This is a genomic window from Shewanella sp. SM32 (assembly GCF_025654235.1).
Lineage (GTDB): Bacteria > Pseudomonadota > Gammaproteobacteria > Enterobacterales > Shewanellaceae > Shewanella > Shewanella oncorhynchi.
Genome location: NZ_JAKKRO010000010.1, coordinates 1 through 102,049, shown reverse-complemented (window position 1 = coordinate 102,049; position 102,049 = coordinate 1). Strand labels below are relative to the sequence as shown.

Below are 102,049 nucleotides of genomic sequence, written 5' to 3'. Positions count from 1 at the left end.
TTACGTTTGCAAAACGACATCAATGTTCTAAGCCAGCTACGTTTAGGCCAAAAAGTCCACTTCAAGGCCAAAGAAGGCCAAGTGTTCGGCGTGGTTATCAAAATCAACAAGAAATCAGTGATGGTGGTCAGCGATGATAACCGCCAGTGGAAAATCCCACCAGGACTGGTGCAGATCCTGAAAGACATCTAGCCAGGATGCTTGGCCGAAATCTATAAGGCGTCAATACGTCCTAAAATGGACGCTTACAGCTAAAGCACGTTGTTGACGGTATTCGATTAATTGTTGGTCCAGTGATTTATGTTGCATGATTAAGCCTCCTTGTTTAGATGACTTAAGTATCTGCGTAAAATGTCCATCACGGCAGTGTGAGTTGTCAGCAATCTAGGATGACAAATGTCACTTCCTTCATCAAAGCCCTAAAATGCCGAGAAAAATGATCATCCATGGCTGAATTTGCTTGGTATTAGGTTGAAAAAAGCGACGATCAGACATATCAAAGGCAGAGCAAATAAAACGATGTGGCGCTACTAACACCTAACATAGGGTTAAATAACCACAGAGGTTACAAAAAAAACACAATAACAGCATGTAACTCACGCCCTTGTGATTGGGTAATAGCGCGCATAAAGTGCATTATGTTACTGTTTTAGTCATTAGTGACTCGATTTTTTACCGCATTTTAGATAAAGGGTTTAATGGATTATGGAACAAATATTTGAAAAATTAATGTATGCATCGCGCTGGATTATGGCGCCAATTTATTTGGGACTCAGCTTTGTTTTATTGGGCTTAGGCATTAAATTCTTCCAAGAGATCTTCCATATTCTGCCGATCATTTTTGAGATGACTGAAGTGGATTTAGTGCTGGTGACCCTGTCCTTGATTGATATCACCCTCGTGGGCGGCCTGATTGTGATGGTGATGTTTTCTGGCTACGAGAATTTTGTCTCGCAGCTGGATGTAGGCGAAGACAGTGAGAAGCTAAGTTGGCTGGGTAAATTAGATTCTGGCTCACTGAAAAACAAAGTGGCGGCGTCGATTGTGGCGATTTCGTCGATTCACCTACTGAAAATCTTTATGGATGTGAAGAATATCGATAACGACAAAATCATGTGGTATCTGTTAATACACATCACCTTTGTATTATCAGCCTTTGCCATGGGCTATCTGGATAAAATTACTCGCACTAAGTAATGGGCTAACATAGTTGATGCGAACCTAGCAACGCATCAATACCAGCATAGAGAATATTAAACAAAAGCCACTGTTTTCAGTGGCTTTTGTTTTTATAGAATACGACTTAGTGGCACATTAACTCTTCGCTGACTCAAGCTGATGCACTTTCTCGGTTTGATCCACTATAGTCAACACCGCAGTATCACCAACCACGTTACAGGATGTCAGCACCATATCAATAATCCGATCTAAGGCCGCCACTATGGCAAAGGCTTCTATCGGTAAACCCATTTGATGGATTAACACACCTATCATCACCATGCCGCCACCGGGAACACCACCCGCACCGACAGATAATAGGAAGACACTAAATAACAACGAAGGCAATTGCTCAGTGGTAATAGGCATGCCAAAAGCGTTGGCGACAAAGAAAATCGCAATAGTGATATAAATCGCCACACCGCCCATGTTCATGGTCGCACCCAACGGTACGCCAAAACCAGCAACAGCACGGTTCACGCCTAACTTGTCCGTTAAAGTACGCATGGTCACGGGAATAGTCGCATTTGAGCTTGCGGTCGAGAGTGAAAACAGCACTTGCTCTTGGGTCTTCTCGCGGAAGGTTTTGGCTGAAATTGGGGTAAATATCCCCACTACCATAGGATAAACCACAAAAATCCACAGTAGCAGCAGCGCGAGGATCAGCACCATATACTCAACCACACTCATAAACACACCGGCATCTAAGGTCGCGCCGAGTTTAAACATCAAGGCAAATACACCATAGGGCGCAAGACTCATCACCACAGAAATCAGTTTCATCATGATTTTATTGGCGGTTTGAAAACCTTGGACAGCACCCGCAACATGCTCCCCAAGGGACTTAATCACACCGCCAAGCAACAAGGCCATGAAGATCACTTGTAGCATATTGCCCGACATAAAAGCCGTCACAGGATTACGTGGGACTATGTCGATCACCAGCGCCATCAGGCTTGGCAACTCTGTTGCGGTAATGGCTACGCCGTCTGTGCTGCTCATATCCACGCCTTTACCGGGTTCGAGTAGCAGTGCCACTAATAATGCGGTCGCGATTGCGACAAAGGTATTGATGATATAAAAACCGAAGGTCTTACCGCCCAAGCGGCCAAAACTTTTGAGATCTTGCAGCTCACAGACACCACAAACGATGCTCACAAACACGAGTGGCACCACCAGCATCATGATCATATTGACGAACATAGTACCAACGCCACCGGCAAGCTCGACTAAATTACCCGAGAAAAAACCGATATCGTTTAAGAAGTATTGCACTATTGTGCCGAAAATAAGGCCGGCAAACAGACCAATAAAGATCCGCGTCGAAAGTGATTTCATCATGCTTGTGATTTCCCCAGAAAGGTCATTTATTTGTTATTCATCTTCCATGATGAGCACAATTGCCAATCCATTTTTGGCTCAGGCGGGGATAGTGAAACATGCTAGCCGTTAATTCAATGAATAAATTTCATTTTTTCATCTTGAATTAAGTTAACACCATCACAGAAAAACAGTAATAAACTGATTTTAAATCATAAAAAATTCATCAGCACAATATTTAAGCACTAACAAAATATATTTAAACCAGCATAAACAAACAAAATAAACACAAAATAACATCAAATTAAACACATAAGAAACAATAGCCAGATAAATCTCAGACTTAATAACTGAATTTAAATTTATAACAGGATTTAAAACCAGTTAATTACAGTAAAGCAGAGAGATGAAATGGATGACAGCTAAATATATGGCACTAACACCAGTTCAAGTCCGCGAGCCAGCAGGTGTTGCTGTTTGATACTAATCTGGTGTTGATTTAACCAAACGGCTAATTTTTGCCAATGCTTTAACTCGGTATTTTGTAAATACTTAACCTGTTTCGCTTGCTTGTCGAAATCATCAGTAGAATTAATTTGTGCTATTGCCAATAACTCAGCAGGTGCTGTCAGCACAAGTTGTGGCACAAGGCAGTGGGTCACGCCCGTTAAGGTATGGGCGATTTGTAACCCTGCGGGATCTAAGTCGGTAAAGGCAATGATCGGCAATTTATCTGCCATCGCTTGCAAAAAATGCCGCACGCCAATCGGGGAATGATGACCGCTACCACGGTAGATAACCATCACATGAGTTAAATCCTGTGGCAAACGCGCTTGATGGATAACATCAAATACATCTAAATTTTCAACCACTAGGATGGCTGCGACATTGAGTTCATGGCAATGCTTTTGTGCTTCATCCAAAGGAATACGCAGTGATGTGCGTGTTGAAATTCCAGTTGGTGAAGATTCGAAACTTAGATACTTCATCAAAACGTATTCGGCTTCAGGACGGATCTTAGCGAGCTTTTCATCGTGACTTTTGGCAGACATAGTCATGCGATCGACATTAAAATCAAGCTGCCTTAAATCAAGCCCCATTAACGCCAACACGCTTTGCCTTAGCAGTTCAAAATCTTTGGGCGCAAAACACAGATACTTTTCGGATTCATCTAACTCACCCACTTCTAACTCGCGATGAATCGCGCGCCAGTTAGCCGTGAGCTTAACCTTGGGAGAACGCTTAATAAAAGCGTTCTCCAACAGTTGTAATTGTTGCTGGCCTAGGCGAGCCATAACTCAACATCGCGAATAATAAAGTTGCCGCTATAGATGGGATGCGGTTCGCCCAATGGCTCAAGCTCAAAATAAGCTTTGTGTTCATCGGGCAGACCTTCGTAGCCACCAATCACTTGATAAATCCAGCTTTCAGCGTCCCAAGGCAAAGCCTTATCAGCCAGATATTCCAGCGCAGATTGACGCAGGCCAGACTCAATTACATCGACGAAATACTCATCCACCGCTTGTTTGAGTGGATTATCCGGCACATCGAAGTCTTCACTTTGGGTGATAGAAACGGACACATCATGCTCACGCACAGCCGCAATCACAGGATGGCGGCTGATGGCTTTAATGTGCGCGACTATGCCCATCAACTCCAGTTCTTGGCTGGCGTTATGCACATCTACCGCAGCAGGCGCGAGCAAGATTTCGGCGCGATTGAATAGACTCGGGATTTCCTTGTGGGATACATGGTCCGCAGGCCGATAATCCGGATGCAAATCAGTGTAGAGCAACCAGCCCTTGAGCAAACGGGTACGGCCACGGATTTGTCTGAAGCGACCTAAGAGTTCGAGTAAACGCCCCTGCACTACGCTCAGTTCCTGGGCGCAGTCGCTCATGGTTTCCTGCAAAGTCGTCACTAAGAGTTTGCGCAGTTCACGGATATCGCCAGCGATTTCGCCTAGCTCACTAAACTGGAACATCTCTAAGCCATTAAGCAATTCAGACACTTGGCTTTGAGCTAATTCGTTTTCGCGGATCTTAGCGTTGATCGTACCAACGTAACCGAACTCGTTATTGATCCGGCCCCAGAGCACACGGATCGAATAACGCAGACTGTCGGCGAAACTATAAACATGTTCGCTTAAATCGGATAAATAGGCCTCAGCGGCGCTGTAGTCTGAGCTATGACGCGCCTCTTTATAATGATCGGCCAAGGTTTTAATCGTGGCTAAGGCCGAACCGACATTAGAGTCGATTTGGCGATTGCGCTCGTCACTTAAGCCTTCTTCGAGCAAGGCTCGCACAGAACGCTTAAGCCGCAGCTCCTGATCTGGCTCTGGCCGCCATAAAATCCCTGCCTGTTTAAGCTTTTCGACCACGCTTGGATCGTGCGCATCCTCGTTAAGAGAGCCCGCCAAATAGGTATCCATAATGATGTCAGCATGGCGACCTAACTGCTTGAGCAGTTTCACACCCGCCTGATGTAAGTTACTGCTCATCATGGCCTCCTTGGTCGCAGCTTTTACCTAGGTTTAACAGTGCCAACATTAGATTAAGTCCCGCTGAGTCGCCGTTTCCGCCTGCGCTTCTAGGCTTAGGCCTTCGGTTTCGTCGATAAACCGAATGACTTCATACAAATAATCCAGCTTGCCCGTGGCGATATAGATTTGCTTCTCCGCATTGGGGCGCACTAAATAGCCGAGTTCGACTAAGCGTTTGAAGACTAACTTGATTTGCGCATCGCTGTTGGTACTGGTCGAGCCAAATAAACGATATTGGCTGAGTTTGGCTAACTGCTCACGAAACGCCGGCGTGTCTTCGATGCGGCTTTGCAGCTCGGTTAAACGCACGGGCGCACCTTCGCTCAGCGGCGCATCTTGGCCACTGGCCTCCTGCACTAATACCAACCATTCCACCAGCGGGATCAATGCCTGACAGATATCTTTAAACTGCGATGAAATCACTTTACGTTCGCTATCGCCGAGCTGCAAATAACCGCAGAAGAACACATCACCTTCGGCGGCAGACGCCACGGTACGGTTGATCTGGTTTAAATAGGCTTCGACCCGCTCGCGGGTGCTGCTATTTTTAAGGGCGCGCCAACCTTCTTCATTGGTGGTGCGGCAAATAAACTCGCCCTTGAGTAACAGCTCAATCAAAGCGCCAGTGCCAACTAATACGGTTTGGGTTGCATCACTCATTAGATGGCCTCCTTCGACAAACGCTTATTCAACATGTCTGCAATTGGGTTGACCTTAGGCTTCACCACCTGTAACTTCTTAGTTTGTTTGTTGATAATGTAACGGTTGGCGAACAAGTTCAGCACCTCAGACTCAGGGTTCGGGAAGGCGCCCAGCACACAAATATTATTGTTTTCGCAGGCGTCGAAAATCTTCTTCACGTTGGTATGGTGCAAAGTGCCCAACTCATCAATTGGCCAGTGAATGGTCACATCGGCGCGTCCACGCAGCAAGCGCGTGAATGCCAACAAGAACTTACACAAAATCAGATACGCCATACCGTGACTTGAGGATTCGTTAAGCTGTCTGTCGGTGCGGATAATTAAGTCGCTGTTACCTTCTTTGAGGCGCAGCTCGATTTCCAGTAACTTAGAGATTCCCCCCGTTAATGCGGCACGGCCGATAATGTCTAAGGCGCGGCGCATGCTGTTGGTGTAATCCTCATCGGGCAAGCCATTAAAACCATCGGCTTTCCAATGTTTAAAGGCTTTGACGAACTGTTCAAGCTCAGGCCAGAACTCTAGCTCACTGATACGCGAGCGAATACGCACAGCCGATTCAGACACGCCATCGAGGAATAACTCTTCGCCCACTTCGCGGGTAATACGCGCACTTTGGGAGGCAATGCGGCGGTCGATATCGGCTAACACATCGTAGAAAGCGGTTAAGTCGACGCCGAAAATCCGCCCCTGCTCACGCAGCGCAGTAATCGATTGCGGCACTATTACGTTCAGCAATTGCTCAAGCTGTGGCACTAACTTACGGTAATCCAGCAGACGAATGCCTTTGTCGTTGATAAAGCTCGATTCTTCGCGGGCACGCTCCCAGGTTTCGGCAAGGCCCGAACCTGACTTGCTGGCGATCACTGAGTCGAAATGCTCCACATATTGCTTCACCGAACCCATCAAGTAATCGCGTTTTAGCAGTAAATCTTCACCTTGGCGCAGGCGCTCACCTAGGCTGCCTTGGGCTTCTTCGTTATTGGTCGGTAACTTAAGCTCGGCCAATTTGCGCATTACGGCGCGTAACTTCGTTAAGTTTTCAGAAGCTTCAACCTGCGCCGCATCGGACGCTTTACGCTCGGTTTCAAGTTGTTGACGACGGGCCTTAACATCCTGAGTTTTCGCCTTAAGCTGTTGATCGATTTCCGATACCGCACGCTTCACATCGCTAAGCTGAGTTTGCAGTTTAGGTTTGCGCGCAAGCCAAGTGTGTTGATACCAATCGTCGAAGCGCAGTACGTCGCTGCGACGCTGCTCGGCGCGGCTGATTTTGGTTTCTAACTCACGAATTTGTTGCTTGAGTTTGAGGATATTATCCTCATCCACACCACGGGATTTAAGCTCGTTTTTGTACCAAGTCTCGCAGGCTTTCTGCTCGATTTTGGCACTTTCACGGCGCCCTTCAATGGTCGCTTTAATTTGGCCGAGTTGATTGTCGAGCGCGCCGATGACTTCCTGCCAATAGGCATTCTTTTCCATGCGCGCTTCAAGCGCTTGCTCTTTTTGATCTTCGAGCCAGAGTTCGTGCTGATGTTTAAGCTGTTTTAGCTCACCATCGAGTTGAGTTAGTCTTTGTCCCGCATGGGCTTTGCGCTCGCTCAATGCTTTGTTGATTTTCTCTTGCTCGCTGCGCTTTTCATCAAATAGGCGACGCAGATCGTCACGGCTATTTTTGTAAGCCGTGCGGGCAAAGGTCAGTTCACGGCTAAGATTATCCAACTCGCCATTAATGGCCACCAGCTGAGATTCGGCCTCGGCCTGCATTTCTTGGGCACTAGTGTGGGCTTCTTCGGCTTTGCTTAACCGAATACGCAGCTCTTGTTCGGAGGCGGCATATTCAGGCACATCGATCGCTTTAAGATCTAAATGCACGCCAAAGAAAGCTTCGCTCGATTCAGTCACTAAGCTTGGATGTAAATCAGTGCGATGCAGTAGTTCAGGTGCGATCACTTTCCCTAAACTTTGCTCCCAGCCTTGGGCTTCTTTACGCAGAAACTCCAATAGGGTGTGAGATTGCGGGAACAGCATATGGTGCAGTTCATCCAGCGCAGTTTGACGCTCGTTCACCCTTAAGGTGGCGATACGCAAGGCTTCGTTGGCTTGGTCACGTTTGGCTCTGAGCTTGCGTTCATCGCTACTTAAACGTTCAACCTTGGCATTGCAGCTTTCTTGTTCTTCGTCGGCGCGGTGAATACGTTCGTCGAAAATCGCGAGACTCAGCTTTTCTTCTTCGGTGTAAGTCACGCCATCAACACGCAATTTAAGCTCGGCGGCAGTGAGTTTGAATTGGTATTCCTGCTCGCTAAAGCTAGCCTTGCCCGCATCCATTTGGTTGCGCCATTGCAGCTCTAGGGCGTCAATATCGGTGCGCGCCACTTCACGTTGCTTATCGCGGGCTTCACGCTGCTTGTCTTGGTCGCTATGCAGGCCTTCAAGCTCGCGGTTTAACTGCTCGCCAATCTTACTGCGACGGGCATTGTACGCCGCCTCAATGTCTTGGTGCTTCTCGGTTTGCAGCTTATGGCGTTCACTTAGGTTTTCAACATCGGTGCGCCAGTTCGGCAGCATCTCAAGATCGGCCTTGGCTTGCTCTATGTTGGCATCTAAAAAGGCAGCATGCTGATCTTCAATGGCATCGAGCTCATACTCGCACTTTGCCACATCGCCCTTAGCTGCCGATAAATCGAGATTGAGCTCATCGCGCTGCTCTTTCCATTCATCATCGAGCAATCTTAGCTTTAAATTCAGTTCTTTAGATAAGGTTTGCTGAATATCTTGACGATCGGCTTCTAAGGTTTCATCGTTGCGATAACCACGGGATAAACTCGATAAACGCAGTTCGGCGCTAAGCAGTTGGTTAAATTCTTGTTCGAGTTTTTCAAATTCAGGACGAATAACTTCAAAGCCTTGGATAAGTTGGCTCTCACGGATCCACGCCTCAACGCGCTGCGGATTCAAACGTGAGCTGGGCGGATTAACCCCATCTTCCTCTAAAATGGCGGCGATCATGGATTTGACCGTCTCCATCTTGCCTTCTTTGGAGTGCACCGCTTTAGCGAGTTTTTCGATGTGGCGCAGGGAATGCTCGCCCTCACACAGGGCAAATTGGCGTGCATAACCGCGTAGTTCACTGCGGTTGCTGCCCGTGCTTAATAGGGTGCGATCGTTTTGAATAATGGCGCGATATTCACGGGTATTAAGCAAATTAGTGGTGGCGATGCCGGCACGTTTTAAATCACGGCCTAATTCCGCCATGGTGTGGCACAGAATAGTGTCGCCATTTTGCGATTTAATATAATCGCTTAGCTCAAAACCTTTGGCGATAAAACGATAGTTAACGCCCTTCCCATCGCCCGCAGAGGCCAACACGGCTTGATACAGTAAGCCATCGGCCTTTTGATATTCGTAAATGATGTAGCTTGAATCGTGTGGCAAATACCAACGCTCGAAACTGTCGCGGGTCGAAGGCACCACGCGGCTTGGGTATTCACCATAAAAAACAGGGACTAGACGTTGTAATGTCGTTTTACCCGAGGCGTTAGTACCACAAATGTTGGTATGACCATTGAGGGCGAGTTCCACCACGCCCGGAAGGTGCGTATCAATCAGCACAATACGAATCAAGCTTGCCATTTCATTCCTTATGCAAACAGGAGAGTCTTATCTAAGCTGCAGAAGCTTCTACACAAATAAGAGAAAACAATCCAAGAGGGCCAATGACGTTAAAATCGTCACTGTAAATAAACACTTTAAAAAGTGACTAAAAAGTGATGTTAAAAATCGTGGCCTAAAAATAGTGCCCCTAAAATAAGGCAATCACAGTGTATTGGCAATTAAGCAGCGATGCACTAATGCCTTGGCTCACATCTCAGCCCATTGCTCAGCAAAAACATAACCCTATAGCTAGGCTCAAATCAAACGGCCAATGATACGACAACTTAGCCAAAATAGGCGGCTAACAAAGCGGCAATTAGCGCGATAAAAGGTAAATTCCAGCGGATTTATTCGAGACGCAGGCGTTCGGCAATCCGACTGTAGATCAGCATCATTTCCGCCAGCGATCCCACTTGCATGCCTTTCATCAAATTGGCACGGTGGATCTCAACCGTGCGCATGGCAATACAGAGACTATCGGCGATCTCTTGGTTCTTCAGGCCTTGGGCAATCAGGTTGAGTATTTCCCGCTCCCTTGGCGTGAGCGCTTGATAAGTCTCAAGATACTGATTGTCTTGATGATGCGCCTTGGTATGTTCCAACGCTTTGACGACCGCCTCGGCTAACTTAGCGCCATCGGCGGGTTTTTGGAAAAAATCCACCGCACCTAATTTAAGCGCATCTACCGCCATTGGCACATCGCCATGGCCAGTGAGATAAATCACCGCTAGCGGACTATTTTTTGCCACTAATTCAAGATGCAACTGCTGACCACTCAAACCCGGCATACGCACATCGACCAGCGCACAACCCGGTAGTGTTAAGTCAACTATGGTGAAAAAGGCTTCGGCACTATCAAAGTCGGTGATCTTAAGGCCATAACTTTCAAGCATAAAACGCAAAGAACGACGCACTGAGTCATCGTCATCGATTAAATACACTGGTAAGGCAAGACTCATTATTGTGCTCCATTGGGTTCAGGTTTACGCGGTATTGCCACCTGCGCTTGGCAACCGCCACCCATAGCGCTTTCTAGGCTAAACGTCCCACCATGGCTCTCGGCAATATCACGGCAAATCACTAAGCCTAAACCTAACCCCTCTGATTTAGTGGAATAAAATGCTTGCATCAGCAGACTGGTCTCTTCGGTTAACCCAGTGCCATTATCTGTGACCGTCAGCAAGAGCGTACATTCTTGATAGCGAAGATCGATATCGATCGTGGGTGTGTATGGCTTTTGCGTGATGCTCTGTTCGGTGCCACTGGATTCAAGCTCTAACCGCTGAACGCAGGCGTCAAAGGCGTTTTTCAGCAAGTTAAGCAACAACTGCTGCATGCCAACTTCATCGAGGGACTGTAAATAAGGTTCACCATTCACATTGACGGCAAGGTTTATCTGATGTTGTTCAAACTCATAGGCGAGCAGCGGCACAGTATCATTGACCAACTCATGCAAATACAAAGGCTGTTTCGACACAGGTCGCTTCTTCAATAAATTACGTAAGCGACTGATAATACTATCGGCGCGCGTGACTTCCTGCTGGATCAGCGTCAACACCGATTGCAACTCCTCAGGGCTCGTCCCCCGCTGTAATCGCACTTCGGCGCCATGACAATAATGGCCAATCGCCGCCAAAGGTTGATTGAGTTCATGGGAGAGACTCGCGCCAAGCTCGCCCGCGATTGCAATACGCTGGGCATGTTCCAGTAACGCACGGTTTTCATTGAGCTGGCGCTGAGTGTTAATCAACTCACGGCCACGACGACTAAAGCGGTATTCAAGCCAAAAATGATACACATTGAGTAAAACCAAAATCCCCAAAACAAGCCAAGCCCATTGTTGATGTAACTTGATCCACTGCCACGCCCTTTGCCACCATGGTGCCTGCAAAGGATGCATATCGAGATCTTTAAGCAGTTGATCGATCGCAAGCTGACTCACTGCCGTGGTCCAGCCCGCAGAATCGGCAGACTTAGCGGCGAGATGATCTTCGGGCAGCGCCAGCAAAGCTTGAGTCACACTTTTAGCCAGAGACTGGGAGGCGCGATTGGTCTTTGCCATAGACCAGTTGGGATAAAGGTGGGTCGAGACTTGGCAATTAAATCCCACCGGCGCTTGATTATCGAGCACTCGATAATGGGCGATGTTAATAAGACCTTCCGTTTGCATCTGCTCAAGCTGACACACAGGCACGACCGCAGCGTCTAACGGTTGATGTCGCTCTGTGGAAGTTTTTTTGTTATCTAACTGATACAACAAATTATCTAGCGGGAACCCCAGCGGAATAATCTCACCCACAAAGCGAGGCAAATCTATACCCTTTAGCTGCGCTTCGTACACTAAGGTCAAGTAACCACCAAAGGCATTTTTCGATACGATCCCGAGCCGACGCCCCTTGAGATCAGCTAAGGTTTGATAGGGCGAATCGGCGCGCACCACCAGCGCCGAACCCACTTGCATCGCCGCGCCATTATTTAACGGACTGCGCAGGGTCGCCAACCAAGTAAGGGAATATTGCCGCGCCAGCAACACGGATTGCCCTGGGTTGGTGATCACAAAATCGAGCCCTTGGGTTTCAACGCCCTTAGCTAGCTCATCGAGGGTGAGAGGATGTAACCTAAAGTAACTGTTGGGAATTTGGGTTTCGAGCCACCCCATCAAAGGTTGCCAGCGGTTGATGGTTGCCTTATAACCGCGGATGGCTAACACGCCCACATCGACCACTTGATAACTGGGCTCTTCGATAGCAACTTGAGCAACAACCTCAGGGTCAGTTAATCCCGAATGCGCACTTTGATTTAGTGGCTCCGCAGCAAACACCTTAACCGAAGCCAGCAAGCATAGGAATAACACTGCGTTCCTTGGCTTTTTTCTCGGTATTGCCACGGAATGTGGAGTGCTCAGAATCGATAACGGCCACTTGACCGATACAGCTAAGCGAAACACAGTTTTCATCATCCTCAATAACATGAAGTGCAATCCTTTATCCCCAGTCACTCACACTAAAATCAAGTCCAACTCAAGCTAAGAAAAGGCCAAACTCAAGTAACAAAAAATAAAACCCTAGCATTTTGAAGGCTATTCTAACGGATATTTGTTGCGCTAGATCAAGTCCACACCCGATATGTGGAAAACCACTATAGTTATGCCGCCTCCCCTTTTACAGAATGCCTGTAAACCTCGCCATAAACCTTAACTCTAGGTCTATGAGCCAGTTTATTCGCCATCTGCAAGTAGTGAAGGAAATCTGTATGGACAAGAGTAAACGTCAGTTTCTCGGCAAAATGGCCAGCGTCAGTGTTGGCGCCGCACTCATCCCTGTCGTGCAAGTGTATGCACAGGATGATAAGCGCAGCCCTCAAATGCACAGTGCCAGCGAAGGGCAAGTGGGTAAACGTTACGGTATGGTAATTGACTTGCGCCGCTGCGTGGGCTGCCAAGCCTGTACCGTCGCTTGCACTATCGAGAATCAACCGCCCCTCGGGCAATTTCGCACCACAGTGCAGCAGTATGAAGTCTCGCAGCAGGAAAATACCACTCCGCCTGCGTTTTTAATGCTGCCAAGACTTTGTAATCACTGCGAAAACCCGCCCTGCATCCCAGTTTGTCCTACGGGCGCGACCTTCCAGCGCAAGGACGGCATAGTGGTCGTCAACAATGAATGGTGTGTTGGTTGTGGCTATTGCGTGCAAGCCTGCCCCTATGATGCGCGCTTTATCAACCACGACACCAATACCGCCGACAAATGTACCTTCTGCGCCCATAGGTTAGATGCAGGATTACTGCCTGCCTGTGTCGAAACCTGCGTAGGAGAAGCCCGTGTGATTGGCGATCTAAATAATCCCAACAGCCAGATAAGCCAACTGCTCGCCGCCAACAAAACCGATATCAAGGTGCTCAAACCGACGGCCAACACTGCACCACGGGTGTTCTACATCGGCATGAGCAGCGCTTTTGAGGACAAGATTAGCGGCCAAGCCCCCGTTAGAACCTTACTTACCGATACTGGCGAGGAGATCCACCATGGTCATTAAAGAAATCTTTACCCCAGATATCGCCATTACTTGGCTACCTTGGGCAGTACAATACTTTTTTATGATGGGGCTCGCCTACGCCAGCGTATGGGTAGCGACAATACATTTGTTTAGCCAACCCAAACCCGATGACAGATTGCTGAAGCTCTGCGCCTGTTTAATGTTAACCGCAGGCATAGTCGCCCCTATCGCCTTACTCGCCGATTTACACCAACCGCTGCGGGCTTGGCATTTTTATGCGCAAGTTCGCCCTGATTCTTGGATGTGGTATGGCGCCTTTTTACTGCCCGTATTCTCGGGCACCAGCGCAGTGTTTGCTTGGCTGCTACTGCGTCAATATCTGCCTAAGCACACCACGAATCAAGACTCAGATTGGGTGAATAAAATAGGCCAATTACTGAGATTCGGTGATTGGAACAGTGACAAATTCATCAAGCCGATCGCACTGATCACGGCCCTGAGTGCCTGCAGTATCGCCCTCTACACTGGCATGGAAACCATGGCCATTAAGGCGCGGCCACTGTGGCATACCTATTGGCTGCCACCTTTGATGGCAATGAGCGCCCTGCTCGCCGCCTGCGGCACTTTGGTGGTATTGAATCGACTATTAAAGGGCTACCAACAGCGCACCCAAGACAGCCTATTACTCTGGGTAAGAGCCAGCTTTGGTCTGTTCGCCCTATGCCTTATCGGCTGGGCGTTATTCGATAAGGGCTCGGCCCCCGAAGCCGCATTATTGCTTGAAACCAGCCCAAGCTGGCAACTGGCCGCGATTTGGGTGCTAATCACACTCGCCGTGCTGGCACTGATGCTCGCCATTCGTCACTTACCCAATGTGGCAATGCTAATCGTCAGCCTCACGGCCATTCACCTTGCGTGGGGATTTCGCTGGATAGTGCTAATTCAAGCGCAAACCGATCCTAAATACGGCGCGGGGACTTATCTCTATCAACTGCCTTGGGGACCTGAAGGGCTATTAGGAATAGCTGGTACCTTCGGCCTCTGGTTAGCATTAATGGCGCTGGTCTCCGAACTTATTCGCCAAACGCCTGCGGCAAAACTTGCTCGCTGAGCACCCAAATAGTTTACAGAATTAAGGAGTCCATCATGGATAAGAGTAAACGTCGTTTTATCAAAGGGGCCGCTGTAACGGGTGGTGTGGGATTATTTGCCGCGGGTTATAGCCATACATTAGCGCAAATAGGTAAAGGTGTCGTCAATGGTACCTCAGGAAAACCAACCCAAGATCCGCTGCACGGCAATTCCTTAGCACCTGAATACAAAGTCGATTTACAGTCAGGCCAGTTAATCAGCAATGACGATCAACGCATCGCCAATACTATGTGCTTAGGTTGCTGGACCAAATGCGGCGTGCGCGCTCGTATCGATCAAAAAACCGATAAAATCATCCGTATCAGCGGTAATCCTTATCATCCGTTGTCATCGCGGGAACATATCGATTTCGATACGCCTATCAAAACCGCCTTTGTTGGGCTTAGCGCCTTTCAAGAACAAGGGCTGCAAGGACGTTCCACCGCCTGCGCCCGCGGTAATGCCATGCTAGAACAATTAGATAGCCCACACCGCGTTACCCAATGCCTTAAACGCGTGGGTAAGCGCGGCAGTGGCCAATGGCAGAGCATTAGCTTTGAGCAATTGCTGAATGAAGTCGTCGAAGGTGGTGATTTATTTGGTGAGGGCCAAGTCGAAGGCTTAAGAGCGATTCGTGATATCGCCACGCCGCTCGATACCAATAATCCAGAATACGGCCCTAAGGCCAACCAGTTACTGGTCTCAAACGCATCAGATGAAGGCCGCGATGCCATTATCAAACGCTTCACCTTCAACAGCTTTGGCACGCGCAACTTTGCCAACCACGGCGCTTACTGTGGATTTACCTACCGTGCTGGAGCGGGCGCTTTATTGGATGATTTGAAAAAATACGCCCACTTAAAACCCGATTGGGACCATAGTGAATTTTTACTATTTATCGGCACTTCACCGCAGCAATCGGGCAATCCCTTTAAACGCCAAGCAAGACAATTGGCTAACGCGCGGGTGAATAACACCAATTTCAGTTATGTGGTGGTGTCGCCCATGCTACCCAATACCTCGAATCAACCTTGCGCGGGTAACAATACTTGGCTGCCGATCCGCCCCGCCACCGACTCGGCACTCGCCATGGGCATGTTGCGCTGGATTATTGATAATCAGCGCTACGCCGCCGATTTTTTGAGTGCGCCCAATGTCGATGCAGCAAAAGCATCAGGTTACCGTGGTTTTAGTAACGCAGGCTTCTTGATCGTCAGCGAACCTACCCATCCAAGATATGGCCAATATCTCTTTGCCAGCGATCTTGGCTTACCTTTCGACGGCAAAGCCTACGGCGAGCAAGACTCGCAGTTGGTTGTCGATGCCGCGAGTGGCAAGATAGTTTTGGCAAGCCAAAGCCTGAAAGCCAAGCTCGACGTTGACCAAAACGTCGACACACCTAAGGGGATGATTGCGGTTAAATCTAGCTTCCAACTGTTAAGTGAAGCGGCGCAGAGCTTCGAGATGGCACACTATGCCAAGGAGTGCGATATCAGCGAGGCGCAAATTATCGCCCTCGCGGATAAATTTACCAGCCATGGCACTAAGGCTGCGGTGATCTCCCACGGCGGCACAATGAGCGCCAATGGTTTTTATAGCGCGTGGGCAATCATGATGCTCAACGCCATGATAGGTAATATCAATTTAAAAGGTGGCGCATTAGCTTCCGGCGGTTCCTTTCCCGCCTTTGGTAAAGGCCCAAGGTATAATCTGCTGGAGTTTGACGGCATGGTCGAGCCTAAGGGCGTATTCCTATCGCGATCTAAATTCCCCTACGAGAAAACCTCAGAGTATCGCCGTAAAGTCGAAGCGGGCGAATCGCCTTATCCTGCAAAGGAGCCTTGGTTTCCGATTTCATCGCCCTTGCTTGGCGAACATTTAACGGCGGCGGTGCACGGTTATCCCTATCGACTCAAAGCATGGATTAACCACATGGGCAATCCGATTTATGGTCAAGCGGGCCTAGGTGAAGCCATTGGTGAACAACTGAAAGATCCCAAAGTGCTGCCACTGTTTATCAGTATCGACAGCTTTATTAACGAAACATCGGCGCTATCGGATTATATCGTGCCCGACACATTAACTTACGAGTCATGGGGTTGGAGCCCTTCTTGGCATGGGACTCTGACGAAAGAAACGACAGGTCGCTGGCCGATTGTCGAACCAAGGGTCACAAAGATGGCCAGTGGTGATGTGGTGTGCATGGAGTCTTTCTTGAGCCAAGTGGCGATAAAACTGCAACTACCTGGCTTTGGCGAAAATGCCGTTAAGGCAGCAGATGGCAGCTTACATCCGTTAACGCGCGCAGCGGATTACTCACTCTATGGTGCCGCCAACGTGGCCTATTTGGGTAAAGCCATCGCCGATATCAACGCTGAGGACATGTATCTTAGCGGTGTGAGTCGTATCCAAAGTGAGCTCAACGCCAGACTCAAGCCAGATGAAGTCAAAAAAGTTAGCTACTTATTTGCCCGCGGCGGCCGCTTTGAAAATATGAGCGGTGCACGGGATGAAGTAGGGAATCCAACCAAGGTTTGGCCAAAACCTATGATGCTGTGGAATCCCGAAGTGGGCAGTCGCCGTAACAGTCTCACAGGGGAATTTATGAGTGGCTGCCCACGCTTATATCAACCCGCATTAGCCAATGGCACCCCGCTCGATAAGGCGTTTAATAAATCACAATGGCCTTTGCTGATCAGTAGTTACAAATCCCACACCATGAGCTCTATGAGTATTGGCTCGGATCGTTTGCGCCAAGTGCACCCTAATAATCCAGTACGACTGAACGAGAAGACCGCCAGTCGACTTGGGATCAGCACAGGTGACACGGTCAAGATCAGCACGCCCAACGGCAGCGTGATTGCCTTAGTAGAATGTGTTGCCGGAGTGCACCCTGACTGCATCGCTATCGAACACGGTTATGGTCATAAGGAACTCGGCGCGCGGGACGTAGTGATCGACAACCTTAAAATCGCCGCCAATCCGCTGATCCGAGTCGGCATCAATATGAACGACTTGAATCTGTTTGATCCGAGTCGCCACGGCCGCTACCCGCTGGTAGATTGGGCAAGTGGCGCTTCGGCCAGACAAGGGCTACCAGCTAAGATTGAAAAACTAAGCTAACCGCCGAGCATAGATGACACTTAAGAAGCTGCCCTTTGGCAGCTTTTTCTTTAGCGTTAATTCAATCTGATTAAGCCTAATCGCATCATTAATGCTTTCTAGCTATGCCTATTCGTGAATAAACCGAGGAATAGTGATCTTTTTTACTCAATTTAGGTATATAGATCCCGATCACGCGTTTCATAGAAATAAACCACATATTAAAATCACAGCTATATTTATCAGTATATCTAGCTCGAAATATCGAGCTTTCAATAAAGAACTGCAGTTTTTGAGTCAGTTAGACTCATCAGGAGTATCTCAGTGTTCAACTCTTCATTACGTAAAAGCCTAGAAGTGAGCGAAAGTAAACGCCAAGAGGCGGAGTCGATCATCGACTCGATTAAGCACAGTATTGCCACAGTAGAATTTACGCCTGATGGGATAATTCTCGATGCTAATACGTTGTTTTTAAAAACGGTAGGTTATTCACTTAATGAAGTCGTAGGCCAACATCACAAACTATTTTGCTCAGCGGCTTATGGTAATTCTGCTACCTACCAGCAATTTTGGAGCAATCTAAAAGCAGGTCATCCACAGGAAGGCAATTTTGCACGAGTGAATAAAAATGGCCAAGAGATCTGGCTTAGAGCCACTTACTTCCCCATAAAACAGGCAGGTAAAGTCGTTAAAATAATGAAAACAGCCGTTGATATCACCCAAGATAAGCACCAACTTGACGACCAAGCGGCCATTTTTAATGCCTTGAATCGCTCGCAAGCCATTATTGAATTCACTACCGATGGCACGATTTTGAAAGCCAATACTAACTTCTTAAAGACAATGGGCTTTAGCAAAGAGCAGATTATTGGTAAACACCATCGTATTTTCTGTTTTGATGAGTTTTATCGACAAAATCCACACTTTTGGGACGATCTAAAGCAAGGTCGATATAGCAGCGGTCTCTTTGAACGTAAAAATGCTTATGGCGATTCGATTTGGTTAGAAGCAGCATACAATCCTATTATGGATGAGCAAGGTAAAGTGGTTAAAGTGATTAAATTTGCGAGCGATATCAGCAAACGGATCGAGCAAAGCCACGCTGTACGTGAAGCCGCCAATATTGCACTGACCACGTCACAACGTACCGTCGAGCAAGCAGAACAAGGCGTACATTTACTCAATGCGACCGTAAATACCTCTAATGCTATTGCCGAGCAAACCCATAAAGCGACCTTGGCGATAACTCAACTCAATGAACAATCTCAAAGTATTCAAGCGATAGTCGCAACCATTAGTTCGATTGCCGATCAAACTAATTTACTAGCATTAAATGCCGCAATTGAGGCCGCACGAGCGGGGGAACAAGGCCGAGGTTTTGCCGTTGTCGCCGATGAAGTAAGGCAGCTTGCTTCCAGAACCAGTAAATCAACCAGTGAGATTGCCGCCGTCGTCACTAAAAATACACAACTCACCACAAGTGCAACTAGCATGATGAACGAAGTTGAAGGTATTGCACTGGAAGGAAAACAACAGTTAGCGGAGGTAACATTGGTGATGGGAGAAATACGTAGCGGCGCGGAAAACGTCTCAGCAATCGTGTCGCAGCTATCAGTCAATAACAATTAATTGCTAGCATTTAATCGCGCTATCAAGGATTGCATGGCGCTTTATCTAAAAGACAAAACGCCAACCTATTGCTTTTACGTCAATCAATAATCAGTTTTACGACCTTCATAGGTGGCGCGCATTTGCTGTACAAGAACCTCATCGTAAGCACGTAATCCACTCATCACTAAGGTTTTGATACCTGTGCCAACTAAAGTGTCGCCACTGTGTAATTCAAAGTGCAATGTCACATCGCCACGTTTACCATCGATTTTTAAATCTTGGCCAACGAGTGATAAGGTCACTTGCACAAAATCGAGGGTGGTTAAGTCAAACGACATACTTTCGTAAATCACTAAAGGCCGTTCTGGGTTGATCATCACTTGATGTTGTTTCATCAAAGGGATCAGGATATCGATAAAATTATGCCCAGAGAAAGCAACATATTGACGAATAAAGGATTCGGTCTGCGCATCGCAGCAACTCACATCGCCATGACGGCTGACATTAAGATAGGTTTTTTCACGACTATCGCGAATCGAAAAACTCTCGCTCACTTGTTCAGGGAATTGCAGTTCGACGCTATCCCCCACCATACCCGCAAAGCTAAACTTCATGCTCTGGCTCAAACCATATTGAGTCAATACTAGGGCAAACAGTAAATCTCCCGGTACGCAAAAGCGTTTTGCCCCCACATCGTGGATAGGATTAAAGTCCTGCGCAATTTTCTTCGCGAAGTCACTGGCTTGTTGTGCTGAAACGGAAATAGCTTGATTTTGCTTAGAAAAATAAGGCGCTAGAAACATATAAACTCTATTTGTAATAACTCAATACAGGGATGGATAACAAAATTATCACGAGTTTACCTTAAATTAGGTATTTAACTCACCCGATGACTTGACCCACGTAAGGCGTACAAAGTAACACCCTGCCCACATTTGTAAAGCCAAACAAATGACAGGGGTATCAGGATCTGTTGACGTTTCAGGTTCATTCTGCAGATATTAGGCGGAATTTTATGCAAGATAGAGCCTTTATGGCGTGATGACGCGACATATAACAGCCGATAATGCCGCAGAAATGTTAGCTAAATAAGGCCGTTTTCATCACTCGTGACTCATTTAAAATAACTCAACATCATTTATCGTTTGGCGAGCAATACCTTGTCAGAACAAATAACATCTAAAACGTAAGTATTGCCTAGCCACCGATAAGCCAAGGAATAAATCGTTAGACCTTTTTAAATTCACGCTTTAACTGAAAACCATCGTCAGTGGCTAACTGCTCTAGCACTTCGATACGCTGACGAAGGATGGCTAACTCGGTCTGAAAAGCTTGGTTTTCGGCCACTTGCTCACGCGTCGACACACCTTGTTTGTTGCGGATTTTCATTATAGCGACCACATATCCACCAACAATTGCGAGTATTGGGATAAGTAAAGCGAGGGCACCAGTGTTCATAGTCATTTCCTTTATCTATTGGCGTTATCGTTATCAAGCTCAACATTTAGATCTGCTTATGACGCTTAATCAATGTCAAAGTCAGAACATGGAAATAAGTATGCGCAAGACAAACGCAATCAACCAGTGACAAAAGTCATGAGATTTAGCGAAAAAGTGTCATTCCTTATCAAAACTATCCACAACAATAGCGCCCATAGAGGCTGGCATAGTGATCACTATGATCCGTTTTATAGAGGTTAGTGGATCCTCAAAAAATGGCACTTTATCGAGGCAAAGCAGCACGAGGAAAACCACGAGGGCTGTGAGCAAATACGCCACCACGATACGAAAAATAAACACAGGAACGCGGGAAGCAATATTCTGTTGGAACACGCTGTGATAGGTGAATACCCCAAGAAAGAGCAGCGATAAACTAAAAAGCATACCGATATTCAATAAAGGTAAAGTCTCACCGAGATGCCACGCTTCCTCAGAAAATGCAACGGGGACCGCAAGGGCAAAAGCCCCTACGCAAACTTGACTCGCATCTTCGGTGTTAAAACTAAATTTCATGCTGATCGCTCCCTAATCTTCCAATCTATTTGATTAGTCGAAAATAACGTTCGGTGAAGATGCGCTTATTACTGGGGTATTAAGTGCGATACAACACTTTAACCACATGCCAGCCAAACTTAGTTTTCACTATATGCGGCACCAGTAATTCACCTGAAAATGCAACCTTATCGAACTGTGGCACCATTTGGCCTTTTTTGAACTCGCCTAAATCGCCACCTTTTTTGACCGAAGGGCAAGAGGAAAAACGCTTAGCGAGCACAGCAAAATTAGCACCATTATTCAGCTGCTTAACAATATCCTCAGCCTGTTCTTTGTGTTTAACTAAAATATGCACAGCGGCAGCGGTTTTAAACATGTCATTTCTCACTTTGGATTAACGTCCCGTGCAAAGGGAAGATTGGCGCCCCGAGTTTGCCCTCGATCACACCACTTCCATCGGCACAGGTTCTACTGACTAAAAGGTTTTATATCCAACGCATAAGTGCGTTATTGGCCCATTATCGACCCTATTAACCTAGAAAATTTTCTGCCACCACTGCAAAGGGTCGCCGCAGTTATTCACTGGACGATAGGTCGCAGCTAATGCCGGAAGCGCATCGACATTGCTGCAAGTGGATTCCTTAGCAACACCTGTATCTCGGTCAAAAAAGCCCTTCACTACACCGTTCACAGGAATTGAGCGCAGACTAATAGGTGGACGTTCCTTTAAGAAGGCAAGATATACGGCCATGGCGCCACTGCTACCGTACAAGCTGGTTTTACCGTTATCGTCACGACCAACCCAAATGGCGGCGACATTACGCTCATCAAAGCCCGCAAACCAAGAGTCACGGCTGTCGTTACTGGTGCCAGTCTTACCCGCCAGTCCAACGCCAGGGAAAGCATTACCTAAACGCGTTGCCGTTCCCGTATTCACGACTTGCTGCATAGCAAATTGAATTAAGAAATCTGTCTCAGGTGCTATAGCTTGCTCTTTAGGCAATCGCGTCACTGGTAATGGGTTCTTATCAGAATCTAGCACAGCGGTCACAGTGGTTAACTTACGATAAACACCGCTATCAGCTAAGGTTTGGTACACTTGCGCTACCATTAATGGCGAGCCATTGACGGCGCCGAGTAACATGGAGGGATACTCGTTTAACGGCTCCTGCCAACCCGATTTAGCCAATGTTGTTGCGACCGCATCTACACCCACAGCAATCCCAAGGTTTACCGTCGGTACGTTCATCGACTTTTTCAATGCCGTTAACAAAGGCACCTGACCACTGAACTTCTTATCAAAGTTTTGTGGTGACCATGTCTTACCTTGCTCACTTTTCAAGGTAATAGGTTGATCTTTAAGAGGTGTCGCTAAGGTAAATTGGCTATTAGGTGCCAGAGCCGTAGCATACACAAAAGGCTTAATTAACGAGCCAATAGGACGACGAATTTCAACCGCGCGGTTAAAGCCATCAAATCCCGGGGTTTTATCGCCGACCATAGCCGCAATACCGCCCGTGTATTTGTCGGTCACGACCATACCAATCTGCAATGATTTATTGCTCTTATCTAAGCTTTTGAGGGTTTGAGTCACCGCAATTTCGGCGGCTTCTTGGGCCATAGGATCGAGCGTGGTATAGATTTTCACCCCAGATTGCTTCAATAGCGCATCGCCATAACGCTCGTTCACTTCCTGTTTTACCAGAGCGAAGAAGGACGGCAATTTCTGGTGTGCTGGTTTATTGAGATTACGGATCCCTAAGGGGGACTCTACCGCCACCTTGTACTCAGCCGTGGTTAAATCCCCCGCATCCATGAGTAAACGCAATACTAGATCACGGCGTTCTTGAATACGATCCGGATATTTCCATGGATTGTAGTAAGACGGTCCCTTAATCGCAGCCACTAAGAATGCCTGCTGGGAAATAGTCAACTCACTGATAGGACGGCCGAAATAGAAACGTGAGGCCAACCCCATACCATGGACGGCGCGGGATTTATCCTGCCCCATATACACTTCGTTAAGATACGCTTCGAGGATTTCGTCTTTGCTGTAACGAAAATCAATAATGACCGCCATTAAGGCTTCGCGCACCTTACGCAGCAAGGAACGCTCACTCGAAAGGAAAAAGTTTTTCGCTAACTGCTGAGTTAACGTCGAGCCACCTTGCACAGTGCGACCGGCGCTGATGTTCACAAAAGCCGCGCGCGCAATCGCGAATGGATTCACACCATGGTGTTCATAAAAACTACGATCTTCCACCAGCAGTAACGCCTGCACGATCGACTTTGGCATTTCTTCGGTCGGCACAAACAGCCTGTCTTCACCATCGCCAGTAATAATACGGTCGAGCAATACTGGCTCAAGGTGGAATACGGCGAGTTGACGCTTGTCTGAGACTCGAGTGACCGAACTGATGCCATTGCTGTCGAAACTGATCATGACTCTTTGTTCGACTTGATCGCCTTCAGGATGCAAAAACGGTCGACGCCACAATTCAATACGAGTGCTCGATGCCGAAAACTCTCCCACTTGGCGTGGGTTAGCGACTTTGCGATAGCCGAGCAACTTAAGCTCAGCCATCATTTGCGGATGGCTGACTGCCGCACCGGGGTACAGCGCCATAGAGCGGCTAAACACCTGCGCGGGCAAATGCCATTTTTGACCTTCAAATTTTTGCGCAATAATTTGATCAAGATAAATACTGTAAAAAGTCACTACAGCTAATCCAGCCAAGCCTAATTTCCAACTGATAGACCAAATTCGTCGAAATAAACCGCGGCCATGATTAGCCCGACGGGAAGCGGGTGATTTTTTTGTCGTCTTAGTTGTCATATCTACTTCATCATTCATGCATTTAAAGACATCAGCCATAGGCACAAAGCTAACGTGGTGCGAATCAAAGTGTTTCATAACAAAATGTTATAAAACCAGCGGCGTGGTGCTAGGGCTGAGCTAAACCCAAGGTTTTCTTCTTGGTAAATTTTGTCGGCAGTGTATTCACAGGATCGTCTGGCCACAGATGTTTTGGATATCGACCGCGCATTTCCTTCTTAACTTCCACATAAGGTCCCTGCCAAAAGCTGGCTAAATCTGCCGTCAAGGCTAATGGACGCTGGGCCGGAGAGAGTAATTCCATCGTCACCTTTAGTTTGCCCTGCGCCAACATAGGACTCTGCGCCATGCCAAAGGTTTCTTGCAGACGCACACGCAGCAGCGCACGCCCAGACTCGTCGTATACTATTGGCGCAGAGGTACCAGTCACTAACGGCCAGGAAGTTGGCAATAACTCGTCAAGTCGCTGTTTCTGCTGCCAGCTCAAACAGTTTGCCACAAAACCAAAGCAATCAAGCTTAACTAATTGCGGCAGATTATTCACATTTTCGAGGTAAGGCGCCAGCCAAGTTTCTAGGCTCGCTAATAATGCTTCATCATCAACCTTGGGCCAGTCACTGCACGCGTCAAACTCAGTTGCCAGTTTGAGCCTGTGTTGAAACTGTTCTAAGTTAGCGTTCCAATTAAGGATTTGTAATCCTTGCTGGCGAATATAGCCCAGTAAAGCCGCGACAATTTGCTTACGTTCAGGCTTAGCAATCGTCTCGGTTTTTACTAAAATTTGTCCGACCTTGTATTGGCGCTGCGCAATCACTCGACCTTTAGCTTCATCCCAGCCACAAATCTCATGAATGTCCAGCAAACCTTTTAGCTCGCCGTCGAACAAGCTTGGCTGAAGCTGACCCGCTAAGTAAATCCGCCCAGCGTTTCTGCCTTCAGTTTCTTGAAAATCCGCCACCACCATCCACGGCGTTTGCGCCAATGCATCATCGGCTGCGAGCACGACGCCAGTACCATTGGCTAATTGGTAGCCCTCAACACCGCGGGCTTTAGCGATACGATCCGGATAAGCAAGTGCTAATAATAACCCCACATCACAGTGGTGTGCATGGGTCGCTATCTTAGACAAATCCGCTGCTAATCCTAGCTTTTTCTGCCACTGTTTTGCCTGTTGCCCAGCTTGTCCATGACAGGCAAAGTGCAGGTAATTCATGATATCGGCGCCCTTTTTAGGCAAACCGCGCGCCTCTAAAACCCCCGACAACAAGCAGGCCAAACTGCCCAATTGCGTTGCTTGTTCGTTAGCATTATTGACTCCCCCATTGTTTGCGCCCAAACTTTTTGCGCCCAATAACATATGTGCAAGCCTTGGGTGACACCCTAGCTCGTAGGCCGCTTTACCGTGGGGAGTGAGTTTATTTTGAGCATCGACCATGCCTAAATCTTGTAACAGTTTCCACGCCAGCGCCTCATGCACACTTGGTGGCGGCGTTAATAACATCAAGTCGCTAAAGGATTTTGCGCCCCAGTAAGCACAATCGTGGGCCATAGCCACCAGATCCGCTTGGCTGATCTCGGGTTCATCGGCCCTGAGCATGCGGCCATGTTCTTCTTGGCTCCACAGGCGAACACACACACCCGCTGATAAACGTCCGGCGCGGCCACTGCGCTGGGTTGCGGAGGCTTGGCTAATACGTTTCAAACCTAAGCGGGTGACACCGGTTTTAGGGTTAAAACTCGCTTGTCGTTTATAGCCACTGTCGATGACAAACCCTATGTCTTCAATAGTTAAACTCGATTCCGCCACGTTAGTCGCTAGCACGATTTTGCGCCTGCCATCTATAGTTGCAGCGATCGCGCTATCTTGCTCGGCACCTGAAAGTTCACCATAAAGAGGGCAAATCAAAAAGGCATCGTCCGCTAAGCGCTCACGCAAAAACTGCTGTAATCGTAAGATCTCCCCTTTACCGGGTAAAAACACGAGCACGGCATTATTGGCAGCCGTTTTATCAACACCGGCACAGCTGCTGGCCGAGACCAGTTCGAGCACGCAGCGGCCGAGGTGATCGATCCAATGCAGCTGAGTTGGCACAGGGCGATATTCGATGTCGACAGGAAAACTCCGGCCTTCGCTGTGCAAGGTCACCGCTTCTGGCATGAGTTCAGCTAAGGCAAGACCTGATAGAGTCGCTGACATAGCTAATATCTTTAAATCGTCCCGCAGCGAAGCTTGCACTTCGAGCGCTAGGGCAAGACCTAAATCAGTGGTGAGGTGACGTTCATGAATTTCATCGAAGATGATCATTCCAATCCCAGTTAACTCGGGATCTTGTTGGATCATTCGCGTCAGTATGCCTTCGGTGACAATTTCTAAACGGGTATTAGCGCTGATTTTAGCTTCACCGCGGACGCGATAGCCGACTTCTTGCCCCACCTTTTGCTGGCGACAGCTGGCAATATAGTGCGCCACACTACGCGCCGCGACACGCCGCGGTTCGAGCATTAAAATGCGTCCGCTGATTTCAGGCCAATCCAACATAGCCAAAGGTAACGCCGTTGATTTACCCGCACCTGTCGGTGCCTCGAGGATCACTTGGGCGTGACGAGAAAAAGCCGCGCGCAGCGGTGCTAATAAGCTATGAATAGGTAGAGAGTTCAAGAAAAAGACATCAGCGGCCAACACAGGGCGTCAGTGTACTAACAATCGGCTTTGAGTACCATTTCGCAGCAAACATTATCAAGTCAGTGCTGACATAAGTAACAGCTCAAAGCTGCCATGCCCAAGATTACAGCTGTGGATAGGGCGCAAAAATCTCACGCTTTTCGAGCCAAGGTTGACTGAGCCCTGACTGTAGTTCAGCTAAGCGTATCGGTTTATTGATGGCGTAACCTTGAGCATAGTCGACGCCTAAGGCTTGCAATTTCCACCCTATTTCTTGGGATTCGACAAATTCAGCAACCACATCAAACCCCATATCTTGACCAAGTTGGCAGATGGATTTTACGATCGCCTGATCCGCAGAGTCTTCGCAAATATTGACGACAAATTGGCCATCAACCTTTACAAAATCCACATTGAGGCGCTTAAGGTAAGCAAAGCTAGAAAAGCCTGCGCCAAAGTCATCGAGGGCTAATTTACAATTGAGCGGACGCAGTATCTCGAGTAACTTTGTCGCTTGATCAAGCTGACTCACAGCCGCGGTTTCTGTGATCTCGATGCAAAGCTTATCCACCAGCTCAGGTTCGGCCATCAAACGCATTTCTAGCCAATTCATAAACTCATGATCGCCCAAAGAGGTTGCCGACAGATTCACAGACACAAGATCCAATTGCTGCCAAATATCTAAATGACTACCACCCCACTTGAGCAAATTATCGATCACCCAAAGATCAACCTTAGAAGCCAAGTTGTATCGCTCGGCGGCGGGTAAGAAGATAGCAGGAGACACTATAGTGCCGTTAGTCTGCACCATACGCAGTAGGATCTCTAAATGTAAGCCAGTTTCCTCGCGGTTTAACGGCACTATGCTTTGAAAATAAAGCTCGAATTGGTTTAACGCGAGTGCGCCGACGATATCAACAGAGGCCATCATCTCGGTGTAGAGACGGTTCATTTTAGGATCGCTCGCACTGTATAAATGCCAGCCATTACGACCTTGATCCTTCGCCAATCGACAAGCAGCGTCAGCTTGACTCATGACGGTATAAATATCGGCGGATTTTTTATCTAGCCTAGCAATCCCCATACTGACACTGACATTGTGACTACGACTTTCCCAAATAAACTCATGATTTGCTAACTGGGTACAAATCCGCTTAGCAATCTGTTTCGCAGAGTCCACATTGCAGTAATGCATCAGGATACCAAACTCATCGCCCCCTAAACGGGCAACAATATCGCCTTTACGTACGAGCTGTTTCAAACGTAATGCGACTTGGCAAAGCAGCTTATCGCCCGCCTGGTGGCCACTGATATTGTTAATGACTTGGAATTGGTCTAAATCGAGAAACGCCACGCAAATAGGCATATCGTCATGGGCATGTAGTAGGTTTTCTAATAGGGCTTCGAAATGCAACCGATTAGGTAACCCCGTAAGTGCATCATAATTGGCATGGAAGGATAACTCATCGGCTAAGCGGTACTTTTCACTGACATCTTCGGCAATCATGACTAAAGTATCTTTATCGCCGCTAATCTGGCTAAAACTCAGTTTTAACCAAGTTAATTGATGAATTGATTTTAAAGGTAACTCACACCAAGCTTGGCCGAGCACACCTTCTCGTACCACATGTAAGGTATCGGTTAGCATGGCGTGTTCTTCCTCACGCACCATGTCGAATAAATCATAGCCATGTTGAATTGGCAGGGTTTGCAGAGCGACTTTATTCAGCATAGTCAATTGATCATGCTTATCTAACAAGGCGCAAGCTAAGGGCAACTGGTTGAATACTTCACAGTATTTATGTTCACTGGCAAGCATGCTCAAAGCAATACGCGTCAATTCCATCGCAGAGCCAATCATCACAGCGGCATGATTAAACTCACTTATAAACTCTTCGCTCCATTCACAACATTCTGAGCAATTGACAGCCCCCAAGGCAATACGAGTTTCGCCAAACACGACTGGCGGCAATACTAATAGACTCTTGACGTCCCAATCCCTTAATAAAGCTCGCTCAGCCTGAGCATCGGCAGGCAAGGTATTCACATCAGCCAGATTTAATAGACGCGGAGTACGGACAAGAGAGCGAAAAAATGGCATTCGTGCCAAGGGCCAGACTCGGGTTTGTTGGCCTTGGGCAAATTGAGGTTTTAAATACAGATTACGCGTGCGTAAACGATCCAGTGACTGGCTTCCGGTTAATACAAATACCCCGTCACAATGCAGTTGCAAAGTAATAGTCTCAAGCGCTCTGTCAACATTCTGCTCTAAGGTTTCTAGCGGGGATTCACTAAAAATACTGACCAAAGCCTGTTGGAGTGGATTAGCTAAACCTACTGACATGAAAAGTCTCTTCCTTACCTAAAAATCCATTTAAGGTATTATCGACGTGTATTAAGTATAGGCTCACAGTGAATTAAACGTCTGCTTGAGTCACAAATTAGCTGATAAATTCAACAGCTAGATTAACGCTCAAATGCGGTTAACGTCAAAGTGTTCGCTGAGATAATCCATATTAAGCACTCCAAAAGGATGATAAACCGATGCAACAAAGGCTATTCCTCGGCTTCGCTCCCACAGATAGTCAAAGGGTATATCTAAGTGAATTGCAGCAGCAATTGATATGCCATCTTAATCCTGAGGCGAAAGCGGTGAGTGTCAGCAATCTGCATTTAACGCTCTGCTTTATGGGTCAAGCTAACAACGAGCAAAAAATCGCCCTCCTTGATGCGGTTGACCGCTTAGTGAAGCCAAGATTTAGCGTTCGGCTTAACCAGCTCGATGTATGGCCCAATGCGCAAGTATGTTGCTTGAAAGGCGATGATATTGAGCCTCCGTTAGCGCAATTCGCTAAACAGACGCAAGAAATTGCTGACCGACTGCAATTGCATCGGAATGAGCACAACTTTTGCCCGCACATCAGTTTATTTAGAAAAGCAAAACAATGGACACTAGATGAGTCGGCTTTATTGCAACTCAAAGGTATGAATATGCTGACGTTAACGCCAGATAATTTGCATTTATACCATTCAAAAAGCACAAGCACGGGTGTCGAATATCACATCCTAGATTCTTGGGCGCTCGGTGAGCCTTAAATCAAAAACAAAAAGCCCGAGTATCCACTCAGGCTTTATTTTTCAATTTATGAATCAATCCATTAATCAATACTAGAATAAAAATAGCAGTTAACTAAGAGAGCTATGATGAAGAAAGCCCTATTCGAGTAAACGTAAGGTTTCGCGATAGGCACGCTTTTGCTCGTAGGTTTGTAACCGCAGCATAAACTCATCAGTCTTAGTCATTTCAGCATTCATTTTCAACGCTTCGATCGCTTTCTGCTGCGTCGAAATAGCAGCACCAAAATCGCCTAACTCCGCATAAGCCGCGGCTAAATTATCAAGATTTGTAGGATCGTTTTCATTCACTTTGAGTAATTTTAAGGACAACTCGACCGCTTTATTGCCATCACGATATTCTGCTTCGGGACAAGTTGCTAAAATCCACGCCACATTGCCCAAAGCAACATCATCACCCACTTGGGAAAATTGCTCGACCGCTTTACCGCAGTTGCGCTGCACACCGTCACCGCCAGACGCATAAATAAAGCCTAAACGGAATTGAGCCCAACGACTACCCTGCTCACTCAACGCTTTATACCAATGCTCAGCGACTGACAAGTCACGCTTGATCAATTGGCCTTCAAATGACAGATCCGCTAAGGTTTGCTGCGCTTTTTCATGTTGTTGTTCGGCGGCAAGTGAAATCCAGTGCAATCCAGTCGGCACTTCTTGCGACACAAAACGTCCGGAGAGATACATTAATCCCAGCAAAAATTGGGCATCGGCATCACCTTGCTCTGCCGTCACTTGAATATGCACAAACTTACTGGCCGCAAGTTCAGCTGCTGGCTGCGGGATAGAAAATGCGTGCGCCGCAGAGCTCAGCCCTATTGTTAAGCTTAAACCTGCACCTAAAACCCATAATCTGTATTTCACTTGCTTACCTCTCTTAAAAACAACTGCCCTCAAAGTTAGCCAGAATTAACCCCATAAGTCGAGCCTAAATACACACAAACCTCAGGATAATGGGGGAAGCTAAGCCAAATGGAATGTCAAATTTAAAAAGTGAAACATGTTATTGTGTAATTTAGTGGCATATTTTATTCATAATCTATAATAAAACTGCTGAAATAGACTGGTAAGATGTGATTAACTCGACAGAGTTAAGTGAATCCAGCGAGTTTCATATCGATTTAGTTGACTTAAATCACTAAAGTAGCAAAATAAGCTCTAATTTTAGATGGTTAATTGCATTTATTCACTTATTCTAAACTAAGACTTCCATCAAGTTTTTGTGAGTTTAATTGACGTAAAATGCTTATTTAGAATACTCTTACTTTCGTTTTAATCAATCGAGGAACACCAACATGGCTCTGATTGGTAAGCCAAAACCTGATCCAACTTTGGAATGGTTTTTATCACACTGTCACATTCATAAGTACCCTGCAAAGAGCACTCTTATCCATGCTGGTGAAGACTCAGATACCCTTTATTACATAGTAAAAGGTTCTGTAGCGGTATTGATTAAAGATGAAGAAGGTAAGGAGATGATCCTTTCTTATCTGAATCAAGGTGACTTTATCGGTGAACTAGGTTTGTTTGAAGAACAAGCCGAACGTACCGCTTGGGTTCGTGCTAAGCAAGCTTGTGAAATCGCTGAGATTTCATATAAGAAATTCAGACAGTTAATTCAAGTTAACCCTGAAATTCTGATGAAGCTGTCTGCACAAATGGCCTATCGCCTACAAAGTACCAGCCAGAAAGTGGGTAACCTTGCATTTTTAGACGTTGCAGGCCGTATTGCTCAAACTCTATTGCATCTGGCTAAACAACCTGATGCTATGACACACCCTGATGGCATGCAGATTAAGATCACTCGTCAAGAAATAGGTCAAATTGTTGGCTGTTCACGGGAAACTGTGGGTCGTATCTTGAAGATGTTAGAAGAACAGAATTTGATCCAAGCTCATGGTAAGACAATCGTGGTATACGGTACCCGTTAAGTTAGTCTTCAGCTTGATTTAAGCCTGCCTTATTAAAGTGGCCTAGAATAAATTCTAGGCCATTTTTTATTGGGGAGCTCAAATGAAACGGCTGTTTTTAATCTGTTTTTTCAGCCTATTCACGCTGGTGCATCCAATAATCTTGCATGCCGAACCTATTGAATTAGAACATTATCAAGCCAAGGCGTTAGTTAACTCTGGGCAAATATTGTCCTTAAACGGTACACTCGCCGTAGTGAACCAATTTTGCCAAGGTGAACTAATTGATGCTCATCTCTATCAAGAAGATCATAAATGGCGCTATGATTTGCAAATCAAAGTTCAGCGTGGCCAAATCGTTAATCTCAGTATTGATGCAACTAATGGTCAAGCCGATCAATCAATAGCACTACCGAGCGAATGTCGAAAACATGAAACTGTTACTCGTTGAAGATAACCCAATGCTAGTCACCGAGCTGGAGAAACAACTCAAACTCGCTGGCTATGTAACCGATATTACAGACAAAGCGCTTGAAGCCGATTATCTGATCAAAGAAACCCAATACGATTGCGTAATCTTAGACATAGGTTTGCCCGATGGCAACGGCCTCGAACTGCTCGAAGGCTGGCGAAATCAAGGGATCAGCACTCCAGTTATCATGCTGACGGCCCGCAGCCAATGGCATGAAAAAGTAGAAGGTTTTAATGCTGGCGCCGACGATTACTTAGGTAAACCTTTCCACGCACAGGAATTATTGGCCCGAATCCAAGCTTTAATCCACCGTGCACATGGTCGTCTAAACACCTCAAGTAAACAATTGAGTTATGGTGGCGTGGTTTTAGATGAAGCAGAACAAACGGTAAAAGTGGCCGAGCAACTGTATGAACTCACAGCAATGGAATTCAGGCTGTTAAAAATCTTCCTCATGTCACCTAAGAAGCTGCTATCTAAGACGCAGCTAACTGATAAGCTCTATCAGTTTGACGATGAAAAAGAGAGCAATGTGGTCGAGGTTTATGTCACCCATCTACGCAAGAAACTGGGTAAAACCACGATCGAAACCCGTCGCGGCCAAGGTTACATCTTCCACGGCATTATTGAATGATCTCGATCCGCACTAAGCTCAGTTTATGGTTAACTGGCTTACTCGTGTTAGGTACTGTAATTGGACTGATACTGTTTGAGTCCATGCTACGTCAGGCCTTCCACGACTCTATTATCAATCGCTTAGAAGAAGATCTCGAACATATCATGCTGGCAACCCATATCCATGATGGGGAGATCAGCATAGATCAAAGCCAGCTTTCCAGTTTCTACAAGCCCGCCTATTCAGGCCGTTATTTTCAGCTTAACCTGCCAAATGAAGTGATTCGCTCACGCTCCCTGTGGGATATGCAGTTAGATATCGAGCCACTAGCACCGAATCAAACCCGCGTCTGGCAAGCTAAAGGGCCAAAAAATAACGATATGCAGTTGTTATCATTAGGGTTAAATTCCAGCAGTGCCAATGTCAGCGCTACCTTAACCGTTGCGCAAGATTTGAGTATCGGTAGACGCGTGTTTAGCGAGGTTTATGGCACTAAGCTTGGTGTCAATCTGGCGATGTTAGTTGCTATGATCGCGGGGATATTCTTGATCCTACGTCAATCATTTAAGCCAGTTAAGCACATACAGCACGCACTTTCTCGGCTAAGACAAGGGGAAATTAACGCGCTGGAGCTCAATAATATTCCTCCCGAAGTACAACCATTAGCAAAAACCTATAATGAACTACTTGAGTACACAGCCAAGCAAATTGAACGTAGCCGCAATAACTTAGGTAATTTGAGCCATGGGCTCAAAACGCCACTTGCCGTGATGCAGCAACAGGTTGAAGCTCTTGGCCTCAAAGATCCTGAAACTGCCATTGCCCTGCAGCAGCAACTTGATTCGATTCACAAGATGGTCGAGCGTAAACTGGCTGCGGCGAGGATCACTGGCGACATGCTCCCCGCTGCGCAATTGGTGATCCCTAGGGATTTACATAGCCTAGCCAACACGCTAAATAAGGTTCACCGCAACAAGTCCATTGAATGTGATTTCGAACTCGATCCCAATATTCTCAGACTGCCTATTCACAGGGAAGATGGCATGGAGCTCTTAGGCAACCTGCTAGACAACGCCTTTAAATGGGCCCAGAGCCGAGTCAGCATTCAGCTATCGCGTCAACAAGAGCGTCTCTGCCTTTGTATTGATGATGATGGTCCAGGGGTTGCTGATGATGAGCTAGATAAGCTCACACAAAGAGGAACAAGGCTTGATGAGTCTGTGATGGGTCACGGTTTAGGATTATCAATAGTGAAAGAAATTGCCGAGCAATACGAGATTGAGCTGCAGTTTAATCACAGCACTCGCTTAGGTGGATTGAGGATCGAGCTGACATTTAGCTAGCCCCAGGTTATACCAATCGTATTAAATACCTTGTTTGAAATATCCATAAAAAACGCCATCGAATTGATGGCGTTTTTTTTATGCAGAAAGCAATTTGAGGACGTTAGGCTTTATTCACATTGGTGCTTTCAAAAATCTTATCGGCAGATGCCGCCACAAAGCCTGTGTAGAGCTCGCCATTAGCCATAGGATAACGTAGCGCAAACTCATAAAAACAGCTTGGGATTTCCACTGTCGCGTCAGTAAATTCAACACCAATCTTATCAGCCATAGTCGAAGACTGTTCTAACAAGACTTCTGGCGAACCTTTGATCTCGCCACCTGAACTATTGAGCACAAAGCCCGCTTGCTTCAGAGCTTCATTCACTGACTCTAAAGTCTCAAAACCATCGAGGTGATTGATAGACACAGTGAAATGGTTAGCGCGATAACCAAAAGCCGCTACCCAAGCTGCATATTCACTCTCAGTTAATAAGTCCTGATAGGTTTTAGCATCTAAAGACCAATGACGGCCTGAGTAAATAAAGTTGTCCGCCGTTGTCGCTGCAGCATCCACTTGGGCGATTAAGCCTTGAATAGTTTTTTGCAACGCAGGGCTAAATTCTTCAACCAACAGCTCAGAGATAAACACTTTAGGCTGAGTCGAATCTGGATGTTCAAAATGCTTAGCGATCAGTTTTTTCTGTTCAAACTTATAATCACCGCAAGGTACATAACCTAACGAAGTGAAATGCTTAGCTAGCACGTCCAAATTCACCTTAGCGATATTGAAAGTACGCAGGGCAATATGGTCGTTGATGATCGGCTTACCATGACCCAACAACGCGTGCACTTTTGCCGCAGAAGGGGTCATTTGAATATAGTCTTGCCACAGGGCGGCAAATAACGCGTTGATGTCGGTATGCATAAAAACTCCTTTTATTGTGCTGCGGTTATTGCTGTTATTTTGCCGCGAACACTAAATGTAACGACCTAAATGCCACTGTTGCAGCGTCACACATACCCACAGTAGAAACTCAAGTAACGTTACTGCTTGTTATTAAAAAGGAAGAACATTAGTCCTTCCTCCTCTTGCCCACATATTCTTTACCACATAAAAGTCAAATCTCTACCCGCTTACAAGCTCAAACCTGGGCTTAATGTCGCGGGTAAACTCACGGCATCAGCCTCGACAGAAGCGACTGGATAAGCACAGTAATCGGCGGCATAGAAAGCACTCGCTCTGTGGTTACCCGAAGCCCCAACACCACCAAAAGGTGCCGCGCCCGATGCGCCAGTGATTTGTTTGTTCCAGTTAACAATCCCTGCACGAATACGCGCGAGGAAATAATCATAATCTTCACGGCTATCGGCAAGTAATCCCGCAGACAAGCCGTAACGCGTTTGGTTAGCCAATTTGATCGCTTGATCGAAATCACTATAACGCACCAGCTGTAGCAGAGGTCCGAAGTATTCTTCGTCCGGCAAGACATCGATCGCTGTCACATCGATAAGGCCAGGAGACACTATGCCTGTACCCGCTTCTAGATGGGTCAACTCGACCAAAGACACGCCGCCTAAGTTCAACAGATTCGCCTGCGCCGCAACCATACCCTTAGCGGCAGTTTCAGAAATCATTGAGCCCATAAAAGGTTGTGGCTGCGCGTTCCAAGGACCGACTTTAATCTGTTTAACCGCATCGACTAACATGGCAATCAGCGCATCGCCCTGCTCGCCTTGCTCGACATATAAACGGCGGGCACAAGTGCAACGTTGACCCGATGAGATATAAGCCGACTGCAAAATATCGTGCACTGCGGCCTTAATATCCTGCACACCTTTAATGATCAGTGGGTTATTCCCCCCCATCTCAAGTGCTAAAATTTTGCCCGGATGACCCGCATATTGTTGATGTAAAAAATGACCTGTGCGTGAGCTACCAGTAAAGAACAGACCATCGAGCTGTGGGTGTGAAGCCAGCGCTTTACCCGTATCCACCTCACCTTGGACTAAGTTGAGCACGCCAGCAGGCAGACCTGCTTTATCCCATAGGCTGACCATCAACTCGGCGACTTTAGGCGTGAGCTCTGAAGGTTTGAAAATCACGGTATTCCCAGCCAACAGCGCAGGCACTATGTGGCCGTTCGGCAAATGACCAGGGAAGTTGTAAGGACCGAACACAGCCACAACACCGTGGGGCTTATGGCGGATAACCGCACGTCCTGCTGGCGTATCGTTGGCTTCTGTGCCCGTACGTTTATTGTAAGCCGCAGCCGATAAAGCAATTTTGCCTATCATGGCACCGACTTCAGTCGCGGTTTCCCACTGAGGTTTACCCGTTTCTTGGGCAATCGTTTCAGCCAGTTCCGCTTTATTGGCTTCGAGTTGGGTGCGATACGCTTCAACTATGGCTAAACGCGCATCGAAACCTAACATAAACCAATCAAACTGTGCGGCGCGCGCGGCATCAACGGCGGCATTAACTTGTTCTGCAGTGGCCGTTTTACCGGTCCAAATAGATTGTGCATTGGCAGGGTTAATTGAGGTCACGTCATGACCTTTGCCAGCATGCCACTGGCCTTGAATATAATGTGTCATTGGTTATTCCTACATTGCCAAAATACGGATTTGATCGCCTTTTGCGAGTAGCAAACCCGCTGCCAGCTCAGGGCTAATGATGATATGTTCGGATTTGTCGTCCACGGCCAGTGCAGCAGACGTCGCTCGGTAATTGGCTAATTGGGTATTTGAGATAATAAATTGAGTGTCGGCTTCGACCATGTCACCAATATCGACGGTCAATAAACGACTTTCACGCACGCCGCGAATGTCCGATAAACGACACTCAACTGTTGGACCACCATCAAAAATATCCACATAACCGCGGCATCGAAAGCCTTCGGCCTGCAGCAAACTTAATGCGGGACGGGTATTGGTATGCACTTCGCCAATCACTTTCTGCGCTTCTTCCGGCAACAGACAAACGTAGACAGGATTTCGTGGCATCATTTCGGCCATAAATGCCTTTTTACCTAAGCCAGAAAGATAATCCGCCTGAATAAAATCTATGCCCAAAAAGTGTTTTTGCAACCAACCATAAAAAGGTGAATACCCCTCGGCGTCGCTTACACCGCGCATTTCGGCAATCACAGTTTCGCCAAAACGCTTCGCATGTTGAGCTAAAAACAGAAAGCGACTGCGGGATAACATGCGGCCATTGTTGCCCTTGCGATATGCTTCACGCAAAAACAGCGTACACATCTCAGCAGCGCCAGTGTAGTCATGGCAAAGGGTGAGTGTTTCGACCTCGTTACGCACGTCAATTTGCTCAGAATGATAGACTTCGGTACCGAGTCGATAATGGTAGAACGCATCTTCCATTCCCACCGCCGCTTCGATGGCGCACGTTCCCACCACTTCACGGGTATCGGTATCTTCCAGCACCATTAGATAACCTTCATCGAAGGGAGTCTCTACGGCTTTGACGAATGAGGCTTCTGCTCGAGCAATTTTATGTCTGAGCAGATCCGCATTCACAGGTAATGACGTAAAACCATGACCAGACTCTTCGGCAATTTGATATAAGGCCTCAAAATCACCAGCCTGAATAGGACGTATGATTAACATCTTAGTGTCTCCTCACTTTGGCTTACCGTGCATCAGGGCACCTCTCTTCAAAAAGACAGGCAGTGATGCAGGTAAGTATTCCCTGACAAAAAAGGAGTGCGAATAAATTCAGCACTCCTTTGGTCATTTAGGCGGCAGCTATGCTCGCCACAGCACGTTCAAAACGAGCTAGACCTTCAGCAATATCTGCCTCAGGGATCACCAGAGAAGGAGCAAAACGCACCACGTTAGCACCCGCCATCAGGCTCATTAAGCCTTCAGCGACAGAGGCCACCAAAAAGTCGCGTGAACGACCTTGGTATTGTTCATTAAGAACGGCCCCTAAGAGTAAACCTTTACCGCGTACTTCTGAAAAAACATGATATTTTTCATTGATTTTGTTCAAACCATCACGCAATAACTGCTCGCGATGTTTTACGCCATCTAACACTTCAGGTGTGTTCACTACATCTAACACAGCATTACCGATAGCGCAGGCTAATGGGTTACCACCGTAGGTAGAACCATGAGTGCCCACTTTTAAATGCTCGGCAATCTCAGCCGTTGTCAGCATAGCTGCGATAGGGAAACCACCACCGAGCGCTTTAGCTGTGGTTAAGATGTCAGGCACGATTTCAGTACCCATGTAAGCGTAAAGTTCACCAGTACGGCCCACACCCGTTTGGACTTCATCAAAAATCACTAGTGCATTGTGCTTATTAGCCAATTCACGCACGGCTTTCAAGAATGCAGGATCGGCATCGATAATACCGCCCTCGCCTTGCAGCGGCTCAAGCATGATGGCGCAAGTCTTATCCGTTACTGCTGCTTCTAAGGAGGCAACATCGTTAAATGGCAGGTGAGTAATACTCTGCGGCTTAGGACCAAAACCATCGGAATAGGCAGCTTGTCCACCGACACTGACTGTGAAGAACGTACGGCCGTGGAAAGCTTTATCGAACGCTATGATTTCATCTTTCTCAACGCCATGTTTTTCTAAAGCATAACGACGGGCAAGTTTTAATGCGGCTTCGTTGGCTTCGGCGCCAGAGTTGGCAAAATACACTTTGTCGGCAAACGTGCTATTAACTAATTTAGTCGCTAATGCCAAGGCAGGCTCATTCGTCATTACGTTTGACAGATGCCATAATTTTTCACCTTGTGTCTTAAGGGCATTCACAAGGGCTGGATGACAGTGACCTAAGCAATTTACCGCAATACCGCCAGCAAAATCGATAAACTCGTTGCCCTCTTGGTCCCAAACTCGGCTTCCTTCGCCACGAACAGGGATCACGGCAGCAGGCGCATAATTAGGCACCATCACTGCGTCAAACTGGGCACGGTCCAACTTCATATCAACGCTCATTCTTCTTCGTCCTTTGTGTTTGTGTAACGGCGCCTTGCACCGTCAGAGTCCCATAGGTATCTTTATCTAGAGTTAGTGATACTGGGATTGCTTGTGTCTATTAATAACCATTATTAGCGAAAATGTGATCAAAATACCAGTTTTTCACAAACATCAATCCACGCACTTCCATCCAAAGTGCATAAAGATTGCAGTTTAAGAACTATACAAGCGGTTAAGCCCATGGCTTGCAGCATAATTAGTCAGAAAAAAAGTTATTTTCCCCTCATTTTGCTAGCTATTCACTGAATGTGAATAACTACACCATTTTAACGAATCAAGTGTGAAAGTACAAAATGGCCAATTTTCGACCTCACTTCAAGGGCTTCGGGTAATAAATTGAACAGAGGAAACACATGGGGCATGTTAGGGTAAAAGCAGCCCGTTATCTCACCACCACAGGCTTTTATTTGGGCGACTAAACGTTCAGAATCCTGTAATAATAACTCCCGCGTACCCGCAATCACTAAGATGGGCGGCAGATCTGCCAAGTTCCCTTGTAAGGGGGAAACTTTTGCCGACATAGGATCGGCCCCAGCAAGATAAGCGCCACGTAAGCGCAGCAATGCCTCTATGGTGAAGAAGGGATCGTCGGCTGCGAGTATCAACTCAGTATCCCCCGTAAGTGCTAAGTCTAACGCGGGCGATAGCAAGATACAGGCGGTCGGTAAAGGCAGGGCTAAACGTTTTAATTCCAGCAACAAACTCAGTGCTAAATTGCCGCCCGCCGAGTCACCCATGAGGATCAAATTCTCCGTGCCTTTCAGCTCAATTAACCGTCTATAGGCTTCAAGTACATCATCAAATGGCGCGGGGAAAGGATACTCAGGTGCGAGACGATAATCAGGAATATAAGCATCTAATTGACAACGCTGGCAGATATCTGCGATTAATCTTGCATGGGCACGGGGCGTTTTAAAGCAGAAGCCTCCCCCACGGATATAAAACAGACTTCCAAGGCGAGGAGGTTCGTTGAGAAGCACATAATGTAACAAGTTTGAGTGTTGTAAGGGGATGGTAGCGCTGACTAACTTATCCGGCCAAGGGAGCCAACGTCTATCAAGCTCAAGCAACTTTTCACGCACTTGCGCTAAGGGCATTTTGGCCTGTCCACGACTGATGGATGGCCTAGCGACATAGGATAAAATGGTATTTAGTACAGATGCTTGCCAGCTTGGCATATCCCTTCCTCTACTTAAACGCCGCAATCATGGCGCTACGTAGCAGACCGAGGATTACAGCAGATCTAACTTCCTATAGTTTTGTGCTTTTAAGCGCAGTACTTCTTGCTCATTTAACTCATAATAATCAAACATTAAGCGCTTTTCTTGGGGATCGATTTGACGCATTTCTTCGAGCAATACCACCTTAGCATAACAGTTTGCCCGCGCGACTAATGCCGACTGAGGCGACAATTCTCGATAGCTTAAGGTTTGGTCTAACTCCTTTAACAACCGAGTTAAGGGACTCGCTTCAAACTTAAGTAACTCTAATAATTGCCAATTAAGTTTAAGACCATGGCTTAGCACTTGTTCAAATACGGCCTTAGCAGGAAACTCAGTGGCAATCACCGCATCATACACTTCCTTATCACGGCTGCTACTGGCTTCTCTTATCCAAGATCCCCATGTTTGGTCGAATAAACGGGCACTTAAACTCAATACAACGGATGTGCCTAACTGATTAAGTAAGGCACTACTATAAACCAAGGCTGAGTCAGTATTATGAAGCTGAGCTAAAGCATTTGCCGCTATACCACTGACTATGCTGTAGCGCCATAATTTACGGGTAGTCCATAACAACTTAGCATTGCCACTAGGAAGCCAATTTCGCAAACAGAAGTAAGGGATAATAGTGCGAAGGTTTTCGATACCGATGTAATTCATCACTAATTTGATATCAGTGACCCGCACATCTGAGCTCTGAGACCGGCGAGCGCGAAAAGATGGGCTGTTGACCATGTTGGTTAAGTCGCGGCACAACCAACTTAAGTTACTGATCAGTGGTCTTAATCGCGTTGCATCGAGATTTTTTGCCAGCAATAATTCCAGCAAGAGGATTTGCGACTCATTGATATCTGACTTAGCCAGAACAGATTCAGGGGACGCGAGTTGATGCTCGATGGCGTTAATGACAGTTTCATGCAACTGGCTCGATACGGCTTCAAACACTTCTTTAGCTTTAATTTGTTTCATCAAACGCACCAAAATCGCTTCGCGTTCAACATCTAACTTATTTGCATCGGCCTCTAATTCAAGGTCGAGTTCATCCAAAAGAGTCGGGCTCGCTTTTTGCTTTCCGAGGATCAATTGTTGATAGAGTCTATGTTCTATCTCTATAATTTTGCCGGGTCTTACACCGCCCGCAACCGAAATCGCCACTATAAATCTTTCCTATATCGCTAATGCCCGAGTGACGTCAACACAATCAAACTCTCAAAATCATTACAATTTCAGCACATACACTTAATCTTAGCAATAATGCAAAGTCGCAGAACGCAAACAAAGAGTTATATCGGATATTTCCTAGTCAGTTACCCAATAAAAAGGCCTCGACTAGGAGACCTTTAAAAGAAATCGAACTGAATTATTTGAGTTCTTGTTCAAATAACTTATAGATGCGGCGGTATTCATCTAACCAGCTAGAAGGTTGACGGAAACCATGGGGCTCGACAGGATAAATCGCCATTTCAAAGGTTGGTTTTTCCAGTTCAATGAGGCGCTGTACCATACGCACACTGTCTTGGAAGAAAACGTTGTCGTCCATTACGCCACTCATGATAAGCAGTGGTTTAGTTAATCCTTGGGCATGCTCAATAGGAGAGCTGCGCTCATAGGCGATAGGATCGACATCAGGCGTATTTAAGATATTAGAGGTATAAGGCGCATTATAATGTGCCCAGTCCGCCACAGGACGCAATGCAGCTCCAGCTTGGAACAAGTCCGGCGCGGTAAACAAAGACATAAACGTTAAGAATCCACCGTAAGAGCCACCATAAGTACCGACACGCTTAGTATCGACATGGGTATGAGTCGCCATCCACGTTACGCCATCCTTTAAGTCTTCCACTTCTGGATGACCCATATTGCGATAAATAGCAGTGCGCCAATCTCGGCCGTAACCTTTAGAGCCACGGTAATCCATGTCCATCACAACATAACCTTGTTGAGTCAGCAGGTTGTGGAACATAAACTCGCGAAAATAACCGCTAAAACCATAATCGGCATTCTGCAGATAACCTGCGCCGTGATTGAAAATCACCGCAGGATATTTCTCAGCGCGGGACTTATCATAGCCTTGCGGCAGATAAACTCGAGCGTACACATTGCCAGCACCATGATTTGAAGGTACTACTACCACTTCTGGCGCTTGCCATGGGTAATTTTTGAAGGCATCACTGGTATAAGACGTCAGCTGCTTTAACTCGCCGCCAATGGGTTGAACATAAAGCTCATTTGGCTGAGTACGGCGTGAAGCATTGAGTAATAGCTGAGTGCCATCGGGGCTTAAGCTGTAATCTAAGTTGCCATCCCACTGGGTTAGTTGCTCATTTTTACCTGTGGCAAGATTCACGCGGTGAACGTTATAAATGCCAGGGTGACTCTGGTTCGCTTTGTAATAGATGTAATTGGCATCCGGTGACAGCGTAATATCACTCACCACAAACTTGCCTTGGGTTAACGCACGCGGCTTTTCGCCTTGAGCTTTAATATAAAGCTGCGAATAACCGGACTCTTCTGACAAGTAATACAAGGTATCCGTATCCGGTAACCAACCGAATTGGTTGTAGTCGTAATTCACCCATGCATCATCATGCAAACGATGTTCGGTAATGAATTTACCCTTAGCAAGATCGACACTGGCGATCCAGCGATCTTTGTTATCAGTTGCTTCTAGCATCAGGGCTAATTTATTTTCCGACTCATGCCATTGAATCGCACTCTGAGTCCAGCCCCAATCCTGCATCAACTGAATTTTACGTGGCGATTTAGTGCTTTGATAAGTTTCGCCTTTCGCTTTAGCATTTTCAGCTTTCACTTTGGCTAGCACATCTTCATCAAAACCAGTAAGGCCCTCGATTGTGATATCGACTTTTTTATGTTGGTTTAAATCAAGCACAACAAAACGTTGCCCTGGTGGCGTATCTTCAGCCACGCGCGCGCGCACTGGCACTGGGTCGATATAACCTCCACTACCTAAGTAATTAGGCATGATGTCGTGTTCGCTGCTACCTGTGTAATTTTTATCTGTAAGAGCGACTAAAATATAGCGGCCATCGGGTGATAAACTCAGCTCTGACACCACTTCGCTATCGCCTAAATACCAAGTGCTGGCGGCGAGCGTAGGATCGTTTTTTTGTAATTCATCTTGGTACTGCGCTTTAGCTTTAGCATTTTCTTGCTGCAGCGCTACATACTGAATCAATCTGTGCTGTTGTTTTGCAATATAAGACGTCGGCTCTTTTACCGCTTCTGGTGCTTTCGCCATTTTAATTTCAGCAAGTTGCTCGACTAAGCCAGAATCTTGATGAATTTGGAAAACATTGTCGCCCTGCCAATAGGCAATATCTCCATTATTGAGATAACGCACACCATCGATGGCGGTGCGCTGGCGAGTCAGTTGGCTGATTTTACCCGTGCTTAATTGCTTAACAAAAATGTTGCCTTGATACAGATAGGCCTTGTGGGACTTAGTGCGGTCAAACACGCCAAACTGCTGATCTGCCGCATGTAACTTATCGAGAGCTAGCTCTACGGCGCGACTGTCATTGATGCCTTGCTGATAATAACAACGCAAAGGTGAAGCACTCGCTTGGCGGGCAAACAGCACGCTTTGGCTATCGTCGCTCCAGTAAGCCTCTTTGGCAAAGATCCCCATCCAATCAGGATTTGCTATAATTTGATTAAGCGTAAGCGCCTGTGAAACTTGTGGCGGTTGGGCTAAGGGAACTTGGAATGCTGGCGGAGCTATTACGGGAGTTGCAGTTTCAGTCGATGTCGCTGCGCACCCTGCCAATACGGCAACCGCTAACGCACTAAAACCCAAATTTCGCATTACGCTTCTCATTTATCCTTCCTTTTATTGTTATCGCAATGGCTAAATGACCCAGTCTACTTATCTGCTGGTTTCGCCTATTCGCGTAGTTTTTCGGCAGTTATAGCATAGTTAATCGCTAAACTTGCTTAAAAGAAGGATAAATCTTGTAACAGAAATTGATAGTGTGGAGAGTTTTTAAGGCGAGGAAATTATACGGGCACAGCCGGTTGCGCTAAAAAATTGGCTAACAGTTCGAGACCTTGCTCGGTGAGAATTGATTCGGGATGAAATTGCACCCCATAAAGCGGTAAGTCTTGATGGCTCATGGCCATGATTTCTCGGCCGTGAATTGCATCGTCAAACCAAGCATCGAGTACAAAACCTTCAGGCACAGCATCAACCAGTAACGAGTGATAACGTGTCACGGTTAAAGGCTGATTTAATCCCTTAAATAACCGCTGTCCCGTGTGCGCAATGGCACTGACCTTGCCATGCATTACCCGTTCGGCACGCACGACATTGGCACCAAAAACCTGTGCCATCGCCTGATGTCCCAAACAGACACCTAGGATCGGCATGCACGTGGCAAAATGCTCAATCGCCGCGAGGGAGATCCCCGCCTCATTAGGTGTGCAAGGTCCGGGCGAAATCACTAGATGAGTCGGCGCAAGCGCCTCGATGTCGGCTAGGCTAATTTCATCATTACGTTTAACCACTATCTCTTGCCCTAGCTGCTGAAAATACTGCACTAAGTTAAAGGTGAAAGAGTCGTAATTATCGATCATTAGCAACATACAAGATCCATTGGTCTAAATGGGTAAAGGTAACGCATATCTAACGGATGAATGCGGGCGCAAATGCTATCACACCTTGTACTTAAGGTTTAACCAATTACGGCGATAAAATACAGCGACAAAAAAGCCAGTCATTAGACTGGCTTAGTTTTTAAACGACTTGGGCATTTCACCACAGTTATTTAACCACAGTTAAATGACTGCGACGTTTAGGGGGCTCATCTGTCGGTTCAAACGCTTTATCTGTTGTTTCAACAACGGATAAAGATGAATCGACTTCATCGTCCATCAGGTAAGCATCTTCAATATCGAAGACAGTGCCAGCACCGTTTTCACGGGCATAAATAGCGACAATCGACGCCATTGGCAACATCACCTGCTGGGGAACACCACCGAAACGCGCATTGAACTCCACACACTCATTGCTAATTTGCAAATTGCCCACTGCGCCAGCAGCAATATTCAACACTATCTGGCCATCCTTCACGTATTGCTGCGGTACTTGAGTGCCTTCAACAAAGGCATCAACCACAACGTGAGGAGTCAATTGGTTGTCCATCAACCAATCATAGTAAGCCCTTAGTAAATAAGGACGATTTGGAGTCAAAGGTTTCATTACATACCCATGCGCATTTCGCGTTCGGCTTCAGTTAAAGAAGCTTTAAACGATTCACGCTCAAAAATACGTGTCATATACGCTTTGATATCTTTAGCTACACGGCTATCTAGCTCAATACCTAATACAGGTAAACGCCACAACAATGGGCCAAGGTAGCAATCCGCTAGACCAAATTCTTCGCTCATGAAGTAAGGCACTTCACCGAAGATAGGCGCAATTGCGATCAGGCTTTCAGTCAACTCTTTACGAGCCGCTTCAACACGATCACCTTTACGGATACGGTCAACGAGCGAATACCAGTCAGTATCGATGCGATGCATCATCAAACGGCTTTGGCCGCGAGACACTGGATAAACTGGCATCAAAGGCGGATGAGGAAAACGCTCATCCAAATATTCCATGATAATGCGTGATTCGTATAAAACGAGTTCACGGTCTACCAAAGTTGGCACTGAGTTATATGGATTTACTTCGAGCAAATCCTCAGGCATTTCGTTAGGGTCGACCTGTAAAACATCAACAGTAACCCCTTTCTCAGCTAACACGATACGTACTTGATGGCTATACAGATCATCAGCACCTGAAAACAGTGTCATGATAGAGCGTTTGTTGGCAGCAACAGCCATTGATACCCTCCAGAATCGAAATAAAACAAAAGTAAACGAGGGGCAAAGCCCCCCGTTTACACTATGCGGATATTACATTTTACCCGTTATTGGTGCCTAGTGTACATCTTTCCAATACTCTTTCTTCAAGAGGTAGGCCACAATAAAGAATATAAATAGGAATCCGAGTACCCACCAGCCCATAGCTTGACGCTCTAGCTTAACAGGTTCAGCCGAATAAACTAAGAAGCCAGTGATATCACGTACTGCTTGGTCGTATTCTTCCGCATTCAATTTACCGCCAGTCACCACAATAGTGCCATCTTCTTGTTTAACTGGTGTGCCTTGTAACTCTTCGAGTACATGTGGCATGCCAACAGATGGGAATACTGTGTTATTCACACCAAATGGGCGACTTGGATCTTTATAGAAGCCTTTCAGATAGGAATAAACCCAATCTTCACCACGCACGCGAGCAACTAAAGTTAAGTCTGGCGGTGTAGCACCAAACCATTTAGCAGCATCTTTAGGTGGAATAGCGTTTTGCATCAATTCACCAATTTTAGCATCGGTGAACATATACTTATTACGCATATCATCCGCAGAGATACCGATATCGGTCGCTACACGTTCATAACGTTGATACTGAGTGCTGTGGCAACCAGAACAGTAATGTTGGAACAGGTCCACACCACGCTCTAAAGAAGCTTTATCATGCAGATCAACATTGGCATCTTCTAAATGAATTTTATGTCCGCTCGCAGCCATAGCCAACGTCGGCAACAAGGTAACTAATGCAATCAATAATTTTTTCATTAGTGTGTCAACCTCGCTGGAACAGGTTTAGTTTTTTCATTCTTGCTGTATACCCACAGCGCCACAAAGAAACCAAAGTAAGTGAAAGTAAACACCTGTGCAACTATCGTCAGCGTCGGCGTGGCAGGCACTACCCCTAAATAACCCAATACTATGAAAGATATAGCAAATTGAGCAATGTTCAGCTTATGTAGCGTACTACGGTAGCGAACTGACTTCACTTTACAGCGATCTAACCAAGGCAATACGAACAGTACTGCAATCGACAGACCCATCATTATCACGCCACCCAATTTATCAGGCACAGCACGTAAAATGGCGTAAAAAGGAGTGAAGTACCAAACGGGTGCAATGTGTTCAGGAGTCTTCATCGAGTTAGCCGCTTCAAAGTTTGGCTTTTCAAGGAAGTAACCACCGCCTTCAGGAATAAAGAACAACACATAGCAGAACACTATCAGGAAGCCCGCGACGCCCATGATGTCTTTTACAGTGTAATATGGGTGGAATGGAATACCGTCAACTGGCCAGCCATTTTCGTCTTTGTTCTTCTTGATTTCGATACCGTCAGGGTTATTAGAACCCACTTCATGCAGCGCAATTAAGTGTAAAAACACGAGTACGACTAATACTAGCGGCAGAGCAATAACGTGCAGCGCAAAGAAACGGTTCAGCGTTGCGCCAGAGATCACGTAGTCACCACGGATCCACAGGGTTAAGTCGTCACCAATAACTGGAATTGCACCGAACAGAGAGATAATTACCTGCGCGCCCCAATATGACATTTGACCCCATGGCAGCAAATAACCCATAAAGGCTTCGGCCATCAACACGAGGAAAATTAACATACCGAACAGCCACAGTAGTTCTCTAGGCTTCTGATATGAACCGTAAATTAAACCACGGAACATGTGCAGATAGATCACAACGAAGAAGGCTGATGCACCCGTTGAGTGCATATAACGCAGCAACCAACCGTATTCAACATCACGCATTATGTATTCAACAGAGGCAAATGCGCCTTCTGCTGTTGGTACATAGTTCATCGTCAACCAGATACCTGTCAGTAATTGGTTAACTAATACCAACATCGCTAGCGAACCGAAAAAATACCAAAAGTTAAAGTTAGTTGGCGTAGCGTATTGGCCCACGTGACGGTTATAAGTCGCCGTCATTGGGATACGCGCATCAATCCAATTAATTAAATTCTTAACCATTACGCCACTCCTTTATCTACACCGATAATCACGGTGCCATCATCAACGTATTGATGTGGAGGGATAACTAGGTTCAATGGAGCTGGTACGCCTTGGAAAACGCGACCAGCCATATCGAACTTAGAGCCATGACATGGACAGAAGAAACCAGAAGTGACACCTTCAACTTGCTCACCAAATGAATCTGGCAAATAAGTAGGTGAACATCCGAGGTGGGTACAAATACCGACAGCAATAAAATACTCTGGCTTAATTGAGCGCAAAGGATTTGTTGCATAATCAGGCTGCTGCATCTCAGCAGAAGCAGGATCTCTTAACTTATCATCATGTGTTGGCAGTTCATTGATCACAGCATCTGTGCGACGGACAACCCATACAGGTTTTCCACGCCACTCAACACGGATCAGCTGACCTGGCTCTACTTTACTGATATTTACTTCGACCGGTGCACCTGCAGCTTTCGCTTTGGCACTCGGATTCCATGACTTGATGAAAGGAACCGCTACAGCGACGGCACCAGCACCACCTACTACGGCGGTTGCGGCTGTCAGGAATCTGCGACGTCCGGTATCGACTGGCGCATTGCTCATCCACTTATCTCCCAGAGGGTGTTGGAATTTTTATATTTCAAAGACTTTCAACCCTTAGTCATCACTAGGGTCAAAAATCGAAGTTTGAAGCGGGGCTCATTATAGCTAAAAATTAGAAGCAGATCATAGTGAAAACACGCAAGTAAGTTAGGGAGATTGCGTGTTTTTTAAAAAAAGCCTAAAAAAGACCCAACTATTAACCCATTTTAATTCATTTGGATCATATTTTAAGCTTCTTGTCTGTGATATCGGCATAAAGCATGCATCGCTAATATAAATTAGCCCAGACTTTTCAAACTAAGTTAACAATCGTCAGATAAAAAAATAGGCCCTGAGTAACAGGACCTATTAAATGAATACTTTTAATGTATTACTTCTTAGGTGCAGTGCTCTTCATATACTTGAAGAACTCGCTATCAGGCTCTAACACCATAATATCGGACTTGCCTGAGAAGCTGGCTCGATAAGCCTCTAAGCTACGAACAAAACCGAAGAACTCAGCATCTTTGTTGTAAGCATCAGAATATATCTTCGCTGCTAACGCATCCCCTTCACCTCGAATGGTTAAGGCTTTACGTTCAGCTTCGGCAATCTTCACCGTCACATTAGCATCTATCGTTGCACGAATAATTTCAGACTGCTCTTTACCTTGCGCTCTATGCTCTTTTGCCACAGCTTGACGCTCTGCACGCATACGCTGGTAAATACTGTTACTGACGTTAGCCGGTAGATTGATTTGCTTTACACGCACATCAACAACTTCAATACCTAAGTCTTTTGCACTTTCTGAGGCATTGGATAACGCATCATTTTGCAGTTCATCACGCTTACCAGAAACAATCTCTCTAATAGTGCGACGACCAAACTCTGTGCGTAAATCGTTGTTGATCTTACGTTGTAATAGCGATTCTGCATTCGACTTAATACCACCGTTTGTAGACAGGTAATATTTTTCGAAATCCATAATGCGCCACTTCACATAGGAATCGACCATAAGGTCTTTCTTCTCTGAAGTTACAAAACGATCAGCTGCACCATCAAGTGTTTGAATACGAGCATCGAGTAATTTTACTTTATCGATCACAGGCACTTTCATGTGCAGGCCTGGGCCGTAGACGCGGGTGACTTGCTTACCGTCAACGTCGTCTTTTAAAATTTCACCGAAACGCGCCACAATAGCGCGCTCGCCTTCATTCACCACCATTAAAGATGACAAACCAATACCTAAGAGCACGGCGATAAGAATAACGCTTAATCTACCCATGGATTACTCCCTCCCTTGGCGAGTACGATCATCGCGGGATGGACGTCCACTCAAAGGCTCATTCGCGCGAGTCGTTGATACAGATGAAGAATTAACATTTTGCTGTGGCTTAGCTTCCAGCTCATTTGTCGCAGGCTTCTGCTGAATTAACTTATCTAGCGGTAGGTACATTAAGTTGCCGTTGTTCTTAGCATCAATCAGCACTTTATTCGTATCTGTCATCACTTGCTGCATTGTATCAAGATACAAACGCTTACGAGTCACTTCAGGCGCAGCTTGATACTCTGGTAATAACAACTCAAAACGAGCCACTTTACCGCGAGCTTCTAAGACTTCACGCTCTTTGTAAGCATTCGCTTGTTGCGCCATACGTTCAACTTCACCACGAGCTTTTGGTTCAATTTCACGGGCATAAGCTTCAGCTTCACGAATAAAACGTTGTTCATCTTCTTGGGCAGAAATCGCATCATCGAAGGCGTCTTTCACTTCTTCTGGCGGACGGGCCGGTAAGAAGTTAACGTCAACAACAGCAAGACCCAATTTGTACGGTTCAAGAATGCGCTCTAACTCTTTCCAAGTATCGCGACGAATAGCATCACGGCCCGTAGTCAGAATATCATCCATCTTGTTATGTCCAATGACATAACGCAGTGCACTGTCAGTCGCTTCACGCAAACTGGCGTTCGCATCGACGGCACTAAATAGATATGAGTAAGCATCTAAAATACGATACTGAACATCAAGCTCAACTTTCACGACGTTTTCATCGGATGTCAGCATGCTACCAGACGCAGGAATAGAGCGAACCGATTGAATGTCGACGGGATAAATTTGGTCGATAAATGTGGCTTTCCAATGAAGTCCAGGGCCAATTTCGCCAGCGTGTTTACCAAATCGCAGTGCCACACCACGCTCAGCTTCTTTAATTGTATAAAAACCCGAAAGTCCCCAAACAACTACAGCAACAGCAAGAATGATGATTAGGCTAAACGAACTAAAAGACTGGCCTGAGCCATTTCCTTTGCCGCCAAAGCGCTTTGAAAGATTACGAAAAACCTCGTCAAGGTCCGGTGGTCCTTTGTCGTTACCACCTTTATTTCCCCAAGGATCATTACCCTTGTTACCGGGCTCGTTCCAAGCCATTTAGCACTCCATAAGTGGATGAAATAAATTAGATTATTAACAAACAGCTTCATCTATCGAATCTTCGAAGATGAAGGTTTCTAACTCACCCTGACTCTGTTTTGTTAATCGGCGCCAATCGGCGTCCGATAAACGAACAGACAAAATACAGTTCCCCAGATCGTCGTACTCTTTCTGCTGTATCGCATCCAGTCGATAAAACTGGCCAAGATAATGTCCAGCAGTTGCCGGAATTCTAAGTGTTAGCTCTTTAATCACCTCACCAATAAGCTCAGTGATGGCTTTCAATAGCAAATCAAATCCTAAACGCTTCTGTGCTGAAACCCAAACTCGAACGGGTTTGCCTATGTCGTTATATTCAATTCTTGGCGTCACATCTTCGAGTAAATCGATTTTGTTACAGACCACGAGTTGCATGACTTCATCGGCTTGGATGTCTTTCAGTACAGATTGAACCTGATCAAAATTATCCGCCATGTTTTCATCTGCACAATCAACTATGTGTAGTAATAACTCAGCTTGCCTTGTCTCTTGTAAGGTTGCCTTAAATGCAGCAACGAGATCATGGGGCAAATGACGAATAAACCCTACAGTATCCGCTAATATCACGGCACCATCAGGTAAATCTAACTTTCTTAGCGTAGGATCGAGTGTGGCAAATAGCTGATCTGCAGCATAAACATCAGATGATGTTAGAGCATTAAACAGCGTTGATTTACCCGCGTTTGTGTAGCCGACTAATGAAACTGTCGACAAATCACTACGCTTACGTGCACGTCGACTCTGTTCACGTTGCTTATCAACTCGCTCTAAGCGTTTGTTGATATTTTTAATTCGTCCTCTGAGCAAACGTCTATCGGTTTCGAGCTGGGTTTCCCCTGGACCACGTAAACCAATACCGCCCTTTTGCCTTTCAAGATGCGTCCAACCACGGATCAGGCGAGTCGACATATGGCGCAATTGCGCTAGCTCCACCTGTAACTTACCTTCGTGAGTTCGCGCTCTTTGGGCAAAAATATCGAGAATAAGTGTCGTACGGTCGAGCACACGACACTGACACACTTGCTCAAGATTACGCTCTTGGGCTGGACTCAATGCATGATTAAAAATCACCACATTGGCTTCAGTCGCCGCCACTAATGCAGCTAACTCTTCGGCTTTACCAGAACCCACAAAAAATTTGCGATCCGGTGAACGTCGACTTCCAGTAATCACCCCGACTGATCTTGCCCCAGCTGATTCTACTAATAGCTGCAGCTCGACTAAATCTTCTCGGCGTTCCTCATCGGAAAAGTCGATATGGACAAGAACCGCAGTTTCTCCCGCCTCATAACGATCAAACAAGAAGCAAACTCCTCAGATAATACTTATTCGCCACTAGGCGCATCATCTTGAGCACCATATCCGCCTTGGGCATTTTGGTGACCAGTAACGTTGAATGGGCGTGCTGGCACGACAGTAGAAATAGCGTGTTTATAAACCATTTGGCTCACTGTATTTTTCAACAGAATGACAAATTGATCAAACGACTCTACCTGTCCTTGGAGTTTAATGCCGTTAACCAAGTAAATTGATACAGGAACGCGCTCGCGACGCAATGCGTTCAAAAATGGGTCTTGTAAAGATTGCCCCTTAGCCATTTTATTATTTCCTTTTTAATTTATATAAAATAAATCGATATCAGTGATAGTTTTTTGTTTAGTTTTAGTATTATACAGCAAGGGCTAATAAGCTAGCGGCATTGACGCATAAGTATAACTAAATTCCCCTCAGCACCACTTTCAAGCCAATTCAACTCTGGCCAACTCCGCAACCATGTTAATTGACGCTTAGCTAATTGCCTAGTAGCAGCAACCGCTTTTTCGACCATAGTATCATAGTCAAACTCACCATCTAGGTATTGCCAGCACTGTCGGTAACCGACACAACGCATTGAAGGCAAGTCTAAATGCAAGTCTCCACGGGCTTTTAGCTCTGTGACTTCCTCAATAAAGCCCTGTTTGAGCATAATCGCAAAACGTTGCGCTATTAAGTCATGTAACACTTTGCGCTCGCGCGGTGCAATAGCAAACTGCACTACGTCATAAGGCAAGGGAGCAGACTTGGTCTGAGTCAACTTAGTCATGCTCTTGCCGCTTATTCTATAGACTTCCAGCGCTCTTGAAAGTCTTTGTGGATCATTAGGATGAATTCTTTCTGCCGACACGGGATCTATCTCCCTTAATTGGTCATGCAGTGCTTCCCATCCCTTTTCATCCGCCTCCGCTTGGATCTCGGCCCTAATGGCCTCGTCCGCACTCGGCAAAGGTGACAAACCTTCGAGTAACGCTTTGAAATACATCATGGTTCCGCCAACTAATACTGGCGTTTTCCCCATGCTAATAATCTGTTCTATCTCGGCTATTGCATCGGCTCTAAAGTCGGCTGCCGAATAGCTTTCACTGGGATCACGAATATCAATTAATCTGTGTGGCCCGCGAGCCAGTTCGTCTGCTGAAGGCTTAGCACTGCCAATGTCCATACCGCGATAAATTAATGCTGAATCAACCGAAATGATTTCACAGTTATGCTTTTCGGCCAATTCTAATGCTAAAGCTGTCTTACCTGAGGCCGTTGGCCCCATCAAAAATAACACTTTAGGCTGTAATTCTTTATTCACTTGCTTGCTCTTCTAGCCACGATTGCCAAGGTAAGAATATCGCTTTGTTGGCAATAAGCTGTTTTTTCTCTTCAGCTAACTGCGAAAATGCTGACCAGACTTCTGGTGCTGAAACGAATCCCGTTAAACTGTGTTTTGCCAACCAAAACGCCAATGCGCTCGGCGCAGGAGTTTCAAAACGTAGCGATTGTAGCCACTCAGGGATCACTTTGGCTAACTGGCTCTCTCTGATATATGGGGGCACTTTTTTAATAATCAACTGCTGGTAACGAATTGTTAGTTCTAAACCTAATTGGCGGATCAGCGTGTCGTGTTCAGTGAGCACAGCCTGCCAATCCGCATCAGCCGCGACAGACACTGGCATTAATAAAGGCTGACCAATTAGCCCAGTCGCTAGTTTAGCTTCAACCTCTTGGCATCGCGTCGCCAATGCTACTGATTTTATTGATAATAGACTGAGTTTATCTTCCGACGTCATCACCCAATATTGCCCATCTAATATCGATGGCATAGGTAACACAGACTGATAATCTTGATCTTTTACACTGTAAGAAGGGGTTTGCAGTAAAGCACCATAACTTGCTATTGCCGCCTTTGACGGTAATTCAGTACGTTGCCGAGATTCACCTGCAGAATAACTGCCACGGCTGCTGTCTCTTGGTGTTGTCATGCTGCCAAAAGCATTCGTTTGAGTGCCAAAACTGGCGCCTTCTCGTCCTGCGCCTAGAGACTTTACTTGAACGGCAGGGGCAACTGTATCTTGAGCAGACTCAAGTGTATCAGCTTGCGCATTAACTTGAGCTGAATCAGCGCCAAGTACAAAAGGGGCTGAGATTTCAGTGGCGCTTATCGGGGCATCCACAAACACATCTTCAACCTCACACAAAGAGCTAGAGTGAACGAAGTTGAGCTCTCCTGCTTCTTCCAGCGCCGATTGCAATGCTTGCAGAATATAATCATGCACATAGCGACTCTGATGGAATCGCACCTCATGCTTAGCGGGATGCACGTTAACATCCACTTGATGGGGATCGATATCCAACATCAGCACGTAGCCGGGTTGTTCAAGTTCTGCTTTTTGAGCAAAGGCTTGACGCACTGCATGATTGACCAAGCGATCACGGATAAGGCGTCCATTGACATAAAAGTAATGGGTATCGCTGATAACCAGTGACCAAGGTGACTGCAAATAGCCACTGAGGCGCAAATCATCGTGTTGGCATTCAATCTTAAGCGCTTGCTCGGCAAATGGACGGCCACACACTTGCGTCAAACGCTGTAAATACTGGGTTTCATTCACGGCGGGACGATAATTACGTACTATCTTACCGTTATGCGTCAGCGTGAAATGGATATCCCCACGCACTAATGCAATGCGCTTTAACCATTCATCGATATGGGTAAATTCGGTTTTGTCACTCTTTAAAAAGCGTCTGCGAGCCGGTGTATTAAAGAATAAATCCACCACTTCAATCGTCGAACCAACTGGATGCGCGGCGGGCATCACTTTAACTGCCATGTCGGCACCTTCAGCATGGGCTTGCCACGCTTCGGTTTGCTCAGCCGTGCGTGAAGTTAAAGTTAAACGTGAGACTGAGCTGATACTGGCTAGCGCTTCACCACGGAAACCAAAACTAAGGATTGCTTCAAGATCGTCTAAAGTGTGCAGCTTTGAGGTCGCATGGCGCGATAAGGCTAGCGCGAGTTCATCTTTAGGTATGCCAGATCCGTTATCGCGAATTTTAATCAGCTTGCTACCGCCTTTGTCGATTTCAATATCGACTCGGCTCGCTCCTGCGTCGAGGCTATTCTCGACCAATTCTTTGACTACGGAAGCGGGTCTCTCAACCACTTCCCCCGCCGCAATTTGGTTGGCTAATTGCGGAGGCAGGATCTGAATGCCCATCATGCTTTCCTATTTAACTCTGGGGTATGACTAGCGTTTGCCCTAACTGCACCACATCGGACTTCATTCCATTCGCTTGTTTGATGCTGGACATTGGCACACTGTAACGTTGCGCGATTGCAGATAAAGATTCTCCGCGACGGACCTTATGTTTAACCTTTGTCGATACCGCATCGCCAACATAGGCTGTAGGTGTTCTTTCAGTTGGCGTTCTTTCTGCTGATGCTTTTGCTGTGGTTTTGGCCGGCTTAGCACTGCTAGAGCTTCCTCCCCTTCTTTGGGCAAGCAAAGTATCTGCTGGCGGATTGTTGTGATAGTAACGGCTCACACCCTTATAAATAGCATTGGCAATGCTCTCTTGATGACGACTACTCGACAGTAAACGCTCTTCTTTAGGGTTTGAAATAAAGCCCGTTTCAACCAAGATTGAAGGAATATCAGGTGACTTCAGCACGGCTAAACTCGCGGACTCAGGGCGACTTTTATGCAATTGAGTCACACCACCTAAATCTTTTAAAATATCCCCCGCAACAGAATGGCCAATTGCCATCGAACTGTTCATTGACATATCGAGCAGCGTCATAGCCAAATACTGTTCATTATCCGTGTTTTGGATAATCTCACCCGCGCCGCCCAGCAACTCAGAATGCTTCTCTTTTTGCTCTAACCAACGACCAATTTCACTATTAGCACGACGCATTGATAGCACCCATACGGAGGCGCCACGTGGATTGGGCGAGGTAAAGGCATCCGCATGGATAGAAATCAGCAGATCTGCCTTACTGTTGCGCGCCAGTTCAGAGCGTTTATTTAAATTCACAAAATAATCACCAGTACGGATCATCACAGCACGCATGCCTGGCGTGTCATTGATTTTGCTGGAAACACGTCTGGCGATTTCTAGGGCGACCTTTTTTTCATAAACACCAGAAGGACCAATGGAGCCAGGATCGTCGCCACCATGACCTGCATCAATAGCAATGACAATATCGCGGGATGATTGCGCCGCTTGGGTGACAGTTTTGACGGGTGTAGATGACACGATAGCCGTTGCCGTAGTTAACGTTTTATCTTCTAAATCAACCACTAGACGATTGCCATAGGGCGCAGTAACAGGCAAAGAAAACAAGCTTGCATTCAATGGCTTTACGAGATCGATCACTAAGCGCAAATCACCTTTAGTGGGTGACTTACTGATCCGCACGCCCTTAACTAACTTACTGTTGTTTTCAAGATTTTTAAGCACAACTTTAGCAGTAGTCTTTTTTAAATCCACCACTAAACGATTAGGGCCATCTAAAGAGAAATAGGTGTAATCAGGCACTCCACTCAAGTCAAATACGATTCGAGTTGACTCAGGCGCAGCCCAAATACGTACGCTTTCTAACTGATTAGCAGCATGGGCCACCACAGAGAAAAAAGAACATAAAGAAAGAATAATAATTTGAAAATACGGGTTATTTTTTATCATTTTAGTTTTTATTTTATCGCTTTTAATAACTTTTCACCTGGCTCAGACAAGGCCTCTATGCGTATTTCTCGCCCACTATTTTGATAACTTAAATGCATATGGACATCGGCAGCGGGCAGTAAACCCTCTCCCTTATCTGGCCATTCAACAATGCACAGACTCTTATCCGTAAAGTAATCACGGATCCCCATAAACTCGAGTTCTTCTGGATCGTTTAAACGATACAAATCAAAATGATAAACTTCGACACCTTCTAACTCATAAGGTTCAACTAAAGTGTAAGTCGGGCTTTTAACGGCACCTTTATGACCCAATCCCTGAATTAAGCCACGACTCAGCGTCGTTTTACCGGCTCCTAAATCACCCGTAAGATACAGAGTCAAAGGCGCTTGGACATAGCGGGCTAATTTTTGCCCAACCGCAATAGTGTCGTCTTCGTTGTCTAAGAAAAAAGTTAACTCTGTCATATCCGCTTATATCACTGCTGTTATTGATGGAGAAGCGACTCAATCCTAAAAAGGCACAGGGCACATAACAAAGTCCAGCCCCGCTTGAGTCTCACATTCCGCCTAGAGTAAATCACTATTCACTAATTGGCGAATAAAAGGCATTAAATCGCTCGCTAACATACCCCGTTCTCCCTGTATTGCCGCAAGATCAGCGGCGCAACCATGTACGACTACGCCAAGCACAGTTGCCTGCATATTATCCATTCCCTGAGCCATGAGCGCGCCTATAATACCAGATAACACATCGCCACACCCACCACTGGCAAGCCCAGGGTTGCCGACTGGTGCAACTACCATTTGCTGACCATCAAAAATGACCGTTCCTGCGCCCTTTAGCAATACAACACCGCCGTACTTTTGCTGTATCGCGCGAACAGCGGCAAATCTGTCCTGTTCAATATCGGCCACGGTACAACCAAGTAAACGCGCCGCCTCACCCGGATGTGGTGTTAATACCCAATTCGTTTGGCGCCTTGGTTCATTACTGAGCAGATTCAATGCATCGGCATCTAAAACACAAGGCTTATCGCTCAAGCCCACGGCTTTAAACAAATTATACCCCCAGTCATGCTTACCTAAACCAGGGCCAAGCACGATAACCTGCGCCCAACCAAGGCGCAGATACACTTCCATATCGACTAAATCACAGCCCCAAAACATCAGTTCAGGACGGGAGACATTCACCGTCAGTTGATGCTCAGGTCGACTGATCACAGTGACTAATCCCGCGCCTGCACGTAGGCAAGCCTCACTTGCCAGTCTCACAGCCCCTGCCATGCCTATATCACCGCCGATGACAGTGACTTTACCCGATTGGCCTTTATGGCTATCCCGTGCTCGGGCGGCAAAATAGTCCTTAAGAGTCTCTCTTCCTACTCTTTGTGCGCTCGCTTCAGCAAAGAAAGGCGTTAATCCTAAATCTGCAAATTCAAGCTCACCACTGTAATGCCTTGCCTTACCCGTTAAAACACCTTGCTTTAAACCACCAAAACATAAGGTGATATCCGCCATCACAGCAACACCTACTACGGCGCCTGTATCAGCAATGACTCCAGAGGGTAAATCAAGACTCAATACCCAAGCCGAATTGTCATTGATGGCACGGATATATTTAGCCATATCGTCGCGTACAGCATCATGTACCCCCGTACCTAACAGACCATCGACTATGATTTTCGCTGCGAGAATAGGTTCAACCTCTAACGGCAGTAATTTTCCACCTTCAGCAAGATAATGGGTCAATGCTTGCTGACACTCAGGCGTGCCTTCCGCTAACGTCATCATCACAGAAACGTCCATACCACTGGCACGGGCTAGACGGGCGCACACTAAAGCATCGGCACCATTGTTACCGCTGCCAGCAAGGATTAACACAGGTAAGACTTTGGAGCTATGTTTCGCTAAACACTCAAAAGCCGCCGCGCCAGCACGCTCGACCAATGCATAGAGACTAGATACTCCCTGAGACACTGCACTCAGTTCAGCTTCGCGAACTTGTGTTTGGGTGTATAGAGCTTTGGGAAATTGCGATAGATCTTGTGCCATGAAGGATCTCCTTAGACACCAATGACTCCATTTCACAATGAGTAATCTCACCATAGAAGTCTTGGCAGAATTGAGCAAGGCCAATAAAAATCAGCCAATAGATCAAGAAAGTAGCAAAAAAAGCAGCGAGAAATTATGACGTAAATCAGTTCTGGCGCAGAAACCCGCCCAAATGGAGCAAAGTAGAGTAAAAGTGGCCTATACAAAGTCGACATAAAAACCAAAGCCAGCACTGGGCTGGCTTTGAGATTCGAGAAGAAATGACGGTTTAGATATCGTCCATCCGAATCGTACTATGGACTAAACGTTGCTGCTGAGTTTTCTCTACTCGGATCAAATTGGCTAACGCATTACGCGCATCTTCCGCCGTGGTTGAGTTAACTGTTTTTTCTAACAAACCAATCAGACGATTCTCTAGGTCTAAATGTAAGTTGAGCACATCATCTTCATTCATGTTTGCGGGCAACATAGTATCTTGGCAACGCTTAGTAAAGTCTTCAAAAGTGAAGTCTTTATACCAAGTATCAAGAATACGATGTGGTGCTTCATCCATATAATCACGCAGTTTTTCTGCCATGGTTTTTTGGTGTGATTCAAAATACTCCAACATCATTTTCACACGAGCCGAGTCAGCTTGATTGTTGAGTCGGCCATAGAGTTGCGCCATATCTAAGCGGCAATTTGCCACATACTCGAGTAGATCACGTAATTGTTGAATACGCATATAATGCACTCCATTGTCAGGCCAACTACTTGGCGCTATTAATTTTGTCTAATTCCATTATGTGAGTAAAAGCGTTACGAATATTTGAACAAGGTCATAATTTAACTTTCACGCAGCTATCTAATTTAGGAAAACTTGAAGAAACACGCTATAGATCACGCATCTTAATCCTATCACACTGTTTTGTATAAAAGAGAAAAGCCAAAAGAGATCTCAACGCACTTTTCCCAAAGGGTATTCGTAAGTCTTTGGTTGTGCATGGTGAATCTGAGATAGAGTGCTTGAAGTAGATGGCAGTGAATCAAGACAAATATAGATGAGCCAATTGAGGGAATGACACGAAAAAGTCATTGTTAGAGAGTTTAACGGAAGTACAGCGAAATGATTTTGATAGGGAGAGATTCGAGCAATGATCTATGCCTTAGTCAACGGCTAAGCATTGTAAGTAATAGCAATATGAGCTACACGATTGAAATGATCTTAGCTAAAGTAGTTTTGGGGGGATTTATTGAAATTGGAGCGACATGATTTTGATCAAGAGCGGTTTGAACCGATAACCTATACCTTGGCAAAAAAGAAGGTATCGCCATATCAAGTCCGCAACTGAGCTAATCCCAATTGAGTAATCTGATAGTGGAATATTTAGGAAATTGGAGCGACATGATTTTGTTCAAGAGCGGTTCGAACCGATGACCTATACCTTGGCAAAAAAGAAGGTATAGCCATATCAAGTCCGCAACTGAGCTAATGTCAATTGAGTAATGTGATAGTGGAATATTTAGGAAATTGGAGCGACATATCGGGTTCGAACCGATGACCTATACCTTGGCAAGGTATCGCTCTACCAACTGAGCTAATGTCGCATAATCTGTATTAATGATTTGGTAAATCACTAAGTTTTAATTTGGAGCGACATATCGGGTTCGAACCGATGACCTATACCTTGGCAAGGTATCGCTCTACCAACTGAGCTAATGTCGCATAATCTGTATTAATGATTTGGCAAATCACTAAATTTTAATTTGGAGCGACATATCGGGTTCGAACCGATGACCTATACCTTGGCAAGGTATCGCTCTACCAACTGAGCTAATGTCGCTTTTTGCATCGCTGCTACATTTACCTTCAACATTAACAAAGGTATCGCCTTTAACCTTTATCAACTGAGCTAATGTCGCATTCAATCTAAATGACCGTACATCTCTGTTCGCATCAAAAAGTTGAGGCCGCATTATATGAAAAATTCATGCGGCTGCAACCCCTTCTTGCATATTTATCTACTGATCGGTCAAATTTTAAATACTTTGCTGCGATAATACTGCAATTCAGCGATCGACTCTTGGATATCCTGCAGTGCTTGGTGAGTGTTTTGCTTCTTAAAGCCCGCCATAGTTTCTGGGCTCCAACGCTTCACTAGCTCTTTAATCGTACTGACATCCACATTGCGGTAGTGGAAATAATCTTCCAGCTCGCGCATATAACGATTTAAGAAGCGTCTATCTTGCCCAATACTGTTACCACACATTGGAGAAGCACCCTTAGGAACATACTGTTCTAAGAAGGCAATAGTCTTAGCCACGGCTTGCGCTTCGGTTTCTTGGCTAGCACGAACGCGATCAATCAACCCAGACTCACCATGATGCTTTTGATTCCAATCGTCCATGGCGGCCAGCACATCATCTGACTGATGAATCGCGATAACCGGACCTTGACCGATAATATTGAGTTCTTGATCTGTCACTAAAGTGGCAATTTCAATGATCCTGTCGACGTCGGGCTCTAACCCTGTCATTTCCAAATCGATCCAAATGAGATTATTTACATCTGCCGTCATAAATCAGCCTTATCGTGTCAGTTAGCCTAAATTCAGGCTTTTTTATTCAAGAGCGTGTATCATACTGCTTTTTTCCAACACAAAAAATCACCTAATTGACGAAGACGAATCAGTGAGTAAAAAGAAACCCCTAAGCCAAGGTCAATTACGCCGTATGCGCGCTAATCACGAGAAGCGACTCAATCGTGATAGTGGCGATAAAAATACGCCAGAGTTACAGGATAGTTCATTGGGGCAAGAACAGCCCGGTACTGTGATTTCACGTTTTGGCCAACATGCCGACATAGAAACTGAAAGCGGCCAAATTGTGCGCTGTAATATTCGCCGTGCCGTCACCAGTTTAGTGACTGGCGATAAAGTGATCGTACGCTTAGCCATTGAGAGCCAAGCCAATAGCGGCATCGCAGGTATTGTTGAAGCCGTTCATCCACGTCGCTCATCACTTACACGCCCAGATTTATACGATGGCGTGAAAATTATCGCCTCGAATATCGACCAAATTTTGATTGTCTCCTCGGTATTACCCAGCTTTACCACCCAGATCATCGACCGTTATTTAGTGGCCGCTGAAGATACCGATATTCCACCTATCATCATTTTGAATAAAATTGACTTGCTCAATCCCGATGAAGCGCAGGCAATAGATGAAGCGCTACAGCGCTACAAAGACATTGGCTATCCGGTTTATAAGGTCAGCAGCAAGCTCGGTGATGGTATCGATACCATCAAAGGTATACTCAAAGATAAAGTCAGCGTGTTTGCCGGCCAATCTGGTGTGGGTAAATCATCGATCATCAATGCATTACTACCCGATGCAGAGCTTATTATCGGCGATGTTTCCGATAACTCAGGTTTAGGTCAACACACTACTACCACTGCTAAGCTGTTGCACTTGCCTAGTGGCGGCGATTTAATCGACTCTCCGGGCGTGCGCGAATTCGCCCTATGGCATCTTCCTGCACAACGTGTCGGCTGGTGCTTTATCGAGTTTCGCGAGTATCTTGGCGCATGTAAATTCCGCGATTGTAAACACGGTGACGATCCCGGCTGTGCACTTCAAGAAGCCCTGAGCCAAGGTAAGATCAGCGCAGATCGCTTTAATAATTACCATAAAATTATCGCCAGCTTAGATGAACAACGTCATGCCCGCCATTTCCGTGCGGCCACTGATGAATAACGACTTATTGATAAATAACAACAGTCTCAGCAAAGATTGAGCAGTAAGAAAAGGAATTGAAATTGGATAAAGTCAAAATAGCGCTGCAGTACATGCTGCCAAAACATTTGTTATCTCGTTTAGTGGGTAAACTCGCTGCAGCCGAAGCTGGCGCCTTAACCACTGCCGCCATCAAGTGGTTTATCAAACAATATAAAATCGACATGAGCGAAGCGGCGCAGAGTGAGCCTGAAGCCTATAAAAGCTTTAATGCCTTTTTTACCCGCGCCCTTAAACCCGGTATTCGTCCGTTAGACATGGACGCCGATATCATGGTACATCCCGTCGATGGTGCGGTAAGTCAGTTAGGCCCCATCAAAAACGGTCGCATCTTCCAAGCTAAGGGTCATCACTATTCATCGTTAACTTTGCTTGGCGATCAAGCCGAAGATGCTAAACGCTTCGAAGGCGGTGATTTTGCGACTATCTATCTGGCGCCTAAAGACTATCACCGTATCCACATGCCGATTAAAGGCACGTTATCAAAAATGACCTATGTACCTGGCGAACTGTTTTCGGTAAATCCGTTAACGGCGAGACACGTACCCGGTCTGTTTGCCCGTAACGAACGTGTGGTGGCGATTTTTGAAACCGAATTAGGTCCATTGGCCATGGTATTGGTTGGCGCAACGATTGTTGCCAGTATTGAAACCGTATGGGCTGGCACAGTCACGCCGCCGACAGGTAAGCAAGTCTTCACTTGGGAATATCCAACCCAAGGCCCAGATGCCATCACCTTAGACAAGGGCGAAGAAATGGGTCGCTTCAAGTTAGGCAGTACTGTGGTGATGTTGTTTGCCAAAGACGCTATCGCGACATTTGCTGAAGGTGTCGAAGCCGAAGCAGTAACTCGTATGGGACAAGCCTTCGCTAACCTGAAAGACGTTAAGCAAGCGGATTAAGTTTTCTTGAGTTCTGCTAAACCTTCGGGATTAATTGAATTACATCTGGCTGTGCTGCTATTTGGTGGCACAGCTTTGTTTTCTAAATTAATCCCACTCAGTGCCCTCGACATCACCTTTCTACGCTGTATCGTCGCCGCCACTGTGTTAGGTTTGCTAGTCAAATTCAACCGCAAACGTTTAACGCTGGCAAGCAAACAAGATTATCTAGTCGCCATCGGGCTTGGGGTTATCGTCAGCCTGCATTGGGTGACTTATTTTGCGGCCATGCAACTCTCGTCGGTCGCCATTGGCATGATTGCGTTTTTCACCTATCCGGTGATGACAGTGATTGCCGAGCCGTTGCTGACAGGTAATAAGATAAAATTACACGATATGATCAGCGGTGTATTAGTGCTGATTGGGGTGATATTACTGATCCCTGAGGCCAATTTAGGTAACGACACTACGCTGGGCATTGCCATCGGCATAGTGTCCGCCATCTTGTTCACCACCCGTAACTTATTGCACAAACGCTACTTTTCCCAGTACAGCGGCCCCCATGCCATGTTCTATCAAACCTTGGTCGCTGTGGTGTTCTTGATGCCGTGGCACCAAACAGAACTGGGCAGTATCTCATTAGAAGTGTGGGGATTAATTATTTTACTCGGCGTCGTCTTTACCGCAGCGCCACATGCGCTATTTACTTCTGCGCTGAGGCAACTGAGCGCCAAAACGGTTGGGCTAGTCTCTTGCTTACAGCCCTTTTATGGCGCCATGTTAGCGCTGATTATTTTAGGTGAAGAGCTCAATCTCAACACCCTAATTGGTGGCACTATCATAGTCGCTACCGCCATCTTCGAAACCCATCAATCGCACCAGTCACAGCGGCGAAAAAAGAACGCCTGAAACATACCAATCTCAACGCAATTTGGCTAATATGGAGCGTCTTTCGCCCCTAAATGTCTTTAGCCTATATGCCACGTATTTTATTGTTCATTATTGCTTTTTTCACATTTTCCGCACTTGCCAATTCGCCTTTGCAGTTGGACAAACGTCTTGGCATGAACAAGCAAGATCAGCAACAAAATCTCAGCATTGACGAACAAATTAACGAACTAAAAATTAACATAGAAAAACTCGCCGCCAACGCAGCCAGTTTCCAACAAGCGCAGATTGATTTTGAGCAACATAAGAAGCGCACTAACCAAGCGCTGAAAGACGCCTATAAGCCTTTATCACTAGAAAAAGGTACTGACCTCAGCCAGCAGGCTTCCATGGCCTATATTCGCTTGTCTGAACTTAAAGAAAGCGAATCCACCCTTGGCCGACAAGTTAACGATTTATTACTACGTCACAATGACTTACCTACCGTTATCGCCAGCGCGAGGCAAACAGTCGCCCAAAACAAAAAAGCAGAACTCGCCCCGCTAGATACCCCTACGGGAGAGTTACAGCAAACTCAACGACTCTTCTTTGAACAAAGCCTTGCCACCGATGAAGCAGAACTTGCCAGCAGCCAAAAACGCATTGAACTGACGCAATTACAATTACAGCTAGTCCGCCAACAACTGGTGCAGCAAGAAGCCTTGATCGAAACCATCAATAAGGCAATCAATAAACAACGTCAGCAACAAACGGATGCCACCCTAGCCAAAAACTTAGTTAATACCGAAAAAGTCATCGATCCTATCACCCGTAATATTGCCGACACTAACCAGATTTACGGCCAAAAGCTGCAAACGTTAACTTTGCAGATCAATAATGTGGTCGAACAGCAGGAACAGGCAGAAACCCAATATCAATCCCAAGCTAAACAACTGGCAAACATCCAAGAGCAGATCACTTGGGTCAAAATGAACTCCGCCTTTGGTGAGCGCTTTTTGCAGATGTTGCAATCACTGCCTAAACCACCGAATCACGAAAAACTGCAAACGCTGATCGCCGATGCGCGCTTAGACAGATACCATTTAGAGCAGCAACAAGCCCTCAATGAGCAAGAATTAGAACAACCCGGCTTATACAATGAGCAGCAGATTAAGCTCTTACACTCGCAACAGAGTTTGATCTCGCAATTGATGCAAAGCTATGACCAATACTTAAGTGAATTAGGCAAGCTGAAGGTCAATTACCAACAACTGAGCCAACAGAATCTCACCCTCAAAAATACCCTTAACGAACATTTATTCTGGGTGCCTAACGCTGCAAGTATCAGTAAGTTATGGCTTACGGATCTTGAACGCAGCACGGTTTGGCTTGTGCAACAAGCACAGTGGGATGAACTGGGAAAAGCCTGGGATGAACAAAACGATTATTGGTCTTGGTGGATCATATTGCTGGTACTGTGTTTAGTCGTACAAGACTTGATCACGCCTAAATTCAATCGCTTGCTAAATCATTACACCACTTATGTGGGCAATGTGACCCAAGATAAATTCATTTACACTCTCAAAGCGCTCGCCTGCAGTATCAGCTATGCGTTGATAAAACCTTTCCCAGTGATCATGGCGGGATTGATTTTCTATCATTCCGATCGCAATTTTGTGCAGGCTGTGGGTATGGGCATACTGGCGATTGGTTTAGTGTATCTCTTATATCGCTTTATCTTTATTCTGACGCTCGACAAAGGCGTACTCGTGGGCCATTTCAAACGCCCCTCAAAACTCATTCAAGCGGGACAATCACGGCTCAGACACTTTGTGCTGATTGCTAGCCCATTATTGGGTCTGATGGGCTTTACCGAAGTACTCGACACATCACTGGTGCGTAATAGCATAGGCCGCGGCGCATTCATTATTTTCTGTATCGTTTTATTCTTGTTATACAAAGATATTTTAATCCTGAGCCGTAAAAACTCAGATGCAAAAAAAGACGGTAAAAACAAAAAACTCATTCAGAAAATGCTCTGGACCTTGCTGATTTCTGTGCCGCTTTTAAGCGCAGTGTTAGCCTTTAGGGGTTACTACTTCACCGCTTTCCAAATGCTGTTACAACTGCAATTATCTATCGTGCTGGGTCTGGGTTTCTTGCTCTTATACCAATTGATCAAACGGTGGATGTTAATCGAACGCCGCCGTATCGCCTTCGATCGCGCTAAGGCAAAACGTGCCGAACGCTTAGCACAAAGGGAAAAAGGCGAAACGCATCACCCTTCCGTCGATGGACTCGATACCTACGAAGAACCCGTAGTCGATCTCGAAACCATTTCGAGCCAATCCCTTGGCCTAGTGCGTTCACTCTTGTTATTGGCCTTTTTAGCCAGTTTGATTGGTCTGTGGACTCAAACCCATACGGCGCTGTTTTCCTTCCTCGATGGCATTACGCTGTGGACGACCAATACCAGTGTAAATGGCTTAGAGCAACAATTGCCTATTACCATGAAATCACTGATGTTTGGACTGATAGTAGTAGGTTTCTCGTTAATGATTGCCACCAATTTACCCGGCCTACTTGAGCTAATGATCCTGCAAAGGCTTGATCTCTCGCCCGGAACGGGTTTTGCGATCACAACCGTCAGCCGTTATCTGGTGGTTTTCCTTGGCCTATTAATCGGCTTCTCTAATCTCGGGATGGAATGGTCTAAGTTGCAATGGCTGATTGCCGCACTGTCTCTCGGTTTAGGTTTTGGTTTGCAAGAAATTTTCGCCAACTTTATCTCAGGTTTGATCATTTTGTTTGAGAAACCCGTGCGGATTGGCGACACGGTGACAATTCGTGATTTAACAGGGACTGTCAGTAAAATCCAAATTCGGGCGACCACCATTATTGACTGGGATAGAAAGGAAATTATCATCCCGAACAAGGCCTTTATCACAGAGCAGCTGATCAACTGGTCCTTGTCAGATCCTATTACTCGGGTCATTGTTTATGTGTCGGTGGCGCGGGATTCAGACCCTGCCAAAGTTGAAGCGACCCTGTATCAAGCGGTGCAAGAGTGTGAAGATGCACTTGCCAGCCCAGAACCTGAAGTCTGGTTTGCCGGCTTTGGTAAGCATACCCAAGATTATGAAGTGCGCGCCTATGCGAAAGATATGTCGGCACGCTGGCCACTGCGCCATGATTTACATAAACGAGTGACTAAAAAACTCAAAGAAAACAATCTCGAACTCGCCTACCCGCAGATGGAAATCCATATTAAGAATGGTCAAAATCGCGAGCAACAAGGCATTATTAGAAGCTAATAGGATCGCAGACCATGCTTATTTTTGCTCACCGCGGCGCCAGCGGTTATCAGGCCGAAAATACCTTAGCCGCCATGGCTAAAGCGTTAGAATTGGGTGCACAAGCCGTCGAACTCGATGTACATAATGTCGAAGGTGAGTTAGTCGTGTTTCACGACAGACGACTCGATAATAAAAGCTCGGGCACGGGCGTCATTCACTTAGTGAGCAAGGATTATCTAGCAAGCATCAATGTGAAAGGTGAATCCATTCCGACGCTATGGCAAGTACTTGAGCTGATTGCGGGGCGCTGCATAGTCAATATAGAGTTAAAAGGCATTAATACCGTCACGCCGTTAATCGACTTATACCCAAAGGCTATGAGTCAGCTTGGGTTTACGAAGGAGCAGTTACTGATCTCTTCCTTTAATCACCCCTATCTGCATGAACTTAAACAGGTGTTGCCGGATGCGTTAGTCGCACCACTGCTTGCCAGTATTCCACTCGAAGGGGCTGCCGTGGTAAGCGAACTGAATGCCTATTCATTGCATTTAGATGTGAGTTTTATCAGCCAAGCGCTAGTAGACGACGCCCATAACCGAGGTGCCAAGGTTTATGTTTATACTGTCGATCATATTGATGATATTCATGCGCTTAAGCAGATAGGTGTCGATGGCGTGTTCAGCAATTACCCCGATCGCGCCATGCAAGCCTTAACTCAAAAGGCAATGGCCAATTACTCTGGCTACTTTGAGTAACGGCAAAAATAATAACGATATTAAGCTTGGCTATTTCGCTGAGCCCAATAACCGATAAAAATAAACATGGCCACAATTAACAGAAACATCCAATGGGATGGCATAGCCACTATGTGTCTTGCCACCCAAGGCGTGGCTTTCACGATCAATAGGCCATAGCCAAAGGCATTCACAATAATAAAAACAAATGTCCGCAGCACAAAAGAATGCCCCAACAAATGACGCCTTAAGATACGATTTACATCCGCTGAAAAAACCAAAATAAGACACACCACCATAGCGGTAGCAATATCGAAGGCCCAAGGGCGAAGCATATTACCTAACTGGGCAATAATGGCGACTAATTGATCAAACATAGACTTAACCTAAAAAGATGCAGCGCAATCCATCTGAGTGGCCGCGACAGCGTATTGAAAAATAACAATAACCAAGCATAAAGGGAGACGCCATGGGGCACAAGTTACTCTTGCTAACAAAGGCAAATCAACAGTACCGCGACTTGATTGAGGCGCAGAGTCTCCCAGATTTAACGTTACTCGACGATAATCCAGCGGGCATAATTGAAGCAGATATTTGGTTAGCCGAACCGAAACTCGCCGCCCCCCTATTGCCCCATGCTAAAAATCTGCAATGGCTACAATCAAGCTTTGCTGGCATAGATGCCCTAATGAGTCCAAGGGGCAGAAAAGACTATCAACTCACCAATATTAAAGGCATTTTCGGCCCGCTGATGAGCGAGTATCTATTCGGCTATTTACTCGCGCATATCCGCGGCCATCGTTTTTATCGCCAGCAACAAGGACAAAAACAGTGGCTGATTCAACCCCAGCAGCGCCACTCAAGTTTACAGGGCATGCGATTGCTCTTGCTTGGCACAGGGTCAATAGCCCAGCATTTAGCGAAAACGGCAAAACACTTTGGCATGCATGTTACTGGTATCAATAGCAGCGGTAATGCCGTAGAAGGTTTTGATGCCATAGAAGCGATGGCCAATTTAGGCCAAGTGTTGACACAGGCCGATGTGGTTGCAAATCTACTGCCAAGCACTCCTGCAACGTACAATCTTCTCAATGCTGACATGTTAGCCATGTTAAAAACTGATGCAGTGCTGTTTAATGTTGGCCGCGGTGATGCACTCGATCTCGATGTGCTAAATACCCAGCTGATCGCTAATCCTAGTCAGCAAGCGATCCTCGATGTATTTGCTCAGGAACCTTTGCCCAATAGCCATCCTATTTGGGAACGGGAAAATGTCGTGATCACGCCGCATATTTCGGCGCCAAGCCATCCTGCACAAATAGTCGATATCTTTAGCCAAAACTATCGCCGCTACATCATGGGTGAGCCACTGCAGAATCGAGTCGACTTTAGTAAAGGTTATTAGATCAAAGATAAGAAATTGAGTTAGAAATCAGTAAAAGAAAAGACAATAGTCAGACTATTGCCTTTTTTATCTTAAATTTTAGTCAGTTAAATCCTAAAGCTGCGCTTTAAGAATTGCTCGACTAATACCGAGTGAGAATCCATCTCGCGAGTCACTTCGTCATTCAAGCCGACCATTTCACTGCCGAGTTGATGGCTAGAATGGGTAAATTGCGACACATTCACCACGCTGCGATTCATCTCATTTGCCACACTCGATTGCTCTTCTACCGCGCTGGCAATATGGTGCGTCATATCGGTAATGGTCGAAATGGCCTCACGAATCGTACGTAATGCCGTACCCGCTAAATCCGCCGTTGAAATACATTCGGAAGCGGCAACCACTCCTTGCTGCATGCTGATAACAGCTTTATTCGTCCCCTGCTGCAACAGATTAATCATACTGTGGATTTCTTTGGTGGCATCGTGAGTACGCTGTGCCAGCGCCCGTACTTCATCGGCAACGACAGCGAAGCCACGACCTTGCTCACCCGCTCGAGCCGCTTCAATTGCTGCATTCAATGCCAGCAAATTCGTCTGCCCCGCAATACTCTGAATCACATCGAGCACTGTGCCAATATCTTTACTGTGGGCTTCTAACTCAGTAATAACTTTTGACGTTTGTTGCAGTTGCTCCGCCATAGCTTGAATCGAGCGAATAGTACTCGACACCGTTTTATCACCATTGATAGTTTCAGCGGATGCCATTTGTGTGGCACTCGCCGCATCGGCACAATTGGAGGACATATCGCCTAATGTGGCGGTCATTTCCTGCATCGCTGTAGCAACTTGTTCTATTTCAGATAGTTGAGCCTGACTGGTACTCTGGATTTGTTTGCCCTTGGCGGCAGATATTTTGGCCTGTTCTGACACGTTATAACAGGAATCCGATGCACGCCCAAGAATCGACTTAAGCTCTGAATTTTGCATTTGCAGTGCTAAATCAATCGCGCCAAGATCATCACTGCTTCCACTATAAATATGCGCCATCAAGGGGTTATCGTAGATATGCTTTGCCTTAGCCACTATCGCGTAATAGCGACTCAGCACCAGATTGCCGCCCACCAGCAATACTAGGACACTTATCGCTAGGGCAATAAAGCCCATTAAGCCAATTTGCAGAGCAAGGTAAAGCATAGGTAGCATGGCAACCAATGCGAGTAACAGCAATTTAACTGGCATATCCAAGGTACGTTTTAACGCGCTGACGCTGCCCTTTTTGTTCAACTCCGCATAGGCTATTTCTGCACGCTTAACCTGATCGCGTGTGGGTTTAGTGCGTACAGATTGAAACTCGACGACTTTGCCATTAACTGAAATCGGTGAGACATAGGCATCGACCCAATAGTGATCGCCATTGGCGCAGCGGTTTTTCACTATCCCTTTCCAAGGCTCGCCTTTTTTGATGCATCGCCACAGATCTTCAAACGCTTGCGGAGGCATATCTGGATGACGCACCATGTTGTGGGGCTTGCCTAGCATGGCATCGAGGTCGTAACCGGCAACGGTACAGAAAGATTGATTGGCGTAAGTGATATGACTTTGAGTATCCGTAGTCGACAATAAAATCCAATCCGCTGGATAATCATATTCTCGCTGTGTAACTGGTAGATTAGTTCTCATGAAACCTTATGGATCTTTGATTAATTCTTCGTTATTCATCCATGAGTTATCCATCCGTGAGGCATCATCACCCTGACTCTGTATTCCTAAACCTACTTCTAAAACTGCCTAGCTTTTTAGTGCTAAAACACACCTAGCATAGACGATAAAACGTGCGCCATGTAACAAAAGCGTTAAAGTATGAAAATCACCCAAAAACATGATTGCATTTGATAAGCGTTTTCATTTAGAATTAGCGCAATTCGATTGGAGACTAATATATGTACGTTTGTCTTTGCCATGCGATCACTGATACGCAAATTAAAAACGCAGTAAGCCAGGGCGATAGCTCGCTTGCTGACGTAAAAAAGCGCTTAGGTGTTGCCGATCAATGTGGTAAATGCGCCAGAATGGCGGTGCAGATCATTCAGAATCAACTAGAGCTTGAGACTAATTATTACGAAGTCGCATAGAGTTCATCGCGAATAGCATGGTAAAGGGTAATTCACTCACGAACAAACTTCCTACAAGTTAAATACACGCTGACTCAAGCAAACTTAATCCAGCTCAAGCAAACTCAATCCAAAAAAGTCCCGCGACAACAAAGCCTTCTATCCGCCACTTCGTCTTAAATAATCTTGCCAGCCTAATCTTTAGATATGATGTTTTAATGACAAGCCCCACTGAACTCCAAGCTCGAAAGCCGCGAATAATTCAATGGGGTTACAGATCCAACTTCCGAGTCAAGCCTACTTACGTTTCAACAAATAGGCCGCTTCATTAAGCCAAGGCACGGCTTTCTTAATAAAACGGGGATTGTCGGCCAACACATCTTGCGACGCTAATACTTCAATATCAAAATCCTCACTCAGATGCTGCTCTACCCAAGTAGGGGATACAGCAAAAGGTGGGCCGATAAGGGATTCTTGCGGATAATCTAAAGTCACTAATAAACCGACACTGCCGCTAGGTAATAAGCTCGCTAACTGCTTGGCATATTGTGCACGCATACTTTCTGGCCATGCGATCAAAGCCGCGCGATCGTAAAAAGCCGTCACCGCTTGGGTGATAGTCTTAGGTAGGGTGAAAATATCGCCTTGATACAAGCTGATCTGTTCGGTTTGATAGTGCTGGTGTTCACCCACGGCCGTTTGCGTCATCTCGAGTTGGTTATCGCTAAAAAATTGCTGTACTGCCAATTCATTCAACTCACAACCTATGACCTGATGCCCCTGTTCTGCGAGGAAACACATGTCTAGCGACTTACCACATAAGGGCACAAAAACCTTAGTATCTGCGGGTAATGCAAGCTGCTGCCAATACTTAACGAGGAAAGGATTGATGTCTTGCTGATGAAAACCTATCTGTTGCTGCTGCCACTTTTCATGCCAAAAACCGGGTTCCATGGGTTTATCTCTATTCGCTAATGTTGTCCTTACTCTAATGACATTTTAAAGTGGATGCAAAGCCTCCTGCCATTCGGCAAACTCAGCAATGTAAAGACTAACTTACTGATCTAACGTGGCTTGCACTTTACGCAGCCAAACACAGTTATCGCATTGGCATTGACGGCGTGATAAATGATGTGGGCTTAAAGATGAGTCGATAAAGTCCACGGCGATCAACAACTGCTGTTTTAACTCGGCAATCGATTTTTCGTTCACGGCCACCAGCTCGTCATTCTGGTTCATCCAGATACATTCCATGCCCTGATGACACGTTAAACATTGCTCGTCTCTATCATTAAAAAATACCGCATGCGGGCAATGGGTCACTTCCATTGACTGTAAAATACGCTTACGCGGATATTCCAAAAGTTCGATCAACAAGGCTTTATATTGGGTGGGCATACGCCCTCCTTAGCTGCACTTTGTCTGTGGGTTAATTAACAAAAATTGATTCCATCTAATGCCCCAAAGATTACCTATAGTCGCGAAGATTTAATTTGATGTAAGTCAAAGTCAGTGACGAAATGATCGTATAGGTAATCCGCGCCTGACGCTGATCATCAATGCCATTCAAAATACTAAAATAAAGCCACCCGCTATTTGATTATCTCCCCCGCTTACTGGTTAAATGAACAAAACAAGGAGCACAATTTGCAAACACCTCAGCTGCAGCATTTTTATATTTCTGAAGAGCAATCTATTTACTTGCTCAAAGCCAATGATGCCCGTAAACACAAGGCGTGGATCCGCCTCTGTAAACAACAGCTGAGCAAATTAGGTTATACCGATATCGAATTGGTCGGCAAAGGCGCCTACGGTTTCGTGTTTGCGGGTATCAATCAAGCGGGCGATGCCCATGTGTTTAAGTTTTCACGGATTAATTTGCCACAACACATTCAAGATCGGCTCGAAGAAGAAGCCTTTATGCTCTCCTTACTCAAGCACCCTAATGTGCCGGGGGCGATCAAATTTGAGCGAGTAGGTAAACAAGGCATACTCGTGATGGAACGAGCAAAAGGGGAAGATCTCGACCAACTTTGCCGCCGCATGGGCGCCCTACCGACCGCTATGGTCATGAGCATCGCCCGCCAACTCGCCGATATCTTGTATTACCTGCGCACAGGCAAGCCTTTAGTGCACGGCGATATCAAACCTTCTAATCTGGTTTACGATATTGAACAACAACACTTATCGTTAATCGATTGGGGCTCAGCGGTATTTGCGCAGCGGGATGAACATAACAAACCCGTCGAAGACAATGTGATGGCGTTAATGTCGAGCGATCAACAACATACCAACGCCCGCATGGGTGATGTGTACTTTATCGGCGAAGAGCAACTCAATGGAGCACTCTCCAGCCCGCGCTTTGACGAGCAAGGAGTTGCCGCGACTCTATATGCCCTCGCCTCAGGGCAAGCAAGTCGCTTCGGTGCACAGGTGATCTCGCCCACCAGCATTGGCTTACCGATAGAATTAGCCCGTACCTTAGAAGGCATGCTCAGCACTGATCCGCAGCAGCGCAACATTGCCGGCGATTACTTTTTAAAAAGTATGCGCCACAGCCACAGATTACATTTACCTGAACTGCCCAAAGCTGATTTACAGGGTGAAATTCCTGTTTGGGTGCAATCCCGCAACAAAGATGTTGAAACCGTCAGCTACAGTTCGCGTAAATCCTTTTTAAAGGAACACAACGCCCAAGATCCCATCGCTAAGATGGATGATATTCAGCTCGAAAAATATTACCGTAACTTCCTCGCTGGCATGGGCGATACCGAAAAAGGCTTTATCGCCGCAGTGGGTCGTTTAGCGCAATATCCGATCGTGGGTGGTCTGGCTATTCATTGGCAGGAAACCGGCGTGTTTATCGACTCCAATCTTGCGATTTACGATGCAAAACAAAAAAGTGCGTTAATCATTGCAGTCAACAATATGGTGGATCTCGCGCGGGGAATTAAACGTATAGGGGTGTTTAAGGCCTGTTTCTTTAACGCCAAAGACACACTGCATATCGAACGAGCTGACACCAGCGAGCCTTTTGTCGCCAGTGCAGCACTGCAGTTGCCCTTCGAAGTCGGTGACGTACCCACCTTAGAAGATAAGTCGCGGTTACATTCTTATTTTGAAGACGGTAAAGATCCCGATGAGAACCTCGAATTACCCCATGAAATCATGGAAGAATTAGCCCGCATCAACCAAATTCACCACACAGGCTGCATCATTTTTGAGGCGCTGCCGAATCACTTAAAAATTCACAGTTACTTGAAGCTGCTCAATCCGCGTAAGCAAGCGGCGTTTCGCGCGAGCCTCGATCGCATCTTGCATCATGTCGGAAAAATCCAAGGCCACGGCGTATCGGGCTTTATGAAACTGCCCTACAAAAACACCCGCCGCTTTACTCATCTAGAGCGTAAAGCCGAGCACTTTTATCCGAAAAACCCAAAAGAAATAGGCGCCTAATGGCGCCTTGTTCATCGGATTAAATCGGCGATCCCGGCGGTAAGGTTAACGGCTTAGGAATAAGCTTAACCTTAGCATCGGTCAAACCCGCAGCCAGACCCTGTTGCAACCAAGTATAGTGCGCCGCAAGACTCACATTCGCTCGATTCGACTTCGCTTTCAATTGCTTAATCACAAACTGAGCGCGATCGTTGATCGCAGCCCTCACCTCTGGTGAGGTTTGAGGATCGTGCAGCGTTGCCAGCACTTCATCAATCACCACAGCGTTCACTCGCATCCATACGCCTTCGACCAGCGCGAGCTTATCCTCTTGATACAAGGTCGCCGCAAATAACTTATCCAATAATGTCGTCACCGATAACTGCTCGCTATCGGCCATGGATGCTTGGCTGACACGATTCAAGCGTTTAGGCATCAATAGCAAACTCACGGTATGACGGCTAAACACTTCAGCCATACCGAGAGGGTCGTTAATTGCACCTAGACCTGAATCGAAGGATTCCCGCGTGACATGATAATTCCCCGCCTTTGGCACTAAACTGTCGAGCAAGGTTTGTGGCACAGTTAAACTCGCCGCATCGAGCGTGTTAAGTAACGCGTCTAAGCCCGTTAACTGCAACTGCGGCGCAATATAGCTCCAGCGGCTGCCTTCACCGATAGATTGATAGTTATAGTCAGTGCCGCCAATAAACTTAGCGACCGCATCGATTTGATAACGCGTCAGCAAATAAATTGGCGCAAAGGCATCGGCTAGCTCGCCCAGTGGCTCATTGGGTAACAAGGCCGCACTGGAGAAATCCGCAATCGCCTTAGTGCGAATTTTATTTAACTTACCCAGCTGATCGATCGGATCGTCACCACTATCCCACAAACTGGCATAGGCCTGACTCGCATCCTTTTGGCGGGAATCGGCCTCACCGATATAACGTAAGCCACGTTTGGCTACATCGGCCAGTAAGTCGACTTGCAGCGCTTGTTGGGTGCGAGCATCGCCTTGATCGCTATAGCCATAGGCGATAGCAAAATCATCCCAAGGACCAACACCTGTAGTGTAAGGTGCGGAAATATCAATATCATTGCCCTTTAGCTGGATTTTCGGATGGGGATAATCCATCACAGAGGCATCCTGATTGGTCGAAGCGGCAAAGTTATGATCTAGCCCTAAGGTATGGCCGACTTCATGGGCAGCCAGTTGGCGAATACGCGCCAGCGACAAGGCTGTCGCCGCTTTCTCGGCCGCCACTCTATCCTGCCAGCCTGCGGTTAAGCCTTTAGCAATCAAGTAATCCTGACGCACACGCAAACTGCCGAGCGTGACTTGACCCTTGATGATTTCTCCGGTGCGAGGATCGGTCAGTGCGGCGCCATAGGACCAACCCCGCGTCGCCCTGTGCACCCATTGGATCATGTTGTAGCGAATATCCTGCGGATCGGCATCTACAGGTAATAACTCAACTTTAAAGCCGTTGATAAATCCCGCCCGAGTAAAAGCCGTCTCCCACCAGCGCGCGCCATCGAGCAAGGCCGATCGTATAGGTTCTGGCACACCAGGATCGAGATAATAAGTAATAGGTTTAACGACTTCGCTTGGCGCTGGGCCTGGATGCACTTTCTGTAAACGGTGGCGCAGGATAAAACGCTGCACTAAAGGTTGGGTAAAGGGCATGGCATAATCGCGATACTCATCGGACAAATAGCCACTCATAGGATGATAAGCCCGCGGCTGGTAATCAGTATCGGGAAGCTCAACAAAGGAATAACGCATCCGCACCGACATTAAGGTGCCGTCGGGGGTTACCTGTGCGACCTGTGTGCCTGCAACATCGCCTTTAAAGGTGAGTTGCACATCTACATCGGCGTTTTTCTCAAAGGATTTAATCCCTTTGGGTAAGATGACAGAACGGCTCAGATCCAGCCGATAATTGCCCTGCTCTGTTTGTTGCAATACGGAAGATACGCCGTGTAAATCATTGAGCACCAGATCGTTGATCGCCACCAGATCGGGCTTGCCTTCAATCACTTTTCCTTGCCATAACACAGAATCGGCAAAGGCTTCTGCAACCGCTCTTTGCTCGGCGGCGTCAGTGGTATTAGCACGATATTGGGTATTGAGTTGCTTGAGTAAAATATAGGGGCCTTGGCGTTCAAACTGCACCATGCGGGTCTGACCCAGTTGGCCGCGATCGAGACCAATATCGTTCGAACCTACACCCTGCGGCAAACTAGTGACCAAGAGAAAAGGCTGATTTAAGCGATTGACCTCAAGATATAACTCTCCCTCAGACTCCTCGTAATAGAGATTAAGAAACCCTTTCGCCTCTTGGCCCTGCTTAATGATCTTGGCGCTAGGCGCGGCTGCCGCGACCGTAACGGTGGGAAATCCTAACAGCGCTATAAATAAGGCTAAGGCTACACTTTGGGGTTTCATCTTTCCTCCTGATTCGGCTGGCTGCGTTATTTACCTTATTAAGTCATTTATGTCATAAGCATCTTTGATGACTGCTTATCTCAAGTTATTGATTTAAAATAAATAATGCGAGGCCATCACTGGCCCCGAGCAAATAAATTAACGATTCTGATGCTGGTTCTTGTGTTTGATCCAGTGATTTAATGTTTCAAATAATTCGTTAAGCACTATGGGTTTAGTGATGTGGGCATTCATCCCCGCCGCTAAACTCTTTTCCCTGTCGCCCGACATTGCATGGGCTGTCATGGCAATGATAGGCAGTTCATCGGCACTAAAACGCTCACGCAATGCCCTTGCGGCCGTTAACCCGTCCATCACTGGCATTTGAATATCCATCAACACAGCATCAAACGGCCGCGAGTCGATAGTATCCAGCGCCACTTGACCATTGTCGGCCAGCACCACTTCGTAGCCAGCGCTCTTAAGGAGTTCAGTGGCCACTTGCTGGTTGATAAAGTTATCTTCCACCAGTAACACTAGACCTGTGTGCTCTCCTTCCTCAACTTGAACTTCAACCATAGGCTGAACCACATTCAATCTCGGTTCATCGGCAAAGGCAGCAATGATCTCATCGAACAGACTCGATGCCTTAAACGGTTTTTGCAGTACGGCAAACACATTGGCACTATCGACTTCATGCTGCAAGGGCTCTGCCGCATAGGCCGTCATCATGATAATCACAGGCCGTTTCGCTAAGCGGCCTTCGGCGACCATAGTATCTATGGCACTGACCACATCGCTACCGTCCATTTCTGGCATCATCCAGTCGAGCAATAACAGATCGATTGGTGCCCGCGACAGTTTGTAAAGCGCTTCGGCGCCGCTGGCGGCAGTATCGACGTCGAAGTGGAAATCTCGCATCAAGGTCGAATAAATTTGCAGTGCCGTCGGGTTATCGTCAACGACTAAGGTGCGTAGACTATTGAGTTTTTCCGGCACGACCAAAGGCTCAATCTTAGCGGCTTCGGCAATCTCAAAACTGATGGTGAAGCTAAAGGTACTACCGACCCCTAACTCACTCTGCACTTGCATCTTGCCGCCCATCATAGACACCAGATGCTTACTGATCGACAAACCTAAGCCAGTGCCACCGTATTTACGAGTGGTCGAACCGTCGGCTTGAGCGAAGGCATCAAACAGCTTATCCTGTTGATCTTTACCTATGCCGATCCCCGTATCGCGCACCCAGAACTTCAAGGTAATCCGATGATCCCGCTCGCCGACATCTTCACAGCCGAGCTCAATCTCGCCAGATTGAGTAAATTTCACCGCATTCGATAACAGGTTAATCAGCACTTGGCCTAAACGTAGCGGATCGCCCTTAAGAATGAGTCCCGCCGTCACTGGGGCATATAAGAGTAACTCGACGCCTTGTTCTTGTGCCTTGAGCGCATTGAGATCCAGAGCGTGATCGAGCACTTTATCCAGCGGGAATGGCACCCGCTCAAGCTCCAACTTACCCGCCTCAATTTTAGAGAAGTCGAGAATATCGTTGATGATCCTCAGCAGCGATTGTGCCGAGAAACCAGCTTTTTCGAGGTAATCTTTCTGCTGCGCAGTTAACGAGGTGCGCTGTGCCAACTGCAACATACCGATAATGGCATTCATCGGTGTGCGGATCTCATGGCTCATGTTGGCCAAGAATTCACTCTTGTAGAGGTTAGCGAGTTCGGCGTCTTGCTTGGCTTCAAGCAACGCCACTTCGTTACTCTTATGGCGGGTAATATCCTTATGGGTACCAAGCATACGTTTGGGCTGACCTTCGGCGGTGAACTCCACCACACGGCCACGGGATAACACCCAGTGATAGCCGCCATTTTTACCTAACATACGGAATTCAATTTCGAAAGCACCGACGGGATCAGCAAGATACTGAGCACGGTATTCCTCGACGCGAATACGATCGTCGGGGTGGGATAATTCATCAATCGTCGATACTAAAGCTGGGAATTCATTGGTTTTGTAACCCAACATAGAATAATAGGCTGGGTTACAAATGATCTGTTCAGAGTCTAAATACCAGTCCCACAGGCCATCTTCCACCGCATCCATAGCTAAGTGATAACGCTCTTCGGACAGGCGTAATTGTTCGGCGGATTCGTATTCCCGCGTCACATCACGCCACACGGCAATCAATCCCTGCAGTTCGCCGCGGCGATTGTAGAAAGGCAGTTTGAGGGTATCGAGCAACACAGGTTTGCCCGCAAGCTCGACCTTTTCTTGGTAGCGCAGCGGCGTGCGATCTTTTAAGACTTGTTCGTCTTCGGCGCGGATACGTATGCCCATTTCAGGCGAGGTCAGATCCTCAGATGATAAACCTATCATCTCGCTCTCTGTGTAACCCAGCATGCGTTCAGCCGCCTTGTTACAACCTAAATAGTTGCCTTCTTTATCTTTAAAGACAATCGCTTCAGGAATCGAGTCAAGCAGGGATCGCAGTAGCGCATATTCGCGCTCACGCCGCTCTGTGGTGTCTTTTAAGCGCTCGGTACGCCGTGCCACTAGCTTATCGAGCCGCTTATTCTGCTCAGCCAGATGGTGGGTATATTGTTTATTTTCCTCAAAGATCCGACTCACTAGCAAGAACCAAGGTTCCCAGCCGCGGGTGATTTTCTCTGGTGGTTTACGCGGCTCTTGGGAGCAGCCCTCAAGGTGCGACAGTAGTCGCGAGGCTGGACTCACAAAAGATCGACGCGTCTGCCAATGCACTATGGTCACCAACACCGACAGGGCGATAACCACTAAAATAAAGGTCAGCTGCAGTTTTTCCCACGAGTCTTGGAATAGGTCGTCTTCATCCTGCAAATACAGTAAACGCCAAGGCGCGTTATGCAGGGCAACCGAGTGAATGTAATAGCCGTTACGAATGATGCCATCGTGGGCATCGAACAATTCCGACTCAGGTAAAGAATGCAGCTCAGAGGGAATACGTTGGCTGATGTGATAGACCCGATTGATATCTGAGCTATCAAAATCGCTGTGGGATAAAATATTGTTCTGTTGGTCGAGCAAAATCACTGTGCCCGGCATCTTAAAGTAAACCCGAATTTGCCGCGCTAACGAGGCAAGCGTCATGTCTAAGTTGATTGAGCCAATGAACTCATCATCCAAATAAACGGGCACGCCTAAAGTGGTCAATAAGCCTTTGCCCGTGGAGTCAACATAGGCTTCACTCCAAAATACACTGCGCTGCGGATTCATTGCTGGGGTGGCGTATTGGAACTGTTTCTTGTTGAGTAATTCGTCCCTAAAACGTTGATCGTCATTCGACCAAGGGAAATAGGACATGATCCTACGTTTCGACAGGTAATAAATCGCCGAGGCTTTCGGGGCGGCTTCTTTGGCGACGGGGAATGACAATGACAGCTCAAACAACATCTCAAGTTCTTGATAGAACTTGTCGCCGCGGCCGTCGAGGGAACCCGCACCAGTAATCCTACCCATGTTGGTAAAAGGCTCACCGCTCTGGGCGTAGCTAGGTTCTAAGGTAAAATACTGGCCGCTTTCGTTGAATTTACCGTATTGGGGTAAGCGTTCTTTACGTACGAGTTCGCCCAAACGTAAATGATCCACAGCAACGTTGCGTAAGCTTTTTACCGCTCTAATGCTCGACTCAAGTAGCAAATCGATTTGCAATACATGGCGCTGAACCTGCTCTTCACGCTGTTCCATCTGCTGTGCTTTTTGGCGGTCGAAAAACATCCATGCGGTCAACAAAGACATGACGATAACGCCGATGTACGTATAAAAAACGGCACGGTTGTAGTTCTTCTGGATCGGCGATTTTAGTTGGAGATCCGGCTCACTCGATTTCATCCACTACCCTTGATTGCAGCGCTTAATTTCAGCCTACGGCGGCAAAAACTATGAGCTCCATATAGTAGCAGGAAGGAACTGCCAATCACATAAAATAATTGTCAGATAAAGCCTACTCATACCACTGATAAGTCGATTAAAAATCTACTACTCCATAAAATTAAGGCCTCCATATCTGAGGCCTTAGTCATTACCCTAAATTAAACTGACCTGCTTTACAGATGCTCTTCAGCGTATTCCGCTAAGCGTGAACGCACCACGCCATTCAGATACACGTTGGCACTGCCTTCAAAGTCTTTAAAACGTTCGACAATATAGGTTAAACCAGAGGTAACAGCAGTTACCCCATTCTTGAAATGATACCAAGACCCCATTTTCATTATGACAACAAAAAATGTTACCCAGGAGAAAGCAATGTGGCAGTGCACATAAAACAATGAATTGTCGTGCTTAACCTTTATGACTGGTTCAAATTTGGCGAATAAAAAAGCCTCGAATTACGGGGCTTTTTGTTAATTGTGTCGTTTTAGCCAGCTTGTTCGGCGAATTCTGCCAATGCAGGGGTCCGCTTGGAAAACGGAAAATATCCTACGTTAAGGCCGTTTCTTAAGCAGACATGACAGGCAGCTCTGAGCGAAAAGCAGAAATTTCTCTCCGCATCATAGTACTCATGCGAAAGTATGCTTTGCTTGATAGAGCGGACATTAACGCCTGAAGTTGGACGGACTTTTAACCGCAAAATGGCATGTGTCTCAACCACAGTGTCCAGCATCCATTCGTCGAGTTGATTGTCACTCGGATCGTGCTTCTCAGTAAGGCAAGCTAACTTTTTACTACAACAATCATCTTCAAAGCGATCTGCTTCTATTGATTTCCGTAGATCACGCAATTAAGTTGGATTGACAATGTTAGGGGGCGCTAATTTGTCCTTGCTCTGTAGATTAAATATGACTATTCATATCGACATAAGCTCAATGCAACTTGAAAGTTTTGCTTTTTGAGCTTAGATTGATATTTTTAATAAGTTTCTAATTTACTGGTTGGCTCAACTTGTTTTAAAAACACGGCGCGCTGGTGCGACTGTTTCATAATGAGCGAGTCCTACAGGCAAATCAGTTGCTGGATTGTTTCTGAATTTGATTTTGGTTTTCCATCTAAATTATCGGCCCTACCCTTTTTATATCAATCGGAGCCTCCTGAGCATTAAATGAAGTCACTTATCTCTGTTCCCAAATTTTCATTACGCAGTTGGTTAATGTCATTATGGCTACCGTTAGGGTTATTAGTTATTGGCTACTTTGTGGCAACATCCATGGTAGATCAGCAACAACAAACCCAAGCAAAGCGAATTAGTGATGCGGTTACTGTCAGGTTAAATCTAATTGCAGAAGGGGTTCAGGAAAAGGTCACGCTGTATCAATATGGTTTGCGCGGCACCCGTGGTGCAGTAATGTCGCTATCCCCTGAGCATTTTGATTACAACGATATGCAGGTCTATACGCAAGTGCGAGACTATAAAAGGGAGTTTCCAGGGGCTCATGGTTTTGGTTTAATCATCAAAGTTGAACCAAACCAAACTGCGGCATTTCTAGACCGGATGGCTGCCGAGCGACCAAGCTACAACTTCCAAATCAGGCAGCTTACGCCACACCAAGATAGCCTTTTTGTGATCACCTATATTGAACCTGAGCAAAAAAACCGAGAGGCCGTGGGGGTTGATATTGGTTCCGAAGCAATGCGCCGCAAGGCAGCATTAGATGCGGCGTTCAATAACGATGTGAGGTTAACAGCGCCCATTACCTTAGTACAAGCAAATGAGCGAGCTCAACAGGGTTTTTTAATGTTAATGCCGGTATATAAAACAACAACCGTGCCACAAGATAGTCGGCAACGGCTTGAACATTTATTTGGCTGGAGTTACGCCCCAATCCTGATTAACGAAGTCCTTAATTCAGTTGCAGGTCTGGAAAACGATGTCTTTCTGCAAATCAGTGACATTACCGAACAAACGCCAATCGAGTTCTTCAGCCAAGAAGTGAAAGACACTTACGACGCTGCTCTACAACATAAATTAAATCTCTCTGTATTTGGCCGCCAATGGCAGCTGTCGCTTACGCCAACCAATCGCTTTATTAATGAACTGCAACTGCGCTCTGGCACCAGCTTATTTTTTGAAGTAATGGCAGTCAGTACCATCCTGGTCTTTGGCGTGTATCTACTGCAACTTATGTTAATGCGCAGAAGTCAGTTAATCCGTCATAAGCAGGAGCTGGCACAAACTTTACTAAAAGCGAATGCTGAGCTTGAACAGCAGGTCGCACTGCGAACGGCGGAGATTTCACGTGTTAATATCTTGCAGCGCAGTATTCTTAGCAGCGCGGGCTACGCCATTATCGCTACCGATGAAGAAGGCATTATTACGGCCTTTAATCCAGCAGCAGAAAAACTCTTAGGCTATCGCGCAGAGGAGGTCCTTTTCCAACAAACCCCGTCTATTTTTCATCTGCCCGCAGAAGTGGAGCACCATGCCGCTAAGCTGACCACTGAGCTCGGTAGCAACATCGCGGTCGGTTTTGAAACCCTTGTAGCGAAAGCGCGTCTGGGGCAAACGGATAATGCGCGCTGGACCTACCTGACAAAAACCGGTGAACAGGTGCAAGTAAAACTAAATCTCAGTGCACTAAAAGATGAGCAAGGTCAGCTAGCAGGCTTTCTTGGTATCGCGTTTGATTTAACTAAACAACTTAAATACGAAGCGGAACTGGCACAAGCAAAAGAACAAGCTGAGTCTGCTAATAAAGCAAAATCTGAGTTTTTGGCAAATATGAGCCACGAGATCCGCACGCCGATGAATGGAGTTCTGGGATTATTACAATTGGTAGCCAACAGCACGCTGGATCAACGCCAGGCCGACTATATAGAAAAAGCCTATAGTGCAGCTAAGTCTTTGCTTACCTTGTTAAATGATATTCTGGATTTCTCAAAAATTGAAGCCGGTAAGTTGGAGCTAGACCCGCATCCATTTAGTTTGACGGATTTGCTGCAGGATATCGGCCTTGTTTTTTCATCTAGTGCAGAGCAAAAAGGATTGGAAGTGCTATACGATGTCACAGCGGATGTGCCTGAGCATTTGTTAGGTGATAGTTTCCGTATTAAACAAGTCCTGATAAATCTGGTCGGCAATGCCATAAAATTTACTGATAAGGGTGAAATACTCATCTCAATTAGGTCTCAATCACTGCCAGAGGGCGAGATTAACTTGTCTTTCAGTATTAAAGATACTGGGATCGGTATCACGCTGGAGCAACAGAACGCTCTTTTTTCCGGTTTTCAACAAGCAGATTCTTCAATAAGTCGTCGCTATGGCGGGACAGGTTTAGGTTTAGCCATCAGTAAGCGCTTGGTGAATTTGATGGGTGGTGAAATCGGCGTAGAGAGTGAATTTGGTTGTGGAAGTACCTTTAGCTTTAACGTCGTCGTACGCAATGCGGAGAAGAGGGCGATCCAAAACTCTCAAACGTTTACTCGTAGTAATGAAAAGTTGAGCGTGTTGATTGTCGATGACAACGACAGTGCGCGAATAATTTTACAAGGTATTGCGGTCTCGTTGGGATGGCAGGCAAAGATTGCGTCCGATGCGCAAGAGGCGTCACTATTAGTCAAGCAAGCCCACCGCGATAGTACTCGCTATGATGTCGTTTTCGTAGACTGGCGTATGCCGGGTAAAGATGGCCTAACCTTCGCTCGCGAGCTACGGGAATTGCATAGTAGCGTGGTTTCACTGATTGTAATGATTACCGCTCATGGAAAAGAACTGCTCGATGAGCAAAATAACGATTATGAGCGCTATCTGGATGGATTTTTAATTAAACCTGTTACAAAAAATATGATGTTACAGGCAGTAAAGAGTGTTGTTTTTGGCGATCTCGACCTGTCGCTCCCGACCTCCCCCCTCCCGCACGAGCTGCCATTGCAGGGAATATCCTTACTGCTGGTAGAAGATAATTTGACGAACCAGCTGGTTGCCAGTGAGTTACTGCAGCAACTAGGGGCGACCATCAAAATTGCTAGCAGCGGTGAGGAAGCGTTAGAGATGCTGGAAAGTACGGCAGAGCACTTTGATATGGTACTGATGGACATACAAATGCCGGGAATGGATGGCTATCAAACCACTCGTGAGATTAGAAAGCTACCTAGACATCAGTTGCTGCCGATTATTGCTATTACAGCGCACGCCATGTCTGATGATATAGCCGCTTGCCTGGCAGCAGGTATGCAAGACCACATCGCAAAACCTTTTGATCTTAACGAGTTGACGACCAAAATTCTCAGCCATCATAAAGCAGAAAAAGCACCTCACGTCAAACAAGTTAATAAATCAAACCTGAATTTTGATCAGGCAGCGTTAGCGTTCTGCCAGCAGCATCATATTGAACTCGAAGCTGCTGTTCAGCGCCTTGGTTATTCCCTGACGATTTATGTCAATGTATTAAAGCAATTTGAGCAGGACCTTAGGCAAGCATTACAACAACTAGAGGATAAAACACTTACCCGTCGTAATGCACGATTGTTGTTTCATAGTTTAAAAGGTGCTGCAGGCACACTTGGCTTTAGCAATCTGGCAAAGCTTACTGCCCGCTTGGAAGATGAGCTGCGTGAGCACAGTGATGACGGTTATCAGGTAGATAACAACGTTCTGGATATACTGAAGTTAACTCTTAACACCGCTACAGACTTGGTGAAATTATTACAAGTGGAACAGCAAATAGCTACCGCACAAGCCCCTGTTAGCCGGACGGAACAGGCAGCTCAGTTAATGACGCTAAAGCAACATCTCAATCTTGCCAACATGGCAGCGTTGCCACTTTATCAGCAATTGGCACCGTCACTGCAGGCTCAAACACCTGAACTAAATAAAGAGCTTGAAGAGGCTCTAGTCAACTTGACTTTTGAGCAAGCAGTCGTGATAGTTGATAAAATGTTAAGTCAATTCAAAGAGTAGTTTATATGTCAGCTGACACTATACCAAATGTAGCTATCAGCCAATTCCCTGCAACCATTTTAGTTGTCGATGATCAACCTATTAATATTCAGATTGTCTTTCAGGTTTTAGGCAACGAGTACAATATTCTGATGGCCACAAGCGGCAAACAGGCAATAAAAGTTTGCCACGACAGTCGGCCTGATCTCATTTTGTTAGATGTAGTAATGCCTGAGCAGGATGGATTAGAAACATGCAGGCAATTAAAAGCCGATAAACAACTGGCAGATATCCCGGTCATATTCGTCACAGGCTTGCAGCATGAAACGGATGAAGATGCCTGCTGGGATGCAGGTGGCGTCGATTTTATTCAAAAGCCATTTAATACAAATACATTACGTAACCGGGTAAAGGCTCACTTAGCCCTGAAAAGACAAGCTGACTTACTGCGTTCTCTCGCTTATCTGGATGGGTTAACCGGTATTTATAACCGCCGCTATTTTGATAACGTTTTATCAATCCAACTTGCCCAACATAGACGTAAACTGAGTCCTCTTGCAGTATTGATGATTGATATCGACTACTTTAAGAAATATAACGATACGTTTGGCCACTTAGCAGGAGATGATGCTTTACGTAAAGTGGCCAGTGCCCTAAAGCATAACGGGCGACAGGCTGACACGGTCGCCCGCTATGGAGGTGAAGAATTTGTAGTGTTGCTAGCCGATACCGATATAAATGGCGCAGTAACCGTGGCAAAAAAGATGCTGCATCATGTATTGGAATTAGATATCGCACACCCCCAAACTCCCGCCACCAAACTGAGCATCAGTGTTGGCATTGCCGTCGCCGATGAAGCGAAAGGCTACGATAGTAATATTATAGAACTGGCAGACCAGCAGCTGTATTTAAGTAAACAACGTGGTCGTAATACCTATTCGGTTGTACTAGCGTGAGGTCTGGCAAACCTATTACCAAAAAATTACTATCTATGAGTGATTAATTTTAAACTCTGTTGTTACCATGATTTTTACAGCATAATATTGAAACCGGCCAAGATAATTTACACAGAATACTGGGACCATAACCCGCTGCGCTGCTCATCGCCCTTACACTAACGTTCTGCTAACGACTAATAGCGGACTTTAATACCTGCACATTGTAATATCCGCTTCTGGCACATAGCAGACCGTCCAGATAAGAACTCAGGATCACTACTTCCCTGCCTTTACCCGGAGTATGGTTTGCCGGGTGGTATTAAACTCCCGCGCAATGGCGCTGATACTGATCCCGGCGTTAATCCGTGCAATCACCGTACTTTGCTGTTCTTCACTCAGTACTGAAGGACGTCCAAACCGCTTTCCTGCTGCTTTTGCCCGCGCAATACCAGAGTGCGTGCGCTCTAGCAGCAAATCTCGTTCAAATTCAGCCACAGCAGAGATGACCTGCATTGTCATTTTTCCTGCTGGGCTTGTCAGATCCACACCGCCCAGAGCGAGGCAGTGAACGCGAATATCTGAAGCAGCCAGTTGTTCCACCGTTTTTCTGATATCCATCGCGTTGCGTCCCAGACGGTCAAGTTTGGTGACAATCAGCACATCGCCATTTTCCATCCGGTCGAGCAGTTTAGAAAACCCTGGCCGCTCACTGGCGGCAACTGAGCCACTGATGTGTTCTTCAATCAGTCGCTGAGATTTAAGGGGTCCGCTTGGAAAACGGAAAATATCCCACGTTAAGCCTGTTTTTAAGCAGTCATCATTTGACAGGCTGTTTTGAGCGAGATATAGACTTTCATAATTACACCAGTCATTCACCTCGCGAAGCCAGTGCAATTCAATTAACCTCCGCAGGCAGCATAAACTCAATACAACATCCTCCCAGGTCACTGCGCTTGCAGCTTACCTGACCGCCATGAGCTCTCGCGATGGAACTCACTACAGCCAGCCCCAGGCCTGAGCCGTCTGTTTTCTCTGAACGCACATTATCTGCACGATAAAAAGCATCGAATATAGCCGAACGGTCTTGCGACGGGATACCCGGCCCCTCATCTTCAACCGTTATGCGGATATCGCCATTGATTAAATGGCAGGTGATGAGGAGTTTACCGGGAACAGAGTATTTAAGGGCATTACTCAACAGCGCTGATAACACCTGGCTGATACGAATTCTGTCCACAAAGCCGATTACTTGCTCTACCTCTATAGCAGGTGTCAGACCTTTGCTTTCAAGGTCATCGCGAAAGAGTTCAACGCCGGTTTTGATCAACTGATCCAGCTGAATTGTTTCGCGATAAAGATAGAGCTGTCCGCTGTCAGAAAGACTCAAAACTCGTAAATCATCGATGAGCCTTGATAATCCTTCAGTCTGGTTAAGCAGGATCGCAAACTGGCGCTCATCTTTAGCAAACACACCATCCAGAATGCCCTGGATTCTGCCGCGTAAAACGGTGACCGGCGTTCTGAGTTCGTGGGCGATGGCCGCATTCCATTTCTTCATCTCGCTGGACATCACTTCCAGCTTATCCGCCATCGCATTGAAATCATCGACCAGTAAAGCCGTTTCCCTGATTTCCCGCATGCTATGTTTTGCTCTTTCGCCAAGCTGGCCTTCCGCAATCTTGCGGGCGCTCTCTGCAACCGCATTCAGTGGCGTGATCACTTTACGGGCAAACCCCCAGGCAAAACCTAACGCCACCACAGAAGATAACAAACCCGAAATCAGCGTCAGCATCCAGTCATGGGTGGTTGGGATCCAGCTGTATTCATCGTGACCATCAGCAAATACCGTGATGTAGGTGCTGTAAACAATGGACAACAAAACAAGAGTGCAGACTGCCACCTTGGAAGTCAGGATGAATAACTGGTACCGAATACCGGTTTTGGCCATTTCAGTCTCCCAGCCGATAACCAAAACCACGGATGCTCTCAGGAACAGACGGTAATCCCGCCTGTTCGATTTTCTTCCTGAGCTTGCTGATATGGCTGTCAACCGTACACTCACTGGCATCGCCTTCTGGCAGGCAATATTCAAGAATTTCCTGTCGGGAAAATACCCGTTTCGGGTAACGAATAAGGTGCAGAAGAATTTTAAATTCAGTCGATGTTAACTGGCTGCCAATATCAGTATCGGTATTTTTAATCACGACAACATGGTTGGTGACGTTCAGAGCGATATGGCGAGTGCTGAACGAGAGCTGGTTTTTGTCGGCGTGGTGATAAGTCATGCGTCTTAAAATGACGTGGATCCTGGCGATCACTTCCGCAGGATTGAAGGGCTTAACAATGTAGTCGTCGGCCCCTGTTCGCAGAGCCTGAATCTTATCAATATCTGCGTCCAGCGCGGTCAGCATCATAACCGGGACATCACTATCCCGCCTGATTTCACTGAGCACCTGCCAGCCATCGGCATGCGGCATTCGAATATCCAGGATAACAAAAGAGGGAGATTCGGCATTAAAAAGGGTGATTGCTTCCCGACCATCCTTCGCCCTGACCACCGAAAACCCTTCTTTCACCAGATAAGCAGCAAGAATCTCTGCAATTTCATTTTCATCTTCTGCCAGCAGGATTTTGACGTTTCTCATTTTTGCTCCCGGTATCCGCTCAAATTTTTCGTGCTCCACGCAATCTCCATACATCCTGCACTCAATCTAAACATATGAAGTATATAATCATTCTAACACGTAGTGCCTATTTTAAATATCAGGAATTGACTGGAATGATGCTAAAACGAACGACGAAAATAAGTGTGTTATCCCTCTTTTGGCTCTTGTGTGCCTGTGACTCAGGCTCTGAAACCGCTACACAGACTGAAGAAATTCCGGCCATCGTTGATGTCACAACGCTTACCGCAGAACCCGTTTCCCAGGAACATATTTTTCCGGGCCGCGTGGCAGCTTACCGGATTGCACAAATAAGACCTCAGGTGAGCGGTATCGTCACTGAAATGAAGTTTAACCAGGGAAGTGAGTTAACGCCGGGTCAGGCATTATTCCAGATCGATCCTGCACCGTTTAAAGCTGAAGTTAACAGTGCTGCGGCCTCGCTACAAAAAGCGCAGGCCAGTTACCGTCAATTACAGGCTAAGGCAAATCGGCTGGCGAAGATAAAACATACCGGAGCTGTCAGCGAGCAGGTTTTTGACGAGGCGCTTTCCGCGGCCGATCAGGCTAAAGCAGCTATTTCAGAGGCCCGTGCTGCGCTCGAACGCAGGCAACTGGATCTTTCCTATTCGACGGTGAAATCCCCTATTGGCGGGCGGGTTGATCAGAATTTCATTACCGAAGGCGCGCTGGTCAGCGCCAATGATACGCAGCCGCTGGCAACCGTGCAGCAAATAGACAAAGTGTACGTCGATGTCAGACAACCTGCCGCTCGCATGAACGCACTACACGCCGCAGCTGGAACATTAGCCCGCAATAAAAATGCAGCGAAGGCAACAATTATCGCAGCAGATGGCACACCCTACGGCAACAAGGCACAAATACTCTTTACCGGCGTCAGTGTCGATGCGGGTACGGGTGATGTTGTGATGCGTCTGCTGGTCGATAACCCGGACAGAACGTTACTTCCGGGCATGTATGTGCAGGCGAAAATAACCCGCCTGCTGGAGAAGGATGGCCTGACGGTACCCCGTGAAGCGGTGGTTCGCGAAGGTGATAAAACCCATGTCTGGCTCAACGATCAGGGGAAAGCGAAATCTGTCGAGGTTGAGCTGGGAGAAGCCATTGGCGCTAAATTCTCCATTTTAAAGGGTCTGAAGGCTGGCGACCAGTTAGTTATCAAAGGCATGAGCAGGTTACAGGAAGGGATTTCGTTGCAATTGGCGCAAGGTGCACACCCGTAACCGCATTTACACTTTTAAGGATTTCCGATGCCTCAGTTTTTTATTAATCGCCCCGTCTTCGGCTGGGTTATTGCCGTTTTTATCGTGCTGTTCGGGATTATCGCTATCCCTAAATTGCCCATTGCCCGCTATCCTTCAGTAGCCCCACCCAGCGTCAGTATTTATGCGACGTATCCGGGGTCAACGCCCGAGATGATGAATAACAATGTTGTGGCGCTGATCGAACGTGAGCTCTCTTCGGTCAAAAACCTGCTCTATTTTGAGTCATCAAGCGATACCACCGGTACCGCGACGATTACGGTCACGTTCAAGCCGGGCACCGATCCGGATCTGGCTCAGGTTGATGTTCAGAACCGTATCAAAATTGTCGAACCCAGGTTACCTCAGGTGGTGCGTCAGAATGGCCTGAATGTTGAAGCTTCTTCTTCTGGCTTCCTGATGATCGTCGGGCTTTCTTCAAAACAGGGACAGATGTCAGAAAGCGATTTAAGCGACTACCTCTCCCGCAATATGATTGAAGAACTACGCCGGGTAGAAGGCGTGGGGCGCGTCCAGCTGTTTGGGGCGGAAAAAGCCATGCGCGTGTGGATAGACCCGGTCAGGCTCAATCAGTACAGTCTGACGGTGAGTGATGTCAGCCAGGCGATAACCGCAGAGAACGCCCAGATTTCCGCGGGCCGAACGGGGGACTCCCCCGCAGTGCCGGGCCAGCAGGTTACTTATCCGTTACTGGTTAAAGGCCAGCTCAGTTCACCTGAAGAGTTTGGCAATATCACGTTACGATCGAACCGGGACGGTTCGCGAGTGGTGCTTTCTGACGTCGCCCGTCTGGAACTGGGGCCACAAAGTTACACCTTCTCTACGCGTGAGAATGGACAAATCTCAACGGGCGCGGCGATCCAGCTGGCTCCGGGGGCGAACGCCGTCAGAACAGCGGAACAAATCAAGCTACGTCTTGAAGATCTTAGTAAGGCGATGCCACAGGGCATGCAGTACACCATTCCTTTTGATACCACACCCTTTGTAAAAATCTCCATTGAGAAAGTGGTTCATACCTTCATTGAGGCGATGGTGCTGGTTTTCCTGGTGATGTATCTGTTTTTACAGAACGTCAGATACACCTTTATCCCCGCCATCGTGGCGCCAATCGCCCTGCTGGGTACCTTCACGGTCATGCTGATGTCGGGCTTTTCCATCAACGTGCTGACCATGTTCGGCATGGTTCTGGCGATAGGTATCATCGTCGATGATGCCATCGTGGTCGTGGAAAACGTTGAGCGCATCATGGCGGAGGAAGGGCTGGGGCCAAAAGAAGCAACGCAAAAAGCGATGAAGGAAATAACCGGTGCGGTCATTGGCATTACGCTGGTGCTTAGCGCCGTGTTTATTCCAATGGCAATGGCATCGGGGTCGGTCGGAGCTATCTACCGGCAGTTCACGCTGTCGATGGCGGTCTCGATACTCATCTCTGCTTTCCTGGCGCTTAGTCTGACGCCCGCATTATGCGCTACGTTGCTGAAGCCAGTTGATAAAAATGCCCATGAGAAGCGTGGCTTTTTCGGCTGGTTTAACCGCAAATTTGCGGCGATGACTGACCGTTATGAAAGCGGCGTTGCCAGAATGTTGAAACGCATTGGCGGTTCACTGGCCGTCTATGCGGTGCTGTGCCTTGTTCTGTTCTTCTCCATGAGAAGCGTTCCCTCCTCTTTCCTTCCGGAAGAAGATCAGGGCTATTTCCTGACATCTGTTCAGCTGCCTTCAGATGCTACGGCAGAACGTACTTTAGGCGTGGTGAAGGAGTTTGAAGATACGGTGCTGGGCCGGGAAGGCATCGACACTAATCTCTCCATCATGGGGTTCAGTTTCTCCGGTTCCGGGCCTAACTCAGCGCTGGCGTTTACCACTCTGAAAGACTGGGGGGAGCGCAAAGGTGCGACCGCAGCATCCGAAGCAGGTCATGTACTGGAAAAAATGTACGGACATCCTGACGCTGAAATTTACAGCCTGATGCCCCCGGCAATAGATGAGCTGGGTAACTCTTCTGGCTTTGCGATGCGTCTGGAGGATCGGGCGGGTAAAGGGTATGCCGCCCTTAAAGAGGCGCAAAATAAACTGCTGGAACTGGCGGCGGGTAGCAAAGTCGTTCAGGGTGTCTACGTTGACGGTTTGCCTGATGGACAGGTCATTAACCTGCAAATCGACCGGCAGAAAGCCTTCGCGCTGGGCGTGGCGTTTGATGAAATCAGCCAGACGTTATCAGGTGCAGTAGGCTCACTTTACGTGAATGATTTCCCTAACGCTGACCGTATGCAGCAGGTCATCATCCAGGCAGATGCGCCGTTCCGTATGCAACCGGAGGACATCCTCAAACTCTATGTGCGCAACGGGAATGGCGGGATGGTTCCGCTTTCCGAGTTTGTCCAGGCGAAATGGGAGAACTCACCGTTGCAGCTGGTACGTTATAAAGGCTACCAGGCCATCAAAATCACCGGCAGTGCGGCAGAGGGCTATTCGAGCGGAGATGCAATAAAAGAGATGGAACGACTCGCTGAACAGCTACCGGAAGGTTTTGCCGTTGAGTGGACCGGGCTGTCATTGCAGGAGCAACAGTCAGCCTCAGAGGCGCCAATGCTGATGGTGTTGTCGATGCTGGTCGTGTTCCTGGTTCTGGCTGCACTCTATGAAAGCTGGGCGGTTCCGCTGTCGGTCATGATGGTCGTGCCGCTGGGCCTGTTGGGCGCAGTGCTGGCCGTCATCATGCGGGATATGCCCAACGACGTTTTCTTTAAGGTAGGCATGATCACTATCATTGGTCTGTCGGCAAAGAACGCCATCCTGATTGTGGAATTTGCCAAACAAATGCATGAAAGTGGCAAAGGTCTGCTGGAGTCAACGCTGGAAGCCGCCCGCATGCGTCTGCGCCCAATCCTGATGACTTCTCTGGCCTTCACGCTGGGCGTGGTACCGCTGATGATTGCCAGCGGAGCCAGCGCAGAAACCCAGCATGCCATTGGTACCGGCGTATTTGGCGGTATGGTCAGTGGAACGATACTGGCCATCTTCTTTGTCCCCGTTTTCTACTTCTCGGTTATGAGTGTGGTAGAAAAATTCACCCGTAAAAAAGCGTAATTCCAGTAAGGGCGTATCACATGATGCGCCCTCAGTAATGAGGCAAATATGTCATCAGTACATGATTACCATCAGGACATCATTGATGAGCTGATCGGGTGGATAGCTCAACAACAGGGCAGACCCATCACAACCGTGATCGTTGCAGAACATGCGGGATTTTCGCTCTGGCATATGCAGATAATTTTCAAAAAACAGACGGGAATTACCCTTGGCAGATATATCAAAAATCTCAGGCTGGACCAGGCTGCACTTGAGCTCATTAAAGGGAATGAACCCGTTCTTTCTATCGCGCTTGAGCATGGATATGAATCCCAACAAACGTTCACTCGCGCGATAAAGAACTATACCGGCCTGAATCCAGGAGAAATCAAGCGGCTGCCTGACGATGAAAAGATGAGCTTGCTAAAATGGGTTATGAACCAACATTGGAAATGAAGTAAACAGCCTGAAAATGGCATTTCATCGGAGCTGTTATGGTCATCTTATAGTTGCTTAGCGGGCTTACGATTACCCTCAGGCTTAGTGGGTAGACAATGTCCGCTCTGACACTGAGCAGACTGTCAACGCTGGAATCTTGGGTCTGGGATTATTGCTTACCTGCCTTTACCCGAAGAATTGTTTGCCGGGTGGTATTAAACTCCCGGGCAATGGCGCTGATACTGACCCCGGTGTTAATGCGTTCAATCACAGAAAGTTGCTGTTCTTCATTCAGTGTGGAAGGACGGCCAAACCGCTTTCCTGCCGCTTTTGCCCTCGCAATACCTGAATGTGTGCGCTCAAGCAACAGATCCCGCTCAAATTCCGCCACCGCTGAAATAACCTGCATAGTCATTCTCCCGGCAGCACTTGTCAGATCAACACCTCCGAGCGCAAGGCAGTGAACTCGAATATCTGACGCAGCCAGTTGCTCAACTGTTTTTCTTATATCCATGGCATTACGCCCAAGACGGTCCAGCTTGGTGACAATCAGCACGTCGCCATTTTCCATGCGATCAAGCAGTCGGGTGAAGCCTGGTCGTTCACCGGCGGCAACCGAACCGCTGATATGTTCTTCAATCAGTCGCTGGGGCCGGACGGTAAAACCGGCAGCCTCGATTTCTCTGCTCTGATTTTCGGTGGTCTGATCCAGGGTAGAGACCCGGCAGTAAGCAAAAACACGTGACATAGTGATATTTTATGTACGAAATGGATGTACGAATCATAACGCATGTACGAAATGAATTTCACTTACTTTCGGACAGATTTGCAGAGTAGTGTACGAAACCGACCGGTTTCGGTCACTGATAACCAATAACATATGGAAACTATACGCGAGGAAAGCATTTATGCCACGGCGACAGATACTGAGCAGTGAAGAGCAGGAGCGCTTGCTGGTTATTCCAGATGATGAAATTATTCTGACCCGAATGTGTTTTCTGAATGAACATGATATTGCACTCATTAATAAACACCGACGGCCAGCAAATCGCCTGGGCTTTGCTGTATTACTCTGTTATCTGCGCGGACCTGGATTTATTCCGGACAAAAGTAATATCCCTCACAGTGGCGTCATATCCAGAATCGCTTCCCGGCTGAAGCTTCAGCCTGGTCTATGGCCGGAATATGCCTCAAGAGAGCAAACTCGCTGGGAACATCTGACTGAACTTTATCGCTACCTGAAATTATCCCCGTTCAGTCGGTCACTGCAAAAAGACTGTATCCGGCATCTTCACCCCTATGCCATGCGTACTGACAAAGGATTTATGCTGGCGGAAGAAATGCTCAGCTGGCTACATAACAATAATGTTATTTTCCCTTTTGTTGATGTGATAGAACGGACGCTTGCCGAAGTCGTCACGCTCGCTGACAGAGCCGTGTTTTCGGCACTTACTGCGCAACTGGAAAAGCAGCATGAATCAGCACTCGACAGCCTGCTCATATCAGAGGGTGAACAACCTTCCCGTCTGGCATGGCTACTTCAGCCTCCCGGTAAAATAAACGGTAAAAACGTGCTGCAACATATCGACCGGCTTAATTCCATCGCTGCGCTGGAATTGCCTGATGGTATTGCGCTTTCCGTTCACCAGAACAGGTTACTTAAACTGGCGCGTGAGGGCCGGAAAATGAGCAGCAGAGATTTAGCAAAATTCACCAATGTCAGACGTTACGCTACGCTGGTTTGTGTCATTCAGGAAGCGCGGGCCACACTGACTGATGAGGTTATCGAACTGCACGAACGTATTCTGGGCAGTCTGTTCAGCAGGGCAAAACGCACTCAGGCCGAGCGGCTCCAGCAAACGGGAAAGCTGATTCAGAGTAAACTGAAGCAATACGTTACCGTCGGGTAGGCCTTACTTAACGCCAGAGAGTCTGGGGAAGATCCCTGGGCCGCAATAGAAGACGTGCTTCCCTGGCAGGAATTCATCAACAGCGTGGAAGAGACGCGGTTCCTGTCACGTAAGGACAACTTCGATCCGTTGCATCTGATCACAGAAAAATACAGTACGCTGCGTAAATACGCGCCCCGGATGCTGTCAGCGTTGCAGTTCAGGGCTGCTCCCGCTGCAATGCAGCTCGGTGACGCGCTGGATACCGTCAAAGAGATGTATCGAAAGCAACTCCGAAAAGTACCACCTTCCGCACCAATCGGTTTCATCCCGGAAAGCTGGAGAAAAGTTGTGATTACCCCCACCGGCATTGACCGAAAATATTACGAATTTTGCGTGCTGAATGAGCTGAAGGGAGCATTACGTTCTGGCGATATCTGGGTAAAGGGATCACGCCGTTACAGGAATTTCGATGATTATCTGATCCCGTCCGGCGATTTTGAAAAATCACTCAAGGATAACCAGTTACCCCTTGCTGTTCCGGGCGATTGCCATGAATACATTGAGAGCCGTTTGACGCTTCTGGCATCGCGCCTGGAGGAAGTTAATGCAATGGCGCTGGCCGGTGATTTACCCGATGTTGATATATCGGATAAAGGCGTGAAAATTACCCCGCTGGATAATAGTGTTCCTTCAACAGCATCCCCTTTTGGCGATCTGGTTTACGGCATGCTACCTCATCCTAAAATTACTGAAATGCTGGATGAAGTGGACGGCTGGACTGGTTTTACCCGCCATTTCACCCATCTCAAGAACAATCACATCAGACCTAAAGACAGAAAGTTGTTACTGACCACCATTCTTGCCGATGGGATCAACCTTGGGCTGACAAAAATGGCCGAATCCTGTCCGGGAACGACAAAATCGTCACTCGAGGGCATTCAGGCCTGGTACATCAGGGATGAAACCTATTCAGCCGCGCTGGCCGAGTTGGTTAATGCGCAGAAAAAGCGGCCTCTGGCAGCATTCTGGGGCGATGGAACAACGTCATCGTCTGACGGACAGAACTTTCGGGTGGGGAGTCACGGGCGTTATGCGGGTCAGGTCAATCTGAAATACGGTCAGGAGCCAGGCGTGCAAATTTATACACATATTTCGGACCAGTACAGCCCGTTTTACACCAAAGTCATCAGCCGTGTTCGGGATTCAACACACGTACTTGATGGTCTGCTGTATCACGAAACCGATCTGGAAATTACAGAGCATTATACTGACACCGCAGGTTTCACTGAGCATGTTTTCGCGCTAATGCATCTGCTCGGATTCGCTTTTGCGCCAAGGATCCGGGATCTTCATGACAAGCGGCTGTTTATTCATGGGAAAGCTGAGTTGTATCCGGGGCTTCAGTCAATCATCTCCTCAACCAGCCTGAATCTGAAGGAAATTGAAACCCACTGGCATGAGGTACTGCGTCTGGCAAGTTCTATAAAGCAGGGAACGGTAACAGCATCACTGATGATGAAAAAGCTGGCCAGCTATCCTAAACAGAATGGTCTGGCAAAGGCTCTGAGGGAGGTTGGCCGCATAGAAAGGTCATTGTTTATGTTGGACTGGTTCCGGGATCCTTCGCTGCGTCGACGAGTACAGGCTGGGTTGAATAAAGGTGAGGCCCGTAATGCCCTTGCGCGAGCAGTCTTTATGCACCGGCTGGGGGAAATCAGAGATCGGGGACTGGAAAACCAGAGTTACCGGGCAAGTGGGTTGACATTGCTGACTGCGGCGATCTCGCTGTGGAATACGGTCTATATAGAAAGAGCGGTAGATTCATTGAGACGGAAAGGGATCGCGATTAATGAGCAACTGATTACCCATCTGTCACCGCTGGGATGGGAACATATCAACCTGAGCGGGGATTACGTCTGGAGAACAAACCTCAAACTGGGACAGGGTAAATACCGCGCATTACGCTCAGTGAATAGTAGTCTGTACAAAAAACAGGCTTAGCGTAGGATATTTTCCGTTTTCCAAGCGGACCCCATGCACTTCGCTCACTACCGGGGAGATGAATAACAGCAGCCCCCTCAAAGTTTTTCATGTGTTCAACAGCCCATGCGAGACAACTTGATAACAGACTTACCCCATTCTTGACATATTAAAATTTAACGCTACCTTTATTAAAGTACAATTGGAGCACATATGTCTCACTCACATTCAAAGATTATAAAATCTAGGATAAACATCGGAAAACTCCCATATTTCGTAAGGGATGAAGATAACAATATCCTAGAGGAACTAAATGGCGACTTTAAATTTAGAGTTCTTCAATATCACACTGACAATATTTTCGATAATTTCCCACTCTTATATTGCCCTGCACGCCTGATGGAATGTTTGGAATTCAACCTATTCCTTATTGACAGGAAAACTGGTGCATTTTCATTGAAACAGAATCGATACACGGAAAATGATAAATACGTTTGGAGTAAGGGTCATCTGAACGCAAGAAAAGGTAGTGAACTTGATATAGAGACAATCTTGCAAATAGCCAAAGATCTTAGAAAGTTCTTGGATTGGATGATTGAGCATAATATTAGCTATGAAGAGATCATGGCTATTCCCCAAAGTTTTGATCCACACAGCATAATGGAGGCCGAAACTCTGCTTCCAGTTTGGCGATTCCAGCAGTACTTAACAAACCTTGTAAAAGAAAAAGTTATGTCCTATCAACTGGGAAACCGAATACTACAAAATATAAAAACATATTACCTTTGGATCTTTAGAAGAGGTGAAATTCACGCGCTACCTTTCTCGCTAAAATTTAAAGCAATAAGTGTGCGTCGACTGGATGATGCCGAATCCCTATTTTCGATGCCTGGCTCAATAAAAGCTCATCCTGGGGCCGTTAAAGCGCATATTAGTAACCTTACAATACCCAAAAATGCTATTCAAAAAGACAGCAAACCCGATAAAGGATTACTCGCATACACAGCCGAAGAGCTTAAGTTGCTGATGAAAACTGACGTATATGCTCACCGAACCTATGGCCTATTTATAAAGTGCGCTCTTTTAGCCGGTTTACGTGCAAATGAAGTCGTTCAAATTAACCGGGATGAAGTAATTGCTCCTTCAAGCAACAGAGTTAGCTTTTCACTCTCTTTATTGCGTAAATTCAGTAAAAAAACTAATCTGCGAATTTCCCCTACACTAATGAATTTGCTGTGGAACTACGCACAGGACAAAGTATATCTTGAGCGTCAAAGAAAACATGAACAACAATTTGGAATAAATAACCCAGATCACCCATTACCTCTTTTTATTAACAAGAATGGCCAGAGAATGAAAGTAAGTAGCGTAACAAATTCTATTCAAAAGGTTAGGGCTGAGTTAAAAGAAAGAGGCATGCAGAGGCTTGAGCGAACTTTTCATGATTTAAGAGCAACATTCGCAACCTATTGGGCAATTGCATTAATTAAAAAAGGCTATTCACCGAATGAAATAAAAGCAAAACTCATGCTGCTTTTGTCACATGAGTCATTCGAAACAACTCAGCGATACATTGATTTTGCACTAGAAGGTCGAATTGGCCATCATGGTGCAATGGAAGAATGGGTGGTAGATATTTACCAAGAAGTATTGGACAAGGTAAATAATATTGGAGACCACAATGATACCTAATCGCAGTATTGAGTTGGTTGATAGGTTTAAAGCTCAATCCGAAAGGCTTGGTGCTGATGTAGAAGCTATTTTGACTAAGGCCTGCAAACCGGATTCAGAGAGAGACTGTGCTGGACATGACGTAACCCAAGAACGCCTTAAAGACCTCTATGTTTACATAGAACTCTCTCATGAATCTAAACTATTCATACATTTTCACGAGTTCATAATTCAGGGATTTGACAAATTACGCAACGAACTATTCTGGGCCAATATCGAGCAAGAGTTGTTCATCTTTGAGATTGAGCAAGTGCACACTAAACGGGGAGGATCAATCCTTTCTGCATTAATGCATTTAACCAAAATCTTTTTCAATGATCAGAAATTATGGCCTCCATCACGCGTATTTATTGCTTCAGTTGACAAAACAATCGATATTTCTCAGATGTTTCTATACCCTTCTATGTGGGTAGTTGATTTTAAAAAAATAGTAGAAAAAATTCTGCTTAACCATAATGGTTATAGCAAATACCATGTGGGTATAAATCTAATGCTAAAAGCTTTTTCTGAGGCCAGAAATGAACCTATCATTGCTCGTCACGTTCTAAATAAAACAATTTCCAACGCTATCGATGATGATGAATTTTTTGATATTTTATTATCTAAAATCCCCAAACACAACCAAAGTACTGAAGAATCCCCTGATGATTTACAAATAAATCATCAAATTAGGGTGGAAGCGCATCTTGTTGCATGATCAAATGGTTTCGCCAAAAACTACACTTGGACAACAAGATGCGCGAAGCCAATATCCTACAACATTCTTTACACCAATACTGCCCAGAACTTCACCTAAAACGATTAAACAGCTTGATGCTGGCCTCTAAGGCACTGATTGAATGTAAGACACTGACCTTGACTGAGTTAGGTCGAAATT

The 102,049-nt window shown here is 46.6% G+C and carries 75 protein-coding genes, 3 tRNA genes and 3 pseudogenes; 28 read left to right on the top strand and 53 right to left on the bottom strand.

What is annotated here, in order from left to right; all coding sequences use genetic code 11:
• Positions 1–192, top strand: a 192-nt coding sequence (locus tag L5M10_RS06420) for a transposase (protein ID WP_263255047.1), incomplete at its 5' end; no start/stop codon positions are given.
• Between the two features lie 513 nt (positions 193–705).
• On the top strand, positions 706–1,197 hold the full coding sequence (locus tag L5M10_RS06415; protein ID WP_105250244.1) for a TIGR00645 family protein: 492 nt from the start codon (positions 706–708) through the stop codon (positions 1,195–1,197).
• A gap of 117 nt (positions 1,198–1,314) precedes the next feature.
• Here the strand turns inward: L5M10_RS06415 and L5M10_RS06410 are convergent, their stop codons facing one another.
• From L5M10_RS06410 to L5M10_RS06380, 7 genes are all read right to left on the bottom strand, one after another.
• Positions 1,315–2,559 (bottom strand): dicarboxylate/amino acid:cation symporter, encoded by a 1,245-nt coding sequence (locus L5M10_RS06410; protein WP_263255046.1) that lies wholly within the window; start codon positions 2,557–2,559, stop codon positions 1,315–1,317.
• Between the two features lie 401 nt (positions 2,560–2,960).
• Positions 2,961–3,833 (bottom strand): Wadjet anti-phage system protein JetD domain-containing protein, encoded by an 873-nt coding sequence (locus L5M10_RS06405; RefSeq protein WP_263255045.1) that lies wholly within the window; start codon positions 3,831–3,833, stop codon positions 2,961–2,963.
• Positions 3,821–5,041, bottom strand: a complete 1,221-nt coding sequence (locus tag L5M10_RS06400) for a phosphoenolpyruvate carboxylase (RefSeq protein WP_131525493.1) — start codon at positions 5,039–5,041, stop codon at positions 3,821–3,823. The genes L5M10_RS06405 and L5M10_RS06400 overlap by 13 nt, the downstream gene beginning before the upstream one ends.
• A 48-nt stretch (positions 5,042–5,089) precedes the next feature.
• A complete protein-coding gene (locus L5M10_RS06395; protein WP_006080105.1) occupies positions 5,090–5,743 on the bottom strand; it encodes a hypothetical protein in 654 nt (217 codons plus the stop codon).
• On the bottom strand, positions 5,743–9,417 hold the full coding sequence (locus L5M10_RS06390; RefSeq protein WP_263255044.1) for an ATP-binding protein: 3,675 nt from the start codon (positions 9,415–9,417) through the stop codon (positions 5,743–5,745). Before L5M10_RS06390 ends, L5M10_RS06395 begins: the two co-directional genes overlap by 1 nt.
• A 368-nt stretch (positions 9,418–9,785) precedes the next feature.
• Positions 9,786–10,397, bottom strand: coding sequence for a response regulator transcription factor (locus L5M10_RS06385; protein ID WP_168827647.1), 612 nt, complete (start codon positions 10,395–10,397; stop codon positions 9,786–9,788).
• Positions 10,397–12,409 (bottom strand): PhnD/SsuA/transferrin family substrate-binding protein, encoded by a 2,013-nt coding sequence (locus tag L5M10_RS06380; protein WP_263255043.1) that lies wholly within the window; start codon positions 12,407–12,409, stop codon positions 10,397–10,399. Before L5M10_RS06380 ends, L5M10_RS06385 begins: the two co-directional genes overlap by 1 nt.
• 281 nt (positions 12,410–12,690) lie before the next feature.
• Between L5M10_RS06380 and dsrO the strand changes: the two genes are divergently transcribed.
• The 4 genes from dsrO to L5M10_RS24165 all read left to right on the top strand — a co-directional run bounded on the left by dsrO (position 12,691) and on the right by L5M10_RS24165 (position 19,296).
• Positions 12,691–13,473: a sulfate reduction electron transfer complex DsrMKJOP subunit DsrO gene (gene dsrO, locus L5M10_RS06375; protein ID WP_263206404.1), complete on the top strand. Its 783-nt coding sequence runs from the start codon at positions 12,691–12,693 to the stop codon at positions 13,471–13,473.
• Complete coding sequence (gene nrfD / locus L5M10_RS06370; protein ID WP_263255042.1) at positions 13,463–14,545, top strand: NrfD/PsrC family molybdoenzyme membrane anchor subunit; 1,083 nt, start codon at positions 13,463–13,465, stop codon at positions 14,543–14,545. Before dsrO ends, nrfD begins: the two co-directional genes overlap by 11 nt.
• A 35-nt stretch (positions 14,546–14,580) precedes the next feature.
• Positions 14,581–17,688, top strand: a complete 3,108-nt coding sequence (locus L5M10_RS06365) for a tetrathionate reductase subunit A (RefSeq protein WP_263235889.1) — start codon at positions 14,581–14,583, stop codon at positions 17,686–17,688.
• 303 nt (positions 17,689–17,991) lie between these two features.
• Positions 17,992–19,296 carry a PAS domain-containing methyl-accepting chemotaxis protein gene (locus tag L5M10_RS24165; protein WP_317630138.1) on the top strand — a complete coding sequence of 435 codons (1,305 nt, stop codon included), beginning with the start codon at positions 17,992–17,994 and terminating at the stop codon, positions 19,294–19,296.
• 83 nt (positions 19,297–19,379) lie between these two features.
• Here the strand turns inward: L5M10_RS24165 and L5M10_RS06350 are convergent, their stop codons facing one another.
• The 7 genes from L5M10_RS06350 to L5M10_RS06320 form a co-directional block, all read right to left on the bottom strand.
• Complete coding sequence (locus L5M10_RS06350) at positions 19,380–20,081, bottom strand: DUF3581 domain-containing protein (protein WP_131525486.1); 702 nt, start codon at positions 20,079–20,081, stop codon at positions 19,380–19,382.
• 424 nt (positions 20,082–20,505) lie between these two features.
• A complete protein-coding gene (locus L5M10_RS06345) occupies positions 20,506–20,736 on the bottom strand; it encodes a hypothetical protein (protein ID WP_113939132.1) in 231 nt (76 codons plus the stop codon).
• A 159-nt stretch (positions 20,737–20,895) separates the two neighbouring features.
• Positions 20,896–21,291: a DUF2391 family protein gene (locus L5M10_RS06340; protein ID WP_105250257.1), complete on the bottom strand. Its 396-nt coding sequence runs from the start codon at positions 21,289–21,291 to the stop codon at positions 20,896–20,898.
• Positions 21,292–21,370: 79 nt separating this feature from the next.
• Complete coding sequence (locus tag L5M10_RS06335; RefSeq protein WP_263255041.1) at positions 21,371–21,649, bottom strand: peptidylprolyl isomerase; 279 nt, start codon at positions 21,647–21,649, stop codon at positions 21,371–21,373.
• Positions 21,650–21,808: 159 nt separating this feature from the next.
• Positions 21,809–24,127 (bottom strand): penicillin-binding protein 1B, encoded by a 2,319-nt coding sequence (gene mrcB, locus L5M10_RS06330; RefSeq protein WP_168827694.1) that lies wholly within the window; start codon positions 24,125–24,127, stop codon positions 21,809–21,811.
• 91 nt (positions 24,128–24,218) lie between these two features.
• Positions 24,219–26,792, bottom strand: coding sequence for an ATP-dependent helicase HrpB (gene hrpB / locus L5M10_RS06325; protein ID WP_263255040.1), 2,574 nt, complete (start codon positions 26,790–26,792; stop codon positions 24,219–24,221).
• 103 nt (positions 26,793–26,895) lie between these two features.
• Positions 26,896–29,115 carry a putative bifunctional diguanylate cyclase/phosphodiesterase gene (locus L5M10_RS06320; RefSeq protein ID WP_198571945.1) on the bottom strand — a complete coding sequence of 740 codons (2,220 nt, stop codon included), beginning with the start codon at positions 29,113–29,115 and terminating at the stop codon, positions 26,896–26,898.
• 200 nt (positions 29,116–29,315) lie between these two features.
• Here L5M10_RS06320 and thpR point away from each other — a divergent pair, with 200 nt between their 5' ends.
• Positions 29,316–29,867: an RNA 2',3'-cyclic phosphodiesterase gene (thpR, locus tag L5M10_RS06315; RefSeq protein ID WP_263255039.1), complete on the top strand. Its 552-nt coding sequence runs from the start codon at positions 29,316–29,318 to the stop codon at positions 29,865–29,867.
• 120 nt (positions 29,868–29,987) lie between these two features.
• On the opposite strand, the gene L5M10_RS06310 is transcribed toward thpR, so the two are convergent.
• On the bottom strand, positions 29,988–30,767 hold the full coding sequence (locus tag L5M10_RS06310; RefSeq protein ID WP_105250260.1) for a tetratricopeptide repeat protein: 780 nt from the start codon (positions 30,765–30,767) through the stop codon (positions 29,988–29,990).
• Positions 30,768–31,198: 431 nt separating this feature from the next.
• Here L5M10_RS06310 and crp point away from each other — a divergent pair, with 431 nt between their 5' ends.
• The 4 genes from crp (at position 31,199) to L5M10_RS06290 (ending at position 34,244) form a co-directional block, all read left to right on the top strand.
• A complete protein-coding gene (gene crp / locus L5M10_RS06305; protein WP_006080082.1) occupies positions 31,199–31,834 on the top strand; it encodes a cAMP-activated global transcriptional regulator CRP in 636 nt (211 codons plus the stop codon).
• 82 nt (positions 31,835–31,916) lie between these two features.
• On the top strand, positions 31,917–32,264 hold the full coding sequence (locus L5M10_RS06300; protein WP_105250261.1) for a PepSY domain-containing protein: 348 nt from the start codon (positions 31,917–31,919) through the stop codon (positions 32,262–32,264).
• Complete coding sequence (locus tag L5M10_RS06295) at positions 32,245–32,919, top strand: response regulator transcription factor (RefSeq protein ID WP_131523983.1); 675 nt, start codon at positions 32,245–32,247, stop codon at positions 32,917–32,919. Before L5M10_RS06300 ends, L5M10_RS06295 begins: the two co-directional genes overlap by 20 nt.
• Positions 32,916–34,244, top strand: coding sequence for an ATP-binding protein (locus tag L5M10_RS06290; RefSeq protein WP_131523982.1), 1,329 nt, complete (start codon positions 32,916–32,918; stop codon positions 34,242–34,244). Before L5M10_RS06295 ends, L5M10_RS06290 begins: the two co-directional genes overlap by 4 nt.
• 103 nt (positions 34,245–34,347) lie before the next feature.
• Here L5M10_RS06290 and L5M10_RS06285 read toward each other — a convergent pair whose 3' ends face one another.
• From L5M10_RS06285 to orn, 27 genes are all read right to left on the bottom strand, one after another.
• A complete protein-coding gene (locus tag L5M10_RS06285) occupies positions 34,348–35,151 on the bottom strand; it encodes a DUF1338 domain-containing protein (RefSeq protein WP_212599655.1) in 804 nt (267 codons plus the stop codon).
• A 209-nt stretch (positions 35,152–35,360) separates the two neighbouring features.
• Entirely contained in the window at positions 35,361–36,821 is a 1,461-nt protein-coding gene (gene astD / locus L5M10_RS06280) for a succinylglutamate-semialdehyde dehydrogenase (RefSeq protein WP_263163616.1), read from the bottom strand.
• A 9-nt stretch (positions 36,822–36,830) separates the two neighbouring features.
• Positions 36,831–37,850 carry an arginine N-succinyltransferase gene (astA, locus tag L5M10_RS06275; RefSeq protein WP_263163618.1) on the bottom strand — a complete coding sequence of 340 codons (1,020 nt, stop codon included), beginning with the start codon at positions 37,848–37,850 and terminating at the stop codon, positions 36,831–36,833.
• A 127-nt stretch (positions 37,851–37,977) separates the two neighbouring features.
• On the bottom strand, positions 37,978–39,195 hold the full coding sequence (locus L5M10_RS06270) for an aspartate aminotransferase family protein (RefSeq protein ID WP_263255038.1): 1,218 nt from the start codon (positions 39,193–39,195) through the stop codon (positions 37,978–37,980).
• Between the two features lie 308 nt (positions 39,196–39,503).
• Positions 39,504–40,415: an alpha/beta hydrolase gene (locus L5M10_RS06265; protein ID WP_263255037.1), complete on the bottom strand. Its 912-nt coding sequence runs from the start codon at positions 40,413–40,415 to the stop codon at positions 39,504–39,506.
• 54 nt (positions 40,416–40,469) lie between these two features.
• Positions 40,470–41,615, bottom strand: a complete 1,146-nt coding sequence (locus L5M10_RS06260) for an HDOD domain-containing protein (protein WP_263139774.1) — start codon at positions 41,613–41,615, stop codon at positions 40,470–40,472.
• A 205-nt stretch (positions 41,616–41,820) separates the two neighbouring features.
• The gene (locus tag L5M10_RS06255; protein WP_263255036.1) at positions 41,821–44,301 is read right to left on the bottom strand and encodes a S9 family peptidase; all 2,481 of its coding nucleotides are present in this window, start codon (positions 44,299–44,301) and stop codon (positions 41,821–41,823) included.
• A 179-nt stretch (positions 44,302–44,480) separates the two neighbouring features.
• Entirely contained in the window at positions 44,481–45,065 is a 585-nt protein-coding gene (locus L5M10_RS06250; RefSeq protein ID WP_263255035.1) for an anthranilate synthase component II, read from the bottom strand.
• A gap of 178 nt (positions 45,066–45,243) precedes the next feature.
• The gene (locus L5M10_RS06245; RefSeq protein ID WP_105250272.1) at positions 45,244–45,681 is read right to left on the bottom strand and encodes a ClpXP protease specificity-enhancing factor; all 438 of its coding nucleotides are present in this window, start codon (positions 45,679–45,681) and stop codon (positions 45,244–45,246) included.
• On the bottom strand, positions 45,681–46,310 hold the full coding sequence (gene sspA / locus L5M10_RS06240) for a stringent starvation protein SspA (protein WP_006080065.1): 630 nt from the start codon (positions 46,308–46,310) through the stop codon (positions 45,681–45,683). The genes L5M10_RS06245 and sspA overlap by 1 nt, the downstream gene beginning before the upstream one ends.
• 96 nt (positions 46,311–46,406) lie before the next feature.
• Positions 46,407–47,105: a cytochrome c1 gene (locus L5M10_RS06235; RefSeq protein WP_105250273.1), complete on the bottom strand. Its 699-nt coding sequence runs from the start codon at positions 47,103–47,105 to the stop codon at positions 46,407–46,409.
• The gene (locus L5M10_RS06230) at positions 47,105–48,319 is read right to left on the bottom strand and encodes a cytochrome b (protein ID WP_105250274.1); all 1,215 of its coding nucleotides are present in this window, start codon (positions 48,317–48,319) and stop codon (positions 47,105–47,107) included. The genes L5M10_RS06235 and L5M10_RS06230 overlap by 1 nt, the downstream gene beginning before the upstream one ends.
• Complete coding sequence (gene petA / locus L5M10_RS06225; protein ID WP_006080059.1) at positions 48,319–48,909, bottom strand: ubiquinol-cytochrome c reductase iron-sulfur subunit; 591 nt, start codon at positions 48,907–48,909, stop codon at positions 48,319–48,321. Before petA ends, L5M10_RS06230 begins: the two co-directional genes overlap by 1 nt.
• A 370-nt stretch (positions 48,910–49,279) precedes the next feature.
• Positions 49,280–50,173: a protease modulator HflC gene (gene hflC / locus L5M10_RS06220; protein ID WP_113939145.1), complete on the bottom strand. Its 894-nt coding sequence runs from the start codon at positions 50,171–50,173 to the stop codon at positions 49,280–49,282.
• A 3-nt stretch (positions 50,174–50,176) separates the two neighbouring features.
• On the bottom strand, positions 50,177–51,316 hold the full coding sequence (gene hflK, locus L5M10_RS06215; protein ID WP_028761770.1) for an FtsH protease activity modulator HflK: 1,140 nt from the start codon (positions 51,314–51,316) through the stop codon (positions 50,177–50,179).
• 36 nt (positions 51,317–51,352) lie between these two features.
• Positions 51,353–52,660, bottom strand: a complete 1,308-nt coding sequence (gene hflX / locus L5M10_RS06210) for a ribosome rescue GTPase HflX (protein ID WP_028761769.1) — start codon at positions 52,658–52,660, stop codon at positions 51,353–51,355.
• A gap of 23 nt (positions 52,661–52,683) precedes the next feature.
• On the bottom strand, positions 52,684–52,956 hold the full coding sequence (gene hfq / locus L5M10_RS06205; RefSeq protein WP_006084207.1) for an RNA chaperone Hfq: 273 nt from the start codon (positions 52,954–52,956) through the stop codon (positions 52,684–52,686).
• 92 nt (positions 52,957–53,048) lie between these two features.
• On the bottom strand, positions 53,049–53,975 hold the full coding sequence (gene miaA / locus L5M10_RS06200; RefSeq protein ID WP_263235883.1) for a tRNA (adenosine(37)-N6)-dimethylallyltransferase MiaA: 927 nt from the start codon (positions 53,973–53,975) through the stop codon (positions 53,049–53,051).
• Positions 53,968–55,881: a DNA mismatch repair endonuclease MutL gene (gene mutL / locus L5M10_RS06195; protein ID WP_411568903.1), complete on the bottom strand. Its 1,914-nt coding sequence runs from the start codon at positions 55,879–55,881 to the stop codon at positions 53,968–53,970. Before mutL ends, miaA begins: the two co-directional genes overlap by 8 nt.
• Positions 55,882–55,894: 13 nt before the next feature.
• Positions 55,895–57,352 carry an N-acetylmuramoyl-L-alanine amidase gene (locus L5M10_RS06190; protein WP_028761765.1) on the bottom strand — a complete coding sequence of 486 codons (1,458 nt, stop codon included), beginning with the start codon at positions 57,350–57,352 and terminating at the stop codon, positions 55,895–55,897.
• An 8-nt stretch (positions 57,353–57,360) separates the two neighbouring features.
• Positions 57,361–57,819, bottom strand: coding sequence for a tRNA (adenosine(37)-N6)-threonylcarbamoyltransferase complex ATPase subunit type 1 TsaE (tsaE, locus tag L5M10_RS06185; RefSeq protein WP_263235879.1), 459 nt, complete (start codon positions 57,817–57,819; stop codon positions 57,361–57,363).
• 102 nt (positions 57,820–57,921) lie between these two features.
• On the bottom strand, positions 57,922–59,406 hold the full coding sequence (locus L5M10_RS06180) for an NAD(P)H-hydrate dehydratase (RefSeq protein ID WP_263235877.1): 1,485 nt from the start codon (positions 59,404–59,406) through the stop codon (positions 57,922–57,924).
• A gap of 268 nt (positions 59,407–59,674) precedes the next feature.
• Complete coding sequence (locus L5M10_RS06175) at positions 59,675–60,130, bottom strand: hypothetical protein (RefSeq protein ID WP_028761762.1); 456 nt, start codon at positions 60,128–60,130, stop codon at positions 59,675–59,677.
• A 787-nt stretch (positions 60,131–60,917) separates the two neighbouring features.
• Positions 60,918–60,993, bottom strand: a tRNA-Gly gene (locus L5M10_RS06170).
• A gap of 42 nt (positions 60,994–61,035) precedes the next feature.
• A tRNA-Gly gene (locus tag L5M10_RS06165) sits at positions 61,036–61,111 on the bottom strand.
• 42 nt (positions 61,112–61,153) lie between these two features.
• A tRNA-Gly gene (locus tag L5M10_RS06160) sits at positions 61,154–61,229 on the bottom strand.
• Between the two features lie 189 nt (positions 61,230–61,418).
• Positions 61,419–61,964 (bottom strand): oligoribonuclease, encoded by a 546-nt coding sequence (gene orn, locus L5M10_RS06155; protein WP_006080044.1) that lies wholly within the window; start codon positions 61,962–61,964, stop codon positions 61,419–61,421.
• A gap of 112 nt (positions 61,965–62,076) precedes the next feature.
• On the opposite strand from orn, the gene rsgA reads away from it, so the two are divergent.
• The 5 genes from rsgA (at position 62,077) to L5M10_RS06130 (ending at position 68,979) form a co-directional block, all read left to right on the top strand.
• Positions 62,077–63,141: a small ribosomal subunit biogenesis GTPase RsgA gene (gene rsgA, locus L5M10_RS06150; RefSeq protein WP_105250279.1), complete on the top strand. Its 1,065-nt coding sequence runs from the start codon at positions 62,077–62,079 to the stop codon at positions 63,139–63,141.
• 62 nt (positions 63,142–63,203) lie between these two features.
• The gene (gene asd, locus L5M10_RS06145; protein ID WP_028761759.1) at positions 63,204–64,082 is read left to right on the top strand and encodes an archaetidylserine decarboxylase; all 879 of its coding nucleotides are present in this window, start codon (positions 63,204–63,206) and stop codon (positions 64,080–64,082) included.
• A 6-nt stretch (positions 64,083–64,088) separates the two neighbouring features.
• Positions 64,089–64,970: a DMT family transporter gene (locus L5M10_RS06140; protein ID WP_263255034.1), complete on the top strand. Its 882-nt coding sequence runs from the start codon at positions 64,089–64,091 to the stop codon at positions 64,968–64,970.
• A gap of 68 nt (positions 64,971–65,038) precedes the next feature.
• A complete protein-coding gene (locus tag L5M10_RS06135) occupies positions 65,039–68,242 on the top strand; it encodes a mechanosensitive ion channel domain-containing protein (RefSeq protein ID WP_105253001.1) in 3,204 nt (1,067 codons plus the stop codon).
• A gap of 14 nt (positions 68,243–68,256) precedes the next feature.
• Positions 68,257–68,979: a glycerophosphodiester phosphodiesterase gene (locus L5M10_RS06130; protein WP_263255033.1), complete on the top strand. Its 723-nt coding sequence runs from the start codon at positions 68,257–68,259 to the stop codon at positions 68,977–68,979.
• Between the two features lie 20 nt (positions 68,980–68,999).
• Here L5M10_RS06130 and L5M10_RS06125 read toward each other — a convergent pair whose 3' ends face one another.
• Positions 69,000–69,335: a DUF3392 domain-containing protein gene (locus L5M10_RS06125; RefSeq protein ID WP_113939153.1), complete on the bottom strand. Its 336-nt coding sequence runs from the start codon at positions 69,333–69,335 to the stop codon at positions 69,000–69,002.
• Between the two features lie 92 nt (positions 69,336–69,427).
• Here L5M10_RS06125 and L5M10_RS06120 point away from each other — a divergent pair, with 92 nt between their 5' ends.
• Positions 69,428–70,363 (top strand): D-2-hydroxyacid dehydrogenase, encoded by a 936-nt coding sequence (locus tag L5M10_RS06120; protein ID WP_263255032.1) that lies wholly within the window; start codon positions 69,428–69,430, stop codon positions 70,361–70,363.
• An 86-nt stretch (positions 70,364–70,449) separates the two neighbouring features.
• On the opposite strand, the gene L5M10_RS06115 is transcribed toward L5M10_RS06120, so the two are convergent.
• On the bottom strand, positions 70,450–72,024 hold the full coding sequence (locus L5M10_RS06115) for a PAS domain-containing methyl-accepting chemotaxis protein (RefSeq protein WP_173496266.1): 1,575 nt from the start codon (positions 72,022–72,024) through the stop codon (positions 70,450–70,452).
• A 260-nt stretch (positions 72,025–72,284) separates the two neighbouring features.
• Between L5M10_RS06115 and L5M10_RS06110 the strand changes: the two genes are divergently transcribed.
• Positions 72,285–72,476 carry a bacterioferritin-associated ferredoxin gene (locus tag L5M10_RS06110; protein ID WP_263255031.1) on the top strand — a complete coding sequence of 64 codons (192 nt, stop codon included), beginning with the start codon at positions 72,285–72,287 and terminating at the stop codon, positions 72,474–72,476.
• A gap of 276 nt (positions 72,477–72,752) precedes the next feature.
• Here L5M10_RS06110 and L5M10_RS06105 read toward each other — a convergent pair whose 3' ends face one another.
• Both L5M10_RS06105 and L5M10_RS06100 read right to left on the bottom strand, forming a co-directional pair.
• The gene (locus tag L5M10_RS06105) at positions 72,753–73,409 is read right to left on the bottom strand and encodes a thiopurine S-methyltransferase (RefSeq protein ID WP_173247576.1); all 657 of its coding nucleotides are present in this window, start codon (positions 73,407–73,409) and stop codon (positions 72,753–72,755) included.
• 102 nt (positions 73,410–73,511) lie between these two features.
• Positions 73,512–73,853, bottom strand: coding sequence for a hypothetical protein (locus tag L5M10_RS06100; RefSeq protein ID WP_105250285.1), 342 nt, complete (start codon positions 73,851–73,853; stop codon positions 73,512–73,514).
• 249 nt (positions 73,854–74,102) lie between these two features.
• On the opposite strand from L5M10_RS06100, the gene L5M10_RS06095 reads away from it, so the two are divergent.
• Complete coding sequence (locus tag L5M10_RS06095; protein ID WP_263184515.1) at positions 74,103–75,911, top strand: protein kinase domain-containing protein; 1,809 nt, start codon at positions 74,103–74,105, stop codon at positions 75,909–75,911.
• A 19-nt stretch (positions 75,912–75,930) separates the two neighbouring features.
• Here L5M10_RS06095 and L5M10_RS06090 read toward each other — a convergent pair whose 3' ends face one another.
• The 3 genes and pseudogenes from L5M10_RS06090 to L5M10_RS06080 all read right to left on the bottom strand — a co-directional run.
• Positions 75,931–78,339, bottom strand: coding sequence for a zinc-dependent metalloprotease (locus L5M10_RS06090; RefSeq protein ID WP_263255030.1), 2,409 nt, complete (start codon positions 78,337–78,339; stop codon positions 75,931–75,933).
• A gap of 138 nt (positions 78,340–78,477) precedes the next feature.
• Positions 78,478–82,194 carry a response regulator gene (locus L5M10_RS06085; RefSeq protein ID WP_263255029.1) on the bottom strand — a complete coding sequence of 1,239 codons (3,717 nt, stop codon included), beginning with the start codon at positions 82,192–82,194 and terminating at the stop codon, positions 78,478–78,480.
• Between the two features lie 215 nt (positions 82,195–82,409).
• A pseudogene (locus L5M10_RS06080) lies at positions 82,410–82,544 on the bottom strand (PhoH family protein); the annotation flags it as partial.
• Positions 82,545–83,401: 857 nt separating this feature from the next.
• On the opposite strand from L5M10_RS06080, the gene L5M10_RS06075 reads away from it, so the two are divergent.
• Together L5M10_RS06075 and L5M10_RS06070 are read left to right on the top strand one after the other, a co-directional pair.
• Entirely contained in the window at positions 83,402–87,196 is a 3,795-nt protein-coding gene (locus L5M10_RS06075) for a CHASE domain-containing protein (protein ID WP_248084757.1), read from the top strand.
• A 5-nt stretch (positions 87,197–87,201) separates the two neighbouring features.
• A complete protein-coding gene (locus L5M10_RS06070) occupies positions 87,202–88,131 on the top strand; it encodes a diguanylate cyclase (RefSeq protein ID WP_218678307.1) in 930 nt (309 codons plus the stop codon).
• Between the two features lie 258 nt (positions 88,132–88,389).
• Here the strand turns inward: L5M10_RS06070 and L5M10_RS06065 are convergent, their stop codons facing one another.
• Genes L5M10_RS06065 through L5M10_RS06055 form a run of 3 tightly spaced genes read right to left on the bottom strand, consistent with a single transcriptional unit; the run spans position 88,390 to position 90,797 of the window.
• Positions 88,390–89,007 (bottom strand): recombinase family protein, encoded by a 618-nt coding sequence (locus L5M10_RS06065; RefSeq protein ID WP_263255028.1) that lies wholly within the window; start codon positions 89,005–89,007, stop codon positions 88,390–88,392.
• A gap of 1 nt (position 89,008) precedes the next feature.
• The gene (locus L5M10_RS06060) at positions 89,009–90,061 is read right to left on the bottom strand and encodes an ATP-binding protein (protein ID WP_263255027.1); all 1,053 of its coding nucleotides are present in this window, start codon (positions 90,059–90,061) and stop codon (positions 89,009–89,011) included.
• Position 90,062: 1 nt separating this feature from the next.
• A complete protein-coding gene (locus tag L5M10_RS06055) occupies positions 90,063–90,797 on the bottom strand; it encodes a response regulator (RefSeq protein ID WP_263255026.1) in 735 nt (244 codons plus the stop codon).
• Between the two features lie 95 nt (positions 90,798–90,892).
• Here L5M10_RS06055 and L5M10_RS06050 point away from each other — a divergent pair, with 95 nt between their 5' ends.
• The 3 genes from L5M10_RS06050 to L5M10_RS06040 are packed head-to-tail and all read left to right on the top strand — an operon-like array spanning position 90,893 to position 95,587.
• Positions 90,893–92,020 (top strand): efflux RND transporter periplasmic adaptor subunit, encoded by a 1,128-nt coding sequence (locus L5M10_RS06050; protein WP_263255025.1) that lies wholly within the window; start codon positions 90,893–90,895, stop codon positions 92,018–92,020.
• Positions 92,021–92,047: 27 nt separating this feature from the next.
• Entirely contained in the window at positions 92,048–95,149 is a 3,102-nt protein-coding gene (locus L5M10_RS06045; protein ID WP_263255024.1) for an efflux RND transporter permease subunit, read from the top strand.
• A 48-nt stretch (positions 95,150–95,197) separates the two neighbouring features.
• Entirely contained in the window at positions 95,198–95,587 is a 390-nt protein-coding gene (locus L5M10_RS06040; protein ID WP_263255023.1) for a helix-turn-helix transcriptional regulator, read from the top strand.
• A gap of 151 nt (positions 95,588–95,738) precedes the next feature.
• On the opposite strand, the gene L5M10_RS06035 is transcribed toward L5M10_RS06040, so the two are convergent.
• A complete protein-coding gene (locus tag L5M10_RS06035; RefSeq protein ID WP_086903633.1) occupies positions 95,739–96,317 on the bottom strand; it encodes a recombinase family protein in 579 nt (192 codons plus the stop codon).
• Between the two features lie 160 nt (positions 96,318–96,477).
• Here L5M10_RS06035 and L5M10_RS06030 point away from each other — a divergent pair.
• The 4 genes and pseudogenes from L5M10_RS06030 to L5M10_RS06015 form a co-directional block, all read left to right on the top strand.
• Positions 96,478–99,462 (top strand): annotated as a pseudogene (locus tag L5M10_RS06030) (Tn3 family transposase).
• 192 nt (positions 99,463–99,654) lie between these two features.
• Positions 99,655–101,133 (top strand): tyrosine-type recombinase/integrase, encoded by a 1,479-nt coding sequence (locus L5M10_RS06025; RefSeq protein WP_069453630.1) that lies wholly within the window; start codon positions 99,655–99,657, stop codon positions 101,131–101,133.
• Complete coding sequence (locus tag L5M10_RS06020; protein WP_263255022.1) at positions 101,123–101,869, top strand: hypothetical protein; 747 nt, start codon at positions 101,123–101,125, stop codon at positions 101,867–101,869. Before L5M10_RS06025 ends, L5M10_RS06020 begins: the two co-directional genes overlap by 11 nt.
• 38 nt (positions 101,870–101,907) lie before the next feature.
• Positions 101,908–102,049, top strand: a pseudogene (locus tag L5M10_RS06015) (IS4 family transposase); the annotation flags it as partial.

Excerpts from the sequence above, each read along its gene's own strand:
- L5M10_RS06090 (WP_263255030.1), bottom strand. The coding sequence starts at position 78,339 with ATGAAACCCCAAAGTGTAGCCTTAGCCTTATTTATAGCGCTGTTAGGA.
- dsrO (WP_263206404.1), top strand. The coding sequence starts at position 12,691 with ATGGACAAGAGTAAACGTCAGTTTCTCGGCAAAATGGCCAGCGTCAGT.
- L5M10_RS06190 (WP_028761765.1), bottom strand. The coding sequence starts at position 57,352 with ATGATAAAAAATAACCCGTATTTTCAAATTATTATTCTTTCTTTATGT.
- orn (WP_006080044.1), bottom strand. The coding sequence starts at position 61,964 with ATGACGGCAGATGTAAATAATCTCATTTGGATCGATTTGGAAATGACA.
- L5M10_RS06045 (WP_263255024.1), top strand. The coding sequence starts at position 92,048 with ATGCCTCAGTTTTTTATTAATCGCCCCGTCTTCGGCTGGGTTATTGCC.
- L5M10_RS06270 (WP_263255038.1), bottom strand. The coding sequence starts at position 39,195 with ATGAGCGTTGATATGAAGTTGGACCGTGCCCAGTTTGACGCAGTGATG.
- L5M10_RS06180 (WP_263235877.1), bottom strand. The coding sequence starts at position 59,406 with ATGGCACAAGATCTATCGCAATTTCCCAAAGCTCTATACACCCAAACA.
- L5M10_RS06290 (WP_131523982.1), top strand. The coding sequence starts at position 32,916 with ATGATCTCGATCCGCACTAAGCTCAGTTTATGGTTAACTGGCTTACTC.
- L5M10_RS06105 (WP_173247576.1), bottom strand. The coding sequence starts at position 73,409 with ATGGAACCCGGTTTTTGGCATGAAAAGTGGCAGCAGCAACAGATAGGT.
- L5M10_RS06250 (WP_263255035.1), bottom strand. The coding sequence starts at position 45,065 with ATGTTGCTAATGATCGATAATTACGACTCTTTCACCTTTAACTTAGTG.
- petA (WP_006080059.1), bottom strand. The coding sequence starts at position 48,909 with ATGAGCAATGCGCCAGTCGATACCGGACGTCGCAGATTCCTGACAGCC.
- astA (WP_263163618.1), bottom strand. The coding sequence starts at position 37,850 with ATGTTAATCATACGTCCTATTCAGGCTGGTGATTTTGAGGCCTTATAT.
- L5M10_RS06175 (WP_028761762.1), bottom strand. The coding sequence starts at position 60,130 with ATGCGTATTCAACAATTACGTGATCTACTCGAGTATGTGGCAAATTGC.
- L5M10_RS06235 (WP_105250273.1), bottom strand. The coding sequence starts at position 47,105 with ATGAAAAAATTATTGATTGCATTAGTTACCTTGTTGCCGACGTTGGCT.
- L5M10_RS06020 (WP_263255022.1), top strand. The coding sequence starts at position 101,123 with ATGATACCTAATCGCAGTATTGAGTTGGTTGATAGGTTTAAAGCTCAA.
- tsaE (WP_263235879.1), bottom strand. The coding sequence starts at position 57,819 with ATGACAGAGTTAACTTTTTTCTTAGACAACGAAGACGACACTATTGCG.
- L5M10_RS06335 (WP_263255041.1), bottom strand. The coding sequence starts at position 21,649 with ATGTTTAAAACCGCTGCCGCTGTGCATATTTTAGTTAAACACAAAGAA.
- hflK (WP_028761770.1), bottom strand. The coding sequence starts at position 51,316 with ATGGCTTGGAACGAGCCCGGTAACAAGGGTAATGATCCTTGGGGAAAT.
- L5M10_RS06100 (WP_105250285.1), bottom strand. The coding sequence starts at position 73,853 with ATGCCCACCCAATATAAAGCCTTGTTGATCGAACTTTTGGAATATCCG.
- L5M10_RS06285 (WP_212599655.1), bottom strand. The coding sequence starts at position 35,151 with ATGCATACCGACATCAACGCGTTATTTGCCGCCCTGTGGCAAGACTAT.
- L5M10_RS06400 (WP_131525493.1), bottom strand. The coding sequence starts at position 5,041 with ATGAGCAGTAACTTACATCAGGCGGGTGTGAAACTGCTCAAGCAGTTA.
- crp (WP_006080082.1), top strand. The coding sequence starts at position 31,199 with ATGGCTCTGATTGGTAAGCCAAAACCTGATCCAACTTTGGAATGGTTT.
- L5M10_RS06410 (WP_263255046.1), bottom strand. The coding sequence starts at position 2,559 with ATGATGAAATCACTTTCGACGCGGATCTTTATTGGTCTGTTTGCCGGC.
- L5M10_RS06125 (WP_113939153.1), bottom strand. The coding sequence starts at position 69,335 with ATGTTTGATCAATTAGTCGCCATTATTGCCCAGTTAGGTAATATGCTT.
- L5M10_RS06085 (WP_263255029.1), bottom strand. The coding sequence starts at position 82,194 with ATGAAATCGAGTGAGCCGGATCTCCAACTAAAATCGCCGATCCAGAAG.
- L5M10_RS06110 (WP_263255031.1), top strand. The coding sequence starts at position 72,285 with ATGTACGTTTGTCTTTGCCATGCGATCACTGATACGCAAATTAAAAAC.
- L5M10_RS06380 (WP_263255043.1), bottom strand. The coding sequence starts at position 12,409 with ATGTTATTGAGGATGATGAAAACTGTGTTTCGCTTAGCTGTATCGGTC.
- mrcB (WP_168827694.1), bottom strand. The coding sequence starts at position 24,127 with ATGAATGATGAAGTAGATATGACAACTAAGACGACAAAAAAATCACCC.
- hflC (WP_113939145.1), bottom strand. The coding sequence starts at position 50,173 with ATGGGTAGATTAAGCGTTATTCTTATCGCCGTGCTCTTAGGTATTGGT.
- L5M10_RS06070 (WP_218678307.1), top strand. The coding sequence starts at position 87,202 with ATGTCAGCTGACACTATACCAAATGTAGCTATCAGCCAATTCCCTGCA.
- L5M10_RS06340 (WP_105250257.1), bottom strand. The coding sequence starts at position 21,291 with ATGAAATTTAGTTTTAACACCGAAGATGCGAGTCAAGTTTGCGTAGGG.
- L5M10_RS06230 (WP_105250274.1), bottom strand. The coding sequence starts at position 48,319 with ATGGTTAAGAATTTAATTAATTGGATTGATGCGCGTATCCCAATGACG.
- L5M10_RS06350 (WP_131525486.1), bottom strand. The coding sequence starts at position 20,081 with ATGTTTCTAGCGCCTTATTTTTCTAAGCAAAATCAAGCTATTTCCGTT.
- L5M10_RS06245 (WP_105250272.1), bottom strand. The coding sequence starts at position 45,681 with ATGAAACCTTTGACTCCAAATCGTCCTTATTTACTAAGGGCTTACTAT.
- L5M10_RS06060 (WP_263255027.1), bottom strand. The coding sequence starts at position 90,061 with ATGGCCAAAACCGGTATTCGGTACCAGTTATTCATCCTGACTTCCAAG.
- L5M10_RS06120 (WP_263255032.1), top strand. The coding sequence starts at position 69,428 with ATGGGGCACAAGTTACTCTTGCTAACAAAGGCAAATCAACAGTACCGC.
- L5M10_RS06295 (WP_131523983.1), top strand. The coding sequence starts at position 32,245 with ATGAAACTGTTACTCGTTGAAGATAACCCAATGCTAGTCACCGAGCTG.
- L5M10_RS06115 (WP_173496266.1), bottom strand. The coding sequence starts at position 72,024 with ATGAGAACTAATCTACCAGTTACACAGCGAGAATATGATTATCCAGCG.
- nrfD (WP_263255042.1), top strand. The coding sequence starts at position 13,463 with ATGGTCATTAAAGAAATCTTTACCCCAGATATCGCCATTACTTGGCTA.
- thpR (WP_263255039.1), top strand. The coding sequence starts at position 29,316 with ATGCAACAAAGGCTATTCCTCGGCTTCGCTCCCACAGATAGTCAAAGG.
- L5M10_RS06345 (WP_113939132.1), bottom strand. The coding sequence starts at position 20,736 with ATGAACACTGGTGCCCTCGCTTTACTTATCCCAATACTCGCAATTGTT.
- astD (WP_263163616.1), bottom strand. The coding sequence starts at position 36,821 with ATGACACATTATATTCAAGGCCAGTGGCATGCTGGCAAAGGTCATGAC.
- L5M10_RS06130 (WP_263255033.1), top strand. The coding sequence starts at position 68,257 with ATGCTTATTTTTGCTCACCGCGGCGCCAGCGGTTATCAGGCCGAAAAT.
- L5M10_RS06025 (WP_069453630.1), top strand. The coding sequence starts at position 99,655 with ATGTCTCACTCACATTCAAAGATTATAAAATCTAGGATAAACATCGGA.
- L5M10_RS06405 (WP_263255045.1), bottom strand. The coding sequence starts at position 3,833 with ATGGCTCGCCTAGGCCAGCAACAATTACAACTGTTGGAGAACGCTTTT.
- hfq (WP_006084207.1), bottom strand. The coding sequence starts at position 52,956 with ATGGCTAAGGGGCAATCTTTACAAGACCCATTTTTGAACGCATTGCGT.
- L5M10_RS06040 (WP_263255023.1), top strand. The coding sequence starts at position 95,198 with ATGTCATCAGTACATGATTACCATCAGGACATCATTGATGAGCTGATC.
- L5M10_RS06050 (WP_263255025.1), top strand. The coding sequence starts at position 90,893 with ATGATGCTAAAACGAACGACGAAAATAAGTGTGTTATCCCTCTTTTGG.
- L5M10_RS06075 (WP_248084757.1), top strand. The coding sequence starts at position 83,402 with ATGAAGTCACTTATCTCTGTTCCCAAATTTTCATTACGCAGTTGGTTA.
- L5M10_RS06255 (WP_263255036.1), bottom strand. The coding sequence starts at position 44,301 with ATGAGAAGCGTAATGCGAAATTTGGGTTTTAGTGCGTTAGCGGTTGCC.
- L5M10_RS06390 (WP_263255044.1), bottom strand. The coding sequence starts at position 9,417 with ATGGCAAGCTTGATTCGTATTGTGCTGATTGATACGCACCTTCCGGGC.
- sspA (WP_006080065.1), bottom strand. The coding sequence starts at position 46,310 with ATGGCTGTTGCTGCCAACAAACGCTCTATCATGACACTGTTTTCAGGT.
- L5M10_RS06365 (WP_263235889.1), top strand. The coding sequence starts at position 14,581 with ATGGATAAGAGTAAACGTCGTTTTATCAAAGGGGCCGCTGTAACGGGT.
- L5M10_RS06265 (WP_263255037.1), bottom strand. The coding sequence starts at position 40,415 with ATGCCAAGCTGGCAAGCATCTGTACTAAATACCATTTTATCCTATGTC.
- L5M10_RS06395 (WP_006080105.1), bottom strand. The coding sequence starts at position 5,743 with ATGAGTGATGCAACCCAAACCGTATTAGTTGGCACTGGCGCTTTGATT.
- L5M10_RS06035 (WP_086903633.1), bottom strand. The coding sequence starts at position 96,317 with ATGTCACGTGTTTTTGCTTACTGCCGGGTCTCTACCCTGGATCAGACC.
- L5M10_RS06415 (WP_105250244.1), top strand. The coding sequence starts at position 706 with ATGGAACAAATATTTGAAAAATTAATGTATGCATCGCGCTGGATTATG.
- L5M10_RS06135 (WP_105253001.1), top strand. The coding sequence starts at position 65,039 with ATGCCACGTATTTTATTGTTCATTATTGCTTTTTTCACATTTTCCGCA.
- L5M10_RS06385 (WP_168827647.1), bottom strand. The coding sequence starts at position 10,397 with ATGAGTCTTGCCTTACCAGTGTATTTAATCGATGACGATGACTCAGTG.
- L5M10_RS06320 (WP_198571945.1), bottom strand. The coding sequence starts at position 29,115 with ATGTCAGTAGGTTTAGCTAATCCACTCCAACAGGCTTTGGTCAGTATT.
- L5M10_RS06300 (WP_105250261.1), top strand. The coding sequence starts at position 31,917 with ATGAAACGGCTGTTTTTAATCTGTTTTTTCAGCCTATTCACGCTGGTG.
- mutL (WP_411568903.1), bottom strand. The coding sequence starts at position 55,881 with ATGGGCATTCAGATCCTGCCTCCGCAATTAGCCAACCAAATTGCGGCG.